Origin of the sequence: Cyclobacterium plantarum, assembly GCF_011290685.1 — a bacterium.
Classification (GTDB): domain Bacteria; phylum Bacteroidota; class Bacteroidia; order Cytophagales; family Cyclobacteriaceae; genus Cyclobacterium; species Cyclobacterium plantarum.
This window is the reverse complement of record NZ_JAANYN010000003.1, coordinates 346,683-462,025: the sequence shown is the minus strand read 5'-3', so window position 1 is coordinate 462,025 and position 115,343 is coordinate 346,683. Positions and strand designations below refer to the sequence as shown.

The following is a 115,343-nucleotide window of genomic DNA, read 5'->3' as shown; positions in this document are numbered from 1 at the left end:
TTGGCTATGCGCTTGACAGCTGCCATCAGGCAGGAGTGGAAAAAGGAAATCTCAGTAAAAGAGGTGTTTTATCATCCCACAATAAAATACCTCGCCAGACTTGTAGATAAACGCCAGGAAAACGAGACCATTAAACTGGAAAGATTTCAAAATCTACAGCATAATTTTCCGCTTTCTTATGGACAGGAAGGTTTGTGGTTGCTGCATCAGCTGGAAGGAAGTGAGGCATACCACCTGTCTCAGGTATTCCAGATCAAAGGAGATTTGCAGCCAAATATACTGGAAAACGCCCTAAAAAGCCTGGTAATGAGGCACCAGATTCTGATAAGCCGCATTGCCATAAACGAAGATGGAACTGCGGTACAGGTTCCCGGAAAACTGTCCAAATGGCGGATGACAAGGGAAAACGGAGAGGCTCGTTATAGTGGGTCTTCAGATCCTAAAGTAACAGAAAAGATAATCCGCATTATTCGCAAGCCTTTTGATTTCAGTTCCGAAGGAATGTTCAGGGCATCCTTAATCACTGTAAGTGAAGGCCATCACCTGCTGGTCCTTGCCATGCACCATATGGTCTCGGACGCCTGGTCCATGGCTATCATCAAAAAAGAGCTTAGCGAAGGCTACAAGCAGTCTCTGAAAAAAGATGCCATAAAATTACCTGCATTGCAAGTCCAATATGCCGACTATACCCAATGGCAGCGTAGCCTTGCAAGGCAAAATGCAATAAAGCCAGGTCTGGAATACTGGAACAAAAAGTTGGCAGGTGTTTCTCCCTTGCATCTTCCATTGGATTTTTCAAGGTCCAGGATGGAAAAGCAGGAGGGCAAAACGCTCCGATTTAGCCTGGACAAGGATCTTTATAATTCGGTAAAAAGAATAGCCCGGGAGCGAAACGCTACAATGTTCATGACGCTGCTGGCTATATTTAAGGTGCTTTTGTACCGGTACTCCGGGCAAAATGACATTTGTATTGGTACTGCTATATCAGGCAGGGAGCAGGAAAACCTCCAGCCCTTAGTCGGGTATTTTGTACGCACCCTTCCGCTCCGCTCTACAATCCATGGTAATCATTCCTTTACAAAAGTGCTTGAGGAAGTGAAAAACAATGCCCTGGAGTTATTTGAACATCAGGAAACTCCTTTTGAAAAGCTGGTTGAGTCCCTGGAAATAGCCCGAATAAAAGGCATGCATCCCTTGTTTCAGCAAATGTTCGTCTATCAGGATGCCTTAACACAATCCCTGGAACTTGAAGGTTGCGAAGTCAACCAACAGCATCCCGACCATGGGACTTCCACCTTTGACCTGACTTTTGAATTGCGGGAGTGCCGCTCAGGACTAGAGGGAAAAGTGGAATTTAAGTCACAACTTTACACACAACATACCATCTCGCGATTTATTAGACACTACCAGCAACTGGTACATGAAATTACCCATGCGCCAGAATTACCTATTGATCAGCTACCGCTGATGGACAAAGCCGAAAAGGAGCAGATCATACTACAGTTTAGCAAGTCACCAAACACGGAAAAAAACCGACAAATACCCGTCCACAGCGTGTTGACCATGATAGCAAACCAAAGATTCGCCAAGCCTGCGGCTACAGCACTGGAATTTGGCGAAGAAAAGATCAGTTATCAGGCCCTGGAGGCAAAGAGTGAACAAATGGCACGATACCTACGGCGAAAGGGTGTGAAAACCGGGGATAAGGTACCGGTATGTCTGCCCCGTTCCGAAGAAATGGTCATTAGCCTCCTGGGTATACTAAAAGCCGGTGCGGCCTATGTACCTATTGATCCAGCGTACCCGGAAGAACGCATCAAATTGCTGGCAGAAGCAGTCCACCCCAGTCTGGTGATCTGTCAATCAGTCCACCTACACTTTTTTGAGCAAGCAACCTCTCTGGTGTTGACGGACCGTGAAATGGATCAAATTTATCTGGAATCTGCAGGGGCTTTATCGCTTCAAATAGATCCGAAATTGCCTGCTTATGTCATTTTTACCTCCGGTTCCACAGGTTCGCCCAAAGGAGTATCTGTCAGTCACCAGGCATTGGCAACATCTACCTTAAGTAGAATTACCTGTTATCCGGAGATCGGAAATTCATTACTGGTTCCTTCCTTTGCTTTTGATTCCTCAGTAGCGGTCATTTTCGGAACTTTGGCAGCTGGTGGAACCTTGCTGCTTTGCCCATCGGCAGATTTGTACCGCACGGAGGAGCTCAGTCTACATCTCAACAAAACTGAAACCCTCCTCTGTGTACCTTCATTTTACCGGTTTTTACTGGAAGAAAACCTATTGGCAAATGCACCTGTAAAGAGGGTGACCGTTGCGGGAGAAAGCCTGAACGAATCTCTGGTTGCCCTTCATTATAATCTCCTGCCCCATGTGGATCTATACAATGAGTATGGCCCAACAGAAGCCACAGTCTGGGCGACAGTGGAAAAATTGGACCGGGAAGATCAGAAGGTGACCATCGGCCGGCCAAATGCCCACTCCAGCATTTACATTTTAGATAACAGTGGTGCTCCGGTTCCCATTGGTCTGCAAGGGGAGGTTTTTATTGGTGGAGAAGGCGTTGCCCAAGGCTACTTTAATCAGCCAAAATTGACCTGCACCAGATTTTTACCAGATCCCTTTTCAAAAAAACCAGGCGCACGGATGTACCGATCAGGTGACCTGGCCAAATGGCTTCCTGATGGAAAGATTTCTTTTTCAGGAAGACGCGACCAACAAGTAAAAATTAACGGATTCCGCATTGAATTGGAAGAAATTGAAGCTGCGCTAAATGGTCTTGCGGAAGTAAAAGTCGCCGCAGTCACCTTGAGCAAAACTCAAAATGGAACAGCCCGGTTGCTAGCCCATGTGGTGGCTGAGAAAAGCCTGTCATTGCTGTCTGATCCGGTGAAAAAGGAACACGTATCCGGTAGCCTGGAAAAGGTGGTTCCCCGGTACATGGTTCCAGGAAATTGGCGGTTTCTCTCTGCCCTCCCATTGACCGCAAATAAAAAAATAGACAGAAATAAACTGTCTGAAATGGGTTTACCTCCGGAAATTAAGGAATCCAGGCCACCTGCTGATCCGGTAGAACTGGCCCTATGTGGAATTTGGAAAAGGATTTTAAACATGGATGAAGTCAGTACGACAACCGATTTTTTCGTAGCAGGAGGACATTCCATTTTGGGCATAAAATTGCTCGCTGCAGTGCGCAGGGAAATGAATGCGGCCATTGGTCTTGGTGATTTGTTTTCAGCGCCTACCATCTCCGGGATGGCAGAAATCATCAGGTCAAATGGCCAGAAAAAGGCTTTACCTCCCATCAAAACAACTGAGGCAAAGCAAATCGGAGAAGTCCCTCTCTCCTACAGCCAGGAAAGTTTATGGGTCATTGACCTGCTTGAAGGTTCGGACCAGTACCATATTCCCCTTGTTCTCAGGTTGAAAGGAGCTATTGATCCGGTGGCTTTGGAAAAGGCGCTGAAACAAATGCTTCTCCGGCACGAGGTGCTGCGTACCGTCATACGACAGAAGGATGGCAAACCTTATCAGCAGGTGATGGACCCTGGAAATTGGAAATTGGCGAAAAGCTCACCCATCTCTGATGAAGATTTACATGCGCAGATCCAATCGATGAACACTGCGCCATTTGATTTGAGCAGGGATTATATGTTACGCGCCGGGCTGTTAACGGCTGGTCCTATGGAAGCTGTTCTGGTAATCACCTTTCACCATATTGCTTTTGACGGCTGGTCGCTTCCTTTATTCCTGGAAGAACTGGCAGATTTTTACAAAGCAGCGTGTAAAGGAGAAAAATGTGTCCTGAGCCCACCGGTTCAATACCGGGATTTTGCCCTTTGGCAGCGGAAATACCTTACCGAAAAGACGCTGCAACCGCAGCTTGAGTATTGGACATCAAAACTAAGGGGAATAACACCTCTCATGAATAGAGAAGGAGAATACAGCGGCCAAAATACGGATAATGCTGGTACTGAGCTTTCCTTCGTCCTTCCGGAAAATCTGAAAAATCGATTGCAACAAATGAGCAATCAGCAGGGAGTCACCCTATACATGACTTTATTGGCAGCTTTTAAGGTCTGGCTGCACCGCTTTTTTGAGCGGGAAACGCTTTGTGTAGGCACACCTACCTCCGGGAGACAGCACCCGGATTTGGAAAAGGCCCTGGGCTATTTTATCAACCCCTTACCCATCAGGTCTTTTATCAGAAAAGGGATGAAATTCACCGATTTCCTGGATCAGGTAAAAACCAATTGCATGGAAGCCTTTGAAAACCAGGACCTGCCTTTTGAGAAAATCGTAGCAGCTACCAACACAGAAAGAATTATCGGGCAAAATCCACTGTTTCAGGTGATGTGCTCCTTGCAGGAAGACAGTCCGGTAGCGCATGAAGCATATCATTGGGGAGAACAGCTGGAACTCACTGCACTTGACAGCCTGCAGATCAAAGCCAAGTATGACCTCAGTCTGATTTTCACTACTACCGGACAAGCTCTGAAAGGCAAAATCACCTGCAAAACCAATAAGTTTGGCGAAGATCAACCGGGTCAATTTGTTACCGAATACCGGCAAATACTCGAAAGGATATCAGGGGACCCTGAGCAGAACATTGGCTCCCTGATCCTTCCTGAGGCTAATCCTCAGTTGTCCGAATCGGCAGCCCTTCCTCCCTTTTTGTCATCGGATTTTATCCCTGTACACAAGCAGATCAGCCAAGCCGCCGAAAGGGATCCTGAAAAAATTGCGGTAGTTTGCAACGAGCAGGCTTTATCCTACCATGATTTAAATCAATCTGCCAATCAACTGGCCCATTTTCTCATCGAAAAAGGCATGGGACCCGGAAAGGTGGTAGGTATCCTGATGGACCGCTCGATTGAGATGATCATCGCCATTTTGGGAACCCTAAAAACCGGCGCAGCCTACCTTCCTGTAGACACAGGACTTCCAGAAAAAAGAATCCTTTACATGCTGCAGGATAGCTGCCAACTGACCATTTCCGGAAAGCCATTTCGCAAGGGTGTGGCTCTGAAAGGGAAACTGCTTGAATGGGATACGTTTACTGCTGCTAAAGAACACCTTCCCCTCTCTGAGCCCGGGCTTCAAACCCGTGCAGAGGATTCGGCTTATATTATATACACTTCAGGCTCTACCGGAAAACCAAAGGGTGTGGTTATTTCCCATGCCAACCTGCACCATTTCCTGACCGCCGTATCCGATTCACCGGGCATTCACCGTGATGACCGATTTCTGGCTGTCAGCTCTGTATCTTTCGATATTGCCATACTGGAAACTCTGCTTCCTTACGTTTATGGTGCCCAATGTTACGTACTGGACGAAAGGCAGCGGAAAGATCCCAGGGAAGTACTGTTGGCCTTCGAAAAATTTGAAATTACTACTGTTTTCGCAACGCCAACCCATTGGAAAATGCTGCTGGAAATCGGATGGGAAAAGCGTTTCGAAAACCTGCGGATTATCAGTGGGGGAGAAGCGCTCTCCCTGGAACTTGCCCAAAAATTATTGCTTCGCTGCAAGACCCTTTGGAATATTTACGGTCCTACAGAGACTACGGTTTTTTCCACGATTAAGGAAATAAATGCTAGTGACAAAGAGATTTCGGTAGGGAAGCCAATTGCCAATACGAAAATCTATATCCTCAACGAACATGGACTCCCGGTTCCGGAGGGCCAGGAAGGAGAAGTTTACATCTCCGGGGCAGGGGTAGCCAAAGGGTACCTCCACCAGCCGGAGTTAAGTAAAAAAAGGTTTTTGAAAGATCCATTTGACTCCTCCGGAGAGCATACCATGTATAAAACCGGGGACCTGGGAAAATCTCTGGCAGAAGGCGAATATGCCGTCCTGGGTAGAATCGACCAGCAGGTAAAAATCCGCGGTCACCGGGTTGAATTGGAAGAAATAGAACGGGTATTGAAAAATGAAGCAAAACTAAAGGAGGTAACCGTCATTTACCTTCAACCTGAAGCTGGAAATGGAATGCTCTTCGGTTTTATTAACGGAACAGCAGAGACCTTTGCTCATAACAAATGGCAACAGGTATTGGGATTGAACGTAATGGAAGTTTCTGAAACGGTTAGCTCTTCCTGGAAAAAGAAGCTGGGAGCACATTTGCCGGCTTATATGGTACCCGATAGGTATTGGTACCTGCAGAAGTTCCCTTTGACCTCCAGCGGTAAACTGGATAGGCGGCAACTGGCCGCAATTGCAGAAATAGGATTGGAAACAAATCCACATATTGATCCGGAAAGCCCAGGCAATCCCATAGATTCGGCCATTGCGAATACCTGGCAAAAAGTACTGCACCTGCCTCGGGTAAACCCCACAGACAATTTCTTTGAAATCGGTGGACATTCTCTGGCAGCAGTTCAGGTAATGGCAGCACTTGAAAGCCGGTTCGGTATCAAACTTCCGCTGGCACTATTTTTCAAGCACCCTGTTTTGAAGGATCTTTCCATGGCCATGCAGTCTCAGGTGACGGAAAAGCAACATTGGGAAAGTTTGGTACCCATAAAGCCTGAAGGCAGTAAAACACCCCTTTTTATGGTGCATGGCGCCGGATTGCATGTAATGCCATTTTATGAACTCACTAAAAAACTGGATCCCAACCAACCGGTCTTTGGGCTACAGGCAAATGGTCTGGACGGTAAGGAGCAACCCTTGGAGAGTATTGAAGCCATGGCGGCACATTACATTGCGGAAATTGAAGGTAAAGCCCATCAGGGTCCATATATATTGGCAGGCTATTCCCTGGGTGGCATTATCGCCTTTGAAATGGCAAAACAATGGCGGCGATCTGGAAAAAAGATAGTGGCCCTAATCCTCCTTGATACCTATGTTTTCCCTTCAAACCCAGATTCCTTTTTTGATAGGTTGGAATTTAAATTCCAGAAGATTTGGTTTGATTGTTCACTTTTGGCACATCATCCAAAGCTTCTATTGAATAAAAAGAAAGCTTCCTGGGAGCGAAAAAAGAGCGTTTTACTGTCCATTTTCAAAAAATCAGAAAATACCGGTCTGAGTCCACTTGAGCAGACCTTGCAGGACCTGAAACGCAGGCACCGTGAAGCCATGTACCGCTATCAACCGACCTATTATGATGGAGAGGTGCATTTGCTGCGGGCAAAAATTCCTACCAATTATTTTCATGACCTCAGGTACCTGGGATGGAAGCCTCTCGTCAAAAAGTTGACCATTCATGAGGTAGAAGGCACCCATACGGAGCTATTTTCTCCGGAGAACAGGAAACACTTAGCGGACACCATTCAGCTAATACTCGATCGAAAAACGTAGTACGAGAAGGAATTGATATTTTAAGACCTTGCCGAAAAAATACCCCTTAACCCCTTAAAAAGGGGGATTTCGTTCAATCTGGGTTTTTTGTTTACTTTTTTGATTTACAGTTTTTACAACCGAATTTGTACTTTGCCACCAACGACAAATTCCATTTTCATCTGCCAAAAAAAATCTATGTGAATCCCTGGTGAATCCTTTTGCCCATTGGTGAAAAGCTCCGTTAGGAGCGGGCAATCTGGTAACCATGGGGTTCAGCCCATGGGTACAGGCCGGTCCCTGAAGCTTAAGTGCCGTAGGTACGGATCTCTCCTTTCGGTCTATCAGCAGCTTATGGTTTAAACCCATATCGGTCGTGCCTACGGCACTGGGGGTTGTGGTGGTTTAGTATGTGCGTAATCAGGATGCCTAATCCTGCTTATCTATATGGCAAACAGCGCAGCTCCTTGGGGTTTGCAATCCCGTGGACAGATAAAGGAGATTTGCAATTCCCGGACATGTGCGAAAAAATCACATCCATTCACTTGCTTAAACCACAAGAGAAAGGGGGATTTGCCTAGTAAATCCTATATTTTCTTTTGCAAAAGAGATTGCTTTATTTACCAGAAATAACGACATTTATTAGCATCCGTTAGTTAAGTGGAATACAGCCTGTTTTTCCTTGCCATAAAATACCTTGCATTGTTTCTATTTGTATTTCTTGGATCGGCAACATTTCCACAGTACCCAGTTTTGACGATATCTTCTGTTCCCTCGTCAACAGAAGTTTCATTAAATCCACTTACGAAGTATAAAGCCAGCCAAAGCGATGAGCCAGGCCAACACTCGAGACACAGGCCCAAAACGCCTGTCTATAAGGTAAGAATTTCTTTTTCTGCCAGCGAATATTTTACAGACGAACTCAAGCAACTGTATACTACCAATACCATCGAGATCGTTGGCTACATTCTGGAGCATCTTAGGACACTGGGCTGTTTGGAATCTGACCTGACGATAAAGATGATTCAGGCGCAATACGATGTGCTACAAGCAGCCATCGAACAAGAGGCTGAACGAGAGCCCCTATCAAGCAGCGAGGTGGATAGCGCAATGAACGACGGCAACTATCATGAAGCTATTCGTCTCTTGAAAGTCGCTATGGATGGGGAAACGGATGGCTTTAGAAAAGGAATGCATTCTTTTCAGATCGCTTCCATCCAATACAAGGAATTGGGACTTTTCGAGCAGGCTCACAACAATGCCCGGCAGGCTGCTGAATTGGCAGGCAACTTTGGCAAAACCTGCCTACTCTTGGGGGATATTTACTTAAGAATGAGCAGAACTTGTGGCGAGAGCTGGCAGGAACGCCTGGCAGTTATCGCGGCAATTGAAAAATACGAACATGCACGGAAGATCGATACCACCGTGGTAATTGAAGCCAACCGACGCATCTTGAACCTAAAGGGAAGCTTACCGCTGAGAGAGGATGCCTTCCAGCGTTCTGTTAATCCGGGTGATAAAATTTTAGTAGGTTGGGCATCGATGAAACCATCACGGTTCGCTTTCAATAATTCCCGATTCTATTTGTTTTCTTTATCATCTTTTTTCGTTCTTAACTAAGAACACTTGAAGTTGCTTTTCCGAGAGCGTGGCAAATCTAAAATGGAACAACTTAGGCCATGTAATCTGAAATTCCGAGATAACAGATTTAGCGCAGCATTCGATTGCTATTGGTTAAAATAAATCATACCATCAACTACCAGATCAACCCTACATTTAAACTTCAGAAAAACTCCTTATCTACCAATTAAATATCCTATATATGTGAAATATTCAAATGTATCATTAACGAATAATACCGGGTGAAATAACCGCAATAGCCTAAATAAAGACCTGCTATATCAAACATGATAAAAACTATTTGTATTGCATTACTGATCGTATTGTCCGGTTGCTGGCAAGCAAAGCCGGTAATATCGCTCCCCTCCCGGCCAAATCTACTGATAATCCTGGTCGATGATCTGGGCAAGGAATGGGTCAGCCATTATGGTGCGGCGGATATTTCCACGCCGGCCATCGATGCCCTGGCCAGAAGTGGCATCACCTTTACCAACGCCTATGCCATGCCCCAGTGCACGCCCACAAGGGTCAGCTTGTTGACGGGTCAGTATCCCTATAGGCACGGATGGGTAAATCACTGGGACGTTCCGCGCTGGGGCGGAGGAGCCCATTTCGACGAAAAGCGTTATCCCTCTCTTGGAAGGGAAATGAAAAATGCGGGCTACACGACCTGTATCGCCGGCAAGTGGCAAATCGATGATTTCCGCGTGGAACCCGACGCCCTCACCAAAAACGGGTTTGACGCCTATTGCATATGGACGGGCTACGAATCAGGAGTAGCAGCAAGTGCCAATAGGTACCAGAACCCCTACCTGTACACAAAAGAAGGCAGCAGCACCCATAACGGCGAATTTGGCCCCGATGTATTCAAGCGATTCATCATTGATTTTATCCAGGAAAACAAAGAAAAACCCATGTTTATTTACTACCCCATGGTCCTGACCCATACTCCCTTCGTCAATCCACCCGATAGCAAGGAAGTGGACGACCTGGGTAGACACAAAGCCATGGTAGCCTATAGCGATCGGATTACAGGTGACCTTGTTAAGGCGCTGGAAGATGCGGGAGTGCAAGACAACACCCTCATTATCTGGACAACGGACAATGGCACCACTGGAGCAATTACTGGACATCGAAATGGGTTTTCCGTACCAGGGGGAAAAGCAAAAACCATCGAATCCGGCATCAATGTACCTTTCCTGGTGAGCTGGCCCGAAAAAATTTCGGCCAATAGGGTTTCAGATGCGCTGATTGACTTTACGGATATTTTTCCTACCTGCCTGGAACTGGCAGGAATTCCGGAAAAAAAACAAAGGGATTCGGAAAATGAGCGATTTGAGATCGATGGCTTCTCCTTTCGTGATGTCTTGATCCACGGGGACCAATCTTCCCAGCGAAACTGGATTTTAGCCATGGGAGGCGGAAACAATGCCGCGCTTACGGAAAACGGCGTGGAAAATCAATACATGTTTCGCGATCGTGTCGTACGAAACAAACAGTACAAGTTGTACATCAATTCGAAACAGGAACCTGAAAAATTTATCGATTTACTTGCCGACCCGATGGAAACGACCAATCTACTCGACAGCCTGCATACCGAAGAAAGAATGCGGCATTTCCACCAGCTCCGAGAAATCATTCCTACCTTTCCGGAAAAGGACAGCGACCCAAAATACACCCCAAACCCTGCCCAAACTTGGGATGTGCCGATAACGGAACAAAGTCAGGTGTGGAAAAAGCAATAACCCAGACAGAAACAGATCCGAAACCACTTAAATCCGGCAGTAGGAAGGACCATTCACAAACGAAAAATAAGATGAGAGAAGCACTCCATAAACAAAAACGGCATCTTGAAATGTTCACGCGTTTTGAGCGATACCTGTTGGTTTACACATTTGCTTCGCTTTCTTTTGCATGTGGAGAATCGGATCCCGCCCGACTCAGCCTGCCATCCCTGGTTCAGGAAATACAAGTGGATGCTCGAATAGACGAAGGGGTATGGGCGCATTCCCAGGTGCTGGAAAGCCTGATTTCCCCCTGGCCAGGAGAAGAGGACCACGACAAAACACTTTTCAGGGCTTTTGTTTCCCCAAACCATTTCAATTTTTCCTTTGAGGAAAGGGACAATTCCCTGACAACGGTAGCCTTTCAAGACGAGACATCCGTAGAACAGGAGGATCGGGTGGAGCTGTTTTTCTCCAACGATACTACCTTGACAAAATATTACTGCATTGAGATCGACCCAAATGGAAATACGCTTGATTATTCCGCCTCTTTCTACCGCAATTTCGACAAAACCTGGGATTTTTCCAGCAAAGAACTGGCTACCAGAATCACCGACAACGGCTACCTTGCTGAAGGTAAAATCTCCCTAACCGAACTCGGCGAACTGGGGATCTCATTCCCTTTTTATATTGGGATCTTCCGGGCCGACTTTAAACCTGAAGGGGAAAATGCGGTTACCTGGTTTTCCTGGCAACGACCAAAAAGTAAGACACCCGATTTTCACATCCCCTCGGCTTTTGGAGAAATAGTCCGAATAGAGTAAATTACCTGCATGAGAAATATCATGCTTGTCCTCCTTGCCTGCTGCTTTGCAGGTGCCTGCCAAACCGCATCCACCGACCCGAACCGTCCATTAAAGGCACCAAAGGGATATCTGAATGAAACCTTGATGAATATCGCCTATGGATTGGGCATGTTGGATTTGATTGAATCCGAACCTACGGTTCCCGAACATATAGACGCCTTTAGGGATATTACCTACAAAACCATCGATGGGCTGGAATTGCAGCTCGATATCTTCCGGAAAAAAGGCTTGAAGGAGCCAGCCCCCACCCTGATTTTTGTGCACGGCGGTGCCTGGAAAAAGGGCAAGCGTCAGGATTACCTACCCTACCTGATCGATTACGCAGAAAAAGGCTACGTTACCGCTACCCTTTCCTACAGACTTTCTGGCGTTGCAAAGTTCCCGGCAGCAGCGCAGGACGTCAATTGTGGCATAAAATGGATCAAACAACATGCGGCGGAGTACGTCATAGATCCGGATCGTTTGGCTTTGATCGGAGGCTCCGCAGGAGGCCATCTTTCCCTATTGCTTGGCTACGGCGGCGAAGAACCTTTATTTAATCAGGATTGCATTCAGGGTGTGGACAGCGCTGTGAAGGTGATAGTGGATTTTTACGGTCCCGTCGATCTGACCACCACATATGCTATTTCCACCGAACAGGTGCAAAGCTTTATGGGCACTAGCTACGAGCAGGATTCCGAAATGTACCGATTGGCTTCGCCAAGTACCTTCATTTCGCCCGACGATCCTCCAACGCTCATTTTTCAGGGAACCATCGACTCCCTGGTACCGGTCAGTCAGTCAGATTCCCTCCAGCGTTGGTTGCAGCAGGCAGGCGTTCCAAATGAATACCACCGACTAAAAGGCTGGCCCCACACTATGGATATGGCGCAGGAGGTAAACGAATATTGTCAGTATTATATCGATCGTTTTTTACAGCAATACCTGTAATCCGTAAAGCCGTGATTTGATCTTCTGCTTTGCTACCGATGACGCCGCTAAAGTAAACGCAACCCCCTTTCGTTACAGCGAGTGGGCGGGGAGGTAAACATCATATCTTCTCAAACACCGTACGAAAACTACAGGCAGCGGCCAACCTACCATGCAGATCAGCAATCGCGACCCGCTCCTGCTCCGTACTGTCCCGATGACGGATGGTGACGGTATCGTCTTCCAGTGTCTGATGATCTACCGCAATGCAGAATGGAGTACCAATCAAATCCTGCCGGGCGTAACGCTTACCGATAGAAGCAGCCTCTTCGTATATAATGTTGAAATCATACTTCAACTGTTCAAATATGGCCTTTCCTTTTTCAGGTAATCCGTCTTTTTTAGTCAACGGCAGGATTGCCGCCTTGACCGGCGCAAGTGCCGGGTGGAACTTCAGGTACGTCCGAATCTTATCCCCTGAATTCTCTTCCACGTAAGCATTACACAATGCCATCAGAAACAATCGGTCCGCACCGATAGAGGTTTCGATCACATAAGGTATGTAATTCTGATTCACTTCGGGATCGAAGTACTGCTGCTTCTTTTTGCTGTAATCCTGATGGGCCTTCAGGTCAAAATCGGTACGGGAATGAATGCCCTCCACTTCCTTAAAACCAAAAGGAAACTGGTACTCTATATCCAGTGCGGCATTGGCATAATGAGCCAATTTATCGTGATCGTGTCGGCGAATTTTCTCCTCCGGAATCCCCAGCGCCTTGTGCCATTTCACCCTGGTATCTGCCCAGTGCCTGTACCATTCCATCTCTGTACCGGGACGGACAAAATATTGCATTTCCATTTGCTCAAACTCCCGCATGCGGAAAATAAACTGCCTTGCCACGATTTCATTCCGAAAAGCCTTTCCAATCTGGGCGATGCCGAAAGGAACTTTCATACGAGCAGTCTTTTGAACATTCAAAAAATTAACAAATATACCCTGTGCCGTCTCAGGTCGCAGGTAGATGGTAGAGGAGTCCTCTGACACTGATCCTACCTGGGTGGAAAACATCAGGTTAAACTGACGGATTTCGGTCCAGTTGGCCGTGCCGCTCAGCGGACAGGTTATGCCCTCATTGATCATCAGGTCTCTCAGGGCAGCAAAGTCCTCAGCATCCAGCAACTTGCCCATTGCTGCCAGTAGTTCCTTTGCCCGCTCCACTTCTCCTGCCTGCTCGTATTGGGCAGCTTTTTCCTCAATCAGCACATCGGCACGATAGCGTTTTTTACTGTCTTTGTTGTCCACCATGGGATCATTAAAGCTATCCACGTGCCCCGAAGCTTTCCAGGTGGTGGGATGCATGAAAATGGCCGAATCCAGGCCTACAATATTGTCATTTAGACGAGTCATGGATTCCCACCACAAGCGCTTGAGGTTATTTTTCAGTTCTACCCCATATGGACCGTAATCGTAGACTGCCTGCAAGCCGTCGTAAATTTCCGATGAGGGGTACACAAACCCATACTCCTTGGCATGGGCGATAATATCTTTAAGCAGATTGCTTTCCTGAGGTTGTGCTGATTTTGCCATGGGCGCAAAATTAAGCAAAAACCCATAGCGTACAAGATTTTTACAAATCTCCCTGCATCAGGTAGGTCCGGATATGGGCAATATCCTGAGCGGTAAGTCCCATTTCTTCCGGTTTGGGCATCAGGCTAATGGGTATCTGGCGTTTTTCGGCTACCTCGGATGCCGGGATCACATAGCGTTGTCCCTGACTACTCAACACCGTCACCACCGGACCATTGGACTGCAATAGGCCGTAAAGAACGGCCTCGTTTTTCAACCGAACCAACCAGGCTTCCGATCCAAATCCAATGGCGGCATCGGGCTGTACAATGGCATTCACCAGAGTAGGGGCATCCATTTTTTGCCGGATTCCGCTAAGGTTGGGACCAATTTCATTGCCTGAATCACCGATCCGGTGGCAAGTCAGACAGTTTTGTGTGGCCAGTACCTTTCCCTTTGCTGCATCCCCCTTAAGTTCGTTTACTTCCCCCTCCAGGAAATCCTGTGAGGTACCAAAAAAATGTTCCAACAAGCGCTTAACGGCTGGCCTGCCTTCCATGTCCCATTCTTCCGGGAGCTGTCTTTGCAGGGAATCAGGGAAATTCCCCTTTACGGCCAACAAAGCCAGCTGTAACCTCCCTTCGGAACTTTCAGAAAGACGGCTCAGGGCTTCCTGCTGCTGATCGGCGTTTGCCAGACTATCGCTCAGCATTTCCAGCGCTGCCCGGAGTTCCGGTTGACCAACCGGCATATTGTCCACTGGCGGCTCCCAATCTGTTAGAAAAGCCTGCCAATCGTTGTATTTTCTAAATTGCAACCACCAGCTGGCTTGTTCGGCTAATATGCCTTTTCCCTCTGTCAGCCCCAGGAATGCTTCCACCGCCTCCTGATGGGGGATAAAAGCCAGTGTTTCCAGTGCCTGTCTCCTTTTTTCCTCGTTCAGGGCCTCGCTTTCCAACCGAACCTTCAGTGCCGGAATAGCTGCTTCGGGATGGAGCTCCCAGATCAGCGAAGCCTGCCCGGGACTCCAATCCAGAGGATCCAACTTTCCCCATTGACTTTGAAACACCTCATTGGCCCTTTCCCTGAGTGCGATTCCAAGGGCATTCCGGTACCAGGGATCCGTTCCATCATAAGCTTCGATCAGGGCAGTATAAAGATGTGCTGTCTCTTCAAAATCAGTTTTCCGCAAGAGAATCGCAAGTTCCCGGTTCACCAGAGGAGCTGCCTGGCCAATCAGTGCCTCCGCCTCCTGAAGCAAGCTTTCCGGGGCGAAGGCAGCCAGGGCCCGGATGGTGGTAAGGACCAATTCCGGATCATCATCCTGCAGCAAGGGCAGTACCTTTTCCAATCCCGGCTCAGCCATTCCTGCCAGCAGCCAAATGGCTCTTGCCCTGTAAAAAGGGTTGTTGTCATCCAAAAGGGATTCCAGTTCGGGAATGACCGGGGAGCCCTGCGCTTGCAGGAGTTGCGCTGCCCGGGCGCGTATGTGGACAGCAGGGTTGCGCAATGCCTCTACCTGACCTGATACGGTGGCGAAATCGATTGCAGGTTGGGTATAGTCCTTCCCTTTTTTGGTGATCCGGTAGATTTTGCCCTGGCCCTCCTTGTCCCGCATCTGGTGCCCGCCCACGATGGGATCGTACCAATCGGCCACAAAAAGGGAACCATCCGTTCCGAGGGTCACATCACTGGGGCGAAACCATTTGCTGGTATCCGCTTCTACCTGATGCCAGATGTAACCTTCATTATCCACATCTACAGAAGCGATAAAATTTTGTCTGTCGGCCAGGGAGTATCCGGCCCCCTTAGGCCTGGGATGATAGCCAAAAATGATGTTTCTACCCGCATCAGCACTGAGTAACAGGCCCCGATAGGCTTCTCCCAACTCATCTCCTTCAATACGCAGCATTCCTGTGGGAGAACCGGCACCGTAGATATCACCCACAGGTAAAACGCCAGGGTCATCCTGGTGCCAGTGCGCTTCTGCTATGGTCTGACCCGGCCTGCGGTCCGCTTGCCAGGTGCGGTCTCCCTCTTCGCTGAAAAAACCGGCATTGCTGCCTTCCATCAGCCAGGTAGTGCGACAGGAAGCGGTCTGGTCGTCGTTGTCGCTTTGCCACATATTGCCAAAGGAATCCACAAATACCTCGTAGGCATTGCGGAAATTATGGGCCATCACTTCCATGCCGCTGCCATCGGGATTTACCCGGACGATCAGCCCGCCGGTATATACCTGACCATCATCGCTTACCTGGGAAGGTAGATTTTCCTTACTGTAGGGTGTGTATTCGTTGTACACGCTGCCGGAACGCAGGGTCCAGCCACCTTTGTCCCTTACCTGATGAGGCCCGGCATTTCCGGTGATGAAATACCACTTGCCATCGGGTCCCAGTTGGCCTGCATGCAGGCCATGATCGTGGTCCCTACCACCGAACCCGGTTAAAAAAACTTCTTTTTTGTCAGGCAGGTCATCTCCATCGGTATCGGTATAGATGATGACATTGGGAGAGCAGGATACCACTACCTGGTTACCGATCACGGCTATGCCCAGGGGGCTGCGCAGGTCCTCGTCCTGTACAAACACCTGGGAAGTGTCAGCCTTTCCATCCCTGTCCCGGTCCTCCAGGATCATGATCCGGTCTCCTGCTTCCCGTACCAGGTGCCCATCCGCATTGCGGAAGTCCCTGTAATTGACCGCTTCGGTAAGCCATACCCTGCCTTTGGCGTCAACATCCATGTTGGTGGGATTGTAAAAGATGGGGCTGCTGGCCCACAAACTAACCTCCAGGTCGTCCGGCACAAACAATAATGGCGCATCATTTCCGGACTTTTCTCCACAAGAAAGTGTGGCGAGTAAAATGGAAAAGGCCAAGATCCGGGATGTTTTCATCTGTTTATAATTTGATTTTTAATGGTCAGTTGGAATCTCGCATGTTCCCCCCGATAGTGATCTGGACCCTCTGGGCATCCCACTGTGTGGCGTTCTCTTCCTGCTCGGTTTCATAAGCTAGTTTTGAATAAGTTGCCTGACAAATTGCAGATTTTGTTGGTAGGCAGGTAATATGGCAGCATCCTTGGGAAGAGCTCCTTCCATGATGATCCATTTGCCATAGCCGATTTTTTCCAGGGTAGATTTCACCCGGTTAAAGTCGACCTTGCCCTGCCCCAACAGGTTACCATTTTCCTTAAAATGGATTTCACATATGTGATCAGTCCCCAGCAACTCCATTTCCCGGAAGATATCGTAGCCCATTTCCGTGGCATTGGCCACATCATAATACACCTTCACATGGCTGGAACCTACAGCCTGAATGATTTCCAGATGCTCTTCGGCAGAAAGCCAGGATTCAATGGCCAGGAAAACATTCATTTTTTCTGCTTTCGGAGCTACTTTTTTCAATCTTCGGATTACTTCTGCTTTGCCCTTTTCATCTCCCCTCAAATCCCCCTCTCCAAAAAAGGCCAACAAAATCACCTGGCATCCCAAAACGCCGGCCACATCAATGGCGTCTGAAACCCAAGCGGCTGTTTCCGGAGCCGATTTATAGGGCACCCGGTTCAATTCGCCAATGGCGAGGCTGGCAATGGCTACTCCTGAATTCCGGGAGGCTTTCATATAGGCTTCCTGCACGGAAGCTTGCCGCAAATGCATGTCGTTTTGTGCAGTCCCCAGGCTTACCTGTACCCCATCCAATCCGATTTCCCTGGCCAGGGCAAAGGCTTCCGGATCGGAGGTCTTTCCGATGGACCAGTCACATGCACCAATGGAGAGGGTGGGAAGCCTTTTGTTGGAATACCCAAATACCGGATTCAAAGCTGCCAGGGCTCCCAATAATCCCATTTTTTTTATTAATTTTCTCCGATCCATTTGTTGCATTACTTTGCTTATCTGGTTCCTGTCATGCGGTACACCTTTCCATCAGCTTTGGTAAAAAGGTACATTTCTCCTTCCTTGTCCCTTGCCAGCCGCAAATCCACCCGATTACTTCCTGAGAGTTCAGAAAGGGGTATGGAGTTTCCCTCAAAGCTCACTTTCCATTCATAAACCGGCGCCAGGCTACCGCGCTCTAAATCCGCTGTTTCCACATAAAACAGTCTTCCATGAACTATGTCGCCAAACAGGTATTTGCCCTGCAATTCGGGAATTTCAGACCCCTGGTATTCATAGCCTCCGGAGATGGCATTGCCTTCATCATGGTCATACATAGCTACCGGGTAAGTATAGCCCAGCTCAGCATCATTTTCGGGCAAGGGAAAAACCTGGTTCAGATCCATTTCAGGTTCGATCACGAAAGGTCCCTCCCGGACAGGCCAACCGTAATCATCTCCGGGCTGTACAATGTACAGGGATTCAATCTGTCCCTGGCCGATATTGGTGGCCAGCATTTTCCCATCAGCGGTCCAGGTAATCCGGTGAGCATTGCGAAAACCATGGGCATAAATTTCAGGGACTGCTCCCTCCCCGTTAACAAAGGGATTGCCTGGGGGAATACCATAGTTCCCGTTGCTGCTGTTGGTTCCGGAAGGATCGATACGGAAGATAGACCCCCATGCCTGGCCTGCCCCGTGAGGAACCCAGGCATGGCCTGCGCCTACACTTCCGCCGTCCCCAATGCCAATATACAGCAGGCCGTAATCGGATTCTCCCTTTTGAGCAAGGGGATTGAAGGTCAACTCCTGCATGCCGTGAATGCCCGTCACCATGTCGATCCGGAAGAGCTCCCGACTTTCTGCCTCAAAGGGCACCTCCAGGGGCTGTGCCGTTTTCCATTCTGTCACCACCCATTGCAGCGTAGATTTGATGCTGTCCCCGTAAGAAAATTCTGCGGGAGCGGTCCCCGGCTTTTCAGTATGACTGGTATACAGCAGGCCATTATTGCCAAAATCCGGATGAAAGGCAAAACTACCAAAACCGGTAGCCAGGCCGGGTTCGTTGATAAATTCGGGCATTTCCAGCTCCATGTCCAGATAAACTTCCGTGTCTTTGCCTTCCATACGGTACATTTTGCCACGCAGATCCATGATGAACAAGTCGCCTGTTACCGGATGATAGTCCATTTTGGCAATTCGGGTCCTGGATTTGTTTTCGGCAGAGGCAGGGATGGTGCTGATCCATTCCAGTTCTACCACGAGATCAGAGAGGGGAATGGCTTCAGAAATGGGGTTTGAAATGGAATCAGCTCGAGAACCTTCCACCTCCGCCGGGGCCGGATACTGGTGCATGTAGGCAATAATTGCGTCGATTTCCTGCTCCTCCAGGTGTCCGAATGCAGGCATGTAGGTATTGTATCGCTCAAAAACAGCTTTGGCCCGCTCATCCCCGCTTTCGATTACATCAGTGGGGTTTTTGATAAAGCTGCGGAGCCAATCTAGTGGCTGTTCCCGGGTGATACCACCCAGGTGGGGACCAATCCCGTCCTGCTCAAATCCATGGCAGCTGCTGCAGTGGGTATCAAATAAATTTTCTCCACTTCCCAGTGCCACCTGGTCCATGGGAATTTGTTCTTCCAATTTCGGCTCCCCGGAAGAACAAGACCAGGAAATAGCGCATAGAAAAAGGTAATGGTAATACCGAAAGTTCATAAAGGGTAAATTCACAGGAATAGAATAAAAGACAATTAACCCGACTAATCTACTTTTTTCTTCCTAAATAAAAAAATGGCACTTAGAGCCTAAAGAAATAGCACATGCCATCATCCATTGGAATGGACCGGTTCTTATTGGTATCATCCATCAATTTTATGAGACAGATTAAACCAAATACCTGCATTCTTAAAACAGTTAACCCAAGGTAGATACTGTTACGGTACCATTTACAGCTGAAAAACTTTTCATTTCAACTCTAGTGGTTGAATCCGACTACCGGATGTGCCACGTATTTCTTCAAATTTTTTAATCATCTCCCGCAACTTTTCAGGATTACGCTTGGCTAAATTATGCTGCTGGCCTATATCTTCCTCCAAATGATATAACTGGTATTCCTCCGCATTGCCCAATTCGATATTCACCTGATGCTGAACAGCCGGTCCGGGATAAGGCGGAATCATCACCCAATCTCCTTCCCGAAGGGCAGTTTTTGTGGTGGCTTCCAAAATAAATTCCGAGCGTTCTTTTTGGCTTTTCCCCATAAAGGTCTCCCATAAATTCTGACTGTCCGGAGCCTTTGCCTCCGCTCCGATCAGCGCTCCTATCGAGGCCATCAAATCAATCTGAGTTACCAGGGCGTCTGACACTCCCGGATCGATGCTCCCTTTCCAATAAGTCGCAAAAGGAACTCGGGTGCCGGCTTCAAACAAGCTGTATTTTCCGCCGCGCAGCGGACCTGTGGGAGTATGATCCCCCAACTTCTCTACTGCCTTATCATAATAACCATCATTCAAAACGGGACCATTATCGCTGGAAAATACGATCAGCGAATGCTCCAAAATCTCAGATTCTTCCAGGGTCTTCATAAATTCCCCAATGACCCAATCAGCTTCTAAAATCACATCCCCACGAGGCCCCATACCGGATTTTCCTTCAAATCTCGGATGGGGTGTTCTTGGTACATGGGGCTGTTGAAGGGCGTAATACAAAAAGAAAGGCTGGTCAAGGGTCGCATTTTCCCTGACAAAGCGCTGTGCTTTTTCCAAAAAGTGATCCGCCATATCCACATCGCTCCACTTGGCTGCATCTCCTCCTTTCATAAATCCAATCCGCGGTACACCATTAATGATGCTGTTATTATGGCCATGATGCCATTTCATTTCCACTAGTTCTGGATTGTCGATGGCTGTGGGCTCCCCTGGAAAATTTTCCTCATAACTTACTTCAATGGGATCATTGGGATCCAGGTTGACTACCTGTCCATCTTCGATATATACGGTCGGCACGCGGTCCTGTGTAGCGGCCAAAATATACGAATAATCAAAACCTACCTGATTAGGTCCAGGGCTGATTTCCTCATTCCAGTTGACATCACCTGAGCCCAGGCCCAGGTGCCATTTGCCTACAATTCCTGTCGTATAGCCATGATCCTGAAGCATTCTTGGCAACGTATACTGAGCTGCATCTATTAACAAGGGAGCTGTTCCGGGAAGAATTTTGGCATTCTCATTTCGCCAGGGATAGGTTCCGGTCAAAATCGCATAGCGGCTTGGGGAACAAGTGGCGGAGGAAGCATAACCATTGGTAAACTTCACGCCGCCATTGACCAGGCGATCCATATTGGGCGTTTCTAAACTGCCTGCTTCGTAAGCACTCACATCCCCGTAACCCAGATCATCGAGGTAGATGAAGACAATATTGGGTTTTGCCTGCCCACAGCTTAAAAAAAGTACCCCCAAAAGTAAACATGCAAGTGAGGAAATATGGGTTATTTTCATGGATTTTTCAGGTTTTGATTTTAAAATATTTTTTTCAGAATCTGTTAAAAGATAGATGGATGTATCAAGGAGAGGCTGCCGCGGGATGATGGGGTAGGTCTCGTCAAATTCCGCTGGGAGGAAAACGTATTTTCCATCAACGGGATTCTCCGAAGTCTATCGATTCCTGTAGGGAATAGCTGTATCCTCTTTTCTCGAAAAAAGAAGTGGTAATCATTTTGAATACCGAAGCGCCCTAATCCCATCTCTAAAATGCAGCGGACCTGAATGATCATTCGCATCTTCATCATGGCTTTTCAATCGGTTTAATGGCTCCTATACCCGGATTTGCGCCAAGGAGATTCCCTAAAATATCGTATTCTAAGTTCAATCCATTGATCAATCCAAATTGGTCTGAGGGCAAAAAAGGAATTGGAATTCCTCTAAGTAAATCTACTTTTTGAGGGATGTAATCTTCCAGCGACATGCCTCCCGGATTGGTAAATTCCATATTCCCGTATCGGGAATTTTCCGGTTGTATCAGGGCTTGTTTGGGCCAATTATCTGGATGGAGAAACAGATTATTTTTAAATAACACCTCCTCCAGGCCCCCAGCCATTTCATCATCGGATTTATACTGATCTCCGGCCACGAGTCGGCTTTCTCCCTCGATATGAAAAATATTATTAGCAATCAAAACCCCTTTGGAGCGGTTGTCAATGGCGATTTTGGATACGATATCCTTTTTCAAATAAATGGTGTTATTGTAGATATAAGAATTGACCGGACCTTTTCTGGGCTTCTTGCTGCCTTGATAGCCACTGAGCCAAAGGGTTTTACCCTCCTGGAAAGCCCCATTTTCACCTTTTATCCGATGACCGTCATTGATGCTGACATTGTATCGATAGGCGCAGTTGTAATTATTCCCCAGAATCTCACAAAAACCCCCTGCATTGTATGCGCTTAGATTGTACTGCAGAATTATATTATCACAGTTGAAATCAATATGGGCACCCGCAGAATCGCCCGGTCCATTGGCGTATAGAAATTGGTTTTTTTCAATCATCACCATAGAGCTTCCCCAAGTCCAAAGCCCACTGCCTCTGCCCCATTTTCGGCTATCATCGGCACTTCCCGAGTGACTCACGAGATTCTCAGCCACATATACAAATTTAACGCCGGACATCTGAATACCCGGTCCACCCACTTTTTCGACCAGGTTTCCCGTGATGGAAACATTCCGAATGGATTGTTGATTGTTTCCGGTGAGCTTGATGCCCGTATGGGCCAGGTTCCGGATTTTACAGTCTTTGATATCCACCTGCTCTATCTGTTGATTTTCTCCGTTTGCGATTAATCGGATGCCCCAGCCGTATTTTTGGGTTCCATTTGCCGTTTTTACCTCTGCCGCCCCGCGCTGATAGCCCGCAGATTCATAAAACACCTCCTCTATTTCCAGCCCTTCCAATTGGATATTCGACGTAATAACGCCGGGCCTGGTACTACGAATCAAGACCCCCACCCGCATGGGTATGTCTCCGGATGTATCGCCAGGCCCATTTGCTTGAATGTGCAACTTTTTGACTTTCACAAAGCTTGCATTCTCTATCAATACACCGGCTTCCTGCCCTGCTGCATCGATTTTAGCCATCTTCCCGGTCCCAAAGGGTTCAATAATTAATGGTTGATCCGGGGTCCCGCGAAAGTTCTGAATAATAAGACTTCCAGAAAACACTTCTCCCGCAGCCAAAAAAATCCGGTCACCTGGATTGAGATTTAAATCATCGATTTTGGCAAGGCTCTGAAATGCCTGGGACGGCGACAAACCATTATTAGCATCCAAGCCGGTACGTGGGTGGAAATAGTAATCCGCCCCTAAAAGCTTGAAAGACAAACTTACTGTCAGGAAAAAACCAAAAAGGAGTAGCTTGTTACAATTAATTTTTGACACTGTAATTAATTAAGAGTTCTATTTTATTTATTTAAATCGATCTGGATTTAGGCGCGAATATTCCGCTTCCTGCCTCAAGCCCAAAAAACGCGGGATTTCCAATTGACTATTCCAGCCCTCTATCAAAGCCTTTAGTCGTTGGGTAGCAGGTGACTTTTCCTGATGCAAGTTCATTTTCTCACTCAGGTCCTTCTTAAGGTTAAACTGGAAAATCCGATCGGGCATTGTAATCAGTTTCTCATCGGATACTCTTACTGCAAATCGCTGGGCATCGTAATTTCTCCAGTATAGTGCCTGGTGTGGTCTATCGCTTCGCACTTCAGTAAGGAAAGGAATCAAATTGACTCCATCCAGCTCGTTTTGTGGGTTGACCCCTGCCAATTCGGCTGCAGTGGCAACGATATCCAGTGAGATTACCGGGTGGTCATACGTCACACCCGCAGGAATTTTGCCCTTCCATTGCACGGCAAAAGGCACTCGAATACCTCCTTCAAAGAAATCTCCCTTAAAGCCTCGAAGCGGTGCATTACTCGATGCATTGTCTTTGGTCGGACCTCCATTATCGGAAAGGAAAAAGATGAGGGTGTTTTCATTCAATCGCAGCTCCTCGATTTTATCCAATAAATTTCCCACACCATCGTCCACAGCGGAAACCATGGCTGCATAAGTCCGGCGTTTTTTATTCTGAATATTCGGAAATCGGTCCAGGTACTTTTGGGTAGCCTGCATGGGGGCATGCGGGGCATTGTAAGCCAAATACAGAAAGAAAGGAGACTGTTGGTTTTTTATTACAAAATTCACCGCTTCGCGGGAAAGAGCGTCTGTTAAATACTCGGTTTCCTCCACCCGCGCTGAATTTTTGAGCAATTTGGTTCGATAGGCATCGTATTGAGAGTTGACCTGGCTTAAATCCTGGAGTGTATATTCCTCAGGAAAATAACGATGGCCACCCGATAGAAAGCCATAAAATTCGTCGAAGCCCCGCTGATTGGGTCGTTGGCTTGTATGTGCACCCAGATGCCACTTGCCTATAACTCCAGACTTATATCCGGCTTTTTTTAATAATTCTGCCAAGGTTTCTTCAGACTGGGGAATCCCCATCGTGGAATCACTGGGCGCCATCAGCGGATTTCGGGAGAACCCAAAGCGATCCTGATACCGACCTGTAATCAATCCTGCCCTACTGGGGCCACAGACGGCAAAGGATACATAACCATTGGTGAAGACCGTCCCGTTTTTTGCGATACGGTCAATATGGGGCGTAGGTATTTCGGTACTCCCATTGAAACCCACATCCGCATAGCCTTGATCATCGGTCAGAATGACGACAATATTAGGCCGAGAAGTCTGTCCTTTACCGGAACCGAGGAAAAAAACCGAAAGGAGAATAATAAAGCTAATTTTCTTCATTGTGAGAATTAATACACCACTCCTGTCAAAAGACAGGAGCGGTGAATCCATCTATGATGATAAACCCTATATTTTTAATTCCAAAGGGGATTTTGGACCAAATTTGGATTGGCATCTAATTCAGAAAGTGGCAAAGCAAACACCTCTGATCTCCTGCCTCTGTATTCAGGATTGTAAGGACCGACCGGATCTGCCGCAGCCCGGGCGTAGGCTTCCTCTACCTCAGCCCAGCGCTTCACATCGAAGAATCGAAGCCCTTCGAAGGCCAGCTCCACTCTTCTTTCCAGTTTCACCAAATCCAGTAATTCGCCAGGAGTTAAACCAGTCCCATTTACTTCAGTGACAGTTGGCATTCCTGCCCGTATTCTGATCTGATCGAGCAAATCATACACTTCAGCTAACTGGCCCGTTTCTGCCAAAGCCTCGGCTCTCATCAGCAAAACATCTGCATATCGGATCACATAGAAATCCTGTCCACCCGGCGCCCCCGGATTGATTCCTTCAGCCGATACATCGTTGCGAACGTACTTTTTCAATCCAAAACGAGTAGCCGTATTTCCTCTAAACGGGCGATTGAGATAAAGTAAGAAAATATCTCCCTCGAAATAGACTGAATGACCTAGGCGGGGATCCCGATTAGCCCTTCGATCCGTTGGATCATACAAGGGTGATTCTGAAATCGGCAATCCATCAGTTGCCAAATAGGCATCCACCATATTTGGCATGGGTTGCACATTTACTTTAGGAATTCCCAGGTAAGTGGACGAGAACGTCTCTCCATTATTGGATTGATCCTGGATGAAGCGTACCGAAAAAACAATCTCAGGAGATTGCTCGGCATTTTCAGTAAACAACTGCCCATAATCCGGATGAAGGGAATAACCTAAACCCATGATCTCCGAAGTCAAACGCACTACTTCTTCATAGTTTTTATTATACAACTCAAATCGAGTTAAAAGACTCAATGCAGCTCCTTTGGTGGCATAACCAAACTGTGTTTCGGGATAACTTTCCGGAAGCACTTCAGCAGCGTCTCTCAATTCTTGATTGATAAAAGTCTGGATTTCTGAATAGTTATTCTTGGGTACATAGGATTCTTCCAGCGTCTGAAACTCCTCAATCAAAGGAACATCTTCAAAATACACTGCTAAATGAAAGTAAAACAACGCTCTGAGAAAACGCACCTGCCCGATCAAAGCCTCTTTATTGGCTTGATTAATATTTTCATTTGGAATGTTTCTGATGTTTACCAGGGCATTATTTGCCCTTCCGATCCCTCTATAAAGCGCGGTCCAAAAGGAATTGAAAAAGCCATAAGAAGGATCCGCTCTGCCCTCCACAAAGTTTCCCGGACCTTCAAACTTGTAATTATTAAAGGAATTGTCAGCAAAGCTATCGTGCTGGGGCAGTCCTGCAATTCCATTCAGGTTACCGCTGTACAGCACTCTGTCCTGCAGTACCTCATAGATCCCATTGATGCCCAAAAGTGCATCCTGTTCATTTTGCCAGAAGTTACCTTCCGCCAATTGAGTCAAAGAACCCCGCTCTAAATAATCCTCCGAACAGGAGAATGAAAAAAGCGCGATTAGTGTATAGATATAGGTTAACTTTTTCATGAGTCTTAGAATTTAATGTTAACACCTGCAGAAAAAACCTTATAGAGCGGCGTGGTGAGATCGGTATTACCGCCCCGCTGCCTTTCAGGATCAAAATTTTCGACCTTAGTGAAAGTGAGTAGGTTTTGTCCACTGATAAAGATCCTAGCCTGATTCATCAAGGCAAGACGAGAAAGATCGCCAGGGAGCGTGTATCCCAGTTCGGTATTTCTAAGTCTCAGATAGGACATGTCTTGGACATAAAAAGTAGAGGTCACGGTATTATTTACACCCCCCAATCTTGGGAGTGTCTCGGAAGGATTCTCCGGAGTCCATCGATTGATCCAGTAGGAAAGCGCATTATTACGATCACCTGGCATCGGCTGTTGCCCATTACCGTCCAGGATACGGTCTATTCCCCCCACCCCTTGGAAAACGAAGCTCAAGTCAAAACCTGCCATTTGGAAGTTGGCATTGAGTCCATAAATCCACTTAGGGAAAGGATTTCCGATCACCGTCCGATCAAAGGCATCAATCACTCCATCCGCCTTCCCTTCAGGTCCGGACAAATCCGCATATCGAAGGTCACCTGGAGAAGTTTGGTTATTCCCAAACTGCTGAGGAGCAGCATCTACCTCTTCTTCAGTTTGAAATACTCCCATCACCTCATAGCCATAATACGCATTGAACGGGACTCCTATTCGGATGATGGTCTGTCCTGAAATGGTCTCTTCACCACCAGGCCCCAAATCAGTCACCTCATTATCTGCCATTCTGGTTACATTGGCACTTAGGTTCATAGTGAGTTTACCCATATTCTGACGATAATTCACAGTCATCTCCAGTCCGCTATTCTCCATTCCCGCTGCATTTTGTGCAGCCAAATTGGTTACCCCTATAGAATTTGGAATTGGAAAATTGGTATACAGAATATCAGAGCTGATTCGCTTAAAATAATCTGCGGTCACATCCAGTCGGTTGCTAAGCAACGCCACATCCATTCCAATATTAAACTGCTCTATCGTCTCCCAGGTAATAAAGGGGTTGGCCAGGGAAGTCAATGCCACTGCTGGAACAATCACATCCTGTCCCAAATGATAATCCAGTCCTGTATTGTAGGTCTGCTCGAAAATGTAATTCCCGATTCGGTCATTTCCACTCAAGCCCCAGCTAGCGCGGATTTTCAAGTCAGAAAGGAAGCCCGAATTTTCAAGGAAAGATTCCCGGGCGATATTCCATCCAGCTGAAAGTGAAGGAAAGGTACCATATCGGTTATTGGCTCCGAACTTAGAGGACCCATCTCTCCGTACATTGGCCTCGAAGAGGTATTTTTCCAGGTAATTGTAATTTACCCGGGCAAAAAATGACTGCCAGGCCTCCTCAGATGCTCCACCGCCGACGGATGGATTCAATACCCCGCCGCCGTTAAATTCCTGTATGGCGTCCGATGGAAAACCCTGCAATGATCCGTTGAAGCCATCGACTTTATCGTAAATCACGGAATGCCCCAACAAGAAGCCTAAATTATGCTTACCCAGGATACTGGTATTGTAGCGCAAAATATTTTCATTCAATAATCGATAGTTGAAATCCAAATTATTAGAAAGTGAATTCAAATCATTTTGGTTGACCACATTACCTTCCCAGTCTCGTGTCGTTAAACGGGGATTGAAATTGGAAATATTGGTAAAATTGATGATCGCACTTCCACTCGTCTCAAAGAAAAGCCCTTCAGCAAGTTTAGCCGTCAAACCAATTCGCTCACTGATATTGATGTTGTCCCGGGAATAATCACCCTGAGTACCGGTTAGCAAAACATTATTAATAGGAAATGAAAAATTGACGTTTTCATAGGCCCCGTCTACAATTCCAAACTCACCATTTTGATAATAGACCGGGACGGTCGGAGTAGAGCGCTGAAACTGATTAATAATTCCGGTCTCACCCGTAATTGCGCCAGCCCCTCCACTAGGCCCCATAAATCTGGACCAGTAAGCGTTGGTGACGTTGGTAATGGTCAACCAATCGTTTGGTTTAACGTTGAGATTGATTCCTAAATTAACTCGATCTGATTTGAACTTCCCCTGCACCACGGCTTCCTGATTAAGATACCCAAGAGAAAGCCTGTAAGTCATGCGATCCGTACCTCCTGATGCTGACAAATAGTGATTTTGGATCGGTGCGTCCCGAAGGGCAACTTGTGCCCAATTGGTATTGGAAAACTGATCAGGATTGCTTCCAGAGCGAATCGCCGCAATATCTTCCTGTGAATAGCGTACTGGTGCATCGGGTCCATTTACGTTTAGGGTACGCTCATTTAAGAGTGTAGCGTAATCAACCCCATCCAGATACTCAGGAACTACGGTTACGCGCTGAAAACCGGTAAAGGAATTGTAATCAACCGAAAACTTACCTTTGGTTCCTTTTTTTGTCGTGACGACCAGGACTCCGTTGGCACCTCTTGCACCGTATATTGCGGAGGCGGAGGCATCTTTCAATACGGAAATGCTTTCGATATCGGATGGGGCCAAATTATTAAACTCTGCTAATCCATCGTATTGAATATTGTCAATGACAACGAGTGGGTTGGCTCCTCCGAAGGTACCGATGCCCCGAATGACAATGGATGAACCATCCGCTCCTGGTAATCCGGTTGACTGGGTCAATTGAACTCCGGAGAATTTACCGTACATCAGCTGTGCGCTATTGGTAACAGGCGTATTGACAGCATCGTCAAACTTCAAGGTCTCTACCGCACCGGTGAGGTTGAGTTTCTTTTGCTCCCCATAACCGACTACGACTACCTCATCGAGCAGGGCCTCGGATTCGGAAAGCATTATATCAATAGTGGATTGATTACCTACGACCACCTCTTGTTTGCTGAAGCCGATTAAGCTAAAAACGAGAACTGATTCGGGAGAAGCTACCGGTATCGTATAGTTCCCATCCAAATCTGTAACTACTCCATTGTTTGTGTCTTTCTCTAACACGACTACTCCAGGAAGTGCTTCCCCATCTGCTGCTGTCACCTGTCCCTGGACTTCAACAGCCTGAAAGGACCAAGCCGTAGATAGCGTACAGCACAGCAGGAGTCCCAGTACGAAGGCCTTTTTGTATGAAAGGAATTCTCTGTTCATCCTGGCGGATAGATTTCCTTTGCTTTTTTCATTTTCCATAGAAGGAAGATTTTGAGTTATTGATAATTTCACGGATACAAATTTGAGTAAACCTACACTATTCAAAGGGTATGAATCGAGCAAACGGGAGGTCAAATACGCCAATCTGACTAAAAATGAGGGGTTCTATTGATTACATTGGCGCTTTTGCCCATTTTATGAGGGAAATCACGTTTTTTCTGGCAACAGCGAAAAAATCAAGCTTCTTTGGCTTTCTCCACAATCTTTTGTTTGTAAGCGGACGGCAGACAATTGAATTGCTGCTGAAAGGATTTTTTGAAGTACTTGTAATCATTAAAACCTACTTCAAAGGCCACCTGGCTCAATTTCATGTGGCTGTGCAAAATAACCTGAGCTGCCTTTTTTAGTCTAACTGAGCGAATGAAAGCAGTGATCGAAAGTCCGGTTAGTGATTTAATCTTTCTAAATAGGGTGGATTGACTCATATACAATTCATCAACCATCATGTCTATCCCGAAATCAGTGTTTTGAAGATTTTGATTAACCAATTGAATGGCTTTTTCAATAAACTGTGCATCCAAATCAGACTCAAGTGCAGCCCGGTTATCGGGTTCAAAGCGCACCCTATTCAGGAAGTACTCCCTAAGTTTGTTGCGATTTTCCAGAATATTAGTCACTCTGGTCTTGACAATTTTTGGGTTGAAGGGCTTGGTGATATAATCTTCCGCTCCCGTTTTCAACCCTTCCATTTCGTAGGTAACGGAGGTTCTGGCTGTTAATAAAATAACAGGGATATGAGAGGTAGTAATTTGCTTTTTGACCTCCTGGCAAAGTTTGATACCATCCATCCGAGGCATCATCACATCACTAATGATCACGTCCGGGATTTCTTGATTGATCAGTTCCCACGCCGCCAATCCATCATCTGCTTCCAGAATGTGGTATTCATCTTCAAGTAATCCCCGGAGGTATTTTCGAATATCCTCATGATCGTCCGCTATCAGGATGGTTGCAGATTTTTGGTTTTCTTCGATTTTTAGATCGCTTTGGTTGTTTATTTCGAAATCAGTGACCAGGTCCCACCCTTCATCCTCAAATAGATCCATGGCCGTTTCTTCTTCTACATGCAGCGGAAGGCTAAAAAGCACCTCAGTGCCTTTTCCTTGTTCGCTCCGGATTCGGATTTCTCCTTCGTGCAGATCGATGATGTCCTTAGAAAAAGCCAATCCGATTCCACTGCCAACTAGTTTGGAAGTATCTGCGTTTTGTACCTGATAAAATCGATCAAATACGTTAGCCGCATCCTCCTCGCTCATCCCGATTCCAGAGTCCTTTACCTTTACCTGCATAACCCCTGATTCTACCAAAACGGAAAATGTAATTAGTCCATTTTGGCCGGTGTATTTAAAAGCATTCGAAAGGATATTGCAGAGGACAATTTCCATTTGGTCCCTGTCGAATTCCAGCGCAACCTTGTCCATATTGGACTCAAAGTGATAGTCAATTTTCTTTTGAGCTGCCAAACTCTGAAAACTCAGGTATACTTCCCTGGCAAACCCCACGAAGTCCGAATAACCCAATTTCAAATTCAATAGCCCATGCTCTGCTTTTCGGAAATCAAGAAGCTGATTGATCAATCTCAGCATACGCCGGGCATTGGACTCCACCAGGAGAAGCTTTTCTCTCGCAGATTCCTTAAAATCGAAATGCTCTAAGAGTTCCGTAACCGGGCTGAGAATTAACGTCAGCGGCGTTCTGAATTCATGGGAAATATTGGTAAAAAAAGTGATTTTGGCTTCATTGAGTTCGTGCTCCTTGTCCTTCTCAATCTGAATGATTTGTAGCTCTGCGCGAAGTTTGGCCTGCCGGAGGGATATGTAACGAATCAGCAGCAAAATTCCGGATGCCAATAGCGCGTAAAGTATAAACGCGTACCAGGTCAACCAGGGTGGCGCCTGGATAGAAATCAAAAGAGATCGCACCGGACTCCAGTCCTGATTATTTCGACTGGCACGTATCAGCAGCTCATAATCTCCCCAGGGAAGGCCCGTAAAACTGATTTGATTCAACGTACCCAGATACACCCACTCCTCGTTCATTCCCTTAAGTTGATAGGCATAGGAAACATTATCCGGACCAAAAAAATCATTTACAGCGAACGTAAGGGAAAGGTGATTTTGGGAATAATTTAAATTGACTTTTTTAGTATTCTGAATGGAATTTTCCAGGATAGTCTCCCCATCCACCCCGTCTCCGACGTGTAATACCTGATTATTGACCGTCAATTTGGTGAGAACCACCTCGGGTACATTAAATTCTTCACTGATGGCTTCGGGCTGAAAACCAACCAACCCATTTGAGCCTCCGAAATAAATCTTTCCGGATTTTTCCTGAAAGGAGGCCCCACTGTGGAAAGAGTTTATCAACACACCGTCCTCCCGGTCATAATTGATGAAATTTTTGGATTGTGGATCAAATTTGGTTACCGTAGTGGTCGTACTCAGCCAGAGATTTCCAGACTTATCCTCTTCTACCGCGCAGATAAAATCATTCATCAGGCCTTTACTCTTTTCAAAAAAATCTTCCAGGATCAGCTCTTCGTTTTTAATCCTTATTGAGGCCAAACCATTGGGAGTACCCAGGTACATTTTTTCATCGCTAAGGAATAAATCGTTGATAATACTCGGATCCAATTGCCCACCCAGGAGCTCAGCATGAGTGGTGAAGTTTTGACTAGTCTCATCATAGCGATTGATTCCCGAATAAGTACCCAGCCAAATCCTACTATTTTTATCTTCCTTGATTTGACTGATTCGGTTATTCTCCAAGGGATAGGCTTGCTTATTCTCCTCGAAAATAGTCCAGGATGAAAAATCCGCATAGGTGTTAAAATCAACCATTTTTAGGCCCGACTGCTGCGTTCCGACCCATAGTCGTTCTTGTGAATCCACCAGGATTGTCGTGATCTTTTGGGAGGGGAAAAAACGCTCCGCTTTGGTGAAATCTCCATCTTTGGCGATATACATTCCCAGTCCAGTTCCGACAAATAAATAATCCTCCCATTCGTATAAGGTATAAACTTTTGACTTATTGACGCGCTCCACTAGCTGAAAGCCAGATTTGCCGCGGTTTGAAAACAAGCCCTCAGTAAGCGTTCCTTTGTAGGTAACACCGGCCTTCGAAATCAGATAGGCCGTCACATTTCGGTCAATAATCCCCTCTTGGGCAGTAATGGTAGAAAAATCAAAGCCTTTATTTGGGTAAAGAATCAAAGCCCCCCCATGCGAAGTTCCGAGCCAGGCGATTCCATTCTCATCAATATCTATACTTAAAATGATCGAATAGTTGATGTTTTCCTCTAGGGTGCTGTGGGGGTTGGTATTTACTTTCTTGAAATTCGCCACGTTGCTATCGCTGATAAACAATCCATCACCCCAGCTACCTATCCATAGTCTGCCCAGAGGATCTAAGGCCATGCTTTTCACATAATTGGCCTTGATGCCGATATCAAATTTTTCTATTTGCTGCCGTTCCAGGTCAAAAGCATGCAGGTTGACTTTTCGCTGTGAATTCCCAATGAGCCAGATCTTTTGCCTCAAAGGATCTTCTACCAGGTTATAAGGTATCATGCCTGCCTGGAATCGTAACAGTCGCTGCTCGGAAGGATCATACTTCATCAGCTGATTGCCGCTAACAAACCATACATTCCAAAATTGATCTGCTATAATATTGTAGACCGGCTGAAGGAAAGAAAAGTGCTCCACCACTTTTTCTGACTCGGGGTCCAGGACAAAAACCCCATTGCTCCAGGTTCCGATCCAAATGCTACCATCCTTCGATTGATTTATTGCTATCACACGTAGCGGCTTATCCGAATAGGCTAGAAACTGCTGGCTAAAGGATTGAATACTGTTTTTTTGAGGATCAAGTTTGGAAAGTCCTCCTCCTTTCGTTCCGATCCAGATTTTATGTTCCTTATCCTTAAAAAGGGTTTCTATATTTTCATTTTCCAGTCCCGGAAAAGCCAGACCCGGCTTGTACTCTGAAAAATCATATCCGTCAAACTTCGTGATTCCTCCTTCTGTGGCAAAATATTTAAAATTGTATTGGTCGCTGACCACCTTCGTTACATAATTACTAAGCAAACCTCGGCGTACGTTCAATACATCTATGGTAAATTCCTCTGCATTATTTCCCTGAAAGGGAAAAGCAGAAGGACTTACGTAGGCAGCCAGCCAGCATGTCAGAAGTAAAGCTCTCATCTGTATTGATAGGATATTTTGGATTTGCCGGTAATTTAAGCCTTTATTCATAACTTAAAACTGCATTCAGGCCGGAAATGATTTACGATCAAATCTCAACTCACTCCTGCCTAAACTGTCACCGCTAAGGTAAGTTCAAAGGCGCAGGGGCCAATGGGCTATATCAGTCAATTATCAGGACAAATCAATCATCGATACGCCGAATAAGCTACGTTTTAAAAAAAAAATTGAAAGCGCATAAATAGATTGGAAATTAAGTTTGTTTCCTCGGCCAATTGATTAATGAATTACTGGTGTACCCGGTTAAATAATCAGTTTACTGGATTCGTCTAATGTCTGCATGTTCCAGTAGGAACACAAATAGACCGGGTCTTGTCTACATTTAGAACTGTTATTTTAGGCAACTCGGGCTGCTAGTGAAAAACCGCCATAATAAACTCCTTCTTCTGGAAGACCGAATCGCATGTCCGGATCCAATTGTTTAATCAAAAAATAAACCCCTTTGATACACTTCTTTCGGCTTTCCTGTAAAAATTCAACTTTCCTACCTATTGTATTTCTATCTTTGCAGTTACCCAGAAAATGAAAAGCATACTCATGAAAAAAATTTACCAGCCCGCAATAGTTTTATTTTTTCTAATTAGCAGCTCCCTATTTGCCCAATCTGATAATTTTGGAGGTATTCGGGGAATTGTCATTGACCAGGATGGCAATGCGCCGCTTGGCTTCGCCACCATCAGTGTGTTCGAATCCGAAAGCACAGAAAAAACACTGGTTAACGGAGGGATTACAGCAGAGGATGGCACCTTTGACCTGAATCTGCCGCAAGGGGAGTTTGATGTGCTTGTAGAATTTATGGGTTACCTGCCCCTGGAAATCAATGACCTGATTATCAACAGGGAAAACCGAAGGGTGGATTTAGGCCGCTTGGAATTGGAAGCCGATACCGAAAACCTGGATGAAGTGGTGGTGCAGGGTGAAAAAACGCTGATGGAACTTTCCCTGGACAAACGGATCTTTAATGTGGGCAAGGACCTGGCCAATGCAGGAGGAACTGCCTCCGATATCCTGATGAATCTGCCGTCCATCAACGTTGATCCGGAAGGCGGGGTAAGCCTGAGGGGATCCAGCAATGTACGGATCCTGGTAGATGGCAAACCTTCCGGCCTGGTAAGCTTCAAAGGCAGCAGTGGTCTGCAACAACTACCTGCCAGTATGATCGAAACGGTTGAAGTCATCACCAACCCTTCTGCGCGCTATGAGGCGGAAGGCATGGCCGGTGTGATCAACATCATCCTCAAAAAAGAAAACAATCAGGGGTTCAATGCCTCCTTTGAGGGAATTGCGGGAAACCCCCACAATTTTGGGCTGGCAGCCAACCTGAATTACAGACATAAGAAAATCAACTGGTTCGTCAATTATGGCGTGGCTTACCGCCGGGTGCCCAGGGAAGGCACCATCCGACAGGAAGTCAGCAATGCAGATACCAGCTTTTACTCTCACCAGACCACCACGGGTACGGTGAACGGTCTCAACAACAATATCAGAGCAGGGCTGGACTATTTTTTCAACGAAAACAGCATCCTTACCGGTTCCTATCTTTGGAGAAGGAGTGATGCCAGACGCCTGACCAATATCCGGTATAACGATTACCCCTCTGCAGAAGCTCCCATTCTGGACAGTTACACCCTGAGGACTCAGGATGAAGATGAGAAAGAACCCAATTCAGAATTCAACCTGACCTATAAACGAAGCTTTGAACAGAAAGGCCATGTACTCAGTACAGCCATTACTTACCTGGATTATTGGGAAAATTCCGATCAGGTGTACACCCAGGATGCCTATTTCCCAAATGGAACGCCCATTCCAGGTGGATCCCTGTATCAAACTTCCGTTAACGATGAATTTGACAGGCAATGGCTCCTCCAACTGGACTATACCAAACCTGTCGGCAGCGAAGGCAATTTCGAAACCGGGATACGCAGCAGTATCCGGAATATGGAGAATGATTTTATCGTCAGTGAACGCGCTGAGTCTGGAAATATGGTTCCTCTTCCTGGTTTGGACGATATTTTCCTTTATGACGAAAACATCCATGCTGCCTACGCCATCCTGGGCAATAAGAGCAATAAATTTTCTTATCAGGGAGGTTTACGAGCAGAATACACCGATGTGAGTACCACCCTGGTAAAAACCAATGAGGTCAATCCCCGGGATTATGCCAACCTGTTCCCTTCCGCCCATCTGACCTACAATATCAGCCCGGACGATGCCCTGCAGGTCAGTTACAGTCGCAGGATCCGAAGACCGGTCTACAATGACCTCAGCCCCTTTATGACCTTTTCCGATGCCCGGAATTTCTTTAGCGGCAACCCGGACCTGAATCCGGAATACACGGACGCTTTCGAACTGGGCCACATCAAATACATGGACAAAGGCTCTGTTTTCTCCACCCTGTATTACCGGGATACCGAAGACAAAATCGAGCGCATCCGCAGTGTGGATGAAGAGGGCAATTCCACCACCCTTCCTTATAATTTATTGGGAGAGCAGTCCATGGGCTTTGAATTCACCACGGACTACTACCCGGTAGAATGGTGGAAGCTGGATGCCAATTTTAACTTTTTCTATGCCAAAATCGACGGCAGCAATATACTGGACACTTACACGGCCGACACCTATTCCTGGTTTACCCGGCTTACTTCCCGCTTCACTCTGCAAAACGGACTGGACCTGCAGCTCCGGGGAAATTATGAGGGTCGCAGAAGGGTGGCCCAGGGGGTACAAAAAGCCATTGCCTACCTGGACATTTCCGCCAGCAAGGACATCATGAAGGGCCGCGGAACGCTCATTCTAAATGTAATGGATGTGTTCAATTCCCGCAGAAACCGGTATATATTTGAAGGTCCGGGCTTCCTGACTGAAGGGGATATCCTGCCCAGAAGAAGGCAAATCAACCTGACCCTAAACTACCGGATCAAGCAATCCAAAGCCCAAAGCAAGCCGACGATATTGGGGGAGGATTGAATACAAAAAATGCAAAATTACCCACATTGCGAATATAAGGTTTGAGCGTTAGGAAGATTTTTCCCTCAATAGGATATAGCTCCATCCTATTAATCGGATTTCAAAAGCCAATGATGCTAATAACCCAATTAATTGCCTCCAGCTGAAGCAGGAGGCAATTGATAAAAGAGAATTGATCCTAAAATAAAAACCAAAAAATCAATGGCTAACATCCCTCAATAGGAATGCGGCTTTAGCCCATTCCATAGAATTAAATACAATTTTTCCTGGCTTTAGCCAAAAATAGGCTATCGCATATGTATTCGACTGAAAGGGTAATCCCGTCAAAAAACTCACTTTGGATCATCTGGTAAGGTCCATTGCCATAGAGGAGGAAAACCAAATTTTGCAAGCAGCGGCATTTATTGGCAAAGAACTTAGTCTGATAAAGTTGGATTTAAGATAAAACAGAATTAAATTGAAACCTATGGAGATTACTTAGGGTAGCCAAAAGCATTCATTCATCTAATATTTGACTTCGGGGAGAATAATTAACTAAAATTACTTCTCAATACTATAAGATTGACTCTCTAAATATGATCTGATTTTTCTCAAATATTTTTCCAATGAAAAGTTTCCTTCATTTAATACTCATCGTTATGCCTCTCTTTTTCTGGACAGGATGCGGGGAGAAAGAGCCATTAGCAGATAATGTTTTGACCATAAATCCCCCTGAGGCAGATCAGTCCATTCTCTTGTCAGCATTGGTGGATTCGGTAACTTATATTCCTCTTGAGACCAATGAAAATAGCATGATGGTGCGTACACGGGAGATCATTATCAAGAATAAGTATATTTACGCAATTGACAGAGATTTAAAGGCCGTTTTTGTATTTAATAAGAAAGGCAAATTTCTTTCCAAACTCAGTAAGCACGGATCAGGTCCCGATGAATACGGCATATTGTATCAGGTTTTAGTGGATGAGGAGGAGGAATACATTGAAGTGTTTGATTACAGAGGGGAGAAATCACGCATTATTCAATACGAAAACATAACCTTTGAATATTTGAATGAACAGGAGATATCCCTTCCATTTGCCAATACGATGAGAAAAGAAAAGGATAACGATATTTACTATTTTTCCGCACAGCAGCAGGAAAATACCATAGGAAGCAAAATTACCAATGCAGACATATTAGTTGTGAAGGGAGGAAAACTTCAACATTCGCTTTTTGATAAGCATATAATAACCGAAGGATCGACGTTTTCCCCAAATTCCGAAAGTTTTACCACCAACAAGCAGGGAGAAATTTTTATTTCGCTATTGTATAACAACACTTTTTACCAGCTTTTAAATATGGAAGCGCTTCCGATTTTGACAGTTGATTTCGGTAATTATGGTATAGACCATTCCATAGGACTAAAAAGCACCAAAGAACAACAGGAATATTTGTATGCAGGTGATCAAACGAAGGGTCTGGCATCTTTCCCGGTCCTAAATATTTACGATTCGAATATTTCGGCGTTTACTTACTATTTCAAAACGGCCGGTAGAAACCAATTGCACCATCATTTTCACTTCAAAAAAACCAATCAGACCTTCCATACAAAGGATATCATAAATGATTTAACCAATTATCCGGAAAAGGTCTACCTAAGTTCTTATTATTATGCTGTTAACCATGAGGTTTTGCACGAAAATTACCTGGTAGATATTGTCCTACCCTGGCACAGCAATGAAGGCAAAACCATAGAAATCCCCGGTGTTGGAAAAATTGAGCCTGAGGACAACCCTGTTATTGTAATGATGAAACTAAAGGATAAATACATACAATAAAAAAAAAACAATCTCACCTCAAAAGGATATAGCCTCATACCATATAGATCGTTTTCCCAACCTCCCGGCTTTAGACAAAATTGGGGAGAGATTTGGGGAAATTTGGAAATTAATACCTTATCGATATAGGATTTGGCTAAAGCCAATAGGTGCAGTACCCCTTTATAACCCACAGCTGAAGCAGTGGGCAATTGAGTAATAGGAGTCCGGTTTTCTATTTTTAACCCATTATCAATGACCTGTCTCCTTTCAATAGGATCGCGGCTTTAGCCCCATCCTTAGAATGAGAGTTAATAAATCCCGGCTTCAGCCAAAACTGGGGAAGGATTTGGGAAATTCGGAAACTAATACCTTACCGATATAGGATTTGGCTAAAGCCAATAGGTGCAGTGCCTCTTTATTGCCCACAGCTGAAGCAGTGGGCAATTGAGTAATAATTGATTGGCATTCTTTCCTCAATAGGATGGCGGCTTTAGCCCCATCCCTAGAATGAGATTTCATGGACCCCGGCTTTAGCCAAAATTGGGGAGGTTTTGGGGCACAAGGGCCTTCCGGGAAAAATTTTGGCTAAAGCCAATGATGCTGATAACCCAATTAATTGCCTCCAGCTGAAGCAGGAGGCAATTGATAAAAGCGAATTGATCCTAAAATTAAAACCTATAAATCAATGGCAAACATCCCTCAATAGGAATGTGGCTTTAGCCCATTCTCTAAAATGAGATTTCATGGACCCCGGCTTTAGCCAAAATTGGGGAGGGTGATCGGAAAAATTAACTCTCTAATCGTAGTGACATTTACATAAAATTTCACTTGATTTTTGGTTTTCAGGAAGACATATTAAAGTTGGATTGGCATGAAAAAGGGTCTGTTGATTTGGTAACCCAGCCATTATAACTGTTCAAGGATATGCTATAAAAATACAATCTGAAAAAAGCACAGACAACAAGAGATCTGCAAACTCATCTGTTTTAGTTAGAAAAATAGAGTGACAAATCTATTCAGTTTGATTCAAATTACTAAATTAGTGATTTTGAATCAAAACAAAGAAAAATGAGACACCTTGCGGTTGCACTATTATTTTTTACATTTTTAGGATGCTCTGAGGAAAAGGATACAGACTACCTATTCACACCTCAGGTTTCAAAATTAGATTTCACTAATAAATTATCGGAGACTCCTAATATTAGCATTCTGTATTACCTCTATTTTTATAATGGTGGAGGTGTAGCCATTGGTGATATTAACAATGACGGCCTCCAAGACATTTATTTCACCGGAAATCAAGTCCCAAATAAACTGTTTCTAAATAAAGGGGATATGGAATTTGAGGACATCACGGAAAAGGCTGGAGTTGCCGGTACTTCTGACTGGAATACCGGTGTTAGCATGGCAGATGTGAACGGAGACGGCCATCTTGATATTTATGTATGCGCCGTAGTAGGAATTCACGGCTTGCAAGGCAAAAATGAACTGTTTATTAACAATGGAGACCTTACATTTGCCCAGGAAGGAAAGAAATATGGCCTGGATTTCCAAAATTATTCCACAATGGCTGCCTTTTTTGACTACGATAACGACGGAGACTTGGATATGTACCTATTAAACCATTCGGTACATACTGTTAATTCGTATGGTCCCTCGGAAATAAGGAATGACCGAATCGATGAAAGTGGAGATAAATTACTGAAAAATGAGGGCGGAATATTCGTAGACGTAAGCCAGGAAGCCGGAATTTATGGTGGTGCCAATGGCTATGGTTTAGGATTGGCAACTTCCGATTTTAATAATGACGGATATACTGATCTCTATATTAGCAACGATTTTCATGAAGACGACTATTATTACATCAACAACGGAGACGGCACCTTTTCTGAACAACTTAAGGAAAAATTCAGCCAGGTAAGCAGATTTTCAATGGGTAATGATGCCTCAGACATCAACCATGACGGCTTTGTGGATATTCTCACCCTCGACATGCTTCCTGAAGATGAAAAGGTGCTTAAATCATCTATGAGTGATGATCCGATTTACACACATGACCTGAAAATCGAACGCCTAAAATATCATCCCCAATACGCCCGTAACATGTTGCAAATCAACCGTTCCGGTGAATATTTTCAGGAAATTGCCTTATTTGGTAATGTAGCAGCAACCGATTGGAGCTGGAGCCCGCTAATCGCTGATTTTGATTTGGATGGTAAGCAGGATTTATTTATATCCACCGGTATAGCTCGACGACCCAATGATCATGACTACATCAATTATATTTCCAGTGAGGAAATAGAACGAAAATTTAATTCTTCCAGTGTTTTCGATCAGGAGGCACTGAAAAAAATGCCTCCTGGAAAAGTGAAAAACTATATTTTTGAAGGAAGGGAAGATCTTCGGTTTTCAGACAAATCCGGTAAATGGATTTCAGATACACCAAATATCTCCAACGGTGCCGCATGGGCAGATTTGGACAATGACGGAGACCTGGATTTGGTAACCAATAACCTCAATGAGCCGGCCACATTATATCTAAACAATTTAAAAGAAAATTCTGCCTATTTAAAAATTAAAGTAAATTTCACCGCTCCCAATACGTTTGGAATCGGCACGAAGGTAATATCCTGGCATCAAGGAAAAATGCAGTTAAAGCAATTGTATACTACAAGAGGCTTTCAATCCTCCTCTGAGCCATTGATTCATTTTGGGTATGGAAGTCTCCAGCAAATAGATTCTCTACTTGTGATCTGGCCGGATAATACATTCGAGATGAAGTATGAGATCGCAGTAAATCAAACCGTGAAATTAAAACCTCAAGAAGATCGCAAAAAACTGGATTATTCGCGACTTTTCCCCAAGCCCGAGACATGGTTTCGAAAAGTAGCGCCGTTACCCGGATTAGATTATGAACACCAGGAAAACAGGTTTATAGATTTCAACCGCCAGAGACTCATCCCCTACAAAATATCTGACAAAGGTCCTGCTGTTGTCGTCAAAGACCTGGATGGAGATGGTCGTGAAGATATATTCTTTGGAGGCGCTACCGGCCAGCCAGCCCGTATTTTCCTTCAAACGCCTGACCGTTTTGTCGAAAACCACGTAGAAGCCATCGGCAATGATTCTATTTATGAAGATGTATCGGCTACCATAGAAGACTTGAATAATGACGGGAGAAATGATTTGTTCATTGTCTCTGCAGGTGGAGAGTTTACGGACAAAAATGAGACTTTGAGGGATCGGCTATACATCAATAGCAAGGCTGGATTTAGTAAGCGTACGCTGCCTTCCTATTTTGAAAATGGATCAGTAGTAAAAGCACAGGATTATGACAAAGATGGCAACATAGACCTTTTTATTGGAGGGGCAGCAGTTGCAAATGATTTTGGAAAACTTCCCAGATCTTATCTTCTAATAAATAAAAAAGACAGCTTTGACATCATCGAAAACAAAGACCTGGAGCATATCGGAATGGTAACAGACGCCCTTTGGACAGATTTTGACGGGGATGGTTGGGAGGACCTAATCGTGGTGGGGGAATGGATGAGTCCGCGGTTTCTTCGCAATCAAAATGGTGTTTTAAAGGATATTACCAATGATCTAATAGATCAAAATCTAAATGGTCTTTGGCAAACGATCATTCCATTTGACATTAATGGGGACGGTAATATGGATTTCCTGCTGGGGAATTGGGGGTTAAACACAAAATTTAAAGCAACTCAAAATAGTCCATTAAAAATGTATTATTCGGATTTTGATGATAATGGGCGCACCGAAACCATAGTGGCTTACGAAAAAAACGGAAAGTATTATACGGTTGCAGGCCTGGATGAGCTGGGCAGCCAAATGAGCGTTATTAGGAGAAAGTTCACTGCTTACTCGGATTTTGCCGGCAAACCTGTGGAGGAAATATTTGACGAAGCGCAGCTGGAAAATGCTTCTCTTTTGACAGTCCATAATCTGGCATCAGGTTACCTACTCAATTCCGGTGATGGTTATACTTTTGAAGCCTTTGAAACATCATTACAGGTAGCACCACTGACCTCCTTTTTAAAATATGACTTTAATGGTGACGGTAAGGAAGAAGTTTTGGCTGGGGGTAATTATTTTGGGGTAACCCCCTATCATGGACGATATGGAAGTCTTTCAGGAAATATCATTACTGCTGGAGGAAAAATATTAGACGGAGACCAGTTGGGTTTAAACTTCACCCAAAAGGCAGTTAGAGACTTAGCTATCATCAACTTTGACAATGAACACTATGCGTTAGTCACGTATAACAATGAAAAACCGGAGTTATATAAGTTAAAATTTGGAAAGGAATAACCCTTTCACCATAATACACAAAAAACCCTTTTCATTTTTGAAAAGAAAAATAAATCCGGCTCCCGGAAATACAACCCGGGGCCGGATTTATACAATTCCACTAAGAAAACCTTTACCAGATGCTCCTTAAGTAAGCATTAAAATATTAATACCCGGGATTTTGCTCCAAAACATTACTTGCCGATAATGCCTCTGTAGGCACGGGAAACCGGTTCAAATGATCCGAATTAGAGGGGGTGTGATCCCACCACCTTTCGGTAGTGAAAAAGCCCAACCTTATCAGATCGGTCCTTCTTCTACCTTCCCCTAAAAACTCAATTCCCCATTCATCGGCTATACGGTAAAGGTCCAGGTTTTCGGCCGTAGCCGGATTCGGGTCAACGCCGCCCTCAAAAGCTCTTTGTCGCACTTCATTTATCAACTCTGCTGCGGCAGAGGCTTCCCCCATTCTTAGACGACACTCAGCTAACATCAGATATACTTCTGCCAATCTAAAAACAGGATGATCAGCAGCCCACCTCAAATTAAGGTCTTGACTAGAGGGCACTGGGATTTTCACAATTCTTACACCGGTATTTTCCTCACCTGCACCGATATTAGAAGGCAACTCATCAATAGTTTCAAAGGTTGACCCCAGTTCTGAAAACCTTCCGACCTGGTCGACAAATACAAGGGGTTGGCCATTATACTCCTCATTGCCTATTACCTGCTCACCATCTATGGGAGAAACCTGCGGACCTACCAAAAACATGCCTTCATAATTACCCGAACCCAAATACCTGAAAGGCTTCTTCCTAAGATCCGTATCCTCAAACTTTTCGTAGGGCGATCCCAATTTAAACTCCTCTGTATACAAAGTTCCATCTGGTTTTCTTGATGGCTGTAAGTGCGTGCCATTATTAGAACCTAAGTCCACATCAAAGTAAACCCGGGAATTATAATGGTACATGTGCCCGTAGTGTGTGTATTCCAGGCGATTGAATTCAGAAGGTATCGACCATATAATCTCCGGAGATAGGTGATTTTCGAAGTCGTGGGGTCCTTTCCAGTCCAGATCCAGGCTGTAAGTCCCATATTCATTGGCAATAATTCCCTCAGAGATCCTGGCTGCCTCATCATACATGGGTTCACCGATGTAGGCTTCCGCATTAAAATACAATCTCGCCAACATTACAGCAGCAGCTCCTTTTGTAATTGCTCCTTCCTGAGGTGCGTCTGGTTCCTTTACTGCCAAATCAATCAAGGCCTGTTGTAACAGTGCTTCGATATGATTGAATGTTTCCCTATCGGTACTTCTGGGCACATCTTCCTGATCCAGGCTGGTAAATATGGGTAGCCCCCCAAAAAAATCAAGTCCTCTCAAATAGAAAAATGCAATCAAGGCATCCAATTGGCCTAGATGTGCGGCTTTATCTTCTTCTGATAGCGCAAGGCTTGCGTAATCCAGGCGACCCAAATCCTGTTTAACATCTAACCCTAATGCCACTCCTTGCAGGGTTCCTCTCCAGGTTCCAAACAATTGGGACTCGTCCGGCGTCCATTCATGGTGTTGGTATCGGGCATAACGACCTCCGTCATACCAATGCCTTCCTTTTGTTGATCGTGCAAATTGGTCTGCAGAAAATTCCTGTGCTATCCAGCGATCTCCGGTAAGATACCATCTTGCATGGGTAAAAGGCCGGTATAGCGCTGATAAAACATCCCCCTCCGTTTTGAAAAAGGTTTGGGGCACCACCCTGTCATACCATACTTCATCCAGAGAACAACTTGTTGCAATGACGCTAAATAGAATAATTATATATTTTATCAATTTCATAGTCTTATTTTTTTCTTTTAGAAATTAGCTTGAACACCTAACATAAAAGTTCGGGTTTGTGGATAGGTGGCTCTCTCTTCAAACCCGGGATCCAGGCCATTGATATTTACTTCGGGGTTTAGGCCTGAATAATTGGTAAGCACAAATAAATTTTGCCCTGTTGCATATACGCGCAGACCTTTTACATGCCTGTTTCCTCTGTCTCCTTGAAAATTAAATGTATATCCCAGAGAAAGCACATCCAGCTTCAAAAAATCACCATCCTCAATCCAGTAATTGCTCAACTCTTTTTCTCCGGTGATATGTCTTTGTTCTTCAAAATTTTCTACCAGGACATTTCTTGATTCCAGTGGTATTCCATAGTAAAAATTAGGCATATTAAAAATATCATGGCCTGACCAGCCGCGGAAATAAGCATTTACGTCAAAATTTCCAAAATTAAATTGGTTATTCCAGGCCAAGATTAACTTCGGGATGGCATTTCCGATAAATTTTTTATCTTCATTGGTTTTGGTTCTTTCAGTAACGTCAAACACCTCTCCATCGCTTCCTCTCAACATCCAATCTCCTGTCTCGGTAAATCCAGCATGTTCCCAGACAAAGAATCGACCGATGGGCTCTCCCGGGAACAGTCTGACAGCATTTCCCGGACTCCCCGGTGCAGGAAAACCCTTTCGATCCCAAAATGTCTGATTACCCCAAAGACTAACGAGTTCACTTTTATAGGCCGATCCGATTAATGTAGTTACATACTGGAAATTGGTATTATCAACAGCATTCCAAGTAAGTTCTGCTTCCCAGCCTGTATTTCGTAAGACCCCTACATTCATGGTCGTTTTATCGTGAATAGCCGGTGGTTGCGGAACAGAGATATCATAAATCAAATCATCCACGTCTCGTTGAAAAACATCGAACCTACCAGATAAATTTCCATCCAAAATGGCAAAGTCAATACCGATATTGTATTCTTTCTTGGTTTCCCACTTTAAATCAGTATTCTGGTTATGAGAAACTCCATAAGTCCTTCTCCACTCGCCATTCATCAACCACCAGGTATCCGGACCGTACATTCTGGTAGCTACACCAGGTGCGAAACCTTCATTGCCGGTTTCACCATAACCAGCTCGAAATTTTAGATTGGTAAACCAAGTCTGCCATTGCATAAAGGGTTCATTGTGGATGTTCCACCCTATAGAAAGGGCCGGAAAATTTCCCCACCTATTGCCTTTGGCGAATTTCGATGAACCCTCACGTCTCAAGCTGGCTGTGATCAGGTACCTGTTGTCAAAGCTATAGTTCACCCTTCCAAAAAATGCCATCAACCTGACTCGGGGGTTTTTATAAGAGCCTAGACCAGCCCTTCCCTCGGCTAAAAATCTACCAGTTCCCAAGTCATGTTCTTCTATGCCATCTACAGCGAAATCCGAATTATTTGCAGAAAATCCTTGTCCGTTAAATTCTTGAAAACTATAGCCTCCTACAGCATTAAGGGTATGTAAGTCAAAGATCTGGTCATAAGTAAGAAATGTCTCAAACGTATTGTCCTTTGATTCCCCGTAACTGTGGCTGGCATATCCAGCCACTCCTTCATCTAATGACGTTTTATGCTGGGCGGATCTCCAATAGGTGCCATAGTTGTCGTCATTATTCATCGAATAACGAGCGGTAAGGGAAACATTATCGGAAAGATTAAACAGAAAAGTAGTGGTATTCAGGAGGTAAGAATATTTTCGCTGATCGGTCCTTAATCGAATATCGGCTACCGGATTATACCAGTCATAACCTCCGGTCCAGACATTCAGCCCGTGCGCCTCTGTGGGATCATAGGGTGTTTCGGTCGGGTTAAGCTGCAAAGCCATCCTGAAAATGTCATTATTTGAAAATTCAGATTGTCTCTCACTATAGGAAAGGTTATTGGTTATTCTTAAAAATCCATCGAACAGGTTAAAATCTGTATTTATCCTTGCCTGGATTTCATCTCGCTGTGCCCCAATTGCCAGGCCTTTGGCACTCCGATTACTTATGGTAGCGCGAATTTTCGCATCTTCCACACCACCACTTAAGCTGATTACATTTCGGTAACTGATGGGAACATCGTTGGTTACCTCGTCGAACCAATCCGTATTGTGTCCTAAATCGTCTCCCAACCCTTGTTCGAGGAACCTATCCCTTCCCAAAGGCTCGTTATATCTTCGCACGGTTTCAGCAAACAATTCTCCGGTATAACTAACAGATAACTCTCCAGCAATAGCAGACTTGGTGGTAATAAGAATAACCCCTCCGGAGGCCCTAGTACCGTAAATAGCGGCACCGGAAGCATCACGCAATACTTCAATGGAGGCGATATCTTCCTTAACAACAGTATTAATATCCCCGCCTGGCACCCCATCAATAACAATTAAAGGTCCTTGTGAGGCATTCACTGAATTGACCCCTCTTAACTGGATAGACACTCCGGAATTGGGATCGGCACCGTTGGTAGATTGAATACTTAATCCAGGAACCTTTCCTTGAATGGCCATCAACGGTGAAACAGTGCCCGCAACAAAATCCTCTTCATTTAATGAGCTCACGGCACTGGTAAGATTTTCCCGATTAACGGATCCATAACCTACTACAACTACCTCATCCAGGGAAGCGATATCTTCCGACAATGAGACGTTAATTTCTGTTTGGTTATTTATTTCAATACTCTGAGATTCGAACCCGATGAAAGAAAAAACCAAAGTTGATCCTTCCGGAACCGTGATTGAATATTTCCCATCCAAATCTGTGGCCGTTCCGATCCCAGTACCGGGAATCGAAACTGTCACGCCTGGAATCGGTTGTCCTTCCTGGTCGGTCACTACGCCTGAAACGGTTACATCTACCATTGTCTCTGAATTAAATACCAAATCAGACTCGATGACATCCACTTTACTATATAGATTTCGCGGAAACAGTGAAACATGCGTGAACACTTTCTCAAAATGATTTTCCTTACTTTTTCTACTTTCCGCATAAATGCGGTCAATTGCAACGCATTGGATAATAATAACAACTGAAAATAATTTTATTATCGACCTTAATTGTTTTAGTCTGGGTTGTTTCATTAGTTTGGGATTAGGTTAATTGAAATTAAACATAAACTATCAGGTTCTTATAATAAAGAAACAAAATCCATAATAATAAAATATTAACAATTAGACTAATTTTTGTTTTTTTTTATTTTTTCAATGATTGAATTAGTCATATAAAAAATTGAAATTTAGACATATATACCTATTTTTACGTAGTTTATATAATGATACAAATCATTTTTGAGATTAGGCAAATCTAGAAAAGTTATATTTATTGAAAAATAAAAATTTATAAATTAAACTTAATTTATTCTGTTTATATTTAAATTTATTATGAATTAAAAGAGAATTATTAAACTGCCCAAATCTGGAATAAATGAAGTGAAATGAGGGGCTTAGTAATAATAATTCGTTCCTCCACACCAGCATATAGGCATTTGAAGATGTAGTACCCAATCTATCCATCATGAAATCAGATGGTTCGGTTAATCTTTTTTAATCTCATATTCTCCCCTAAAAGGAAATTCTTTACCGGGTATAATGCGAAAGTTGTTAAATAAGTTATTGTCTGAGAGCTTCTCAGTGAAAGGATTGGGCTAAAGCAGTGGTCAATTGAGTGATAATTGATTGCTATTCTTTTCTCAATAGGAATGTGGCTTTAGCTCATTCTCTAAAATGAGATTTCATAAACCCCGGTTTTAGCCAAAATTGAGGGGAAATTTTGAAATAATACCTTAAATGGTGTAAGTGTTTGGCTAAAGCCATTATGTGTATTGCCTCTTTTTTACCCACAGCTAAAGCAGTGGGCAAATGAGTAATAGGCGTCCGGTTTTCTATTTTTAACCCATAACCAATGACCTGTCTCCTTTCAATAGGATGGCGGCTTTAGCCCCATCCCTAGAATGAGATTTCATGGACCCCGGCTTTAGCCAAAATTGGGGAAGTTTTGGGGCACAAGGGCCCTCCGGGAAAAATTTTGGCTAAAGCCAATGATATAAATAATCCAAATAATTGCCTCCGGCTGAAGCAGGAGGCAATTGATCAGTACGGTCCTGTCTATTATTTTTTATCAATAATCTTTGACCTGTCCCCTTCAATAGGATGGCGGCTTTAGCCCCATCCTATTGATAATGCCCGCTACCCAGGCTTTAGCCAATATTGGGGAGAGATTTGGGGAAATTTTGAAAAAAATACCTTCCTTCCGGATAACGAAGTTTGGCTAATGCCAATATTACAAACTGGACCTATATTGCTCACAGCTGAAGCAGTGGGCAATTGAAAAAATAATATTTTTCTTCCCTGAACCAAAATATCCTACCCTTTCCGCAGCACCCAAAATACTGATATAAATCACTTGTAATCATGTTTTTAAGGCATGTTTTTTTTGTTCTAATGCTAGTAAATTTACTGGAATTGCAGAAGCGAACCCTAAAAATTCTACCTAAATCCAAATGTCCATGAAAACACGTGAAATTACTGTTGTATTGATATTAACCTTCCTAATGGGCAGCCAAATCAATGCAGGTGCCCAGGAAATGAGCAAAAAAGATTATCTCGAAAAAAGCCGCAGACAAAAGACTACAGGCTATATCATGGCAGGCGGAGGGCTTGCCATGGTCGCTGCAGGAAGTACCCTGTTTTCTGAAAACTTCATTCTTTTCGGCGCTTCCGATGCGGAGGAACAGGCGACAGGAATTGGTGTAGCCATGGCTGTTGTTGGCGGAATCGCCGCTATAGGAAGTATTCCGGTATTCATTAGCGCTGGTAAAAATAAAAAAAGGGCAGCGCTAATGAGCTTTAAACCTTTACCTACCAATACTCCAAAGTATGCCGTGGGCATTCCCAGCCATATACCCTCTCTTGCCCTGACCATTCCGCTTTACAGCAAAATGCCAAACTAAAAGCCTGTTTCCATACAATAACCAAAGCAGGCAAATCAACCGCCAAAACCATATTTTAGTAAAAAACACTTTGCCTGAACAGGGAGTTTGGTTACCGTATGCGACATGAAAAAGCACTAGTCTGGCTGAGAAATGACCTGAGATGGGAAGACAATCTCACCATTAAAAAAGCAACGGAACTTGCCAGGAGCGTTTTACCTGTTTATTGCCTGGATCCCCGGCAATTTGGACCGGGGGATTTTGGTTTAAAAAAAACCGGTCCCTTCCGCGCCAGGTTCCTTTCCGAAACCGTTCAGGACCTGCAAGATCAAATCATGAAAAAAGGAGGTACCTTGCTGCTCCTTCATGGCAAACCTGAAGAAGAGATACCCACCCTGGCACAAAAAGCCGGGGCAGGTGTGATCTGCTTCTCCCAGGAAGTCACTACAGAAGAAATAAGGGTGGAGCAGGCCATGGAAAAAACCGCCTGGAGCAAGGGTATTGCCACAGAAAGCTACTGGCAAGGTACCCTGTTCCATATTGACGACCTGCCATTCCCGGTATCTCAGATGCCCGAAGTATTTACCAGGTTTAGAAAAGAATGTGAGAAACTATCTCCGATCCGCCCGCTGGTTAAGATTCCTGAACCCGTTCGTTTTGCCCAAATACCAGAGGGACATCTGAATTCATGGCCGGAAATAGTCGAACCGGGTTTACAGATTGAAGCTCAGATCCACAAAGGCGACATGTTTTTCCAGGGTGGATCCGGCCCTGCCTTGCAACGAATGAACCATTATTTCTGGCAGACAGACAGTCTTGCCAGTTATAAAGCAACACGAAATGGTTTAATGGGGGCTGATTATTCCAGCAAATTCTCTCCCTGGCTGGCTATGGGAGCCCTTTCTCCAAGACAAGTTTACCGGGAAGTCAAACGCTATGAAACAGAAAGAACCAAAAATCAATCCACCTACTGGCTAATTTTCGAATTGATCTGGAGGGATTTCTTTCGCTTTATGGCCAAAAAGCATGGCAGCCGCATCTTTCAGATTGGGGGCATTCAGGACAAGCCAGGCTATTGGAAAGAAGACAAAGTCGCTTTTTCAAAATGGGCAGCCGGCAAAACCGGTATTCCCTTTATCGATGCTAATATGCGGGAACTCAACCAAACCGGTTTCATGTCCAACCGGGGCCGGCAGCTGGTCGCCAGCTTTCTGGTGAATGACCTGGAAATCGATTGGCGCTGGGGAGCTGCTTATTTCGAGCAGCAGCTCATCGACTACGATCCTTGTAGCAACTGGGGCAATTGGATGTACATCGCAGGGGTGGGAAATGATCCACGGCAGGACCGCTATTTCAATATCCTTTTGCAGGCTAAGAAGTATGATCCACACGGGGAATATATCAAGCGATGGGTTCCTGAGCTGAACGCCTTGAAGGGTTTTGAAGTCCATATTCCTTTCCAATTATCAAAGGAAAAGTTGGAAAAAGGCAGGATCAGGCTGGGAAAGGAGTACCCAATACCCCTGGTCTCTGCGGAAAACTGGAGCGTTTAATCCGGCAGACTTTCCAATACATGCTTTACCAGTTCGGCTTTGGCGGCATTTTTGATCCATCGGCTTACTATTACGAGTTCATGTTCCTCATCCACATACACCATATTGGTTCCCGCTCCCAAATGGAAAAAAGCGGATTCGGGGGCTGAAGGAATTTCCCGCTGCCGTGTATTGAGAAAATAATTCATGAATCCATAATTCTCCTGTGCGGGACCCGGAGTAAGGGATTTTGCAATCCATTCGCTGGAAATCAGTTGCTCTCCATTCCACGCTCCCCTATGCAGGGTCAGGTAACCAAACCTTGCCTGGTCATAGGCATTGATCATCATTCCTCCGCCCCAGTGGGAGCCTCCACTTACAGACTGCATGATTTGTCCGTCAATAATAACGAAGGAATTCTCGTACCCCGTCCATCTCCAGGTAGGACTGGCACCAATTTTATCCATTATTTTTTCCTTCAGTACCAGCGGAAGTGGCTTTCTCCAAACATTCATGGCTGCCAGTGCAAGTACGTTCACCCGGGTATCGTTGTAGGTATAGACAGATCCGGGTTCATTTCGCTCTCTACCCAGCCAGGTATCACTATCTCCCCGGGGCCGGTCTGCCCAGTCTGGCTTGCCCCATAGGGTTCCTTCCCAGTCAGAGGTTTGCCGAAGCAAATGCTCCCAGGTGATCTTCCGGTTATGTGGCGTTCCGAATAAGTCAAATACGTCTTCTTCCACCAGGTGATCGGATTTATTTCGGTGGGCCAGGTTAGGATCGTAGAGGATAATTGGCGCCATATAGGAATGCACCAGATCTTTTTCACTTTGGATCAGACCCTCATCCACAGCAAGCCCCACCAGGGTGGACAGGAAACTTTTGGCCACACTGAATGTCAGGTCTACCCTGCCGGGATCTCCCCATTGCCCAATCAGATACCCTTTGTATATGATTAGCCCGGTAGCCGGACCTCTTTCTTTCATGGGGCCAATGGGGTAACCAAAAGGCTCCCTGCCAAAACCGCTGAGGTAATGGGCTATTTTTAGATTCGGATCAGCTTCAGTTTCTTCCCTGATGGCCAGGTCTATGGCCTCCTGCAAGCGTCCGGGGTTTACCCCGAGGGCAGCAGGATCCTTTTTCTCCCAGGAATTTTTCCCTGGAAAATAGGTTTGTGCCGGTAAATTTTCGACCAGCAAAAACCCTAAAACCCAGAAACAAAAGTAATAGAAGTGGATTCTTTTCATCATTTCATGGATTTAATACCTGGCCATGCGCTTCACTTCCTGGTTGCGGAAGCATTGTTCCAGGTGATCATTTACGATACCGGTGGCCTGCAAATGTGAATAAATAATGGTACTACCGAGAAATTTAAATCCTTTTTGCTTCAGGTCACGGGCTATTTGATTGGAGAGTTCGGTAGCCGCCGGAACCATTGCCATGCTTTTCCATTCATTTTGCAGGGGTTTCCCATCTACAAAACCCCAGATATAGTCGGTAAATGTTCCGTAGTGTTCCTGTATTTCGATAAATTTTCGGGCATTATTAACCGCAGCATGGATCTTTAACCGGTTTCTTACAATGTCCGGATTCCCAATCAGTTTTTCTACCTCTTCTTCGGTAAAATCAGCTACTTTCCGGTAGTCAAAATCCTTGAAGGCCCGCATATATCCCTCCCTCTTTTTCAGGATGGTAGCCCAGCTCAATCCCGCCTGGGCACTTTCCAGCACCAGAAACTCAAAATGCTTGCGGTCACTGTATACCGGCACGCCCCATTCCTCATCATGGTATTGAATGTATTTCTCGAATCCCAGACACCAGGGGCAACGAAAGGTGTCGGTCTGATTAAGGATAAAGTCGCTCATGGCAGGTCAGGTATTTTCTAAGAAAGATAGGCAAATACCTAAATAAAAACAGCCATAAAGGCTAAACCATGGCTGTTTTTTTTAATCAATTGTCGGACAAAAATAAAGCATTGGCAAAAATCAACTTACCAGCCTCCCAGAAACTCCGGAACATGGGATTGTCCACCATATACATCAGCTGCCCCCTTCCCATGGGTTCAACGCCGAAGACCAAAGAATTGGCCATTAAAGGTTTGATTTTGTAACCAATAAAACCTGTACGATGGCTTTCCTGTCCGGCAATGTAACCGGCATTGATGCCGTCCTCCATTAAAGCATAGCGGTTGGAATTATTTTTCAGGGTATAAAACTCCCCTTCACTGCCATATCCCAGGGGATGCGTGCTATCCATTTGCACTTCATATATGGCACCGGCCGCGTAATTCGAAATCTCCAGCCGTTCTTTTTCCAGAAAAGGTGCCGTTTTATCCCCTTCAGAACCTTTGGCTATCATGCTCTCGAACGTTTCTTTTTCCGCTTCACTGGCATAAGTCTGTAATAAACCTTCCTCCCGGTCAGCAAACAAATCCAAAGCATCTTCCATGGCAAGGAGCTTTCCACCTGCTGCTACCCATTCAGTCAAAACGGGATGTAATTCCTCTTTGTAATTTCCCGAGGGCAGGATCAGTACATCGTAATCCTGTAATACAGCCCCATTCAATTGATCTGATTCAAGTATGACGACAGGGTATTTTAACTCGCTATCCAGAAAATGCCAAACCTCTCCAAAATTCAGTGATGATACACCCTCTCCTCCCACAAGAGCGATGGCAGGTTTCTGAATGATACGTACATGGGAAGACCCGAAATCTTTCCCGCTGTCCATATAGCCTGTTTGGGTTTTACCCAGTTTTATTTCAAAGGAGTTGGCCAAGTCAGTTACTTTTTGATGAAAGTCCGGGATGTAGGCATTTCCACCCCGGGTAATGATAAGCGAACCCGCGGGATAACTGTTTCCTCCTACTTCGAAGGGATACTCGTTGTATCTTACGCGAATACCTTCCTGCAGTAGGGCAGCAAGGTATTTGACATGTTGGGTGGCGTTCCAGGGAGCAATGTAGGCGAGGGTTTCCTTATCGGGCCTGTTGGGCTCGAAATCAGGTTTCAAATAATCCTGCTCCGCGTCCAGGCGGCCTTCCAGCGCAAAGGCATTCAAACCAAAGGCATACGGAAGTGCCCAGGAAGTGATGTCATAGGTGATGCTGTCGTTCAAAACCGGTTCCGGTTCAAATAATACCTGGGTCAAAACTGACTTGGGTTGAAAGGCATTGATGACAATGTCATTCTCGGCCAATGACTGTCGACCGGACTCACCGGTTTGGTAGGAAAATCCGTTCAAATTTTCGCTTTTTCCACTCCAACCATAACGGATACCATTTTTGTCCAGCAGGTCCAGCAGGGCCCTGACCTTGTCCGGCGGGTTGCTTCCCTTGATGACATAGCTTTTGTAAGTACCGGATGGGCTGGTACTGCTTTCGGCGAAATATTGTTCATAGGCCTCCAAAACCCTACCGGCAATGGATGAAGTAGTCTCAATGGCAGAAATACCGGTGGTATGGTGGTGTATGATCCTGTCTTTCAGGCTAATGGTATCTCCCTGGGCATCATAGCCGCCAATACCGGCCCTGCCTGAGCCACCCTGCTCTATGGTCATACCAATGGCTCCATTGTACATGGGGTAAGTGTCCCCATAACTGGGATAAAGCAGATCAAACCTTTCTTTGGTAAAATAAAACCAGTCCTGTTCATCAAAATACCCAGCCGTATTTCTGCCAAAAATTTCCTGGTATTCGTGCTGGAAGTCCGTCAACTGTACGTGCAGGGGTTCTGCTGCAGGAGCAAAATAATAAGGGGAATTGATTCCCTGCTCGTGAAAATCCAAATGAACCTGTGGAAGCCACTCATTGTATAAGGCCAGCCTTTGCTGCGTTTCGACTTGTGTCTGCCAGGCCCAGTCCCGGTTCAGGTCAAAAAGGTAGTGGTTGGGTCTTCCACCTGGCCAGGGTTCTCTGTGCTCGATGGATTGCAGGTCAGGCTGAAGTACCTGATTCATTTTTTGCTGATACCAGTTGACATACCTCTCTTGCCCGTCAGGATTGACACAGGGGTCCAATACCACCAAAGTATTGGCCAGCCATTCCCGGGATGAGTCATTTTCGGGATCCACAAGGGAAAAAAGTGTCATCATGGTGGCTTCTGAAGAAACCGCTTCATTGCCATGCACATTGTAGCTCATCCAATGCACGGGAATGGAAAGTTCCGGACTTCCTTCCATCAGGCCGGCCCTCTTCAGGTTATCCGTACGGATGGTTTCCAGTTGTTCGATATTTTGTTTAGAGGAAACAAAGGCAACCATCAGGGGGCGCAACTCATTGGTTTTCCCATATTCCTTCAATAATACATTGTCATTGGTAGCAGCTACATGTTGATAATAGGCGACCACCTTGTGGTGGGGGGTAAACCTGTCTCCCAGTTCATAGCCTAAAAATTCAGCAGGACTTTGTGTTTGCGCCAAAATTTGGAACTGCAACAGCATAAAGCCGAAGATTGCGTATAATTTCTTCATAAATAATTTAGTAATGCATGAAAGCAAGACATGCTCCCTCTTAATTGACTTAATTTTCAGTGCAAATATAAAAGTAAACGCCTTAATGCTGCTTTGAGCAGAAAATAATCTGCCCCTACATATTCTTCACCACCTCTTTTTTGGGCAATGAAATGCTCCACATGCCTCGTAGTTCGCCCACTTTATAACCAAGAGCTTTATCCGCAGGGTAAAGTGATTTGATTTTTTCAAAGGTGGCATCACTGACTTCTTTACCCGGCTCCCCGTGACAGTTGAGGCAAAGTCCGCCTGGTATGGTGATGGCTTTGGTATATAACAACACTTCGCCATTCTCTGTTTTCTGGATATTGGGACGGTTATCTATTTCATTTTCAACGTTGTAGGCGTAGGCATCCAGCAGGCTCTTTTCCATGTCAGTTGGACTATTTTCCGGATTTCTGTTTTTTACAGACACCCTCCGTATGTTGACTGCATGTTTGTCAGCAACTTTTTTGGTAATGGGCAAAGCTTCCAGGTGACAAAAATCTATGGCTCCCGGGACTCCTTTGTCTTCAATGGCCTTCTGCAAGGCACCTATGAGCTCTACCTGGGCTTCCTGACTGATCTCATCGCCCCATTTCATGGCATAATCCGTAATTTCAGACTCCGTAACTTTTTTTACTTCATTGGCCTTGTTTACCTGATCCACCACATCCCGATCAATTTTTTTATTGTCACCACAGGAGGCCAGTAACAGCAAGGGGACAAACAGGAGCCTTATCCACTTTGTATTTTTCATTTGCTTTAACATCAGATTCTTTATTTAAAGATAATGACTAAACTTGAAAAAAGTTCAAAAGCTGACCATAATCAACCCTTCTTTACCTGTCTGCTCCGGATACCATAATCTGGCATTTGTCGGGATTTCGTCAACAATATTGTTTAATTTTGCCTTCCAAATAAAACGATGCCATGCAGGACAAACTGGAAGCCATAAAAGAAAGATTCGAAGAAGTAGCTCAACTGATCATTCAGCCTGATGCCATGTCTGACATGGGCAAGTATACCAAACTTTCCAAGGAATACAAAGACCTGGAAAAGGTGGTAAAGGTTTACGATGAATACCGGTTGATTCTGGATAACCTCAGCAGCACCAAATCACTTTTGGAAAAGGAAAAAGATCCTGAATTCAGGGAAATGGCCAAGATAGAATGGGAAGAGCTGAAAAACCGAAAGGAGGTAATAGAAGAGGAGTTGAAAAAAATGCTGATTCCCAAAGACCCGAATGATTCGAAGGACTGCATTCTGGAAATCCGTAGTGGTACCGGGGGAGATGAGGCAGCTATTTTTGCAGGGGATCTTTTCAGGATGTATGAAAAGTTTTGTGAAAAGCAAAACTGGAACCTGACGGTATTGGACCTTACTTTTGGTACCTCCGGGGGATATAAGGAAATTATCAGCTCCGTTTCCGGAGCTGATGTGTACGGGATGTTGAAATATGAATCCGGGGTTCACCGCGTGCAACGCGTACCTGCTACGGAGACCCAGGGCAGGGTACATACCTCAGCTGCCACGGTCGCTGTACTGCCGGAAATGGAGGAAGTTGACGTGCAAATTGACATGAACGATGTCCGTAAAGACACCTATTGTTCCTCAGGTCCAGGCGGCCAATCGGTAAACACCACCTATTCGGCCGTAAGGCTCACCCATGAACCTACCGGGTTGGTGGTGACCTGTCAGGATCAAAAATCCCAAATCAAAAACTTTGAAAAAGCCCTGAAAGTACTGCGGTCCAGGATTTATGAAATCGAACTGGCCAAACACAATGAAACGGTAGGCGCCCAAAGGAAATCCATGGTGGGCAGCGGAGACAGGTCAGATAAAATACGCACTTACAATTACCCCCAAAGCCGGGTCACAGACCACAGGATCAACAAAACTGTCTATAACCTGTCTGAAGTAATGGAAGGAAACATTGAAGACTTTATCAGTGCCTTGCGATTTGCTGAAAATGCAGCAAAAATGAAAGAGGGTGGGGCAAATGATTAAAACACCAGGATTTTTCTTTTATATTCCGCATTTCTGGTCCGAAAAACCAACACATGAAGGCCTTTTGGTAAATTGGTAACCGGGTAGACAAATTGCCCTTCCCGGGTGGGAATATCCATGATTTTTTGTCCCAGCGTATTGAAAATACCCAGATAGGTCAGGGAGGGTAATCCCTCAATGGTGATGTTTATGTCTCCAAAAGAAGGGCTCGGAAAAACCCCAATATGGAAAGGCCCCTTTTCCTCCGGAAGAGCCGTAATTAGGTTCACATTCACAGAAAGTGCCTGGCTGGGTCCCTGGTTGCAGGCATTCATTGGGGTTACCACCAGCTCATGGTCGCCTTCATTGGTCCAGTTTACCCTGATGCTGCCTGTACCTTGTCCGCTTATGATTTCGCCACCTTCCCCAATGGTCCATTGATAATTGATATCCTGCAATGCTTCCACTTCATAATCCGCTTCCTGAAAACCAACCCTATCCGGTCCCTCTATTGGTGAAGGCTGATCCGGAATGGTAATCACCCGAATGGGTTTCTGGGTTGTGGGTCCCTGTCCACAGGGATTGGTGGTAGAAACGGAAATGGATTGATCGCTCAAATTGGTCCATTCAAGGGTAATCCGAGCGGTTCCCTGACCGGATCTGACCACACCTCCGGTTGCCTCCCAGAAATATTCCGTTCCTGGTATGGAATCCACATGGTATTCTTCCAGGGTATTGACACAGACCACTCCTTCGCCTTGAATATCAGTTGTTTGATCAGGCTCTTCTGAAACCACCACCTCCATGGCAGTAGTATTTCCGTTTCCGCAATTGTTTTGACCTCTCACCAGGACGGCATTCCTTCCGGGATCATCCCATCTCACTACTATTCTGGTACTTCCCTGCCCTTCAATAATGGTCCCTCCATCAACCCTCCATTCATAGGTAGTTCCTTCTTCCTCCAAATCCTGGATGGTATAAATTTGCTGGCTCAGGCAAATATTGCCTTCGCCAAATATGGTCGCAACATCCTGAGGAACCTGGCAGGTATACTGGTAAAAGATACCGTTCTCGCCTGCGGCGTAGCCCACATTCAGGTCCCCGAAACTCACTCCGGTAAAGTTCTGAAAAGTCCCTGTAGGCAACCTTTCCCAGGTAGCACCTGCATCAAATGTCCTCAAGATCAATCCTTCATAACCAGTAATAAACCCTACGGACTCGTCCAAAAAAGCCACATCGGTGAAATTTTTCTCATGAGCAGTCTGAATCCTGCTCCATGATTGCCCTTTATCGGTTGTTTTAAAAGCATTCCCCGACTCGCCTACAATAATGGCTGTCTCTTCATCCAATAGGGATATGGCATTTAGTTTTGCTGTACTAGTCAGGTTAATTTGCTGCCATTCACCCCCTCCGTCGGAGGATAAAAGGACATGCCCTCTATCACCTATCACCAGTCCATCACTTTCATTGAAGAAAAGGATGTCATGAAAATCCGTCTCATTCCATCCAACAGGAACAGTCTGCCAGTTGACTCCCCGGTTTTCTGTTTTGCTGATCAAACCCCTTTCGCCTACTGCAAAACCCCGGTTGAAATCAAAAAAATACAAGCCATTAATATCCCTGTTCGTTCCCGGATTCAGGGTTGTCCAATTGGCTCCTGAATTTGTGGTGTTGATTATATTTCCATTGACCCCGGACACAAAACCAGCACCATTCGAAACAAAATACAGCGCATTGAAGGAGAGAGAAATTGGCCTGGAACGATCTACAAAGGAATTGCCTCCATTACCAGTAAGTAAAATTAATCCCCTTTCTCCAATGAGGTAGCCCCGCAGGTCTGTAGTAAACTGAATAGAAGTGTAATCATTGGCCCTGCCCGATAGACGAATAGCCCAATTCGCACCCGAATTGTTAGAAGAAATTAAAAAGCCACTTGAAGCCACTGCCAGCACATTATTGGTCCCAGGTCTGAAAGCTAGTGAACTGACGTCCTGATTCGTACGGGAATTGGCAGCCAGAAAGGTCAGGCCGCCATTATCAGTTCTAAGGATGGTCCCATTCCCGCCTGTAACCAGTCCAATTAAAGGAAAGGAAGGATGGAAAACAACATCCCTAAGGTCAGTGTCTATGCCACTGTTGATAAATTGCCAATTCAGGCCTGCATCCACGGTTTTAATGATTGCTCCCAAATCTCCAACTGCATAACCAATAGAATCGCTGGTAAAATGCACCCCATTTAGCGAAACATCGAATCCTGTAGGATTTTCCACCCAGTCCATCCCTGCATTGACTGTCTTTAGCAATGAAGCTTCGGATGTGACCGCAAAGCCAAGGGTATCGTTTACAAAATGAAAATCATTGATATCAGCGGGGCTTACCTTATTGCCAGATTGCCAGGTGATGCCCCCGTCTGAGGACCGGATGATATTTCCTGCTTCCCCAGCCACTACTATCAGGTCATTGTCGAGGTGCCGGATTTTTTTCCAAAGAATATTTTCAGGGTGCGTGTAACTTGTCCAGTTAAGGCCTCCATCATCCGTACGATAAATCTCTCCTCCTTCTCCAAGCAACAGCCCTTGTCTGTCATCGAAAAAAGAAAAATCCACAATGAGTCCCCGGCTTGGTGATTTTAGCTCAATCCAGCTCAAACCACCATCAATGGATTTCAACAGGATATTCTCACCGGCTATAAATCCTACCTGCTCATCTACCCATTGGATGGCAGCATAATTATTTCCCCAATCGCCTACCCTTCTCCAACTTTGGCCATATCCCTCCTGGTACAGGAAAAGCCCAAGAAAAACTAAAAATAAAGCCCGCTTCATACAAATCCCTAAGTTTAAATAAATTATGCCTACAAAAATAAGATTAAATTCAGGATTTTATAGCAAAATCAGCCAATATCCCCAATTGCTTTTCAAAAGGCTTTTTTCTAAATATCAACAGGGAAAAACACGGCATAAAAAAAAGGGTGAATCACCCTTTTTCATTTCTTATCAGCTATTTCGTTAAAATTTTACCTGTCTTTACCACCTACCGCAATCATGGCACACCTGAATCCAATGTGGTTGGAGGCGGAATCCTGATGCATAAATCTCCTTGTTCCGGGTGCCAGCCAGTAGGCAACATCCCTCCAGGACCCTCCTTTGTACACCCGATAATTATCGTCTATCAAAGTGGTGTTGTAGGTATTTTCTTCATCATAGACCCCATCTTTCCGCAAAGGGTTCAAATCGTCAAAATCCTGAAAGGAAAGCGGACGGTAAACATCCTGAACCCACTCGTTCATATTTCCCGCCATATTGTACAATCCGAAATCATTTGCTGGAAAATCATATACATTGGTAGGGATAATTTCTCCATCATTGGAGACGCTACCAGGAATACCGGCATAGTCACCCCTGCCCCGCTTAAAGTTAGCCAGAAAATCTCCCTGACGTGATTTCCTCTTGATATTGTAGGGGTTTCTGGGTCCACGACCATCCCAGGGATAGATCCGGCCGTTTTCCTGGTTTTCATCCATGTATTGGGTTCCAATCATTGCCTTGGCAGCAAACTCCCATTCTGCCTCATTTGGAAGCCTGTAGTCAGGAAATACGGAACCTCTTTCGATTAGCTGGTCTTTTGTAAGGGTTGAATCCAATTCATTTTTTTGCCTTTCCAATTCGTTTACATAAGCGGTCCGCCATTCACTGTAGGCATTGGCTTGTGTCCAACTCACACCTGCTACCGGATAGAAATTAAAACCAGGGTATCGGAAATAATAGGTGGCATACACATCATTGTAAGACATTGTACCATCCCATACATCTTCATTAGGTTCCAGTTTTTGAATGGAATCTGCACTGACTCCGTCACGCTTGGCCATGTTGAACAAGAACTCTTTGTAATCCACGTTGGTGACTTCGGTCTCATCCATGTAAAAAGAAGCGATGGTAACGGTTCGTTCCACATTGTCCCGAAAGCCCATGATATCCTGCTCCTGAGAACCCAGTACGGCCCTTCCTCCCTGAATAAACACCAATCTGGGTCCTACCACCTCACTGGGTAGCCTGAAAACCTGAAATGAAGTAGAATCCTCCTCATCAAAACTGTAACGTGCCCCTGTCGAAGCACTTACCCCTCCAGGATCACTGGCTGTTCTTCTCCCGGATTTATTCCCACAGGAAGTAACCAGCAGCGCTAAAATGGCTACTGCAGCAAAAAAACTAATTTGAAATTTTTTGTTCCCCAATCTCATGTGACAACTTTTTGGTTTTGCCCTATTAAAACGCTAATATATGATCAATAATACATTATACCAATAAACTTTCTTCTCCCCAGAAAAGCCCAAAAGTCAATTTTGGCCGATATCTGTGAAATAATACATTAATTTTCATGCCATTGTACTTATTTGCTTCATAAAAAATTTCAAAATATTTCAATTTTGATTGAATTAATAATCATTACCTTCCCGACAAACTCCTTAACCTTAAGGACATAAGTACTTTTGACACAAACCGCCACTTATTGAGCGAGCATATCCGAAAGCCATTTTTTGCCGGCAGGAATGCTGTCCACTCCTTTGATTACCAATAATAAACGGTCTTTGGTTTCTTTTATTTTACAATACCTGCCTTTGACCTGAATAAAGTTAATAATTGCCTTGAATACCGCAGAATTGAAATATCCATCATTTTTGGAAGAAACGAAATAACATTTCATTTGTTCATTTTTTAACACGAGCTTTTCAAAGCCCAGGTTTTCAGCCATCCAGCGAAGCTCTACTGTTTCAAACAATGCCTGGACCCGATCGGGAATAGGGCCAAAGCGGTCTCTGATTTCTTCCTTAAAACCTTCGAGTTCGTTTTCTTCTTTTATATTGTCCAATTTGGAATAAAGGCTCAACCGCTCTGAAATATTACTAACGTAACTTTCTGGAATAAGCAATTCCATGTCGGTTTCAATTACGCAATCTTGTACCAAAGGAGCCGTTTTTTCTTTTAGATCCACCTCAAAAAGAGCCGAAAATTCTGTTTGTTTTAGCTCATGAACGGCTTCATCCAGGATTTTATGGTACATTTCAAATCCAAGATCCGTAATAAACCCACTTTGTTCTGCTCCCAGTAAATTACCTGCACCTCTGATATCCAGGTCCCTCATGGCCACCTTAAATCCATCCCCCAGATCAGAGAATTCCTCAAGGGCTTGCAAGCGCTTTCTTGACTCTGTGCTCAGCGTAGCTGTGGGAGGTGTAAGCAGGAAACAATAGGCCTTTTTGTTGCTTCTGCCCACCCGGCCCCTCATCTGGTGCAGATCGCTCATGCCAAACATATGCGCTCTGTTAATTATTATGGTGTTGGCATTGGGAATATCCAGGCCCGACTCAATGATATTTGTGGAAACCAGCACATCATAGGATCCTTCGATAAAGTCAACCATGATTTTCTCTAGTTTTTTCCCGTCCATCTGCCCGTGTGCTCCAACCACCTTTGCATCAGGAACCAACCTCAAAATCAGGTTAGCAATGGAATCAATTTCTCCCACCCTGTTATGAACAAAAAACACCTGCCCTCCCCGGCTAAGCTCGTTTGCCACTGCATCCCGGATGATATCTTCCCTGAATGTGTAAATCTCTGTGGTCACCGGTTGCCTGTTTGGAGGTGGTGTGGCGATTACGGAAAGGTCCCTGGCCCCCATCAGGGAGAAATGAAGCGTTCTTGGAATGGGTGTCGCCGTTAGGGTAAGCACATCAACATTCACGCGAAGTTGTTTGAGTTGGTCTTTAACCTTCACCCCAAATTTTTGCTCCTCATCAATGACCAACAGCCCCAGGTCCTTGAATTTGATATCTTTATTTACAATTCTGTGGGTTCCTATCAATATGTCGATTTCGCCTGAAGCCACCCGTTTAATGATTTCTTTGGTGTCTTTGGCTGAGCGAAACCTGTTGATATACTCGATTTCAACCGGAAAATCTGCCAGCCGTTCTTTAAATGTTTGGTAATGCTGCATGGCCAATATGGTGGTTGGCACCAAAACAGCCACCTGCTTGCGATCATTTACAGCCTTAAAAACAGCCCGGACGGCCACTTCGGTCTTCCCAAAACCCACATCACCGCATACCAACCTGTCCATAGGGTATGGTTTTTCCATATCCACCTTGACATCAGAAGTGGCTGTTGCCTGATCGGGGGTATCCTCATAGATAAAAGAGCTCTCAAGCTCGATTTGCAGGACACTGTCCGTGGAAAACTGATGCCCGGGAGCCGATTTTCGTTTGGAATATAGCTTGATCAGGTCCTTGGCGATATCTTTTACTTTTTTCTTTACCCGGGTTTTTTTATTCTCCCATTCCGGCGACCCCAATTTGGACATGCTGGGCATAGTGCCCTCCTGGCTGCTGTATTTAGAAATTTTATGTAAAGCATGGATGTTTACATACAGCAGATCATCATCCCGGAATACCAACCTAATGGCTTCCTGTAATTTCCCATTGACCTCCACCTTTTCCAGACCTGCAAATCGCCCAATGCCATAATCCACGTGCACGATAAAATCCCCGGGGTGCAAACTCTTTATTTCTTTCAGGGTAAGCGCTTTGGATTTAGAAGAGGCTTTGCTGGTTTTGTACCTGTGAAATCTTTCAAAAATCTGGTGATCGGTATAGCAGGCCAATTTTAAAGAATCGTCAATAAAGCCCTCCCGCAAGCTTAAAGGTAAAGTTTGGATACGTAAAGTGGGATCCAGTTCAGAAAAAATATTCAACAAACGGCCGATTTGCTTTTCACTTTCGGAACAAATGATATTACTTAGGCCTTTTGTTGCATTCTCATTCAGGTTCTGGACAAGTAAATCAAAATGCTTATTGAAAGAAGGCTGGGGCTTACCCTGAAATTTAAATTCAGGCACGCCTTTCCACTCAAACCTATGACCAAAAGCCAACTGAGTGAAGGCAGCAATCCCTTTTTCAAATTCGTCTGCAGCCAAAAATAACTTTTCAGGGCTCATTAACAGACCATTCCCTGCATTATCTCCATCCCCTGAATCCTGAAAGTAACCTTTTGCTTTGTCAAACAGGCTTTCCAATACACCCAGGCAATGTTTGTAATCCTTTATCCACAAGTAGGTGTCCGGAGGAAAAAAATCCATGACAGGCTGCCTGAATTCCTTCTTCATTTTGGTTTGAATATTGGGGATAATGCTAATTTTGGCTATTTTCCCTGTAGACAATTGCGTCTCCGGATCAAAAGGTCTGATACTCTCAATCTCTTTGCCAAAAAGTTCAAGACGGTATGGCATGTCATTGGCATAAGAAAAAATATCAATAATACCTCCCCTAATGGCAAACTGGCCTGCTTCGTAAACGAAATCGGACTTTTCGAAGCCATAGGTATGCAAAAGCTCTTCCACAAAGGATAGGTCTACCTTTTCACCTACTTCTACCGTAAAGGTGTGTTCTTTCAGACTTTTCTTGTTGACTACCTTTTCATAGATGGCTTCCGGAGAGCTGATCAGCAACTTACCTTCTGTTGGAGATCCGGAAAGCTTGTTCAGAATTTCCGCCCGCATCAACACATTGGCATTTTCAATGTCTTCATGGTGATAGGGTTTTTTATAACTTGCCGGAAAAAGATAGGGTGCTTCACCTGTCAAAGCCTGCCAATCACTTCCCAAATAAGCTGCATCCTCCTTGTCATAACCAATGATTACATGAAAACCTCCGACCAATTTTGTCATGGCCTGGATTAAAATCATATCCATGCTGCCTGATAGCCCTTTTACCTGCAGTCTTGAATGCTTTCCTGATTTAATTGCCAATGCCAGGTTACTGACAAAGGGATCTTCCTCGTATAGAGACAAAAATGCCCGCCTATCCAACTGTTTTTTTTTAATGGTCTTAAAATGATTGCCGCAATTTATTAATTTCCCTTGTATAAAATGGCCATTTCCTTCAAAATCGGGAAAGGGTCGATTGGAAAACAAAACAAATCCTGGAAAGAACCAACAAAATTTGAATTTGTTATGTTTCCAATATACGTTTATGCAAAGAGAGGAAAAATCCCATTGGTTCGAAAAAATTGAAAACCTGCATCCCTACAGGACCATTATGTATTTGGGCATGTTTGGCAGCGGATTGATTTTTTTATTTCTGATGACGGCCTTTGTGCTTTCTCAACCGGAGGCAGGAAGGTATGATCAGTTTGCTATTCCAAAATCGTTTATCATCAGCAGTATGGTGATCATCGTCAGCAGTTTTACTTCCGGAAGGATACTTCCCTACTTTAACAGCAATAACATTGAAAAAACAAAAATTTACCTGTTTGTAACTTTACTGCTTGGCCTGCTTTTTTCAACCTTACAGTTTACCGGATGGCGCGAGCTTTCCGGTATGGGAATAGATTTCAGGGGACTTCCATCTGGTAGTTTCCTGTACCTGCTCAGTGGCATACACTTGTTTCACCTTGCAGGAGCCCTGATTTATGCTTTGGTGCTATTGATTCATTTAAAAAAGTCAGAAAAAGATCCGGTTAGCACGCTGATTCTTTTGTCCAATCCCTACGAAGAAATGAAACTGGGACTATTTTCTGTGTATTGGAAGTTTATGGATGCGGTATGGTTGGTATTGTTTATTTTATTCCTTTGGATGTTTTAAAGACAGCTATTACTGAACTCCCAAATGATAACAATTAACTGATGCTATTCAGTCAATAAATCGTAAATTGCCGAAAAATACAGTATTTTATGTCAGACAATCAATTTGAAATCAATATTAATCCGGATTGGATCAAAAAGTATTTATCCAGGATTATCCTAATAGTAGTCGCTATCATTTTAATATTTTCTACAATAAGGACCGTTGGTCCGGAAGAGGAGGGTGTGGTCATCCAACTGGGAGAGTATAACCGAACCGTTATGCCTGGATTGAATTTCATCATCCCATTTGCAGAAACCATGTATAAAATCCCTGTTCAACGGCAACTCAAACAAGAGTTCGGATTTAGGACAAGTAGTGCCGGAACACAATCTGAATATGTTAAATCAGGTTACGGAGACGAAAGCATGATGCTTACAGGTGACTTAAACCTAACCGACGTGGAATGGGTGGTCCAATATCGGATAGTAGATTCTTACAATTACCTGTTCAAGGTCCGCAATGCTGAGAAAACACTGAATGACATGTCAGAGGCCGCCATGAGAAAAATCGTAGGTGACCGAACTGTTAATGAAGTTTTGACAGTTGGCAGGCAGGAAATTGCCACCAGTGTGGAAGTATTGTTACAAGAATTGTGTGATGAATACGAAAATGGCATTCGGATAGACCAGGTAGTATTGCAAGATGTCAATCCACCAGAGCCCGTAAAACCTAGTTTCAACGCAGTGAATGAGGCTCAACAAGAGCGTGAAACATTAATCAATCAAGCCGAAGCAGATTATAACCGGGTGATCCCAAGAGCAAGAGGGGAAGCTGAGGAAACCATCCAATTGGCGGAAGCTTATGCCTTGAACAGGGTCAATGGGGCCAGAGGAGAAGCAGAACGCTTTAATTCGGTCTTTGCCGCTTATGTTATGGCGCCTCAAGTGACCAAACAAAGGCTCTATCTGGAAACCCTTGAGAAGGTGCTACCCAAAATTGGTAACAAAATCATCACCGATGAGCAAGGCAGTAATGTTTTACCACTGCTTAACCTGAATAAAAGCAGTGTGAATCCAGCCCCATAAGTTTATTTTTTTAACCTGATAATAAAAATAGTTTCCCATGAAAAAAAGTAAAGTAATTTATATAATAGCTGTAGTAGTAGCCTTGATCCTGGTGGGACAAAGCGTTTTTATTCTGGATGAAACAGAGCAAGCCATTGTGACCCAATTTGGTAAACCTGTTGGTGAGCCCAGGACAGATCCTGGTGTTAATTTTGTAGTCCCTTTTATCCAAAAAGTGCAGTTTTTTGACAAGCGCTATCTGGAGTGGGATGGTGATAAAAACCAGGTCCCTACCAGGGATAAGAAATTTATTTTTGTCGATACCTACGCCCGTTGGGAGATTACCGATCCCCTTCAGTTTTTCATCAGGCTGCGGGACGAAAGATCCGCCCAATCAAGACTGGATGATATTCTGGATGGGGAAACCCGAAATGCCATTGCCAGCCATGACTTGCTGGATATCGTGCGTTCTACCAACAGGGACCCAGAAGTGACAGAGGATTTTATGGAAGAGCTGGAAGTACTGGAAGACATAGAAGTAGGAAGAGAAGCCATTGAAGAAATCGTATTGCAAAAGGCCAATGAAAGAACCTCAGATCTGGGTGTTCGAATCCTGGATTTCCGCTTCAAAAGAATGAATTATGTAGATGAAGTTAGGGATAGGGTCTACGACAGAATGATCAGTGAAAGGAACCGGATCGCAGACCAATTCAGGTCTGAGGGCCAGGGTGAGGCAAGAAAAATACAAGGTGATAAAGAGAGGGATTTGGCACAAATTCAGTCTGAAGCCAAAAGGGAGGCCGAGGAAATCAGGGGTAGGGCAGATGCAGAAGCTACAGCAATATATGCCTCTGCCTACAACAAAAATCAGCAATCTGTCGCTTTGTATAAATTTTTAAGGTCCCTGGAGGCCCTTGAAAATTCTTTAGATGAAAAAACCAGTCTGGTTATCTCTTCTGACAGTGACCTTTTTCAGTACCTGAAACAAATGCAATAAAGGGATAATCCCGGATGAAAATCAATCTATCTACCAAAGTCAATCAATCCTACCTGCAGGTAAAGGAGGGTTTTAATAAGGACTTGTTTCAAGCACTGAACCCTCCTTTTCCTCCGGTAAAATTATTAAGGTTTGATGGTTCATCCAAAGGAGATCTGGTAAGCCTGGAGTTAGATTTTTTGTTGTTCAAACAAGTTTGGACGAGTGAAATAATAGCGGACAAGACGGATGATAAAGCGTTCTTTTTCATTGATGAGGGAACAAGACTTCCTTTTTTTCTCAAGTCCTGGCGGCACAAACACAGTATTATCAAATTAGATGATCATCATTCGATTATTAGGGATGAAATAAGCTACAAGAGCCATCATTTCATTTTGGACATACTTCTGTATCCTGCTCTTTATCTTCAGTTTGCCATGCGAAAGCCTATATACAAAAGGGTGTTTTCCAGAAAGTAAATTAAAGCCAAATAAAAAATGGCGCTCAGATTACCTGTAAATTCTCACATTCAGGAATCTCGCAGTCACCATACAATACCAAAGAATGGCTGGTAATATGGGAAGAAAATTCCTTTCCCATGGCTTCCTTGATCAGGTTGATTCTTTGATCAGAAAACTCCTTTATTTTCCTGCATTGGTTGCAAACATAATGGTCGTGATGTTTGTAGGTAAGGGCTTGCTCGTATAAGGCTACCTTGTCCTTAAATTGATGTTTGACAGCAAGGCCACATTCCACCAGCAGATCAAGCGTATTGTAGATGGTGGCCCTACTGATAGAATAACCGCCATTCCTCATTTTTAAAAATAACCCTTCTACGTCAATATGCTCGTCTTGTGGCAGTGCATACAATTCATCTATGACGGAAAATCTTTCCGGGGTTTTACGGCTTCCTTGTCGAACAAGGTAATTTTCAAATATTTTTTTTGCTTTTTCAACAATTGACTTATCTGCCATGGTTATATCATTCTAAATATTAAAGATGAGGTATTTTTTAGATTTATCAAACCCAATGACATTCCAAGAACAGACCAGAAGAGTTATTTTCATTCTTTCTAAATAACTTCACTAAAAATCCAAACTTCAGCAAAGAAAAGGGGTTAAGGTCTTAGTACTGAAATATATTTTATATATTAAACCTGCCAATTCGAATCAAGCATCTATGCACCCAAGCATCAAAAGACCATTTGTATTTTTGTTTTTATTTTTCTTTGCTTTTTCCCTGAAAGGCCAGGTCCCCGGCTTCTACATGAAAGAGGAGAAAAGAAAAGTCAAATTGCCCTTTGTTGACTCCAACAGCCTGATCATAATGCCTGTTTCCATAAACGGGGGGGAGGAAGTCAATTTTTTATTTGACACGGGAGTGAAATCGAATATTTTCTTTAGCAAAACCCTGGCTGATAAAATGCAGATGCAGTATACCCGGAAACTCAATTTGGTTGGCGCGGATGGAAAAACCGTTTTGAGTGCCTCTGTATCACCCAACAACCATTTTGATTTGGGGCCGGTGGAAGGAATATTTCAGGCCATTCTGGTGTTGGATGAAGATTTTCTTGAGCTGGAAAAGGTAATCGGAGTCCCTGTCTACGGCGTAATCGGTCATGAATTTTTCAAAAATAACCCCGTTAAAATTGATTACGATAACAGTACCGTAGTTTTTTACAGAAGGTCTGCATTGAAATGGCGCCCTTTCGGGTATAGAAAAATGGAGATTGAACTGCAGGGCAACAAACCCTACATTGAAACTACTATCAGGCAATTAAGCGGGCCTGACTTAGCAGCCAAATTGCTCATTGACACAGGAGCCAATCATGGTTTACTCCTGAATATGGAAACCAACGAAAACATTGTCCTCCCGGAAAAGAACCTGGAGAGTGACCTCGGCCGTTCTTTAGGAGGAGATTTGTTCGGATTTGTAGGCAGGGTTAAAAGAGTTAATATTGAGGGTTTAAGGTTTAGAAATGTCATCACCTCCTATCCGGAAGAAAATGAATTTTCGGAGGTAATTATTGAAACAGGGAGAGAAGGTAGTCTGGGCTCGGACATTCTTAACCGAATGAAAATCATCATGGATTATCCCCGCGAAAGAATGCTTTATAAAAAAGGAGCAAAATTCGGCGACGAATTCAAGTACGATATGAGCGGTCTAATGGTGAGGGTTTACTCTGCCGAAGACAAAAGATTTTACATCAGCCAGGTTAGGGAAGATTCTCCGGCAGATCGTCAGGGCGTAAAAATGTTTGATGAAATCATTACCATCAATAAAATACCAGCCGTCTTCTGGGAACTTTCAGAGATCACTGAACTATTAAGATCGGAGGAAGGCAAAGTCATTTCCCTGGAACTTTTGCGGACCAATCCATCAGACCAAAATGAGAGCACCATACATAATATTACCTTTTTACTCGAAAAACAATTGTAATTTTTTATTCATACATATTATTTAATGAACTTCCTATATAAAATTTTGATAATCAGATCTATTTTGCGGTTTTAATATAAATTTTCTTAAATATTTAAGATATTTGTTTATAGATCAGTAGTAATCCATTCAAAGCTCTAGATGCCTGATAAGATTTTTAACAATTTATTACTCACTTTTAAGAAAACAGGTGATGAGAATTTTGAGACCCTTTACGTATCGAAAGGTTTCTTCAGAATTTTCAGTGATCCGTTGAAATTTTACCAATCAGATTTTTTTAATCAAATTTTCCCAACGACCAAAAATCCTGTATTTGAAACCATTTATGATTTTATGGGGTGCGGGGAGAATTTGGAAGTTCCCTTTTTCCTGAACCAATCTACTTTTAACTGGGTGAGAATAGAAGGTTTTACCATGGCCCAGCCAGACGGCACCTATCTGGTCAATGCCATGATCAATCCTATTCGACCTTCGCAGATTCATTCGTCCTGGATAGTCCATGCCGAAACAAAAAGGATTTTCACTGATTTCAAGAATCCTTCAGGATATTTTCCCGAAAATTTGGAGGCTTTTTGCAGGTACCTGTATGAAAAATACAGCATATCAGATACCGGCAAACTAAAACAACTTTGTGAAGGTCATTTAGAAGGCCTGAAATTGGATCTTGGTATTTTAAAACTTGATGTCAATGTCCTGGAAAATGGCTACCATTTACTTACCTTAAAAAAGGATCCCAAAAGGCCCAGGGTCCCAAATCTCATTGAAGAAGAATCAAATTACCTGAGCAACAGCTTTTTGGGTATCATTTATTTTGAATACCTGAAAGAAGACCGGGAAATGATTTGGTCTGGAGCCATTAATGAGTTGCTTGGGTATCAGGAACCCAGGTTCAAAAGGTTTTCCGTCTGGGATTGGCTGGAGATCATTCACCCTGATGACAGAAACAAGGTCAAAGACTTTCTCTTCACCGACCACTATGAAAAAGATGCCTATACATTTACCTACCAGGTCAAAAAGAAAAATGGAGAATACCTGCACCTGAAAAACAGTTTGAAGGTTTTTTATAATATCCCCTCAAAAAAAACCATACTGGTAGGCATTCTTAATGATGTTTCAGATATAAGACAAGCCCAGAAACACCTCAAAGAAAAAGATGGATTACTTCAAAATCTTTCTGATAAGGAATTTATCCAGAAAACATTACAGGAGGTATCTGAAATTTCCACCCTTTTTAAGGGTTCCACTCTATTTGATGAAATCAATCAGTTGATCTTTAAAAGATTGGGTTTTACCTATGGCATGATCGCCAATCTTAACCCAGTAAATCATTCTTATGAGTTAATTTCTGTAAGAAAATCTGGTAAAAAGTTAAAAAACACTTCGGAAAAATGGACAAAATTCATCAATGAAGAACTCTACAAACCATACCCTCAATCCAGCCTGTTGATCAAAGACATCCGTGACCTGGACTTACCCATCTTCACTTCATTTTTGGAAAAAAATGGTATTTCATCTCTGATACGGTTAGACTTATTAGACAAAAAAAATATCAAAATTGGCACCCTTTGTTTCCTACATGATAAACCATTATTAAACACAAACCTTTACAAGGAATTATTTCGCATATTGGGTGACTGGATAGGTAAAGAATTGCTTCAATACCGATTTGAATCCACCTTACAAGAAACCAACTTCATGCATGATGCCATCCTAAATGGCACAGCATATGCCATTTTTGCAGTCAATCATCAATTTGAGACCACGCTGATCAACAACAAGACACTGCCGGTTTTTAATCTGAAAAAAAAGGATAATCTGATGGAAACCGTGTTGATCAAAGATGGTAAAAAACATAGTTTGCAAGAGGTTATCACCCAATTCTCTAAATCAAAAAAAAGTACAGCATACTACTTACTTCCACATGGCGAGGAGGACTTCAAGGAGCTCAAGATATCCTTTACCCGAATCAAATACGGAAGGAAAAACAAAGTTTCCTATGTGGTATTTGTCGATGATATTACCGACAGAACGCATTCGGAAAAGAAATTGATCGCATCCGAGCAACTGTACAGAAGTATTGCGGAAAATTTCCCCAGGGGCACTATAGACGTACTCGACAAATCTTTTAATTATATATTTACTGATGGGGAGGAGTACAGACTGTCCAATACAGATCCAAAAAAACTGTTTGGAACCAATCATCTGGATCAGTACTCCGGCGAAAATTTAGCCATCACCAAAAAAAATCTGGAAAAAATCTTACAGGGGAAAACAGTTTCCTACGAAATAGAAGCCAATCAACAAAGATTTTTAAAAATTGGTGTTCCATTGATGAATCATTCGCAGGTGACAGACCGGATTCTTTTGGTAAAACAAAACATCACCGAAGCTAAAAAACTGGAAGCTGAAAGGGAAAAGCTGATCAAAGATTTAAAATCGCACAATGAAGAACTGCTGCGCTTTGCCTATATCGTATCTCATAATTTACGGGCTCCAATAGTTAACATTTCTCTTTTGATAGATCTGTTTAATGAAGAAGATCCTGCGGACCCCGAAAACAAGGAAGTTTTGGAAAATTTAAAAATATCCACCAATCTTCTGGACGCAACCCTGCAAGATCTGATCGAAGTGGTTTCCATCAAAAAACAAAAAATCCCGAAAGTAGAGCCGATAGATTTCAAAATGCTTCTCAACAATGTAGAGAAAAGCCTTTTTAACCAGTTGAAAGAATCAGGGATAAAGATTCACAAGGATTTTTCCGGTTTGGAAGTAATGAATTATGTCTATGCCCATCTAGAAAATTTTTTCATGAATTTTATGACCAATGCTGTAAAATACAGGCATCCTGACAGGCCTCCGGAAGTTTGGATTTCTACCTATAAAGAGAAAAATTATTGTGTGATCAGGTTTGAGGACAATGGCATCGGGCTTGATCTGGAAAGGTATGGGGATCGTATTTTTGGTCTTTACCAAAGGTTTCATAACCATGTGGAAGGAAAGGGATTAGGCCTATACCTTGTCAGAGAGCAAATCCGGGCCAATGATGGTAAAATCCAAATTGAAAGTGAGGTAGGAAAAGGTACAGTTTTTAAAATTCACCTCCGTAACCTGATCATGAACCAGCCCAACCATACGGACTAGACACCTTTCCCCCTTCCTCCTATTCAACTATTGCAACAAGGCCGCAGCTTCCTCATCCAAATACAACGTTACATGCGCATGCTTTTGGAGTATGCTGGCAGGAACCGCCTCCGTAACCGGCCCATTCACCATGTCCCTGACGGCTGCTGCCTTATGGCTGCCATAGGCCAAAAGAATTATTTCCCTGGTCTCCATGATGGTTTTAATTCCCATTGTCACTGCTTTTGTGGGTACTTCTTCTGTTGTTTCAAAAAAACGGCCATTGGCTTCAATGGTCTCCTTTAAAAGCGGTGCCACATGAGTGCTGCTTTCAAATGAAGTTCCCGGCTCATTGAAACCAATATGTCCATTGATTCCTATACCCAACAATTGCAAATCAATCCCGCCTGCAGCCTGGATTTGGCGCTCATATTCCTCACAATTGGATTCCAAATCTCCAACACCTATCGGCACATGTGTCTGCTCCAGGGGAATATTGAGCTGGTTAAACAAATGGATATTCATGAAGTAGCGATAGCTTTGTTGGTGACTTCCTTTCAATCCTACATATTCATCCAGATTAAATGTCACTATCCTGTGGTAATCTGTCCCATTTTCTTTGTGGTCCCGGCCAAGTAAGGTGTAGGTTTCCACTGGAGAACTACCGGTAGACAAACCCAATACGCTGCCTGGTTTGGTTTTTACCGATTGGATAATCTTGTTTGCTATAGCCTGGTGAAGTGCTTTACTACTTTGAAAAATATTGATTTGCATAAAATTAATTAAATTTGATTGTGCCTTTAAAGATATACCCTATTTGATTAAAATTTACCCCTGCCGATTGTCATTTTATCCTTCTACTTTTTATTTCAGGGTAGGTAAGCTAAGTTTGAATCTTACAGCAATGAGTCTGATCAAAATGATCAGGGCGATGGAGGATAATAAATTGATGTTTCTTCCCAGACCAAAATAATCCAGCCCCAAATACAATACTGCTCCAGCCAAACAGGCAGAGGCATATACCTCTTTCCTGAATAAAATAGGCATCACGTTGGTCAGGGTATCCCTGATTACCCCTCCCATAACTGCACTGAACATGCCCATGATCGCTGCTACTTCTGGCCTGAAACCTAAAAGCAAAGATTTTTCCACCCCTAAAATGGTAAAAAAAGCAATACCAAGAGTATCGAATAAAAAAAACGTTTTTCTGAGTCTGCCCACTACCGATGAGAAAAGAAAAGTAGTGATCAGCCCGGCAAAGATGGCATATAAAAAATTCACATTCCCAATCCACACCAAGGGATAAGCTCCTAACAAAATATCCCTTAGACTGCCTCCTCCGATAGCAGTAATAAAACCGGTAAATCCTGCTCCAAACAAATCGTGTTCCCTATCCTGAACAGCCAGCGCACCGGAAATGGCAAAAAAATAGGTGCCGATCAGTTCAAGGGCGTATTGTAAGTCCATTTGTATCACCATAAATTCCCACATATTTATTGGTGTTAATCCTTTTGGAACATAAAGACCCCCATAGCCCTTTGTCCGTGTACCAATACAGATTTCATTGGTTCTAATGGTATCAACCCGAATTGTTGCATGATGGTACGGGTCAAGTCTTCTGTGAGAATAAAACGCTCTGTTCCGTCAGGAAGCTGTTGTTTTTGTTGCACTTCTGTGCCCTGTGAAAAACAGCCCCCTGCATCGGTACACATTCTTAACCAAAACAATCCTCCTTGCGCCAGCACACGCATCTGTTCCTGCATCATGCTCATAAAATGTGCCAAGTCATCGGCAAAATGCATCACCGCACTGCTTATAATGGCATTTATAGCACCATCATGGAAAGGAAGCTCCTCCACATTGGCTACCTGAAAACGCTCAGGATCAAAGGTGGGATCCAGGGTTTTTGCGGTAATTCTTGCCATATTAATGGCCGTAGGATTCCTGTCAGTACCGAGGATTTTATACCCCTGCTGAATAAAGTAATGTGTATTTCTTCCTTCCCCGCAACCGGAATCCAGAATGATCATTTCCTTATTGAACCGGCCCTTCAGCAATTGATCCAATAAATAAATATCCACGTTTCCAAACAGTTTGTTTAGTGCATTTATATCCATGATTACCTCGGTAAATTACAAACTAACAATTCAGATCACTTCATTAAGTCCAAAATAAAAAGCAGCCTGGTCCCCATATGCAAAATCAATTCTCAAATGAAGCCCTTCGTCATTCAGTCTGTACCTAAAACCTACCCCACCTGCAAATCTCAGGTTGGGATTAACACCAAATTCTTTCAGACTGCGCCCTACTTGACCAATGCTTCCGAATCCAACCATTTTAAGCTTTTGGTAGACCGGAAACCTCCATTCCAACTGGTAAACCATCGCATGCTTGTCCCGGTACCTGCCTTCAAAATACCCCCGCATCAGGTCACTTCCGCCTATCAAAGAAAGATGTTGAAAGGGAGCCCTCCCCTGCGTAAAACTAAATCTGGCTTGGCCCACAAGTACCTGCCTCTCTTTGATGGGCCAATATTTCCTGAAATCTAAAATCCATTGGCTAAAATCAAAATTACTGCCAAAAAAAGAATGAAACTTCATCCATGAAATCTGGTGATATACGCCACTGCCCGGCTGAAAAATATTATCCCTTCTGTCAATATTCAAGGCCAGGCCCAAACCCGACAACCGCTGCCCATTACTTCCGGGTATATTTCCTGCTTCCAGCAATCCCCCCGGTGTTTTATCATAAATGTCATCAACCCTAAATTCATACCTGGGCCCAAGATAAATTCCTTTTCCAAGCATTTTTTCATAGTAGAGATGAAAATAAAAATATCTGGTAGCATAATATTCAGCTGATGTAATTTCATTCCCTATACCGGAAAATTGAAAGGGATAATCTGAAAAAGCTATCCTGCTATTTAAAAATGACTTGTTTTCATTCATCCAAAGTTCCAATTCGCCTGTGATAATCAATTGGTGATTTAGGGTATATAGCAAAGTCAGGGGTAGGGAAGACGGCCTGGTATCAGTCAATTCCCCCCGGCTGGTACGAAAAATCTTCAATGCCCTCCCACCTAGGCCAAGACTGGTTTCGGGGGAATAGGTCAATGCCGGAATAAAAGTCCAGGTATCAGTACTCAAAGCCTCTACCACCCTGTCAGCCAAACCAAAAAGCTTGTCTACTGTATTGGTTTTAACCTGAAGGCTGTCTGAACCTGGTATATCCTGAGAGGCGACAGGCACAATAAAGAAAGGAATCCAGGCCAAAATAAAGAGGTAAAATTTCTTCATCAAGGCCCGAAGATACTACATTGTAGGTTTAAAATTCCACAATCAGACCAATTGTTGGTAAAACTGTACCGGCCGGATTAGGAACTTCGCGCAAAAGGTAGCGACTCGGATCTTCCGGGTCTACCACCAATTCATCCTGGTCATTCCGCTGCGGCACCAGATCAGCCTGCTGTTCGGCTTGAAAATTATAGGCATTCTGTATATCAAAATACCAATTTAAACTCCATTTATCAAAAAAGTACTTTTTGTCTACCCGAAGATCCAACTGGTGAAAACTTTTGAGTCGCTCGGCATTGATACGGGTAAAATCAAATCGTCCTCTATTAAATAAATCCCAATTGCTTCTCAAAGAAGAAGCCTGAAAATCATAAGGGGTATAAGGTGTGCCTCCCAAAAATCTCCATCTACCACCAATTTCCCAATCCTTGGGCAATCGCTTTCCTGCCGTAAGGCTTACTATAAACCTGTTATCCCAGGAAGATGGCAGATAACCTGTATTTGGATTGGTAAACTCACTCCTCACCAAAGTCAGCGCAGCAATGCCATAAAAATCATTAAACAGCCGTTGTTGGGCCAATAATTCCAAACCATAAGCCCTACCCTCTGCATCAGAATTCACCGGTTCATTTCCGATTACGCCAAAATCCGCACCCAAATTTGACAATGCTATCCCGTTCCTGATGGAACTGGGATAATTACCATATTTTTTATAAAAAACTTCCGCAGAGACTTTTCTGTTTTTTGCAGGAAACTGCCATTCAAAACCTGAAATTAAATGGGTAGCCCGGATAAAGCGAACATCATTTTCCTGATTGATGAAAGCCCCTTCATTATTTTGAAAACCCAGGACGGTATAGGGGGGTTTTTGGTAGTAAATACCCGCATTGGCGTTCCAGAAAAGGTTTTCGTTCAGTTGATAATTGGTAGAAAACCTGGGGCTTAGTTGGTTCAAAGGATTACTGGCTGTTTTCCCAAAATCGCTTCCGTCCATGCGCAGACCCGCATTGACCAACAATCGGTCATCCAAATATTTTTTACTTGCCATGGCAAATGCCCCATAACTATTGAAAAGCGAAATGGATGAAATATTTAATTCCTGTCCGTCATCAACCAAAACCTGCCGGTCAAAATTTTCTATCAGGTATCGGCTAAACTCATAATTCACGCCATATTGAAAAGTTAAACCATCTTTAAAAATACTGTTTTCGGCACGGAATTTATTCTCACTTTCCTGAGAGAGGTAGTCAAACAACAGGTTTTCTTCCCGGGAATCATCATTTTGGGAGTACTTATAGGACCTGTTATTTAACATATTCCTGCTTAGTACAAATGTCCAGAATCCGTTGTCCCGAAACCGCTTTAATTTCACTCCGGTGGCATAATTCCATTGGGTGGAAATGGGGAGATTATCCAAAAGGTAAAGCCTGTTTTCCCTTTCGGTTGTATTTTCCTCATCCGGTACATCAAAATTCAGTGAGAACTGATCAATCGCTCCCACTCCGAGAACTGTCAGCTCTGTCTTATCATTGATCTTTGTTTTGGTTTTGAAAGTAAAGTCATTAAAAGTGGGTAAAAAAGGAAGCCCCAGCAGCCGAAAAAGACCCTGTAAATAAGACCTCCTGGCAGAAAAAATATAAGTAGTATGCTCTCCTATCGGACCTTCATTGGATAGGGTCAATTCGCTGGCTCCCACCGTAACCTGGGTAAACATCTTATCTCGCCGACCATCTTTTAATTGAAATTCAAAAAAGGAACTCAGGGAATTCATCCTGTTAGCGGGAAAGCCACCGCTGATCACCTCTACATTTTTTATCAGGTTTACATTCAAAATACCCACAGGCCCCCCTGAGGAGCCTTGAGTAGCAAAGTGATTGATGACTGGCACCTCGATTTCATCGATAAAAAATTTGTTCTCGCTGGGAGCCCCTCCTCTGATGATGATATCATTTCTAAAACTGGCAGTACTTGCTACTCCGGGTAATGACTGAATCACCCTACTGATATCCCTATTCCCACCCGGATAGCGTTCTATCTCATTCGCATTTAGTTTCCTTGCAGACAATGGCGTTTCCTCTGACCTGGAAAATTCAGAATCGACAACCACCTCTTCCAGATTGGAGGCATCTTCTTCAAGTTCAAAATCCAACTGCACAGGCCTGGCCCTACCTACTTGGACCTCGTAAAAAGTTTTTGATTTAAATCCTACAAAAGATGCCTTGACATTATAAAGACCAGGCTCGATTCCAGTAATGGAGTAATTACCTTCCTCATCGGAAACCGCCCCCGTTTCCAGTCCCTGTACGATCACATTGGCAAAGGGAATGGGGTTGTTGTTAATAGGGTTGGTGATTTTTCCCTGAATAACTCCGTCCTGGGCCTGTGCCCAGTGGATCCCAAAAAATAAGACCAGCAACAATAAATAATTTCTCATGAAATAGTATTTTTATTAAGCATAATCAAAATGAAGCAAAAATGTTTGTCAATAAACGGTAATTTTATCGCTATAAATTCCTTTTTGTTCTCCACAGTCTCCACCAGGGAGTATTTGGCGCTTCATGGTGCTCAAAGTGATAACCAAAAAAATAACAGGACAAAAAAGCCCAAACATGGTTTGTTGTCATTGTGCCTGAATGATGTTTGTTATCGTGAGTTCCCTTGTGTGGCAGATAAGTGCCAAAATAAAATAGCTGCAAGGTAGAGAGTACTGCTGGTACCATCCAGAATAAGACCAAATTCGAAACGGGAAAAAATAATTTAAGCAGATTATACGTACCTGCCATTAAGAGGATTTGCCAGATGTTAACATAATTAGAAATAAAACTGAAATACCAGGGCAGAAACCGGTTTGAGGCATGGAAGTCCGGGTCTTCATCCGTGGCCACATGCCTGTGGTGTTTGTGGTGGTTGGGAAATAACCTCCAATAGAAATTGTAAGAAAACAAAATGGCAGCCAACCAGCCAATGGCATGATTCAATTTTCTGTTGGTGGAAACCACTCCATGCATGGCATCATGGGCAGTGATGAACAAGCCGGTGTACAGGTGGGTTTGCAGTAATACACCTAAATAAACTACAGGATTTTTAAAATCAACAGGGAAATAAAGTAAAAAAACAAGAGAAGAAACCCATAACAAAATTATAGCCGTGGCTATAAGCAATCCTTTCGGATCAATATTATTTCCTAACCTTTGTTTTTGGTAAACATCCATCATTGATAAGGAACAAATTAGAAATTTAAATCATTCAAAAATCTCTTAACCTGTCCTGCACTCTTTCCATTAACCACATAGGGGTGGAGGTCGCTCCGCAAATACCTACACTCTGTCCCTCGGAAAACCAGTCCGGATTAACTTCCTCCGGACTGGATACGAAATAAGTTTGAGGATTTTTTTCTTTACATACATTGAACAGGACCTTACCATTGGAGGATTTAGTACCACTTACAAAAATTATATGGTCAAATTTAGAGGCAAATTCCCTTAATTCCTTGTCCCGATTTGAGACCTGCCTACAAATCGTATCGTTGGAATTTACGGTAATGCCGTTTTCCTTTAGGATTTCATTAATCTCATAAAACTTGTCCGTACTTTTCGTAGTTTGGCTGTAAAGCGTAATGTTTTTGGGGAGGGAGGGAATATCCAGTTCACTAATATCCTGGAAAACTATCGCTTTATTTCTGGTTTGCCCCATTAAACCAATGACTTCGGCATGGCCATGTTTGCCGTAGATGTAAATGTTTTCTTCTTTATCGTAAGAATTTTTTATTCTATTCTGCAATTTTAATACTACCGGACAGCTTGCATCTACCAGTGTGAGATTATTTTTTATTGCCAATTCATAGGTGGAAGGTGGCTCTCCATGGGCCCTGATTAGAACTTTCTCGTTATTAAGCGTCTTGAGTGATTCATGGTCAATGATGATCAGTCCTTTTTGTGTCAGTCTTTTTACCTCTTCATCATTGTGCACAATATCCCCCAGACAATACAAGTGACCTTCGTCGTCTAAAATCTCCTCGGCCATTTCTATGGCATAAACCACGCCAAAACAGAAACCGGAATGTTGGTCAATATGTACATCCAAATTTAACATAAACTATAAACCAGGCTTTTGATCAAATGTTTTCCGATTGAGTAACTTTTCATAAATACTGATATTCAATAGCAACATTCCCAACAGATAAACACTATCCTCTATAGGGACAGTTCCTAGCCTGATGCCTAAATTCTCCTCATTATTATATCCTACAATCGGTTCATCCAACCAGGATCCGGTAAGAACTCCATTCACCAGCATGAATGGTATCAATGTAATCAGATATCCGAACAGAAATCTCCCCAGCAGCTTATCTTTAAAGATAAGAAAATGAATCAATAGAATCAGGGATGTGAAAATAAAATTGAAGGCAGTGTACAATTTATCCCAGGATATCAAGCCCAGAATAAGCAGTGCCGGTACAAGTATGTAAACCATGGGCCTCCCCAATGGTTGCAACCAGTCTTTGGGAAAGAAATAAATCAATACTTCGTAAATGAAAATGCAGGCAAACGGGACTATAAAGAAAAAAGAAATCTCTTCAACAGGTAAATCAAAAAGATAAATGCCTAAAATATAACGCTCATTGAACCACCAAACCCCCTGCACTGTAAACCAGTGGTCCCAAACAATATAAACCAATGCGGTAAAGAGAGTAGCAGGCCACAGAGCAGGCCATTTTTTATAGTATTTGATTCTGTGTTCAAAGGATTGACTCAGCGGATACAAAATGGTGAAAACCATTAATCCCAAATAGTAATATTCCTCTTTCATTTATCCTAACCCTGTTTTGTAACCCAAATAGGTGCCTGCAAGAAGCATCATTTTCCTGGAATTTGGAATTCTAATGCGCTTTTGAGTGATGATTTCAGGTGAAAGGTTTTTGATTTTCTGAAATAACTTCCGGTAATACAGGTAAGCAATTTTGACTCCAAACATGGCTCCTTTGGGCAATTGCCGTATACCTATCAGTGCCTCTTCAAAATCCTGCTCAATATCCGCTTCGATCTCGGATTTTATGGTCTGGTCGAATGTCCTGAAATCCACACCAGGAAAATAAACCCTGCCCCTGTCTTCATAATCGCTTTTCAAGTCTCTTAAGAAATTAACTTTTTGAAAAGCAGAACCAAGTTTGCAAGCTGCATGCTTTAGTCTATCGTATTCCTTTTCATCTCCTTCACAAAAAACCTTTAGACACATCAAACCCACCACCTCTGCACTGCCGTAAATATACTCCTTGTACCTGGAGTCGTTATACGTGGTAAAGTCGAGGTCCATCTCCATACTTTTCAAAAATGCGGCAATCAAAGCACGTTCAATATGATATCGATTGACGATAAGCTGAAAGGCATGGAGTACGGGATTCAAACTTATTCCTTCTTCTATGGCTTTGTAGGTGTCTTGGGTAAAAGCTTTCAGTAATCCCTGCTTGTCTTTGTCATGAAATGTATCAACAATTTCATCTGCATAGCGCACAAAACCATAAATGGCATAAATAGGCATGTGAAACTTTTGATGCAAGGTCCTTATTCCCAGGGTAAAGGAAGTACTATACCTTTGGGTTATTATTTTGCTACATTCCAGCGCAGTGTCATCAAAAAGTTTTTGTTGATCAATCATAACATGCTCAATTTATGGAAATTATTTAGATTTTTTTTATGGACTTCATGACTTCATTGGCTACTACCTCCCCTGATATCAAGGAGGGGGGTACACCAGGGCCAGGGACAGTCAGCTGCCCTGTGTAAAATAAATTTTTAAGCTTTTTATTTTTTAAAGAGGGCTTTAAAATTGCCGTCTGCATGAGGGTGTTGGCCAAACCATAGGCATTCCCTTTAAATGCATGGTAGTCTTTCTTAAAATCGCTATGCGCATAAGATTTTTTGTAGACAATATGGTCTCTGACAGACTGCTCAGTGAGTTTTTCCAACCTGTCCATTACCTTGTCAAAATAGTGCTCTCTTATCGAGGCTTCATCTTCCAGTCCGGGTGCCAGAGGGATCAGGATAAAAAGGTTTTCCATTCCTTCAGGAGCAACTGCAGGATCTGTCTGAGAGGGTGCTGAAACGTAAAACAAAGGTTTTTCCGGCCATTTGGGATTTCTGTAGATGGCATCGGCGTGAGGCCCCAAAGGTTCATCAAAGAAGAGATTATGGTGGCGAAGATTTTTCAACTTTTTATTGATACCCAGATAAAAAAGCAATGATGAGGGAGCCAAAGTTTGTTTGTCCCAATAATCATCGGAGTAATTACTGTATTTAGGTGGCAAAAGGCTTTTATCGACATGTTGGTAGTCTGCGCCGGCAATTAAAAAATCAAAGTTAATGATCTCACCATTGGATAATACTAGATACTTTGCTTCTCTCTCACTGCCAACAATCTGACTTACTTCTGCATTGGTGCGTATTTGAACTCCCTTTTCCTCGGCTAAGGACACCATTCCTTCAATAATTTTATGCATGCCACCCATTGGATACCAGGTTCCTAAAGCTATGTCCGCATAATTCATGAGGCTGTATAAAGCCGGAATCCTTTGAGCTGTTTCTCCAAGGAACAACACCGGAAACTCCATTAACCTGATGATTTTATCATGGGAAAAATATTTTCTGATATGCCTGGACATGGATTGGAAAATATCCATTTTGAAAAGATCCTTTAACAAAGAGAAATCTGCAAATTCCATCAATGAAAGACTGGGGCGATGCACCAAATCATGGATTCCCTTCTGGTATTTATAAGCTGCCTGATTTAAAAAATCATCCAGCCGCTTACCAGATCCCGGCTCCAGGCCTTCAAACAATTTTTTCAATTCATCAAGATTGGCCGGAATATCCATGAAGTCGTCTTTACCAAAAATCACGGCATAAGAGGGGTCTAGCCTTATAAGGTCATAATAGTCGCTGGTCTTTTTGCCAAATTTATTGAAATACCTGTCAAATACATCCGGCATCCAATACCAACTAGGCCCCATATCAAAAGTAAAACCCTCGGCCTCGAACATTCTCGCCCTTCCACCAAGGGTGTTGTTTTTTTCCAATAACAGTACTTCCTGGCCTTCAGCTGCCAGGTGAGTGGCTGTAGATAATCCGGCAAAACCCGAACCAATAACTACAACTTTGCGATGTATCATTTTTTAATTTTTGGTAATGTACACCTGAAGTTCGTCTTTTAATAGTTTACGTGCAATATGAATTCTGTTTTTTACCGTTCCTATCGGAATATCCAATTTCTCAGCGATCTCATGATATTTAAAACCCTTATAATGCATCATAAATGGTGTTTTATACACACTATCCAGATTATCTATGGCTCTTGTGATGTCTTTCATGGCAAATTCACCAAACGCATCATTTTCAATGACTACTGATCCCGAATTGATAAAGTGTAAATTATCGGAAGTATCTACAAAAGTACCCCTGCGCACCATCCGTTGATAATTGGTAATAAAGGTATTTTTCATGATGGTATACAACCATGCTTTAAGATTGGTGCCTTCTGCAAACTTGTCTTTGTTTGTAAAAGCCTTGACCATGGTATCTTGTAAAAGATCATTGGCATCATCCATGTCTCTGGTTAATTTCAAGGCAAAAGGCTTCAAAGTTTTACTTAACTTATTTAAGGAATAGCTAAATTCAAGTGTCGTCATGGTTTGTGTTTTTTGTTTAATCAAAGCTAATATTTGTTAAACAATAAAACAAACATTTTGTGTAGTTTTTTTATTTTTTTATTAAACAATAAAGCTCTACAACTGAGACTGAACACTAAAAAACCCCTTTTAAATGTTTTAAAAGGGGTTTTTTGCTTGTTATGACTTTCTCTCTATTTATATTTTTTGTTTAATTTTAATTCCATTTTGTTAACAAACTATGCTGACCAGGCCTTTCTGAGGAATCTTAGCCAGTTACCATGCATCACCAAACGAATATCTTCTTCGTTATAGCCCCGTTTTTCAAGCATTCCCGGAATGCGGCCTATATCCGCAATGGTTTCCAGATCGTAGGGACTTTGCTCCCTGCCATAGGCTCCATCCAGGTCCGTACCAATGCCAATATGCCTGGCATTACCGGCAATTTGACAAATATGGTCCATATGGTCGATTACCTTTTCCAGATCGCAATTCATTTCTCTGGGCATGGATACACCTTTTATCCAATTGGGTACCATCATCCAGGCATCTAAAGCACCTCCAATCACCGCACCCCTATTGATCAATTCCTTCAATTGCTCATCGCTAAATTGCCTGTTGTGATTAACCAGGGCCCTGCAATTATTGTGACTCGCCCAAACGGGCCCATTAAAATGATCCAATGCTTCCCAAAAACTTTCATCACACAAATGGGTAGCGTCTAATATAATATTCAAGCGTTCCATTTCCTTTAGCAAGTCCCTCCCTTTAGGCCCCAGAGGCCCGGAGGCATCTGTACCCTGGGCATACCTGCCGGGACCATAATGCGCAGGCCCCAGGGCTCTCAAACCTTTTTCATAGGATTTTTCCAGGTAGCTCACATTGATGATGGAATCAGCCCCTTCTAAAGATAGCATGTAGCCAATGGGCTTTTTTTCCTGAGACTCCCCATTTTGCCAAAGACTTATGTGAGCCTCCAGGCTTTCCCTATCCCTGATCTGAACCATCTCCCCCTTTTCTTGCATGGCTTCATACCAGGCCAATTGCCCCTGCGTCTGGGCCCATGCCTGCTCCGGACTATGCCATCCTGGTAAAGGATTGCCGGGAGCCACATACCGGGCAATTTGGGTAGCCACTACCATCCCAATGCTTGCCTCCCTCAAAGCAGGCAATGAAACCGTGGCATTTCCCCTGTCAGGTTTATCTGTTAATCCTTTCTCCCTGGCATTGATTTCCCTGACAGAAAGCGTCAAATCCCTGTTCCACTCCAGCGCATTCATACTGAGGTCAAGGTGGGCATCTATTGTAAACATGAATCGTTTCTTTACTTGATTGAAAACATTAAATTGAAATTTTCCGGTCCCGGGAAATGGTCTTCCACCTGCCCACTACATCACCATCCCGGATAACCACAGCTTCCTGATGCAAGGCGACTGTGGGACAGATGTGATAAGGAACACCATAAAATACATCCCCAATCTGATAATCATGCTCCGGAGAAGCCTGTAAAACAAGGTGCTCCTCACTTTGGCTCACCGCTGTCAGATCATTGGCATTGATAAATCGGATCCTTTTATCCAGCGGGTTTTCAGAAGCGATGGCCTTATGCCCAAGATCCACGCAGATCAGGTTTTCAGCCGGAAAAGAAACCACCCTGCTGATCAGAAGAGCCGCAAACAAAAAGTCCTGTTCCGGAAGGGTTGCCGCATAGCCATCGTCCCAGTAAATGAAGGTTCCCGGACCACAGGTCACCCTTTCTCTTTTCGCATGTATAGGAAAAGTAGTGGTACCCCCTGCAATGATTTCCAATGAAAGACCATGATCTTCCTCCAAACGCTTCCGCATAGAGGATATGGGTTCAAAACCTGCATCGCATTCCTTTTTTCGAATATCGAATACGGGATTTCTCAAATGCCCGTCATAAAGGTGAAATCCTGTAATGCGCAAACCTTTCAGGAGCCTAATGGCCTTAAAAAGCATTTCCGCCTTTTCACCCGGACTTACCCCGGTTCGGTTAGTTCCCACATTCAGGTCAATGTAAACCGACACTTCCAGCCCCTTTTCCCGGGCTTTTAAATCGATTGCCTTAGCTGCCTGTTCATTGTCTGTCAAACAATGGAATTGGATATCCGGATGACTTTTTACCAGATTTAAAAACCTGTCAATTTTTGGCCCTACTGGCTGATAGGCCAATAGTATATCCCGGGCACCTGCCAGGGTTAACATCTCAATTTCCGCTATTGTAGCTCCTTTGAAGGCTTTTATTCCAGCCTCCATCATCATCCGGCAGGCTTCTATGGATTTATTTGTTTTTACATGTGGCCTCAAGCGATCGGGAGAACCTACCACATCAATGGCTCTTTGTATATTCTCCCGGGCCCTGTCCTGATATACCAAAAGGGCCGGACTATCAATGTTTTCAGGATGATTGAGTGCGTACCATTTTTCGCTCATGGGATTTATTGATTTAATTCAAAGGTAGCTTCAATTTCAACCGCAATATTTCCTGGCAGGGAACCAAAACCCACAGCACTCCTGGATCCAATGCCATTTTCCTCGCCCCAGATATCCCTGAAAAGTTCCGAACAGCCATTGATGACGTAAGGATGCTCCTCAAAATCCAAGCTACTGTTGACCATTCCCAATACCTTGATTACCCGCTTTACTTTATTGATACTACCCAGCTGGGCCTGCAGGGTAGACAGCATGGTCAGTGCCACCTGTCTGGCTGCGTCCTTACCCTGATCCTTATCCAGGTCTATTCCTACCTTTCCTTTGATAAGGCTACCGTCTTCACGAACAGGCCCATGTCCTGAAAGGTAGAGTAAATTACCAGTAATGATTACAGGCCGGTAAACGCCCCCGGGAGGCGGAGCAGGCGGTAAAACCAATCCCATTTCTTTTAACTTTCCTTCTGCTGACATATCTTAAATCTTTTATGAAAATTATGAAACAAACAAATCTATTATCAAAACTCCTGCTAATCCCAGCATGGAAACAATTGTTTCCAACAAAGTCCAGGATAAAAAAGTCTGCTTGATACTCAAATTAAAATATTCCTTGACCAACCAAAAACCTCCATCATTTACATGGGAGAATATCAGGCTTCCACTTCCAATGGCCAATACCATTAACTCAGGATCTGACTGCCCGGAAGTAACCAGAGGGGCGATTATGCCGGCAGCTGTCAATGCAGCCACCGTGGCCGATCCAACAGATACCCGGATAACCGCAGCAATCAACCAACCCAGCAATAAAGGATTTACGGGTAAAACTTCCAGGGAAGTTCCTATCTGACTGCTTACCCCGCTATCCACCAAAATTTCCTTATACGCTCCGGCTCCGGCAATGATCAACAGGATCAACGCAATATCCTTCACGGCTCCAGAATACCCCTCCATGATTTTGGTGATCTTAACTCCCTTAATTACCCCCAGGCTAAAAGTGGCCCAGATTAGGGAAACCAACATAACCACATTCGGATTACCAACAAATACCATAAAACCGAAACCCCAGCTTTCTTCGGCAACGTTTAATTTAACCAGAGATAAAGTAATGAGCAAAAATACGGGAAGCAAAGCCGTGAAAAGACTGTTTAACAAACCCGGCAGTTCTTCAACCGGCTTGGGTTTGGCACTAAAAACTTCCAGAGGCTTCACCTTCATGGTTTGAAAATAAGGCCATTTTCCCAAAAGCGGACCCGCTAAAATCACCATGGGTATTGCCAGGATAAAACCATAAATCAGTGTGGTTCCCATATCTGCGTTAAACTGTGCCACTAAAGCAACCGGTCCCGGATGAGGTGGTAATAAACCATGGGTTACAGAAAGAGCCGCCAACATGGGAATGCCTATTGCCATGGCCGGAATTTTATATTGGTAGGAGACAGAGAAAACAAGAGGTACGAGTAATACAAAACCCACATTGAAAAACAAGGGTATACCAACAATAAAAGCGGTTAAAGCTATGGCCCAGTGTACCCTCCGCTCGCCGAATTGATTCATGAGAAAAAGGGCTATCCGTTGGGCAGCCCCGCTGTCAGCCACAATTTTACCCAACATGGCCCCTAAAGTAATGACGATTACCAGGGCCCCCATCAGGTCCCCTATGCCGTCTTGAATGGAAGTGGCTATGGTTTCCATGGGAATTCCCAAAAATAATCCGGCAATGATGGAAGTAATCAAAAAGGCGATAAAAGGCTCCACCTTAATCCAAACGATCATCAAAACCAGCAATAGAATACTGAGGGCAACAAATATAAAAGTCATCATGAATTCAAAATGAATCCAAAAATTACAGCATATTCCGCTAAATGCCTATTTGGTCTTGAAAAACCTGGGAATTAATTTAAATCAATTATGATTTTACCCACCTTAACATGCTTACTTCTTTCTCAGACCTGAGTACCAGAATATAAAATCCGGATGGCATACTTCCCAATTGTAAGCGAAATTGTCGGGAAATGATTTGTCCCGTTCCTTCCCTGGCAAAAAGTACATGGCCCAAATGATTTTGAATACTCATGCTCACCTTTCTGTGCTGTAACCCGGAATCAAATTCCACATTCACAGGACCATTGTAATGGGGATTGGGATACACATGAAATTGTCGGGCTTTGCCCGCTTTCTGCCCCAGCCTAAATACTGAGGTACTGGATTTTTTACCATCCAAATCAACTTGTACGATTTTGTAGTACAGATTACCCGAAGGATATAGGCGGGTATCTTTAAAAGTATATTGAAGGGGTGCTGTACTTTCTCCTATTGCTCCAACTTCACCAACCATTTCAAAACCTGCCAAAGGGTTACTTGATCTCCAAACCTGATATTCCTTGTTATTTTCCTCCCTGGAAGTTTTCCAGACAACCAAATTCCCATCCTCAACTTCGGTGGCCATAAAGTCCAACCAGACCACTGGCAACGCTGACATGACTTCTATGGTAACTGTGCCCGAATCACAATTGGTATCATTCCCGATTTCGCAAATACTATAAGAGATAATATAAGTTCCTGCCGGCGCATCAGGATCCACATCCACAAATCCATCTGCTCTCAATACTACAAAATCTCCAGGCACCCCGGTGTTGGTATGTACACTGACATTGGATACAGTGGCCTGCTGTTCCATCAATTCATCATTTTGCAATACATTGACTACAGCTGTATCCCCCGGGAAAACCGGCTCAACCTCATCGGGATGGACTTGTATGGAATTTCGGAAAAAGACAATTTTTCCATCTGCTCCGTCTATGTTGATCACTCTGAATCCAAAAATGGACTGGTTGGTGTCAAAAAGTTCAGGTGAAATAACCACCAGGTGCTGTGGTTGTCCCGGATAGTTGCCTTGATTGACCACCTGGGTATTCCATTCATAGCCCCTAAGCTCTAGCGTCTCGGCCCCCGGGATAGGTTCTCCGTTTTCATCCAAGGCCTGAAAATTGAATTTGGAATTGCCATCTCTTTCCGAAACCACCAGGTACCCTGATTTGGGAACCTGCTCCGGATACACGATATCCATGAAAGTTTCGCCAGATGGAATGGATCCTCCACCAATATCCCAGTAAGATCTCAGATCCGGTGTCGAAACCACCTCTTCTATGGCGGATGGAAAGTCTGTACTTCTGTGACTTATTGTGGCTCCATCGTATTTTGCCACGCCGACTACATCTACCGCTATGGAATTGCTGCCAATATAGGGGTGTAAATTCCTGACCTCCGGGGTCCTGGTGGTAGCAAAAATCTCGGTGCCATTTTGCAGCAAAATCGTCTCAATGATTACCGGATCTGTGTTGGGTGCAGGATTGTTCCGGGAGGCGGGATCTGTGGTTTGCACATGCAGGCTGCCGGATACACGGAGGCGAACTTCTTCAATGGCAATATTATTTTGAGTCCCGGTAATCTGTACCTGGGCACTCAGGGAAAAGGCACCTAGAAAGAACATCGGAAATAGCAATAACCGGAAAAATTTCCACCTGGTCATTATTTGTCTTGGTACATACATGGCAATAAAAATCCCCTCCGCTACACCTTAATTCTCCGATTCAGTAAAAAAAATTTTCCCTAATCTGAATAGTAAAAATAGAAATAAAATAGAATTTAAACAATGTATTTAAAAATATACGGATTATTATTTTGTAATTGATTTCCTTGCATTTGAAATACAAATTTTATTGGTTGTACTTTTGCCATTTAAAGGTATGAGCTTTGCCTGAACCTTGCAGTTGAATCAAATAGTTTCCCGCTGGGAGCAATTTTAAATGTTGCTCTAAAATAAGCGGATTAAAATTTTGTTGAAAATCAGGGCTTTGGTAATTGACTCCTTTCATGTCCCATATCTTCATACTGGTAATGTCCCCTGAATTCCAATTGCCAAAATTGATTTGAACAGAACCTGAGTGATAGGGGTTAGGATATATTTTGGGATTTTGTCTGGAATAAAAGGGGTTGGAAACCCTAAGCACCGGGCTATAACTGGCTTCAGCCTGGCCCTCTTTTGCCAAAACCTGATAGTACCAATATGGCTTATCTTCGGGAAAAGAAAGGTCTTCGAATGTGATTGTAATTCCGTATCGGCTTTCCTGAATATTACCGATAGGGAAAAATTCAGGTTTTTCCCCATTGGTTCTTGAGATGGTGTAATCAATCAAACTTTCAGCTGTACTCTTCCAGGTAAGCCTCACCCTGTCTCCTAGCAAAGTGGCCTCAAAATCCAACCATTCAACCGGCAATACGCTTAATTCACTGATGCTTCCAATAGTAAGAAAACTACTTTGGGCCTCATCAAAGTCAAAAACCCTGCCGGCCCAAAGCATGCCTCCTTTCAGTGACGCGGGTACGTGATTTCCAATGGCTTGCTCACCTGCCCCCACTATCCGAAGGTGATTGATATCCTGTACCGCCAGATCCTCGGCAAGTATCCAGGCACTTAGCTGATCGGTATCAGCTCCGATCCCATTCAGCTGAAAAAAGCTGTTTAAATGATACACAACCACTTCCCCATCATCCGAGAATTCAGGATCGTAAGTCACACCGGGAGCTTCTGTAAAACTGATTTCGATAGTCTGACCGGTGCTGGATAAATTTCCTTCCAGCATCAAATGTCTTGGCGCATCAAAAACCGTATCAAAAATGGGAAAAGTAGCATTTGTGGCATCCAAAATCGAGGGCAGGTTTCCGTAATGCAATTGCCCAAGATTGAGCCAATTTCCTCCTGAGTAACTGTAATTACCTGTAGCCCCAAAATCAAGGGTCAAATCCTGGTCATGAAAATTTACCGTTCCAGCCACCTGGCTGAAGGTATCAAAAATGGTCAACCTATGTCTTACATTCACTGTGCCCGATGCTTTATCTACTAACAGTCCGGACAATTCCAATCCTGGTATATTCAATTCCTGATCCATGCTTCCCGTCAGTTGCAGTTCGGTGCCAAGCCCATTGACCTGCCCACCGAAAAGATATTCCATATCCCCCTGGACTGAAAGCTCCTCCGGAAGATTTTTGGTTGCCAGTCCCTCGAAATAAAGGTTCTGGTACAGGAAGTCGGATTGGGAGTCGGCCATGGAGGATTGTAAAAACTCCTGTGATGCCCCGTCACCTTTATAATAAACATTTCCATCCAATACCACATTGACCGCATCGATGAGGGGTTCCTCTCCCAACAGCAGCAGGTTAGCCCCCTCCTCCAGGATAAAAGAGCTTGCGGGTTTGGTATCTGACCTTCTAATCAATTGATCAAACTCACGGGTAGTTTCTGAAATAAGCGTTGCTCCTGATGCAATTCGAAATTCCCCGAAATCGCCTGTCCCAAATACATCGTCGGTTGTGAATGAAAAAGTGGATGAGGCAGGAGTTCCTTCGGTATTAACAGTTTGTCTTACCGTTCCACTCTTTATCAAAAAACTGCTTGCTTTAAACACGGCGTTTACGACGAGTTCCTGACCCGGATTTGGATCAAATACCACGGAATACCTGCTCGCCAGGTTTTGCCCACTCCAGGAATTCCTATCCACAACAATTCTTGAATCGCCTTTGAAAACAATTCTGCCCTGCTCAGGGTAAATCCAATCGTCTCCTAACCAGGCACTACCAAATAATATGAAGTCATTTTCATCCATTTCAAAACTGTGAAGACTCCCGTATATATCCAGATCGAAATTTTGAAGATTCAATTTTTTCCCTGCATCAGCAGCTCCAAATAAATAAAGGTTATTGACTTCTTCATTTCCGTTTAGTCTGATTTCATTTTTTTTAATTATAAAAACATCGTGCTCCCTATTGGGTGAAATGGCAGCAGCCACCCAGCCCGTGCCATCATAAACCAGCCAGCTGTCAGGATCATCCCAGTCACCAACGCCATCTTCAGGCAGATTGGATTTATAGCTCATTGTTGATAAGGGAATCTGCGCTTCTGCTGAAAGCACTGAAACCAACAACAAGCCAAATACAGCTACCATCCTGGCCAATAAAAGCCAGTGAAGGTCTTTGAGGGAATTTTTTTTATAAAAAATATCCATAATAAAAATGAATAGATGATAAAAATAATTATTTCTCAATTTAATTCAAAGTATGTAATCCGTATATTTTTATGTAAAATTCATTTTTTTTGTTTCAAACCAATATTTTCACGTAAAAGTAACCAAACAGGATTTACTTAAACCCTTACCGGAAAACGGAATTAAACCAGTAAATTTGGCCTGTCGAAATGGTTTTACCTGATATACACCTATGCAACTCGCTTTTTCTCCCATTACCTGCTTAAAAACCTGTATGATGAGCATGGGGCTTTTTTTGCTCCTGGTATCTGCGATACCCTCCCAGGCACAGCAATATAAAATCAGCCTGATCACCTGTGACCCAGGAGATGAACTGTATTCTACCTTTGGACACAGTGCCATCCGAATACGGGAACTGGATTCAGGACAAGATCTGGTTTTCAATTACGGCACATTTGATTTCAATACACCCTTTTTCTATGTCAAGTTTGTACGCAGGACCCTGGATTACCAATTGTCACTTACCACCACAGAGCAATTCCTTTATGAATACAATTATTTCAAACGCAACGTCAGGGAACAGGAACTGAATCTCTCCAATAATCAGGCTAAAGCAATAGTTGCCTTTTTGCAGGAAAATTACAGACCTGAAAACCGAAAGTACCGGTACGACTTTTTCTTTGACAACTGTTCGACCAGAATAAGGGAAATGATGGAAACCGTTCTGGGTTCCTCCCTAAAGTGGAATCTTAAAGCGGAAGGGCCTGAAAAAAGTTTTCGAAATCTCATTGATGAATATGTTTACCCCCTTCCCTGGTCAGATTTGGGAATTGACCTGGCCCTGGGGGCTGTAATCGACCGGAAGGCCGATGAAACAGAGAAAATGTTTCTGCCGGATTATCTGGAGGCTGCCTTTGAAAGTGCCAGCATCATCGGGGATGGTCCGGAAAGGCCCCTGGTCAGCCAAAACAACACCGTTTACGAATTTCCGGAAGATGGCTCACAAAACTGGAGTGTTTTCAACCCCTATATGGTTTTTTGGGCCCTGGCCATCGCCACAGTATTGCTCACCTTTCTGGGCTTTAAAAGGAAAAGGCTTTATTTGGGCTTTGACATTGGCCTGTTTACGGTTTTGGGCTTGTTGGGACTACTGTTGGTTTTTCTTTGGTTTTTCACAGAGCATTCTCAGACCAAAAATAACTGGAATATTTTCTGGGCCTTTCCCCTGCACCTTTATCTTGCCCTAAAATTAGCCCTCAATTCCCAACAGGCCTTGGTAAGAAAACTGTTGTTGGGGGCCATGATCCTTGCCGATCTTGCTTTGGTAATCTGGATTTTAAATTTCCAATCTTTTCATCCCAGTATTCTTCCCCTATTGCTCATCATTATTATACGCACCAATTTCTTGTATTATAACCTCAACATATTCAATCGTTTGGGTAAAAGTACCTGATTCCGAAAACTATTCCCTGCCTTATGGGCGTTGTATCTAAGTAAATTAAAATTATATGGATTTTAATATCATTTCGGATTACGAACCTACAGGAGACCAACCTACCGCCATCAAAAATCTGGTATCGGGGGTAAATTCCGGGGAACCGGCGCAGGTACTACTGGGTGTAACAGGTTCCGGCAAAACGTTTACCATTGCCAATGTAATCCAGGAGGTACAGAAGCCTACATTGGTCCTGAGCCACAACAAAACATTGGCTGCCCAACTTTACGGAGAATTCAAACAATTTTTCCCGGAAAATGCAGTGGAGTATTTTATCAGCTATTACGACTACTATCAGCCGGAGGCCTTTATTCCTACCAGTGGCACCTACATTGAAAAAGATTTATCTATTAATGAAGAAATAGAAAAGTTGCGCCTTTCCGCCACTTCTGCACTCCTTTCAGGCAGAAGGGACGTGATTGTGGTGGCTTCGGTTTCCTGCATTTACGGTATAGGAAACCCGGAGGAATTTGGTAAAAATGTCATCAAAATCCAGGAGGGTGACCGGATTCCCAGAAATCAGCTTTTATTCAAACTGGTGGAAGTACTATACAGCCGGGCTACGGGTGATTTTACCCGGGGCACCTTCAGGGTAAAGGGTGACACCGTGGATATATTTGTGGCCTATGGGGATTTTGCCTACCGGCTTTTTTTCTGGGGAGATGAAATTGAAGCCATTCAGCGGGTAGATCCTGCAAGTGGCAAAAAAATTTCAGATGAGAAAATTATCACCATATTTCCTGCCAATTTATTCGTTACAGGAAGGGACGTGATCGATACCGCTATTCATGAAATTCAGGATGACCTTGTTTCACAACTTAGTTTTTTTGAAAAAGACATGAAATTGATGGAAGCAAAAAGGCTGAAAGAGCGGACTGAATTTGATCTCGAAATGATTCGCGAGTTGGGGTATTGCTCCGGTGTGGAGAATTACTCCAGGTACTTTGACCGCAGGCAACCCGGCACCAGACCCTTTTGTCTTTTGGATTATTTCCCCGATGATTTCCTGCTGGTCATTGATGAAAGTCATGTCACCCTGCCCCAGGTAAGGGCCATGTGGGGTGGAGACAGGTCAAGGAAAATGAACCTGGTGGATTATGGTTTTAGATTACCTTCAGCTTTGGATAACCGGCCTTTGAAATTTGATGAATTTGAGTCACTGACCAATCAGGTCATTTATGTCAGTGCAACCCCTGCAGACTATGAGCTAACCAAATCCGAAGGGGTGGTGGTGGAACAGATCATCCGGCCCACAGGTCTACTGGACCCGGTGATCGAAGTCAGGCCCAGTGGCAATCAAATAGATGACCTTTTGGAGGAAATTGACCAAACCATTAAAAATGGCTTCAGGGTATTGGTCACCACTCTTACCAAGCGAATGGCTGAGGAATTGGACAAATACCTGGCCAAGGTAGGGGTCAAATCCAGGTACATTCACTCAGAAGTAAAACCCCTTGACCGGGTGGAAATTTTGCGGGAGCTGAGATTGGGTATTTTTGATGTACTCGTGGGCGTGAATTTGCTGCGGGAGGGTTTGGATCTTCCCGAGGTAGCCCTGGTAGCCATCCTTGATGCGGATAAGGAAGGTTTCCTCAGAAACGAAAGAAGTCTGGTTCAGACCATAGGGCGCGCCGCCAGAAACGAAAATGGCAAAGTGGTCATGTATGCCGATAAAACCACCGATAGCATGCAGCTGGCCATAGATGAAACCAATCGGCGAAGAGCCCGGCAAAAAGAATACAACGAAACACATGGCATCACCCCCAAAACGGTCATCAAATCCCACGACAGGATCATGGGGCAGACCAAGGTGGCCGACAGCAAAAGAAACGCTAAAATATATGTGGAAAATAACCCTGAGGAAGTGGATGTGGCGGCAGATCCCATCATTCAGTACCTAAGCAAGGATAAATTGGAGAAGCTGATCAAACAAACCCAAAAGAGGATGGAGGCCGCCGCCAAAGAATTGAATTTTATGGAGGCTGCCCGGCTCAGGGACGAATGGATGGGGCTTAAAAAAAGACTGGAAACTTTAAACGGGGGCACATCATGAAAAAAAAACTGATTCCAACCCTATGTTTATTGCTGCTACTCGGCGGAATCACAAAAGGGCATGCCCAGCAGGCTGCCGGTAGTTTTTTAATCAGTGGGGGAATGGATCTTATCAGGTCTGATGTCAGGGGAATATTCCAAAAAGCTCAAATTGGTGCCGAAATCAATTATTTTCACCTGCACCACTTGTCCTTTTCGGGCGGATATGAATACAATACAGAAGGGCCCAACCAAATTACAGGTGGTCTGAGGTTTTATCCTTTGGAGGCGGCATTCATTCGTGCCCGGGCCCTGGTGGGCAACAACGCTGACTTAGGCCTGGGAGCCGGATATACCTACAATTTTACTTACCGGATGCGGTTGGAAGGAATGGCAGATTATTATGTACAAAACCAAACACTTGGGGCAAGAATAACGCTGGCGGTTTTAATAAAATGAAAGGCAATGACAATTCAGGAAATTGGGAAAATAGCCAGAAAAGGAGAAGGTTTGCATGTGGAATTCAAAAAAAAAGCAGCCCACCCGGAAAAAATCGTTAAGGAAATCGTGGCCATGGCCAATACGGATGGTGGACACCTGCTCATTGGAGTGGATGATGATGGCACTGTAAGTGGTCAGCGCTATATTGAAGAAGAGGTTTATGCCATGGACAAGGCCATTCAGGATTTGATCTTACCTTCCATACAAATAAAAAAACATGTCGTGCACCTCAACCCGAAAAAGGGCGTTGCGGTATATGAAATTCAAAAAAGTAAGTCAGGTCCGCATTTCATATGGGATGATAAACGAAAGAAGGCGTATATCAGGGTAGCCGATAAAAGCATACAGGCCAGCAGGGAAATGTGGGAAATCATGAAGCGAAAACAAAGACAGGAGGATATCATCTTCAAATACGGCAAAAAGGAAGAATTGCTGATGAAAGAACTGGCCGTCCGATCGCACATTACCTTGAAAGAATACATGTCCATGGCGAAAATCCCCATTTATATCGCCTCCAGGACACTGGTCAAATTGGTATTGGCCAATGTCATAGATGTCATTCCACAGGAATCGGAAGACCGGTTTATCCCTAAGCCGTAGCCAGTCTGTCCACCACTTCCTTAATCAGATCCGGTTCGAAGCCCCTGAATAACAAAAAACGGGATACCTTGGCTTTCTTTTTATACAAGTCGGACTCTTTGGTCAATTTCCACTTTCTTTCCGCAAGGAAATTTAATGTTTCTTCATATTCCCCATCATCCAGTGCTCCAAGAGCTTCCAGAATCATTTCATTGGGTATTTGCCGCATTTTCAATTCCTGCCGTATCCTTACCTTTCCCCATTTCTTTAACCCAAACCTCCCTTTGACAAAACTATCCACAAACCTTTTTTCGTTGAGAAAATCCTGTTCCACCAAACGGGATATCAACTTCTCAACCTCCTCTGCATGCAAACCCCAATCTTCCAATTTACCCCTTACTTCAAAAAGACTACGCTCCTGGTAGGCACAAAACGAAGATATTTTTTTTAGGGCAGTGGAATAACCCAGCTTCTTTTTTGTACCTGGATCCGAATTTTCTTTTTCTGGAACTGACATTTTACGTAATTTTAACCTTTGGTAAATGAACGGGATAATCCTGACCAAATATATAAATCTTAACTAATATATCATGCGAAAAAAAATTGTTGCCGGAAACTGGAAAATGAATTGTGTTCAGGAAGAGGGTCAAAAGCTTACTTCTGAGATTGTAAATATGATCAGGGATGAGCCCTCAATGGATGTAACCGTTGTTTTGAATCCTCCATTTGTTCATCTTCATGGGGTCAATAAATTGATATCGGGTGTTAAAAATATACATTTGGGAGGCCAAAATTGTTCCGATAAAGCCTCCGGAGCTTTTACCGGTGAAATCTCAGCCGAAATGCTGGCTTCATTTGGAGCAGGTTATGTTATCATCGGCCATAGCGAAAGACGGGAGTATTTTCAGGAAACCAATGCTTTGCTGACTGAAAAAACCAAACAGGCACTTGCCAATAAGCTGGTCCCCATTTTCTGTTGCGGTGAACCTTTAGAAATAAGGGAAGCCAATACACATGAGTCCTATGTAAAAAATCAGCTTACCGAAAGTTTATTTGGCTTCTCCGAGGATGAGATCAAAAACATTGTCATAGCCTATGAGCCCATTTGGGCCATTGGAACCGGAAAAACTGCTTCGGCAGAGCAGGCACAGGAGATGCATGCTGCCATTCGCAAACACCTGGCAAGTAAATACGGAGAATCCGTAGCCAATGAAATTTCCATCCTTTATGGGGGAAGTTGTAAACCAGACAATGCCAAAGAGATCTTCTCCAAGCCAGATGTTGACGGCGGATTGATAGGCGGAGCATCCCTGAAGTCAAGGGATTTTGTAGACATTGTCAAATCATTCTAAAACAGGTACTAAAAGTATGCCCGGACTAAATTAGACCAGGCATACTTGTATTAAAACCGATCAAAAGCCATTCAAATGGAATACCTGGAATTCAAAATTACCTGCAAAGAAGCCTACAGAGAAATTCTAATGGCAGAAATGGCCGGAATTGGTTTTGATTCATTTTTGGAAACTGAAGAAGGATTTGATGCCTATATCCTCCCTGGGGACCTGGATAAAAACGAGTGGAAAGAGCTGCTAGCCCGGTACACAGGCCCGGCCAGCATTCAGATCCGTGAAGGGATATTGCCAAAGGTCAATTGGAATGAAGCATGGGAAAAGCACTATGACCCAATAACGGTGATGGACAAAGTTTATGTGAGAGCTACTTTCCATCCATCCAAAGAAGCGGCCTTTGCCCATGAGATCATTATCAATCCAAAAATGTCTTTCGGAACGGGACACCATGCCACTACCTACCTGATGTTGACCTGGCAATTGTCACTTGACCACCAAAATAAAAAGGTGATGGATGCTGGCTCAGGCACGGGTATTCTGGCCATTATGGCCAAAAAACTTGGTGCGGAAACGGTCACTGCATTTGACATTGACGACTGGAGTGTGGCCAACGGCAATGAAAATTTTGAAATCAACGGCTTGCAAAACATCACCATGCAAAAGGGAAATGTCCGAACCGTAAATAAAGAAAGGTATTATGACCTGGTACTAGCCAATATCAATAAAAATGTATTATTGGATGAAATGGCCACTTACGCCCAGGTCCTGGACAAAGAGGGATACCTGGTATTAAGTGGCTTTTATGAATCTGATATTGCCGACATCAGAAAGGAAGCCGAAAAATGCGGGCTGCTTTACAAGGACAAAAAAAGCAACAACCAATGGGCTGCTTTACTTTTCGGCAAAACCCATTGATGCCCAATTGTTACCTGATTTTGGTATAGTATATTTTTAATTTGATATTGTTTTTATCGACTACAAATTCCCTGAGTGATCTTTTAAAGGCATCAGCGGTTACCGGAGCCCTTTCTGTACTTGGGGTATTGGGATATAGGAACAAGTCTGTTCTGACCAATCCGGAGCGGTACAAGGCATTCACGTAAGAGGTGATTTGGTTGGCATAAACTCTGTTTTCAGTATTAAAAGCCAAACCTGTCTGGTTATTCGTTGTGGGCACGACGTTTCCTTGCTGATCCAACCCGGTATGACTGCCACCTTCAGCCTGTATAGCTACTTCTGCTCCATCAAAGCGGCGATAGATTTTATTGTCTGCTGTAGCAAAATACATCACCAATGCGTTGTAAGGTGCCTTAAATTCCGGATAGGTTTCTATCGGACCTACCTCCAGCATGATCTGATTAAAGGTAATATTCTCCAGGGTGTCCAGAAAGTCATGTAGTGGACTCATGTCTAATTTCGCCATTAATCCCAGACCGGCTTTTACACCTAGCAGATCCCCGGTCACTTCATATGCTTCTCCTCTTTCAGCTACAGCATCAATCCCTGATCCCTGCCTTTCACTGATCACCCCTGTAAAATGCCGGGACTGAATGGTATTGATGGGATAGGCCGTGGACACCGTATCTCCATCATAATGATAATAAAGCGTCATACCTGTACCACTACCCGTTGCCAGTGAAAGCGAGGTGTTCTGTTCTGGCTCTCCGGTGATCACGATACCCGGGAAATAATCCCGGAAGGCAAAAATATTGTCAAATACCGGATCATCTGATTTAAGCTTATTGAAAAAATCAGCAGAAAGTTCCGGATTAACCTGCATCCTTAAAAGGTTGGCTGTATCCGGTTCCAATAAAAAGGAGCCAGATGCTATGTTGGCCTCTTCTTCAAATTCCAACCGGCTAAAATTATAATAGGCGGTATCCAGAATCGGTTCGGTCAGCCGGTGAACACTGAAAGTTTTTTCCTCGTCAAAATTCTCTCCTATAAGGTCTACCACATTCATGGTAAAAATCGCAGAATCGAAAATCGCCTCTTCCTCGGGAGGGATCCCGTTTGGATTGAAGGAGAGCCTGCTGTAACCAATGGATTGCGTGGTCCCAAACAGATCGCTTTGGTCCCCACCTACCACCATCCTTCCCTGGCTGGTGGTATTGAAAGAATCTGCCAGCACCAAATAAGAAGAAAGGGGTATTTCTTCGTAGAAAACCCCTATCTGATTAGAGTCCGGATCCAGTACCAAACCTATCTCTGAAGGATCGGAACAGGCACCGGTGAATAAAATGACGGATAATAATATCCCGAAAATCTTAGCCTGCCAGGTCGGTGTAGATGTTGTAATAACTTTCAAAAAGCTGACCTTCTTCTTCACTATTAATTTCAAACTGTTTGTCTTTAGATGTTTCCTTAATCATGGTAGTCAGGCTTTCAGAAATATCCTCACCCTTGACGACTACATCTGCATACTCCATCCCAAGTTTAAGGAAGCCCTCATAATCTTTGGATTTTAACGGAGCAAGCAGTTTATCGTCAATATCTACCATTTTGATTTTTTCAAATAAATCGTCCCCAAATTTATGACTAAATCCGTTATTATAAATGGCAAACACAGATTTTGTTTCCTTAAAAAGGGGTTCATTCTTGTAGGTTGTTTTTAGATACAACGGAATCAGGCTGGTCATCCAGTCATTGCAGTGCACTACATCCGGTGCCCAACCCAATTTTTTTACGGTTTCCAATACACCTTTGCAAAAGAATATCGCCCTTTCGTCATTGTCTTCGTAAAACTTATCCTGCTTGTCAAAGAAAACGCTCTTCCTTTGAAAATAGTCTTCATTATCTATGAAATAAACCTGAAGCTTCGCATTGGGGATAGAGGCCACCTTGATGATCAGGGGTTTTTCTTCCTCTCCCACTGAAATATTGATTCCGGAAAGCCTTACTACCTCATGCAACCTGTTCTTTCTTTCATTGATCAAACCGAATCTTGGTACCAGGATACGGATTTCCATTCCCTTCTCCTGCATGGCCTGAGGCAGTGCCCTTACAAAATTGGCGACCTCTGAGGTTTGAAGAAATGGATTGATTTCACTTGCTACGTAAAGGATACGAAGTTTAGACATATCTAGTGTGTTTTGTTAAGGGATATAACGGGACTACAAAATTACAAAAAAAATAAGGAATTCCCATTGTTTTTAATCAAAATAATATACTTTTGCACCTATTTTGCTACACCATCTCAAGGAAGCCTTTGGAAAAATTTGAAACCATACCCGCTGTAAGGCAACAAATTAAGCATTTGAAGAGCCAGGGCAAGTCTATTGGATTGGTACCCACAATGGGAGCACTGCACAGAGGTCATATTGAGTTGATCCGTAGTTCCAGAAAGGTTTCAGACATTACTGTGGTTTCAATCTTTGTCAACCCCATTCAGTTCAATAACCCGGAAGACCTGTTAAAATATCCGCGTACTTTATCTGCTGATCTGGAAATTCTTTCCAGGGAAGGTACTGACCTGGTGTTTGTTCCCGACGAAAAAGAATTGTACCCGGAAGCCATTACCACTGAATTTGATTTTGGGCCCATGGAGCAGGTTATGGAGGGAAGGTTCAGACCAGGGCATTTTAACGGGGTGGCAATTGTAGTGGCTAAGCTATTTCACATACTTCAACCAGATGTTGCCTTTTTTGGCCAAAAAGACCTGCAGCAGGTATCCATTATTCGCAGGCTAACAAAAGACTTGTCAATAGATACCAGCATTGAAATGATCCCCACCGTCCGTGAGGAGGATGGACTGGCCTTATCCTCCAGAAACCTGAGGCTCTCTGAAAACGGCCGTACGCTGGCACCTAAACTTTACCAGGCACTTCAAAAGTGTAAGACTGAACTTTTAAATGGAGGAGATTGGTTTAGCATACGGAAGAAAGTTATTGAAGAAGAGCTTTTGCCTGCAGCCATACAGCCGGAATACCTGGAGTTGGTGGAGTTAAAAAGGTTCTCTTTGACGTACAAGCCGGTAAACGGAACGCCCTTTGCTATATGTATTGCCGCCAACATAGAAAATATCCGCCTGATAGACAATCTTGTTATAGGCGAATAGCTCAACAGAAATTGCCATGCACATCCAACTCTTAAAATCAAAGATACATCGGGTAAAAATCACCCAGGCAGAACTTCATTATGTGGGAAGTATCACCATAGACGAAGACCTTATGGATGCTGCCAATATCATTCCCAATGAAAAAGTACAGGTTGTCAATATCAATAATGGCGAAAGATTGGAAACCTATGTCATTAAAGGGGAAAGAGGTAGCGGACAGGTCTGCCTGAACGGCCCCGCTGCCAGAAAAGCTCAGGTGGGTGATGTTGTGATCATCATTTCCTATGCATCCATGGATTTTGAAGAAGCCAAAGGCTACAATCCCATCGTCATATTTCCGGACGATCAAAATCAATTGATTTGAGCAAAAATATAAAACAGGGAATTCAGGTAACCGTGTCCCTGCTTATTGCGGTATTCATCTTTTATTATTTGTACCGGGACATTGATAAGGATACCATCCTGAGTGCTCTTAGAAACACGGATTTGCTTCTATTGACTTCCTCGGTATTGGTAGGCATTCTGGGTTACTGGTTGCGTGCATGGAGGTGGAAAATCCTTATTGAAACCGGTGAAAAAATCCCTGTCAGCACAAGCAATGTTTTTTGGGCTTTAATGTTTGGTTACCTCATGAACTTGCTAATCCCCAGGGCAGGAGAATTGGCCAGGTGTGGAGCAGTAAATAAGACCTACCCTATCAAAATTGGAAAATTGTTTGGCACCGTCGTTTTGGAGAGAAGCATAGACATGGTCTTTATGTTCCTGATGATTGCCCTGGCTTTCCTATTTCAAGGAGGTATATTTCTGGAAATTTTCGGCTTGCTGGTTTCTGTGCCCGCATTGACAGCCTTCATGAATAATTATTTCTCCATAGGCCTGGTTATTATGGCAGGGGGAGTGGGACTTGTTTACTTAACATTCCGCAGGTACAGGCATTCCGGATGGGTAGGGAAGGTGAGGCAGTTTTTACGACAATTTGTCAGTGGTCTGGAAACGGTCTTTCAAATGAAAAAACAGTTCGGATTTTGGGCCGTCTCTGTATTGATCTGGATAATATATTTTTTCATGATGTATTGGATCGCACAAGCAATTCCTTCAACAAGCTCTTTATCAGCATCTTCGGTATTAATGGTATTGGTAATGGGGAGTATAGGCATGGTGGCTCCGGTACAGGGTGGTATAGGAACTTTCCACGCCATGGTGGCATTTATACTCTTGTTTTATGGCATATCTGAAGAGCAGGGCAAGATATTTGCAATGATCGTTCATGCCTCACAAATGCTGACCATAATGGCTTTGGGAGGGCTAAGTTTGCTTCTTTTAGCCAGTAAAAAAGAAAGCAACCTTCAGCATTGATGGTTCGTTTATGTAGCAAAAAATAATTATAAAAAGAAAATGGGAATCATATTAATTGTAGTTGTATTTGGGATCATTGGTTATGTGGTGAGCAATAAGCTCAAGAATAAATTCAGGAAATATTCTCAGACCGCCTTAAAGGCCAATCTTTCCGGAAAAGAAATCGCAGAATTGATGTTGGCAGATCATGGTATCCATAATGTAAGAGTTAACTGCGTGGAAGGCCAGTTGTCTGACCATTACAATCCGATGAACAAAACGGTAAATCTTAGTCCTGATGTCTACTATGGCCGAAATGCTGCGGCAACAGCCGTATCAGCTCATGAGTGCGGACATGCGGTACAACACGCCCGGTCCTACACTTGGCTTCAATTGAGGTCTACCCTGGTGCCAATTCAAAACGTCAGTGGTAAAATTCTGAATTTTGTGCTGATTGCCTCTTTATTTGGAGGAATTGCCCTGTTCGGGCTTCCTTATGAGGCAGTGGGAGTCGTCGTCGTAGGGGCCTACAGTATGCTGACCCTTTTTAGTCTGGTAACCTTACCCGTTGAATTTGATGCCAGTAAAAGAGCTCTCGCCTGGGTGCAGGAACGTAATATTGTCACCCCTGAGGAATATGGCATGTCAAAAGATGCATTGAAATGGGCCGCGATGACCTATGTGGTGGCAGCAATTGCTTCCATGGCCACTTTGGCGTATTATTTCTTTATTTTCTTTGGTGGCAGAGAATAACCCAATTCGAAAATATATGAATTAAAGGGGCATAAATTGCCCCTTTTTTATTTTTTAGCGTATATTATTCAGGTTTTGACTTTTAACTGACCAGACATGGATTTCGAATATACCCAAGAGCAACTGGCTGTCCGGGAAGCTGCCAGAGATTTTGCCAGTACCCAATTGTTACCTGGTGTCATTGAAAGAGACATTGCAGCAACCTTCCCGAAGGAGCTTATTCTCCAAATGGGAGAAATGGGGTTTTTGGGCATGATGAGCAGTCCGGAATACGGAGGAGGGGGCATGGATACCATTTCTTATGTTTTGGCCATGGAGGAAATTTCCAAAATCGATGCCTCTGCTGCTGTCATCATGTCTGTCAACAATTCCCTGGTTTGCTGGGGCTTGGAAAAATACGGCAATGACCAGCAAAAACAACAATATTTAATACCGCTGGCCTCCGGAAAATCATTGGGAGCTTTTGCATTATCAGAACCAGAAGCCGGATCAGATGCCACCTCTCAGAAGACCACTGCCACTCACATGGGAGACCATTATTTGCTCAATGGTACCAAAAATTGGATAACCAACGGGAATACCGCAGACATTTACCTGGTAATTGCCCAAACGGACAGCACAAAAGGCCATCATGGTATTTCTGTTTTTATCGTGGAGAAAGGCTGGCCTGGCTTTGAAATTGGCAAAAAAGAGGATAAAATGGGTATAAGGGCATCAGACACTCATTCACTGATGTTCTCGGATGTAAAAATACCCAAAGAAAACCGGATAGGGGACCTGGGATTTGGGTTTAAATTTGCCATGGAGACCCTGAACGGAGGTAGGATCGGCATAGCGGCTCAAGCTTTGGGACTCGCTTCAGGGGCCTTTGAAAGGTCATTGCAATACGCCAGGGAAAGATACACCTTTGGAAAACCCATCTCAGAACATCAGGCCATCCAGTTCAAACTGGCTGATATGGATATGGAAATTGAAATAGCAAGACTGATTTGCATGAAAGCTGCAAAAACCAAAGATATGGGTAAAGATTATTCCAAACTCAGTGCCATGGCCAAATTGTATGCCTCAAAAGTTGCCATGGAAACCACAACAGAGGCGGTACAGATCCATGGGGGTTATGGTTATGTTAGGGAATACCATGTAGAACGCATGATGCGTGATGCCAAAATCACGCAGATTTATGAAGGCACTTCAGAGATTCAAAAAATAGTTATATCCCGAAGCCTTTTAAGATAATTGCATAAGCTATGGATTTTTAAAAAAATATATTAATTTTCATATCGAAATTTAGTTTATTCTAATTTTTTATCTATAATTGTCCTAACAAATCAAAAAAATAATATACTTTTGCTTAAGTAAACCTAAAGGCACTAATCATGGAATATTACAATAAGGTGATCGAGTCGGTTGGAGTTAGGTACGTTAAAGGAAACAACTTTAAAATAGAACGGCCCGTTACCATCACCGATTATTCAGATTCTGAAAACACAGCCATCCTTCTTCACAGGGGTTCTTTAAATTTTGGAGAGGACCAAGAGTCTGTAAATGAGGGAGAAATACTTTTTATTCCTGCTGCCAGGTCTACGAAGGTTTCTTTTGGTACGGTCACCAAAAGGAACGAAACAAACAATGAAAGTTTTTTGGAGAACAAAAAGAAGTACCTCCAAACCATAAGTTTTAAAGACATTAAAAATGAGGAAAATGACTGCATCACCTCACTTTCCTTTGAAGCAAAGGTTTTCGATGTGGTTAATTTTTTTAATTCTCTCGGGATTCCCGCATTTGTAATTCGTTTCAATGACAGGATCGCATCTATCATTGAAGATGTGGTAAAAGAATCCGAACAAGCTACCCCAGGTAAGGAAAGGGTGATCAAGTTATATACCGAACTACTGGTAGTAGAACTTGTCAGGCATATCTTAAAAAACAGGCTTTTTGTTGAGGAATTGTCCACCAATAGTACCTACTTCAAAGATCCCAGGCTTATTGACATGTTTAATTACATTAAAAAGAACATTGGGGGAGACCTGTCTAACAAGGTTCTTGCAAAAGTGGCCAATGTCTCGGAAGACTATGTTGGCCAGTATTTCAAAATGCTTACAGGGATCAACCCACAGGATTATATCGAATACCAAAGGATGGAAGCTGCCGTAGAATTACTCAGAACCACTAAAAAAAGTATCCGCGATATAGGCAAGGAAGTAGGTTATAAAGATACAGCCTACTTTTGCAGAAGATTTAAAATGATGTATGGACTACCTGCCGGTAAAATGAGAAGAAGAGAATCTTTAATTAACGTTCAGTGAGGCATTATAACATTTGGCATAGTGAAGGACCTCGGCTATCAGGCTGGGGTTTTTTTCTGCCCCATTGCCAATGACCAGCACATCAGCACCAGCCTTCCAGGCCTGCTTTGCCCTGGCCAAAGAATTAATCCCTCCCCCTACAATCAATGGGTACCCTGTATGTCGATTTACTGCATGGATCATTTCAGAAGAAACCGGTAGCTCTGCCCCACTCCCGGCATCCAAATAAAACACCGATAAGCCAAGGTATTTTCCGGCCAGCGCAGTGGCCACTGCCAAATCGGGTTTGTCATGGGGAATCGGGATGGTTTGACTGATATATTCCACACTGGTCGCATTTCCCCCATTGACCAGCATGTATCCCGTAGGGATGATCTCCAAAGCACTTTTGGCCAAACTTGGCGCTGCAAGTACATGTTGTCCTATCAGCAATTCCGGATTTCTACCGGATATAAGGGATAGAAATAAAATACCATCTGCCTCTTCTGAAAGCTGCATGGCGCTTCCCGGAAAAAGGATGATGGGAACGCTTCCAGCAGCAAGTCTTTTTATCCGTTGAAGACAGGCGGTCAGTTTATCCCGGTTTACCAGACTTCCACCCACAAAGAAAAAGTCGATGGCAAAGTCAGAAGAACTTTGGATCAGTTCATCGAAAGAAGTTTGTTGATCCATTTTTTCAGGATCTATCAAAAGGGCCAGGCTTTTGGACCCTTCCTTTTTTCTTTGGAGAAGAAGGTCTCTCAGTTCACTTCCCTTGTTCATTCTCTTCACTAGCTTTTGCTACCAACTGCTCCAAAAGCCTTGACTTACCATAATCAAGGGCCATCCAAAAAAACCTGTTTCTGATATTTCGCAGTATGCTGAATTTCTTTTTTTGTTTTCCTTTGCTCCTTTTTATCGCCTGCGTTTTTTTGCCGCTCCCGGAAAATAACCTGGTGGTACCCACAGCCAATAACCCTCCCAACAAGGCTATACCTCCTACTTTGATATACACCCTGGAATCCTGCTTCAACAACTCCAGCTGTTTCTGAAGGGTTTGTTCCAATTCCTCAGATTGTCTTTTTAATGCTTCATCCATGATCAATCTTTTTTACTCTTGAATAAAAACACGTACCGGGAAAGTGAATTTTTAAGCCCTTTTTGAACAAAATTGGCATTCCTTACCAGGTATAAGATGATGAATAACAAAAAGTAAATTCCCGTCAATAATAAAAACCCCACGGAAGTGCTTCCATGAAGTTCGCTAAAATAAAAAGCAAGCGATATACTGCCAAACAACAGGATAAAAGACCCCGCCAAAACCATTAGCAATAAGATGCCTACCCTCGCGGCAATGCTACTAATCTCATCCAGGATTTCAGATTTTAAGATTTTAAACCTTACTTCTATCAATTTTTTAATGGTGGTAATGATCTCTGTCATACTACATCAATATTATATGGAAATAAAATGCTATTCGGTTGATCAAGTTAGTGTATTTTATATCAAAAACCTTGCTGAAGGTGATTTGTACCTCCATTTCGTGAAAATCTGTGGCTAAAATATCAAAACCTGTACTCCACAAGTTACTATTACCCTTTTATGGTTTCTTAAATAATCCGCATAGACTGAACCGAAGCCCGCCTATCAATTGTTTGTTCTGTGGATTCGCGGTTCGATGTTATTCGCCCTAAAATTAAGTACTGACATGCAAATAGAAATTTGGAGTGATATTGTTTGCCCCTTTTGCTACATAGGCAAACGTAAATTTGAAAAAGCCTTGCAGACTTTTGAGCTGTCTGATGAACTGCAGATAATTTACAGGAGTTTCCAGTTAATGCCCGACATGCAAACCGATCCTGATAGGTCCGTCAACGATTTTTTGGCCAGGGAAAAAGGCATGACCCTGGAGCAGGTCGGGGAAATGAACGCACATGTCGCAAGGCAGGCAACTGCTGTCGGGTTGGATTATCAATTGGAAAAAGCCATTGTTGCCAACACCTTTCAGGCCCACAGGTTGTTGCATCATGCCAGGGGCCAGAACCTTCAGCAACAGGCGAAGGAGCGATTTTTAAAAGCCTATTTTACCGAGGAGGAAAATATTGATGACAAAGAGACCCTGATTCATTTGTCGGAAGAAATCGGATTGAAAGAAGCGGATAAAATACTGGCCGGAGACCAATATGCTGCTGAGGTAAAAAAGGATATCCTGGAAGCCCGGCAATTGGGGATTAAAGGAGTTCCATTTTTTGTTTTTGACAGGAAATATGCCGTTAGCGGTGCTCAGGAAGCTGAAGTATTTCAGAACACCCTATCACAGGCATTCAAGGAATGGAAAACGGAATCCCTGATTTAACCTGAACTCTTCCATTTCCTTTTAGTTTTACAAATATGGGAAAAAAAGCAATTGTAGTCGGCTCGGGAATTGCAGGACTGGCAGCAAGTATCAGGCTGGCCAATAAGGGGTATCAGGTACAGGTTTTTGAGTCCAATGCCTACCCGGGAGGGAAGCTTTCTGAAATTTCGATCCAGGGCTATCGCTTTGATATGGGCCCATCCCTTTTCACCTTACCCGAACAGGTAGATGAACTGTTCGCTCTTTCAGGTAAAACTGCCCGAGACCATTTTCACTATAAGCGGCTAGAAGTGAATTGCCATTATTTTTGGGAGGATGGCACCCGTCTCCGGACTTTTGCCGACAGGGAGGCGTTTGCAAATGAAGTACAAATAAACTTGGGGGAAAACCCTGAAAATATCAAAAAGGCACTTGACAAATCCGCATACATTTACAATTACCTCGCTCCGCTTTTCATGCACAGGTCCCTGCACAAGTGGAGCACCTGGATAAACAAAAAAGCCTTAAAGGCTTACCTGAGATTGGGCAAATTGGGCTTGTTCAATACCATGAACCAGGCCAACAAAAATCATTTTGACAATGAAAAGCTGGTGCAACTTTTTAACAGATATGCCACCTACAATGGCTCCAATCCCTACCAAACACCCGCTACCCTGAACATCATTCCCCATCTTGAATTTAATAGGGGAGCCTATTTTCCTGAAAAAGGAATGCATGCCATCACCCAAAGCCTGTATACGCTTGCCACTGATCTGGGAGTAAGTTTTTCATTTAACAAACCTGTGGATAAAATTGTGGTTGAAAAGCAAGTGACCAAAGGCGTGGTGGTTCAGGGCAGGTTTCAGGCTTCAGACCTGGTAGTCAATAATATGGATATGGTAAACGCCTATAAGACCATTCTCAAAGACCAGGATCAGCCAACCAGGTTTTTGCAACAGCCCAAATCCAGTTCTGCATTGATATTTTACTGGGGAATCAGGAAAGAATTTCCTGAACTGGACCTCCACAATATCTTGTTTAGTGAAGATTATGCAGGGGAATTTGACCATATTTTCCACAAAAAAAGCATTTCTGAAGATCCTACCGTTTACATCAACATCACTTCAGTTCATAAAAAAGACGATGCCCCGGAAAACTGCATGAATTGGTTTACCATGATCAATGTACCCAATAACCAGGGGCAAAACTGGGAACTGTTAAAGGCCAGGGCCAGAGCGTCCATCATCCATAAAATCAACCGCACGCTCCATACAGATATTGAACCCCTGATTGCGGTAGAAGAAATACTCGATCCCATTACCATAGAGTCTAAAACGTCTTCTGCAAATGGGGCACTTTATGGGAACAGTTCAAACAACAGGTACGCTGCATTTTTGCGGCATGCCAATTTTTCTTCAAGTATAAAAGGACTTTATTTCTGTGGGGGAAGTGTGCACCCAGGAGGGGGGATACCCTTGTGTCTGCTTTCTGCCAGGATCATGTGCGACCTGATTCCCAAAGCCTAAGATTCCACCAATACCTTGTAAGACTCATACAAACCATACACCTCCCGAACATACCTTACCGTGACATGCCCTTTGGCATAGCCACTTTTTACCCAGGGATCTCTGTAAATTTCGGGTTGGGATTTCCTTTCCAGGTAATAGGCAACATTTTGCCATCGGCGGGTATCTTTTCCGTATTTATAAGCCAGTCTCCAGGCATCCTGCACATGCCCGTGCCCTACATTGTAGGAGGCAAGAATAAATTTAATCCTTTCGGTGTTGTCCGGTACCCTTTCCATCCAGAATCCATCCAGGTATTTGAGGTAACTTACACCACCCCTTAAGCTCTCATTGGGGTTATTGGGATCATTGACACCGAACCTTTGTAAGGTGACGGGCATCAGTTGAAGCAAACCTACGGCACCGGCATAGGAAACGGCTGAATTATTGAAACGGCTTTCTTTGTAAACCAGCGCAGCAAGCAAGCGCCAATCCCAGCCAAGCTGATCCGCACCATCCTTTATGATTTCATCGTATTTGGAAATTCTCCCGCCCGAAACGGAAGAAAAGGCAGAAGAGGTACGGTAATAACTGTTTTTCTTGTTCAAAAAATACTTGTGATAGAGGATGGCTTTATATCCGGTCCGGTCTATCCGGGCAATCCACTCATCGATCCGGTTTAGTAAATCAGGAGCATTTTTTCTTACTGCCCATGAAACCGGGTTTGCCTGACTAACCATAAGGCTAACATCAAGATTGTCATAATAAGTCGCATTGACCAGAGCCACATCATCATCCACAACCGTATAATCAATTTCTTCTTGTACCACTTTATTGATTAGATTCTCCAGGCCGGTATTTTCTTCTTCCAAAGTAAAGTTCAACTTCAGGGAATCCTGAAGAGAAAGCAGACGGTCCTTGTATATCGTTCCTTTCTTGATATAGATCTTCTTCTGGTCCAGTTCAGCAAGGCTATCAATATGGGTCCTGTCTTTTCTTTGAACGACCACTGTTTTCATCCTGCCAACAGGTTGGGTAAAAGCGGCATATTTTTTCCTTTCCTCATTTACCTCAAAATTAATGGCCACAATATCGGCCTTTCCTTCGTTTAATAACCTGAAGGCATCCTCTATATCATGCCTGACAATCAAGCGCAAACCTACTCCCAGTCTATTGGCAAGGTTTCTTAGCAGCTCAAACTCGTAGCCCATTGTTCTTCCCCGATAGATGTAATAGCTGGCGGAAGAATTATCCACGATGGCCCTGATAAATCCCCTGTTCTGGATGGCATCAAAATCAAGCTCTGCCGGAAACTCCCAAAAATCAGGCTTTGATTCTTCTACATCTGCTGACTGGCATGCATCCAAAAATGGCAGCAAAAAAATGATCTGAAGAAAAAAAAACCAAGTCTTTCTCATACTTTATAGCTCCCTGTTGGGGCGTTGGTCAAATCAATTATAGCCCATTATCCTCAATTAACCAAAAAAGCCCGGTATTATCTACCGGGCTTCTACAGATTTCCCATTTAGGGAAAATAATGTTTTATATATCCTGCGGGAAATATATTTTTCCTGAAATCCTCATCAATTCTATTTCGTTTTCCTTAATGGTATACAAGGATTCTATCAATCTGCTTTCTGCCTGCAGGCGGTTTACCTGGGCATCCCTAAACTCCAGGTAATTGGCAATACCCAGGCGAAACCTGTCCAGGGCTATATCAGCGTTTTCTACAGCCACTTCATAATTCTTGCGTTCTATTTCCAACAAGCGTTTGCTGTTTTGATAGGTATTGTAGGTCCGCTGTAAATCAGCCTGCATTTGGTTTTCATACTGCTCCATCAAATGCCGCTGGTTGTTGATTTGAATTTTGGCCCCTTGGATTTGGCGGTTAAGGGAAAGTCCGCTAAATAGGTTCAAACTGATTGTGGCACCAAGATTAATTCCCTGTTGCTGGTTACTTAAAAGGAATCCTGCATCCGAGTTGAGGGTATTGTCATTGTAAGAACCATTAAGCGTAATCGTTGGAAGTCGCTGTGCCCTCAATTCCTTGAGTTGAAGGTAGGCTACATTTTCCATGCGTTGTGTCACCAAAAACATCTTGTTCTGGCTGTAGGCATTTTCCCGCAGCTCCTCCATGGAGAGGTTTTCTTCTATGATAATGGTATCCCTTACTGCGAAATTATCGTCCAGGCCCAGTGCCAGCAATTCATTGAGATTGACTCTTGAATTTTGAATAACCTGTTCCTGGGTTACCAGAGCGGTAAGGTCTGCATTGTAATCCACCTGAGCCGCTAAAAAATCTCGTTTGGAGGCCCTGCCAAATTCATATTGCGCTTTTGCAATTTCCAACCTTTCATCAGACAGCTCCAGTGTATTGTTCAACACATCATACCGCTGTTGCTCCAGGACCAATCTGTAATAGGCAGTAGCTATCGCCGCTACTGTATTTTCAATGACCACTTTGGCTTCAAGCTCACTGACCTCTGTCAGTTTCCCTAACCTTTGCAAAGCTACCACAGCATCGGCACTAAAGCCATAAATGGCCACGAGGCTGTAATTATTCGTTCTTGTCTGCGCACCTGGAATGATCCTGGGATTTTCCGGATCACTGACGAATGCCTGCTCAGTATCTTCTCTGCGATAACCCCTGGTATTGTTTAGGTCAATGGTAGGCATCAATAGGCTGGTGCCTAATTTTCGGTCATTTTCCGTCAAAAGGACCTGATTGGTAGCTATTTTAACATCCAGGTTATTCTCCAATCCAATTTCAACCGCTTTTTGAAAAGTCAATATTTCCTCTTCCTGCGCAAAAAGGGGGAAAGAAAAGACAATCAATACGTGTAATAATAAAAATTTCTTCATAATTAGACTCTTGTCAATCTGCCTTTTTTAGATGTCAAATAAGAATAAATTCCAGGGATGACAAACAGCGTGAGGATGGTAGCCAAAAGCAGGCCTCCGATAACGGCCACACCCATGGGCACCCTTCCCTCGGACCCGGCTCCCAAAGCCAGGGCAATGGGCAGTATACCCAGGATTGTAGATAAGCTGGTCATCAGAATCGGCCTGAAACGGGCTGCGGCAGCGCCTTCAATAGCTTCGGAAATACTCATCCCGGTGGCTTTCCTCTGGTTGGCAAACTCAACTATCAGAATACCGTTTTTCGTGACCAAACCTATGAGCATGATGATTCCGATCTGGCTGAAAACATTGAGTGTAAAATCAAACAACCACAGAGAAAATAATGCCCCGAATATGGCCAAAGGAACCGTAAACATTATGGTAAGGGGATCCATAAAGCTTTCAAACTGTGCTGAAAGTACCAGATAAATCAATACCAATGCAAAAATGAAGGCAAAAACCAAACTACTCGAGCTGTCCCGGTATTCCTTGGACAACCCTGCCACATCAGTAGAATAGGTTTCATCCAAAACTTCGGCTGCTATTTTGTCCATTTCTTCCAGACCTGTACCCACTGTTTCTCCTGCCGCCAACTGAGCCTGCACGGTAGCACTTACAAAACGATTGAACCTGTAAAGTTGTGGCGGTGTACTCCTTTCAGAGATTCGGACCAGATTATCCATTTGGACCAACTGACCATCCTCTCCCCTCACATAAAGCATTCTCAGGTTAATGGGTTCATTTCTGTCCTCTAATCGCATTTCCCCAACCACCTGATATTGTTTTCCATTCATGATAAAATAATCAAATCGCTGTCCGGAATAACTCAACTGAAGGGTTCTGGCTATTTCCTGAACCGAAACACCAATATTTCGCGCTTTTTCTCTGTCAATCTCTACTTCAATTTCAGGCTTGGTGAATTTCAGGTTGACATCCGAAAAACTAAAGGCAGGA

The 115,343-nt window shown here is 43.7% G+C and carries 78 protein-coding genes (2 of these 78 cut by a window edge); 31 read left to right on the top strand and 47 right to left on the bottom strand.

The features are described from left to right. From G9Q97_RS09790 to G9Q97_RS09770, 5 genes are all read left to right on the top strand, one after another. Positions 1–7,317 carry the 3' portion of a non-ribosomal peptide synthetase gene (locus tag G9Q97_RS09790; RefSeq protein ID WP_166146279.1) on the top strand. The gene continues 1,887 nt to the left of window position 1, outside the view, so only the last 7,317 of its 9,204 coding nucleotides appear in the window; the start codon falls outside the window, past its left edge; its stop codon occupies positions 7,315–7,317. Between the two features lie 639 nt (positions 7,318–7,956). Beyond that, positions 7,957–8,916, top strand: coding sequence for a hypothetical protein (locus tag G9Q97_RS09785; RefSeq protein ID WP_166146276.1), 960 nt, complete (start codon positions 7,957–7,959; stop codon positions 8,914–8,916). 287 nt (positions 8,917–9,203) lie between these two features. Next, positions 9,204–10,661: a sulfatase-like hydrolase/transferase gene (locus G9Q97_RS09780; RefSeq protein ID WP_166146273.1), complete on the top strand. Its 1,458-nt coding sequence runs from the start codon at positions 9,204–9,206 to the stop codon at positions 10,659–10,661. 71 nt (positions 10,662–10,732) lie between these two features. Next, positions 10,733–11,464: a sugar-binding protein gene (locus G9Q97_RS09775; RefSeq protein WP_166146270.1), complete on the top strand. Its 732-nt coding sequence runs from the start codon at positions 10,733–10,735 to the stop codon at positions 11,462–11,464. A 9-nt stretch (positions 11,465–11,473) separates the two neighbouring features. After that, complete coding sequence (locus tag G9Q97_RS09770) at positions 11,474–12,436, top strand: alpha/beta hydrolase (RefSeq protein WP_246255557.1); 963 nt, start codon at positions 11,474–11,476, stop codon at positions 12,434–12,436. 100 nt (positions 12,437–12,536) lie between these two features. On the opposite strand, the gene G9Q97_RS09765 is transcribed toward G9Q97_RS09770, so the two are convergent. From G9Q97_RS09765 to G9Q97_RS09720, 10 genes are all read right to left on the bottom strand, one after another. Next, positions 12,537–14,003 carry a glycine--tRNA ligase gene (locus tag G9Q97_RS09765; protein ID WP_166146267.1) on the bottom strand — a complete coding sequence of 489 codons (1,467 nt, stop codon included), beginning with the start codon at positions 14,001–14,003 and terminating at the stop codon, positions 12,537–12,539. A 40-nt stretch (positions 14,004–14,043) separates the two neighbouring features. Next, positions 14,044–16,875 carry a PVC-type heme-binding CxxCH protein gene (locus tag G9Q97_RS09760; protein WP_166146264.1) on the bottom strand — a complete coding sequence of 944 codons (2,832 nt, stop codon included), beginning with the start codon at positions 16,873–16,875 and terminating at the stop codon, positions 14,044–14,046. Between the two features lie 117 nt (positions 16,876–16,992). Beyond that, complete coding sequence (locus G9Q97_RS09755) at positions 16,993–17,826, bottom strand: sugar phosphate isomerase/epimerase family protein (RefSeq protein ID WP_246255555.1); 834 nt, start codon at positions 17,824–17,826, stop codon at positions 16,993–16,995. Positions 17,827–17,870: 44 nt separating this feature from the next. Beyond that, positions 17,871–19,568: a PQQ-dependent sugar dehydrogenase gene (locus G9Q97_RS09750; RefSeq protein ID WP_166146258.1), complete on the bottom strand. Its 1,698-nt coding sequence runs from the start codon at positions 19,566–19,568 to the stop codon at positions 17,871–17,873. Between the two features lie 248 nt (positions 19,569–19,816). After that, positions 19,817–21,349: a sulfatase family protein gene (locus G9Q97_RS09745; RefSeq protein WP_166146255.1), complete on the bottom strand. Its 1,533-nt coding sequence runs from the start codon at positions 21,347–21,349 to the stop codon at positions 19,817–19,819. 286 nt (positions 21,350–21,635) lie between these two features. Next, positions 21,636–23,279 carry a right-handed parallel beta-helix repeat-containing protein gene (locus G9Q97_RS09740; RefSeq protein ID WP_317168744.1) on the bottom strand — a complete coding sequence of 548 codons (1,644 nt, stop codon included), beginning with the start codon at positions 23,277–23,279 and terminating at the stop codon, positions 21,636–21,638. A gap of 27 nt (positions 23,280–23,306) precedes the next feature. Continuing rightward, complete coding sequence (locus G9Q97_RS09735) at positions 23,307–24,689, bottom strand: sulfatase-like hydrolase/transferase (protein WP_166146252.1); 1,383 nt, start codon at positions 24,687–24,689, stop codon at positions 23,307–23,309. Between the two features lie 74 nt (positions 24,690–24,763). Then, positions 24,764–26,305 (bottom strand): RagB/SusD family nutrient uptake outer membrane protein, encoded by a 1,542-nt coding sequence (locus G9Q97_RS09730; protein ID WP_166146249.1) that lies wholly within the window; start codon positions 26,303–26,305, stop codon positions 24,764–24,766. 5 nt (positions 26,306–26,310) lie between these two features. Then, positions 26,311–29,460, bottom strand: a complete 3,150-nt coding sequence (locus G9Q97_RS09725; protein ID WP_166146246.1) for a SusC/RagA family TonB-linked outer membrane protein — start codon at positions 29,458–29,460, stop codon at positions 26,311–26,313. A 197-nt stretch (positions 29,461–29,657) separates the two neighbouring features. Then, positions 29,658–33,683 carry a two-component regulator propeller domain-containing protein gene (locus G9Q97_RS09720; protein WP_166146243.1) on the bottom strand — a complete coding sequence of 1,342 codons (4,026 nt, stop codon included), beginning with the start codon at positions 33,681–33,683 and terminating at the stop codon, positions 29,658–29,660. A 597-nt stretch (positions 33,684–34,280) separates the two neighbouring features. Here G9Q97_RS09720 and G9Q97_RS09715 point away from each other — a divergent pair. Both G9Q97_RS09715 and G9Q97_RS09710 read left to right on the top strand, forming a co-directional pair. Further along, the gene (locus tag G9Q97_RS09715; RefSeq protein ID WP_166146240.1) at positions 34,281–36,710 is read left to right on the top strand and encodes an outer membrane beta-barrel family protein; all 2,430 of its coding nucleotides are present in this window, start codon (positions 34,281–34,283) and stop codon (positions 36,708–36,710) included. A gap of 605 nt (positions 36,711–37,315) precedes the next feature. After that, a complete protein-coding gene (locus G9Q97_RS09710) occupies positions 37,316–38,527 on the top strand; it encodes a 6-bladed beta-propeller (RefSeq protein ID WP_166146237.1) in 1,212 nt (403 codons plus the stop codon). Between the two features lie 306 nt (positions 38,528–38,833). Here the strand turns inward: G9Q97_RS09710 and G9Q97_RS09705 are convergent, their stop codons facing one another. After that, positions 38,834–39,028, bottom strand: coding sequence for a hypothetical protein (locus G9Q97_RS09705; protein ID WP_166146234.1), 195 nt, complete (start codon positions 39,026–39,028; stop codon positions 38,834–38,836). Between the two features lie 549 nt (positions 39,029–39,577). Here G9Q97_RS09705 and G9Q97_RS09700 point away from each other — a divergent pair. Continuing rightward, positions 39,578–42,838, top strand: a complete 3,261-nt coding sequence (locus tag G9Q97_RS09700) for a VCBS repeat-containing protein (protein WP_166146232.1) — start codon at positions 39,578–39,580, stop codon at positions 42,836–42,838. Between the two features lie 145 nt (positions 42,839–42,983). Here G9Q97_RS09700 and G9Q97_RS09695 read toward each other — a convergent pair whose 3' ends face one another. Both G9Q97_RS09695 and G9Q97_RS09690 read right to left on the bottom strand, forming a co-directional pair. Then, complete coding sequence (locus G9Q97_RS09695; RefSeq protein ID WP_166146229.1) at positions 42,984–44,654, bottom strand: RagB/SusD family nutrient uptake outer membrane protein; 1,671 nt, start codon at positions 44,652–44,654, stop codon at positions 42,984–42,986. A gap of 17 nt (positions 44,655–44,671) precedes the next feature. Next, entirely contained in the window at positions 44,672–47,569 is a 2,898-nt protein-coding gene (locus G9Q97_RS09690) for a SusC/RagA family TonB-linked outer membrane protein (RefSeq protein WP_317168743.1), read from the bottom strand. 1,601 nt (positions 47,570–49,170) lie between these two features. Between G9Q97_RS09690 and G9Q97_RS09685 the strand changes: the two genes are divergently transcribed. Then, a complete protein-coding gene (locus G9Q97_RS09685) occupies positions 49,171–49,614 on the top strand; it encodes a hypothetical protein (protein ID WP_166146223.1) in 444 nt (147 codons plus the stop codon). Between the two features lie 98 nt (positions 49,615–49,712). Continuing rightward, entirely contained in the window at positions 49,713–51,146 is a 1,434-nt protein-coding gene (locus G9Q97_RS09680) for a DASH family cryptochrome (RefSeq protein WP_166146220.1), read from the top strand. On the opposite strand, the gene G9Q97_RS09675 is transcribed toward G9Q97_RS09680, so the two are convergent. The 4 genes from G9Q97_RS09675 to G9Q97_RS09660 form a co-directional block, all read right to left on the bottom strand. Next, positions 51,143–52,372, bottom strand: coding sequence for a serine hydrolase domain-containing protein (locus tag G9Q97_RS09675; protein ID WP_166146510.1), 1,230 nt, complete (start codon positions 52,370–52,372; stop codon positions 51,143–51,145). The two genes, G9Q97_RS09680 and G9Q97_RS09675, sit on opposite strands and share 4 nt — an antisense overlap. Positions 52,373–52,384: 12 nt before the next feature. Further along, positions 52,385–52,990, bottom strand: a complete 606-nt coding sequence (locus tag G9Q97_RS09670) for a DNA-3-methyladenine glycosylase I (RefSeq protein WP_166146217.1) — start codon at positions 52,988–52,990, stop codon at positions 52,385–52,387. Between the two features lie 85 nt (positions 52,991–53,075). Further along, positions 53,076–55,595 carry a M14 family zinc carboxypeptidase gene (locus G9Q97_RS09665; protein WP_166146214.1) on the bottom strand — a complete coding sequence of 840 codons (2,520 nt, stop codon included), beginning with the start codon at positions 55,593–55,595 and terminating at the stop codon, positions 53,076–53,078. Positions 55,596–55,710: 115 nt separating this feature from the next. Continuing rightward, on the bottom strand, positions 55,711–56,373 hold the full coding sequence (locus tag G9Q97_RS09660; protein ID WP_166146211.1) for a Tll0287-like domain-containing protein: 663 nt from the start codon (positions 56,371–56,373) through the stop codon (positions 55,711–55,713). A gap of 173 nt (positions 56,374–56,546) precedes the next feature. On the opposite strand from G9Q97_RS09660, the gene prfA reads away from it, so the two are divergent. Then, complete coding sequence (prfA, locus tag G9Q97_RS09655) at positions 56,547–57,623, top strand: peptide chain release factor 1 (RefSeq protein ID WP_166146208.1); 1,077 nt, start codon at positions 56,547–56,549, stop codon at positions 57,621–57,623. On the opposite strand, the gene G9Q97_RS09650 is transcribed toward prfA, so the two are convergent. The 3 genes from G9Q97_RS09650 to mfd form a co-directional block, all read right to left on the bottom strand. Further along, the gene (locus G9Q97_RS09650) at positions 57,620–60,427 is read right to left on the bottom strand and encodes a YCF48-related protein (protein WP_166146205.1); all 2,808 of its coding nucleotides are present in this window, start codon (positions 60,425–60,427) and stop codon (positions 57,620–57,622) included. The genes prfA and G9Q97_RS09650 overlap by 4 nt on opposite strands. A gap of 191 nt (positions 60,428–60,618) precedes the next feature. Beyond that, positions 60,619–61,842, bottom strand: coding sequence for a gliding motility lipoprotein GldJ (gldJ, locus tag G9Q97_RS09645; RefSeq protein WP_166146202.1), 1,224 nt, complete (start codon positions 61,840–61,842; stop codon positions 60,619–60,621). A gap of 266 nt (positions 61,843–62,108) precedes the next feature. Continuing rightward, complete coding sequence (gene mfd / locus G9Q97_RS09640) at positions 62,109–65,462, bottom strand: transcription-repair coupling factor (protein WP_166146199.1); 3,354 nt, start codon at positions 65,460–65,462, stop codon at positions 62,109–62,111. Positions 65,463–65,625: 163 nt separating this feature from the next. On the opposite strand from mfd, the gene G9Q97_RS09635 reads away from it, so the two are divergent. The 4 genes from G9Q97_RS09635 (at position 65,626) to G9Q97_RS09620 (ending at position 68,738) form a co-directional block, all read left to right on the top strand. Beyond that, positions 65,626–66,237 (top strand): cytochrome c oxidase subunit 3, encoded by a 612-nt coding sequence (locus G9Q97_RS09635; protein ID WP_166146196.1) that lies wholly within the window; start codon positions 65,626–65,628, stop codon positions 66,235–66,237. Positions 66,238–66,326: 89 nt separating this feature from the next. Then, entirely contained in the window at positions 66,327–67,304 is a 978-nt protein-coding gene (gene hflK, locus G9Q97_RS09630) for an FtsH protease activity modulator HflK (protein WP_166146193.1), read from the top strand. A gap of 37 nt (positions 67,305–67,341) precedes the next feature. Beyond that, positions 67,342–68,280: a protease modulator HflC gene (gene hflC / locus G9Q97_RS09625; protein WP_166146190.1), complete on the top strand. Its 939-nt coding sequence runs from the start codon at positions 67,342–67,344 to the stop codon at positions 68,278–68,280. 14 nt (positions 68,281–68,294) lie between these two features. Continuing rightward, positions 68,295–68,738 carry an SRPBCC family protein gene (locus G9Q97_RS09620; RefSeq protein WP_166146187.1) on the top strand — a complete coding sequence of 148 codons (444 nt, stop codon included), beginning with the start codon at positions 68,295–68,297 and terminating at the stop codon, positions 68,736–68,738. 25 nt (positions 68,739–68,763) lie between these two features. Here G9Q97_RS09620 and G9Q97_RS09615 read toward each other — a convergent pair whose 3' ends face one another. Next, complete coding sequence (locus G9Q97_RS09615; protein ID WP_166146184.1) at positions 68,764–69,234, bottom strand: Fur family transcriptional regulator; 471 nt, start codon at positions 69,232–69,234, stop codon at positions 68,764–68,766. Positions 69,235–69,439: 205 nt separating this feature from the next. Between G9Q97_RS09615 and G9Q97_RS09610 the strand changes: the two genes are divergently transcribed. Next, on the top strand, positions 69,440–70,699 hold the full coding sequence (locus G9Q97_RS09610; RefSeq protein WP_166146181.1) for an aspartyl protease family protein: 1,260 nt from the start codon (positions 69,440–69,442) through the stop codon (positions 70,697–70,699). 141 nt (positions 70,700–70,840) lie between these two features. Then, positions 70,841–73,840: a sensor histidine kinase gene (locus G9Q97_RS09605; RefSeq protein ID WP_166146178.1), complete on the top strand. Its 3,000-nt coding sequence runs from the start codon at positions 70,841–70,843 to the stop codon at positions 73,838–73,840. Between the two features lie 27 nt (positions 73,841–73,867). Here G9Q97_RS09605 and nagB read toward each other — a convergent pair whose 3' ends face one another. The 17 genes from nagB to G9Q97_RS09520 form a co-directional block, all read right to left on the bottom strand. Continuing rightward, positions 73,868–74,593: a glucosamine-6-phosphate deaminase gene (gene nagB, locus G9Q97_RS09600; protein WP_166146175.1), complete on the bottom strand. Its 726-nt coding sequence runs from the start codon at positions 74,591–74,593 to the stop codon at positions 73,868–73,870. A gap of 90 nt (positions 74,594–74,683) precedes the next feature. Then, a complete protein-coding gene (locus G9Q97_RS09595) occupies positions 74,684–75,286 on the bottom strand; it encodes a trimeric intracellular cation channel family protein (RefSeq protein ID WP_166146508.1) in 603 nt (200 codons plus the stop codon). A gap of 35 nt (positions 75,287–75,321) precedes the next feature. Next, positions 75,322–75,936 carry a class I SAM-dependent methyltransferase gene (locus G9Q97_RS09590; protein WP_166146172.1) on the bottom strand — a complete coding sequence of 205 codons (615 nt, stop codon included), beginning with the start codon at positions 75,934–75,936 and terminating at the stop codon, positions 75,322–75,324. 30 nt (positions 75,937–75,966) lie between these two features. After that, positions 75,967–77,115 (bottom strand): BamA/TamA family outer membrane protein, encoded by a 1,149-nt coding sequence (locus tag G9Q97_RS09585; protein WP_166146169.1) that lies wholly within the window; start codon positions 77,113–77,115, stop codon positions 75,967–75,969. A gap of 28 nt (positions 77,116–77,143) precedes the next feature. Continuing rightward, complete coding sequence (locus tag G9Q97_RS09580; protein ID WP_166146166.1) at positions 77,144–79,546, bottom strand: TonB-dependent receptor; 2,403 nt, start codon at positions 79,544–79,546, stop codon at positions 77,144–77,146. A 70-nt stretch (positions 79,547–79,616) separates the two neighbouring features. Then, a complete protein-coding gene (locus G9Q97_RS09575) occupies positions 79,617–80,324 on the bottom strand; it encodes a fatty acid desaturase (protein WP_166146506.1) in 708 nt (235 codons plus the stop codon). Between the two features lie 34 nt (positions 80,325–80,358). Beyond that, complete coding sequence (locus G9Q97_RS09570) at positions 80,359–81,204, bottom strand: 4-hydroxy-3-methylbut-2-enyl diphosphate reductase (RefSeq protein ID WP_166146163.1); 846 nt, start codon at positions 81,202–81,204, stop codon at positions 80,359–80,361. Positions 81,205–81,207: 3 nt separating this feature from the next. After that, entirely contained in the window at positions 81,208–81,921 is a 714-nt protein-coding gene (locus G9Q97_RS09565; RefSeq protein ID WP_166146160.1) for a lycopene cyclase domain-containing protein, read from the bottom strand. Further along, a complete protein-coding gene (locus tag G9Q97_RS09560) occupies positions 81,922–82,767 on the bottom strand; it encodes a phytoene/squalene synthase family protein (protein ID WP_166146157.1) in 846 nt (281 codons plus the stop codon). A gap of 25 nt (positions 82,768–82,792) precedes the next feature. Continuing rightward, positions 82,793–84,277 (bottom strand): phytoene desaturase family protein, encoded by a 1,485-nt coding sequence (locus tag G9Q97_RS09555; RefSeq protein WP_166146154.1) that lies wholly within the window; start codon positions 84,275–84,277, stop codon positions 82,793–82,795. 3 nt (positions 84,278–84,280) lie between these two features. Beyond that, positions 84,281–84,793: an RNA polymerase sigma factor gene (locus tag G9Q97_RS09550; protein WP_166146151.1), complete on the bottom strand. Its 513-nt coding sequence runs from the start codon at positions 84,791–84,793 to the stop codon at positions 84,281–84,283. Positions 84,794–85,011: 218 nt separating this feature from the next. Continuing rightward, the gene (locus G9Q97_RS09545; protein ID WP_166146148.1) at positions 85,012–86,085 is read right to left on the bottom strand and encodes a dipeptidase; all 1,074 of its coding nucleotides are present in this window, start codon (positions 86,083–86,085) and stop codon (positions 85,012–85,014) included. A 28-nt stretch (positions 86,086–86,113) separates the two neighbouring features. Continuing rightward, positions 86,114–87,226 (bottom strand): D-TA family PLP-dependent enzyme, encoded by a 1,113-nt coding sequence (locus G9Q97_RS09540; protein WP_166146145.1) that lies wholly within the window; start codon positions 87,224–87,226, stop codon positions 86,114–86,116. A gap of 5 nt (positions 87,227–87,231) precedes the next feature. After that, entirely contained in the window at positions 87,232–87,696 is a 465-nt protein-coding gene (locus tag G9Q97_RS09535; protein WP_166146142.1) for a RidA family protein, read from the bottom strand. A 21-nt stretch (positions 87,697–87,717) separates the two neighbouring features. After that, a complete protein-coding gene (locus tag G9Q97_RS09530) occupies positions 87,718–89,040 on the bottom strand; it encodes a GntT/GntP/DsdX family permease (protein WP_166146504.1) in 1,323 nt (440 codons plus the stop codon). Between the two features lie 88 nt (positions 89,041–89,128). Beyond that, positions 89,129–90,751, bottom strand: coding sequence for a T9SS type A sorting domain-containing protein (locus G9Q97_RS09525; RefSeq protein WP_166146139.1), 1,623 nt, complete (start codon positions 90,749–90,751; stop codon positions 89,129–89,131). A 187-nt stretch (positions 90,752–90,938) separates the two neighbouring features. Continuing rightward, a complete protein-coding gene (locus G9Q97_RS09520; RefSeq protein ID WP_166146136.1) occupies positions 90,939–93,284 on the bottom strand; it encodes a T9SS type A sorting domain-containing protein in 2,346 nt (781 codons plus the stop codon). 253 nt (positions 93,285–93,537) lie between these two features. On the opposite strand from G9Q97_RS09520, the gene G9Q97_RS09515 reads away from it, so the two are divergent. From G9Q97_RS09515 to G9Q97_RS09500, 4 genes are read left to right on the top strand one after another with little or no spacing between them, the layout of a single operon-like run. Continuing rightward, entirely contained in the window at positions 93,538–94,716 is a 1,179-nt protein-coding gene (locus tag G9Q97_RS09515) for an Lnb N-terminal periplasmic domain-containing protein (RefSeq protein WP_166146133.1), read from the top strand. A 55-nt stretch (positions 94,717–94,771) separates the two neighbouring features. Beyond that, a complete protein-coding gene (uvrB, locus tag G9Q97_RS09510) occupies positions 94,772–96,811 on the top strand; it encodes an excinuclease ABC subunit UvrB (protein ID WP_166146130.1) in 2,040 nt (679 codons plus the stop codon). Beyond that, on the top strand, positions 96,808–97,248 hold the full coding sequence (locus G9Q97_RS09505; protein WP_166146127.1) for a hypothetical protein: 441 nt from the start codon (positions 96,808–96,810) through the stop codon (positions 97,246–97,248). The genes uvrB and G9Q97_RS09505 overlap by 4 nt, the downstream gene beginning before the upstream one ends. Before the next feature lie 6 nt (positions 97,249–97,254). Continuing rightward, complete coding sequence (locus tag G9Q97_RS09500; RefSeq protein WP_166146124.1) at positions 97,255–97,890, top strand: AlbA family DNA-binding domain-containing protein; 636 nt, start codon at positions 97,255–97,257, stop codon at positions 97,888–97,890. On the opposite strand, the gene G9Q97_RS09495 is transcribed toward G9Q97_RS09500, so the two are convergent. Next, on the bottom strand, positions 97,880–98,386 hold the full coding sequence (locus G9Q97_RS09495) for a regulatory protein RecX (protein WP_166146121.1): 507 nt from the start codon (positions 98,384–98,386) through the stop codon (positions 97,880–97,882). The genes G9Q97_RS09500 and G9Q97_RS09495 overlap by 11 nt on opposite strands. A gap of 73 nt (positions 98,387–98,459) precedes the next feature. Here G9Q97_RS09495 and tpiA point away from each other — a divergent pair, with 73 nt between their 5' ends. Both tpiA and prmA read left to right on the top strand, forming a co-directional pair. Next, the gene (gene tpiA / locus G9Q97_RS09490) at positions 98,460–99,221 is read left to right on the top strand and encodes a triose-phosphate isomerase (RefSeq protein ID WP_166146118.1); all 762 of its coding nucleotides are present in this window, start codon (positions 98,460–98,462) and stop codon (positions 99,219–99,221) included. Positions 99,222–99,296: 75 nt separating this feature from the next. Further along, complete coding sequence (gene prmA, locus G9Q97_RS09485) at positions 99,297–100,133, top strand: 50S ribosomal protein L11 methyltransferase (RefSeq protein ID WP_166146115.1); 837 nt, start codon at positions 99,297–99,299, stop codon at positions 100,131–100,133. 10 nt (positions 100,134–100,143) lie between these two features. Here prmA and G9Q97_RS09480 read toward each other — a convergent pair whose 3' ends face one another. Both G9Q97_RS09480 and G9Q97_RS09475 read right to left on the bottom strand, forming a co-directional pair. Continuing rightward, positions 100,144–101,526, bottom strand: a complete 1,383-nt coding sequence (locus G9Q97_RS09480) for a DUF4270 family protein (protein ID WP_166146502.1) — start codon at positions 101,524–101,526, stop codon at positions 100,144–100,146. Beyond that, positions 101,486–102,298: a glycogen/starch synthase gene (locus G9Q97_RS09475; protein ID WP_166146112.1), complete on the bottom strand. Its 813-nt coding sequence runs from the start codon at positions 102,296–102,298 to the stop codon at positions 101,486–101,488. The genes G9Q97_RS09480 and G9Q97_RS09475 overlap by 41 nt, the downstream gene beginning before the upstream one ends. A gap of 92 nt (positions 102,299–102,390) precedes the next feature. On the opposite strand from G9Q97_RS09475, the gene panC reads away from it, so the two are divergent. The 6 genes from panC (at position 102,391) to G9Q97_RS09445 (ending at position 107,669) form a co-directional block, all read left to right on the top strand. Further along, a complete protein-coding gene (gene panC / locus G9Q97_RS09470; RefSeq protein ID WP_166146109.1) occupies positions 102,391–103,275 on the top strand; it encodes a pantoate--beta-alanine ligase in 885 nt (294 codons plus the stop codon). Between the two features lie 16 nt (positions 103,276–103,291). Then, positions 103,292–103,639, top strand: a complete 348-nt coding sequence (panD, locus tag G9Q97_RS09465) for an aspartate 1-decarboxylase (protein ID WP_166146106.1) — start codon at positions 103,292–103,294, stop codon at positions 103,637–103,639. After that, positions 103,636–104,631, top strand: coding sequence for a lysylphosphatidylglycerol synthase transmembrane domain-containing protein (locus G9Q97_RS09460; RefSeq protein WP_166146103.1), 996 nt, complete (start codon positions 103,636–103,638; stop codon positions 104,629–104,631). Before panD ends, G9Q97_RS09460 begins: the two co-directional genes overlap by 4 nt. A gap of 39 nt (positions 104,632–104,670) precedes the next feature. Continuing rightward, positions 104,671–105,363 carry a zinc metallopeptidase gene (locus tag G9Q97_RS09455; RefSeq protein ID WP_166146100.1) on the top strand — a complete coding sequence of 231 codons (693 nt, stop codon included), beginning with the start codon at positions 104,671–104,673 and terminating at the stop codon, positions 105,361–105,363. 96 nt (positions 105,364–105,459) lie between these two features. Further along, positions 105,460–106,599: an acyl-CoA dehydrogenase gene (locus tag G9Q97_RS09450; RefSeq protein WP_166146097.1), complete on the top strand. Its 1,140-nt coding sequence runs from the start codon at positions 105,460–105,462 to the stop codon at positions 106,597–106,599. A gap of 140 nt (positions 106,600–106,739) precedes the next feature. Continuing rightward, on the top strand, positions 106,740–107,669 hold the full coding sequence (locus G9Q97_RS09445) for a helix-turn-helix domain-containing protein (RefSeq protein WP_166146094.1): 930 nt from the start codon (positions 106,740–106,742) through the stop codon (positions 107,667–107,669). Here G9Q97_RS09445 and G9Q97_RS09440 read toward each other — a convergent pair. From G9Q97_RS09440 to G9Q97_RS09430, 3 genes are read right to left on the bottom strand one after another with little or no spacing between them, the layout of a single operon-like run. Continuing rightward, positions 107,652–108,431, bottom strand: a complete 780-nt coding sequence (locus G9Q97_RS09440) for a geranylgeranylglyceryl/heptaprenylglyceryl phosphate synthase (protein ID WP_166146091.1) — start codon at positions 108,429–108,431, stop codon at positions 107,652–107,654. The genes G9Q97_RS09445 and G9Q97_RS09440 overlap by 18 nt on opposite strands. Beyond that, the gene (locus G9Q97_RS09435; RefSeq protein ID WP_166146088.1) at positions 108,415–108,747 is read right to left on the bottom strand and encodes a hypothetical protein; all 333 of its coding nucleotides are present in this window, start codon (positions 108,745–108,747) and stop codon (positions 108,415–108,417) included. Before G9Q97_RS09435 ends, G9Q97_RS09440 begins: the two co-directional genes overlap by 17 nt. Before the next feature lie 2 nt (positions 108,748–108,749). Continuing rightward, positions 108,750–109,091, bottom strand: a complete 342-nt coding sequence (locus G9Q97_RS09430) for a phage holin family protein (protein WP_166146086.1) — start codon at positions 109,089–109,091, stop codon at positions 108,750–108,752. A 265-nt stretch (positions 109,092–109,356) separates the two neighbouring features. Between G9Q97_RS09430 and G9Q97_RS09425 the strand changes: the two genes are divergently transcribed. Together G9Q97_RS09425 and crtD are read left to right on the top strand one after the other, a co-directional pair. Further along, entirely contained in the window at positions 109,357–110,004 is a 648-nt protein-coding gene (locus G9Q97_RS09425) for a DsbA family oxidoreductase (protein WP_222851958.1), read from the top strand. Between the two features lie 35 nt (positions 110,005–110,039). Further along, positions 110,040–111,509: a 1-hydroxycarotenoid 3,4-desaturase CrtD gene (gene crtD, locus G9Q97_RS09420; RefSeq protein ID WP_166146083.1), complete on the top strand. Its 1,470-nt coding sequence runs from the start codon at positions 110,040–110,042 to the stop codon at positions 111,507–111,509. Here the strand turns inward: crtD and G9Q97_RS09415 are convergent. From G9Q97_RS09415 to G9Q97_RS09405, 3 genes are all read right to left on the bottom strand, one after another. Further along, the gene (locus tag G9Q97_RS09415) at positions 111,506–112,906 is read right to left on the bottom strand and encodes an MltF family protein (protein WP_166146080.1); all 1,401 of its coding nucleotides are present in this window, start codon (positions 112,904–112,906) and stop codon (positions 111,506–111,508) included. The two genes, crtD and G9Q97_RS09415, sit on opposite strands and share 4 nt — an antisense overlap. Positions 112,907–113,030: 124 nt before the next feature. Next, positions 113,031–114,350, bottom strand: a complete 1,320-nt coding sequence (locus G9Q97_RS09410; RefSeq protein ID WP_166146077.1) for a TolC family protein — start codon at positions 114,348–114,350, stop codon at positions 113,031–113,033. Between the two features lie 2 nt (positions 114,351–114,352). Then, a protein-coding gene (locus tag G9Q97_RS09405) for an efflux RND transporter permease subunit (RefSeq protein WP_166146074.1) crosses the window boundary here: on the bottom strand, positions 114,353–115,343 show its 3' end. It continues 2,072 nt past the right edge of the window; only the last 991 of its 3,063 coding nucleotides appear in the window; the start codon falls outside the window, past its right edge — the gene reads right to left on this strand; the stop codon is at positions 114,353–114,355.

What these genes read in the sequence shown, in the direction of transcription:
- G9Q97_RS09710 (WP_166146237.1), top strand. Translation starts at nt 37,316, where the DNA reads ATGAAAAGTTTCCTTCATTTAATACTCATCGTTATGCCTCTCTTTTTC.
- G9Q97_RS09475 (WP_166146112.1), bottom strand. Translation starts at nt 102,298, where the DNA reads ATGTCTAAACTTCGTATCCTTTACGTAGCAAGTGAAATCAATCCATTT.
- G9Q97_RS09750 (WP_166146258.1), bottom strand. Translation starts at nt 19,568, where the DNA reads ATGAACTTTCGGTATTACCATTACCTTTTTCTATGCGCTATTTCCTGG.
- G9Q97_RS09520 (WP_166146136.1), bottom strand. Translation starts at nt 93,284, where the DNA reads ATGGATATTTTTTATAAAAAAAATTCCCTCAAAGACCTTCACTGGCTT.
- G9Q97_RS09545 (WP_166146148.1), bottom strand. Translation starts at nt 86,085, where the DNA reads ATGTTTACAATAGATGCCCACCTTGACCTCAGTATGAATGCGCTGGAG.
- uvrB (WP_166146130.1), top strand. Translation starts at nt 94,772, where the DNA reads ATGGATTTTAATATCATTTCGGATTACGAACCTACAGGAGACCAACCT.
- G9Q97_RS09610 (WP_166146181.1), top strand. Translation starts at nt 69,440, where the DNA reads ATGCACCCAAGCATCAAAAGACCATTTGTATTTTTGTTTTTATTTTTC.
- G9Q97_RS09670 (WP_166146217.1), bottom strand. Translation starts at nt 52,990, where the DNA reads ATGAGCGACTTTATCCTTAATCAGACCGACACCTTTCGTTGCCCCTGG.
- G9Q97_RS09535 (WP_166146142.1), bottom strand. Translation starts at nt 87,696, where the DNA reads ATGTCAGCAGAAGGAAAGTTAAAAGAAATGGGATTGGTTTTACCGCCT.
- G9Q97_RS09760 (WP_166146264.1), bottom strand. Translation starts at nt 16,875, where the DNA reads ATGAAAACATCCCGGATCTTGGCCTTTTCCATTTTACTCGCCACACTT.
- G9Q97_RS09685 (WP_166146223.1), top strand. Translation starts at nt 49,171, where the DNA reads ATGAAAACACGTGAAATTACTGTTGTATTGATATTAACCTTCCTAATG.
- G9Q97_RS09665 (WP_166146214.1), bottom strand. Translation starts at nt 55,595, where the DNA reads ATGAAGAAATTATACGCAATCTTCGGCTTTATGCTGTTGCAGTTCCAA.
- hflK (WP_166146193.1), top strand. Translation starts at nt 66,327, where the DNA reads ATGTCAGACAATCAATTTGAAATCAATATTAATCCGGATTGGATCAAA.
- G9Q97_RS09495 (WP_166146121.1), bottom strand. Translation starts at nt 98,386, where the DNA reads ATGTCAGTTCCAGAAAAAGAAAATTCGGATCCAGGTACAAAAAAGAAG.
- G9Q97_RS09595 (WP_166146508.1), bottom strand. Translation starts at nt 75,286, where the DNA reads ATGGACTTACAATACGCCCTTGAACTGATCGGCACCTATTTTTTTGCC.
- G9Q97_RS09575 (WP_166146506.1), bottom strand. Translation starts at nt 80,324, where the DNA reads ATGGATGTTTACCAAAAACAAAGGTTAGGAAATAATATTGATCCGAAA.
- G9Q97_RS09450 (WP_166146097.1), top strand. Translation starts at nt 105,460, where the DNA reads ATGGATTTCGAATATACCCAAGAGCAACTGGCTGTCCGGGAAGCTGCC.
- tpiA (WP_166146118.1), top strand. Translation starts at nt 98,460, where the DNA reads ATGCGAAAAAAAATTGTTGCCGGAAACTGGAAAATGAATTGTGTTCAG.
- G9Q97_RS09570 (WP_166146163.1), bottom strand. Translation starts at nt 81,204, where the DNA reads ATGTTAAATTTGGATGTACATATTGACCAACATTCCGGTTTCTGTTTT.
- G9Q97_RS09410 (WP_166146077.1), bottom strand. Translation starts at nt 114,350, where the DNA reads ATGAAGAAATTTTTATTATTACACGTATTGATTGTCTTTTCTTTCCCC.
- G9Q97_RS09430 (WP_166146086.1), bottom strand. Translation starts at nt 109,091, where the DNA reads ATGACAGAGATCATTACCACCATTAAAAAATTGATAGAAGTAAGGTTT.
- gldJ (WP_166146202.1), bottom strand. Translation starts at nt 61,842, where the DNA reads ATGAGATTGGGGAACAAAAAATTTCAAATTAGTTTTTTTGCTGCAGTA.
- G9Q97_RS09550 (WP_166146151.1), bottom strand. Translation starts at nt 84,793, where the DNA reads ATGACGACACTTGAATTTAGCTATTCCTTAAATAAGTTAAGTAAAACT.
- G9Q97_RS09675 (WP_166146510.1), bottom strand. Translation starts at nt 52,372, where the DNA reads ATGAAAAGAATCCACTTCTATTACTTTTGTTTCTGGGTTTTAGGGTTT.
- G9Q97_RS09505 (WP_166146127.1), top strand. Translation starts at nt 96,808, where the DNA reads ATGAAAAAAAAACTGATTCCAACCCTATGTTTATTGCTGCTACTCGGC.
- G9Q97_RS09755 (WP_246255555.1), bottom strand. Translation starts at nt 17,826, where the DNA reads ATGGGATTATTGGGAGCCCTGGCAGCTTTGAATCCGGTATTTGGGTAT.
- G9Q97_RS09455 (WP_166146100.1), top strand. Translation starts at nt 104,671, where the DNA reads ATGGGAATCATATTAATTGTAGTTGTATTTGGGATCATTGGTTATGTG.
- G9Q97_RS09660 (WP_166146211.1), bottom strand. Translation starts at nt 56,373, where the DNA reads ATGAAAAATACAAAGTGGATAAGGCTCCTGTTTGTCCCCTTGCTGTTA.
- G9Q97_RS09695 (WP_166146229.1), bottom strand. Translation starts at nt 44,654, where the DNA reads ATGAAATTGATAAAATATATAATTATTCTATTTAGCGTCATTGCAACA.
- G9Q97_RS09530 (WP_166146504.1), bottom strand. Translation starts at nt 89,040, where the DNA reads ATGACTTTTATATTTGTTGCCCTCAGTATTCTATTGCTGGTTTTGATG.
- crtD (WP_166146083.1), top strand. Translation starts at nt 110,040, where the DNA reads ATGGGAAAAAAAGCAATTGTAGTCGGCTCGGGAATTGCAGGACTGGCA.
- G9Q97_RS09540 (WP_166146145.1), bottom strand. Translation starts at nt 87,226, where the DNA reads ATGAGCGAAAAATGGTACGCACTCAATCATCCTGAAAACATTGATAGT.
- G9Q97_RS09560 (WP_166146157.1), bottom strand. Translation starts at nt 82,767, where the DNA reads ATGATTGATCAACAAAAACTTTTTGATGACACTGCGCTGGAATGTAGC.
- G9Q97_RS09775 (WP_166146270.1), top strand. Translation starts at nt 10,733, where the DNA reads ATGAGAGAAGCACTCCATAAACAAAAACGGCATCTTGAAATGTTCACG.
- G9Q97_RS09515 (WP_166146133.1), top strand. Translation starts at nt 93,538, where the DNA reads ATGATGAGCATGGGGCTTTTTTTGCTCCTGGTATCTGCGATACCCTCC.
- hflC (WP_166146190.1), top strand. Translation starts at nt 67,342, where the DNA reads ATGAAAAAAAGTAAAGTAATTTATATAATAGCTGTAGTAGTAGCCTTG.
- G9Q97_RS09725 (WP_166146246.1), bottom strand. Translation starts at nt 29,460, where the DNA reads ATGGAAAATGAAAAAAGCAAAGGAAATCTATCCGCCAGGATGAACAGA.
- G9Q97_RS09605 (WP_166146178.1), top strand. Translation starts at nt 70,841, where the DNA reads ATGCCTGATAAGATTTTTAACAATTTATTACTCACTTTTAAGAAAACA.
- G9Q97_RS09525 (WP_166146139.1), bottom strand. Translation starts at nt 90,751, where the DNA reads ATGACCAGGTGGAAATTTTTCCGGTTATTGCTATTTCCGATGTTCTTT.
- G9Q97_RS09435 (WP_166146088.1), bottom strand. Translation starts at nt 108,747, where the DNA reads ATGGATGAAGCATTAAAAAGACAATCTGAGGAATTGGAACAAACCCTT.
- G9Q97_RS09730 (WP_166146249.1), bottom strand. Translation starts at nt 26,305, where the DNA reads ATGAAAAAGTTAACCTATATCTATACACTAATCGCGCTTTTTTCATTC.
- G9Q97_RS09735 (WP_166146252.1), bottom strand. Translation starts at nt 24,689, where the DNA reads ATGAAGAAAATTAGCTTTATTATTCTCCTTTCGGTTTTTTTCCTCGGT.
- G9Q97_RS09585 (WP_166146169.1), bottom strand. Translation starts at nt 77,115, where the DNA reads ATGAAGAAATTTTACCTCTTTATTTTGGCCTGGATTCCTTTCTTTATT.
- G9Q97_RS09765 (WP_166146267.1), bottom strand. Translation starts at nt 14,003, where the DNA reads ATGGCAAAATCAGCACAACCTCAGGAAAGCAATCTGCTTAAAGATATT.
- G9Q97_RS09705 (WP_166146234.1), bottom strand. Translation starts at nt 39,028, where the DNA reads ATGAAATCTCATTCTAGGGATGGGGCTAAAGCCGCCATCCTATTGAGG.
- G9Q97_RS09720 (WP_166146243.1), bottom strand. Translation starts at nt 33,683, where the DNA reads ATGAGAGCTTTACTTCTGACATGCTGGCTGGCTGCCTACGTAAGTCCT.
- G9Q97_RS09680 (WP_166146220.1), top strand. Translation starts at nt 49,713, where the DNA reads ATGCGACATGAAAAAGCACTAGTCTGGCTGAGAAATGACCTGAGATGG.
- G9Q97_RS09555 (WP_166146154.1), bottom strand. Translation starts at nt 84,277, where the DNA reads ATGATACATCGCAAAGTTGTAGTTATTGGTTCGGGTTTTGCCGGATTA.
- G9Q97_RS09425 (WP_222851958.1), top strand. Translation starts at nt 109,357, where the DNA reads ATGCAAATAGAAATTTGGAGTGATATTGTTTGCCCCTTTTGCTACATA.
- G9Q97_RS09620 (WP_166146187.1), top strand. Translation starts at nt 68,295, where the DNA reads ATGAAAATCAATCTATCTACCAAAGTCAATCAATCCTACCTGCAGGTA.
- panD (WP_166146106.1), top strand. Translation starts at nt 103,292, where the DNA reads ATGCACATCCAACTCTTAAAATCAAAGATACATCGGGTAAAAATCACC.
- G9Q97_RS09770 (WP_246255557.1), top strand. Translation starts at nt 11,474, where the DNA reads ATGAGAAATATCATGCTTGTCCTCCTTGCCTGCTGCTTTGCAGGTGCC.
- prfA (WP_166146208.1), top strand. Translation starts at nt 56,547, where the DNA reads ATGCAGGACAAACTGGAAGCCATAAAAGAAAGATTCGAAGAAGTAGCT.
- G9Q97_RS09590 (WP_166146172.1), bottom strand. Translation starts at nt 75,936, where the DNA reads ATGGATATAAATGCACTAAACAAACTGTTTGGAAACGTGGATATTTAT.
- G9Q97_RS09650 (WP_166146205.1), bottom strand. Translation starts at nt 60,427, where the DNA reads ATGAAGCGGGCTTTATTTTTAGTTTTTCTTGGGCTTTTCCTGTACCAG.
- G9Q97_RS09440 (WP_166146091.1), bottom strand. Translation starts at nt 108,431, where the DNA reads ATGAACAAGGGAAGTGAACTGAGAGACCTTCTTCTCCAAAGAAAAAAG.
- G9Q97_RS09615 (WP_166146184.1), bottom strand. Translation starts at nt 69,234, where the DNA reads ATGGCAGATAAGTCAATTGTTGAAAAAGCAAAAAAAATATTTGAAAAT.
- G9Q97_RS09580 (WP_166146166.1), bottom strand. Translation starts at nt 79,546, where the DNA reads ATGAGAAATTATTTATTGTTGCTGGTCTTATTTTTTGGGATCCACTGG.
- G9Q97_RS09700 (WP_166146232.1), top strand. Translation starts at nt 39,578, where the DNA reads ATGAGACACCTTGCGGTTGCACTATTATTTTTTACATTTTTAGGATGC.
- G9Q97_RS09635 (WP_166146196.1), top strand. Translation starts at nt 65,626, where the DNA reads ATGCAAAGAGAGGAAAAATCCCATTGGTTCGAAAAAATTGAAAACCTG.
- prmA (WP_166146115.1), top strand. Translation starts at nt 99,297, where the DNA reads ATGGAATACCTGGAATTCAAAATTACCTGCAAAGAAGCCTACAGAGAA.
- G9Q97_RS09445 (WP_166146094.1), top strand. Translation starts at nt 106,740, where the DNA reads ATGGAATATTACAATAAGGTGATCGAGTCGGTTGGAGTTAGGTACGTT.
- G9Q97_RS09715 (WP_166146240.1), top strand. Translation starts at nt 34,281, where the DNA reads ATGAAAAAAATTTACCAGCCCGCAATAGTTTTATTTTTTCTAATTAGC.
- G9Q97_RS09745 (WP_166146255.1), bottom strand. Translation starts at nt 21,349, where the DNA reads ATGAAAATAACCCATATTTCCTCACTTGCATGTTTACTTTTGGGGGTA.
- G9Q97_RS09565 (WP_166146160.1), bottom strand. Translation starts at nt 81,921, where the DNA reads ATGAAAGAGGAATATTACTATTTGGGATTAATGGTTTTCACCATTTTG.
- G9Q97_RS09780 (WP_166146273.1), top strand. Translation starts at nt 9,204, where the DNA reads ATGATAAAAACTATTTGTATTGCATTACTGATCGTATTGTCCGGTTGC.
- G9Q97_RS09500 (WP_166146124.1), top strand. Translation starts at nt 97,255, where the DNA reads ATGACAATTCAGGAAATTGGGAAAATAGCCAGAAAAGGAGAAGGTTTG.
- G9Q97_RS09415 (WP_166146080.1), bottom strand. Translation starts at nt 112,906, where the DNA reads ATGAGAAAGACTTGGTTTTTTTTTCTTCAGATCATTTTTTTGCTGCCA.
- nagB (WP_166146175.1), bottom strand. Translation starts at nt 74,593, where the DNA reads ATGCAAATCAATATTTTTCAAAGTAGTAAAGCACTTCACCAGGCTATA.